Source organism: Streptomyces sp. NPDC002698, assembly GCF_042888945.1.
Lineage (GTDB): Bacteria > Actinomycetota > Actinomycetes > Streptomycetales > Streptomycetaceae > Streptomyces.
Genome location: NZ_JBIAQM010000002.1, coordinates 64,868 through 158,749 on the forward strand (window position 1 = coordinate 64,868; position 93,882 = coordinate 158,749).

The following is a 93,882-nucleotide window of genomic DNA, read 5'->3' on the forward strand; positions in this document are numbered from 1 at the left end:
AGGTGTAGATGACGTAGGCGGCGTGGCCGGGGTCGAGGGGGACCTCCGGGTCCGTGTCCGGCAGCCCGTCCAGGTCGGTGGCGTCCAGCAGCAGCCGGTCCACCGGGTCCGCGCCCGGCAGGTCGCCGGTCCGGCTCGTGGTCACGAGGAGCGCGGGCCGGGCGTCCTGGAGCAGGTAGGCGATCCGGGCGGCCGGGTACCGCGGGTCCACCGGCAGGTAGGCGCCGCCCGCCTTCAGCACGGCGAGCACCGCCACGACCTGCTCCGCCGAGCGCGGCAGGGCCAGCGCCACCAGCTGCTCCGGCCCCACGCCCCGGTCGATCAGGGCGTGCGCCAGCCGGTTCGCGCGGGCGTTCAACTCGCCGTATGTCAGGGTGACTTCGCCGTCGGTGAGGGCGACGGCGGCCGGGGTCGCCCGCACCTGTCGCTCGAACAGCGCGGTCAGGCCGCTCTCCGACGGCGCCTCGCTCCGGTCGGTACGCGCCGGAAGCAGTGCGCGGAGCTCGTCGGCGGACAGCACGTCCACCTGTCCGATCCGCCGGCCGGGGTCGGCGACGACGGTGCGCAGCAGCCGCAGCCACCGCTCGACGATCCCTGTCACGGTGGCCTCGTCGAACAGGTCGGTGCTGTACTCCACCACGCCCGACAGGCCGTCCTCACCCGGCTGTTCGGCCACGATGAAGGTCAGGTCGCACTTGGCCGTCCCGGTGTGGACCAGGTCGGCCGCCACCCGCAGCCGGGGCAGGTCGAACGTGCCCAGCGGCGCGTTCTGCAGGGCGAGCATGGTCTGGAACAGCGGGTGGTGCGCCAGCGACCGGGCCGGATTCAGCGCCTCCACCAGGTGCTCGAACGGCACGTCCTGGTGCGCGTACGCGGCCAGCGCGTCGGTGCGCACCCGGCCCAGCAGTTCGGCGAACGACGGGTCGCCGGAGAGGTCGGTGCGCAGCACCAGGGTGTTGACGAAGAAGCCGACCAGGTCGTCCGCGGCCTCGTCGGTGCGTCCGGCGATCGGCGTGCCCACGGGTACGTCGGTGCCCGCGCCGAGCTTGCCCAGCAGGGCGGCCAGCCCGGCCTGGAGCACCATGAAGAGGCTGGCCCCGCCGTCCCGGGCGAGCGCGCGCAGGCCCTGGTGCAGCTCGGCGTCGATCCGCACCGGGAGATGGGCGCCCCGGTAGGACATCGCCGTCGGCCGGGGCCGGTCGAACGGCAGCTCGACCTGCTCGGGCAGATCCGCCAACTTCTGTCGCCAGTAGGCGAGTTGGCTGCTCAGCAGGCTGTCCGGGTCCGCGCCGTCGCCCAGCAGTTCCCCCTGCCAGAGGGCGTAGTCGGCGTACTGGACCGGCAGCGGCGACCACTCCGGCTTCGCCCCCTCGGCACGGGCCGCGTAGGCGGTCGTCAGATCCCGCAGGAGCGGCCCCGTCGACCAGCCGTCACCGGCGATGTGGTGCACCACCAGCAGCAGCACGTGCTCCTCGGCGCCGAGCCGGAACAGTTCGGCGCGCAGCGGCGGCTCCCCGGAGAGCTCGAAGCCGTGCCGGGCCGCCTCCGCCAGCCGCTCCGGCAGGTCACGCTCGCCCACTTCGGTCGCCCGCAGCCGCGGCCGTGCCGCGCCCGGGTCCAGCACCCGCTGGTACGGCACGCCGTCGAGCACCGGGAAGACGGTGCGCAGGCTCTCGTGCCGCTCGACCACGTCCGCCAGGGCGGCTTCCAGGGCCCGCTGGTCCAGGTTCCCGGACAGCCGCAACGCCAACGGGATGTTGTACGTGGCGCTCGGGCCCTCCATGCGGTGCAGGAACCACAGCCGGCGCTGCGCGAAGGACAGCGGAACCGCCTCGGGCCGCTCACACCGCCGCAGAGCCGGCCGCGCCCGGCCCGCGACGTCCACCGCCGCCGCCAGTTCCGCGACCGTCGGCGCGTCGAACAGGTCGCCGAGCCGCAGCTCCACGCCGAGGATCGAGCGGGCCCGGGCGACCAGCCGGGTGGCCAGCAGGGAGTGCCCGCCCAGGTCGAAGAAGCTGTCGTCCAGCCCGGGCTCGGACACCCCGAGCACCTCGGCGAACAGCCCGGCGAGCAGGTGTTCGGTCGCGGTGCGCGGTGCGCGGCCCGGCGCGGCGGGCTGTCGCTCGGGCGCCGGGAGGGCCCGCCGGTCGAGCTTGCCGTTCGGGGTCAGCGGCAGCGCGTCCAGCAGCACGTAGGCGGCCGGCACCAGCTGCCGGGGCAGCCGGTCCCGCAGGTGGTCGCGCAGGGCGGTGTCGGTCACGGTGGCGCCGGGCTCGGGCACCGCGTAGGCGACCAGCCGGGATTCCCCCTCGGTGCGCACCGTCACGGCGGCCCGGGCGACCTGCGGGTGCTCGGCGAGGACGGCCTCGATCTCGCCGAGCTCGATCCGGAAGCCGCGGATCTTGACCTGGTCGTCGGTGCGGCCGAGGAACTCCAGGTTCCCGGCCTCGTCCCAGCGCACCAGGTCCCCGGTGCGGTACATCCTCGACCCGCTCGGCCCGAACGGGTCGGCGACGAACCGCCCGGCGGTCAGCCCCGGCCGGTCGAGGTAGCCGCGGGCCAGCCCCGCGCCCGCGATGTACAGCTCACCCGCCGCACCGGTCGGCAGCGGCCGCAGGGCACCGTCGAGCACGTACAGCCGGGCGTTGGTGACGGGCCGGCCGATCACCGGGCGTGCGCTCGAACCCACCTGCGCGACCACCGAGTTGACGGTGCATTCGGACGGCCCGTAGAGGTTGAGGCAGGACACCCCCTCCACCGCCCGCAGCTGCTCCCACAGCCGCTCCGGGACGGCCTCGCCGCCCACCGCGACCAGTGCCGGACGCCACCGCGGGTCACTCAACAGCCCGTGGGAGACGAGCACCTGGAGGTAGGACGGGGTGGCTTCGATGTAGTCCAGTCCGCGACGCGCCGCGTAACCGACGAAGGCGTCGGGGTCGGTCCAGGTCGCGTGCTCCAGGACGTGCAGCTCGTGGCCCCCGAACAGGGCGAGCAGCTGGTTCAAGGAGGCGTCGAAGGACACCGAGGTGGTCAGCGCCACCCGCAGCCGCTGCCGCGCCTTCAGCACCGGCGCGAAGTGCACCTGCCGGAGGTCGGCGAGCAGGTCGAGCAGACCACCGTGGGTCGGCAGCACGCCCTTGGGCCTGCCGGTGGAACCGGAGGTGTAGATGACGTACGCCGGATGACCCGGGTCGACGGCCACCATCGGGTCGGCCGCCGGGCAACCCGCCACCAGGGCGGCCGTCTCCGGGTCGTCGAGCACCAGCCGGTCGGCAGGACCGCTGTCCGGCAGGCGGTCCCCGCTGCGGGAGTCGGTGACCACCAGCGTCGGCCGCGCGTCGTCGAGCAGGTACGCGATCCGCGCGGCCGGGTACTCCGGATCGACCGGGACGTACGCGGCGCCGGTCTTCAGCACCGCGAGGATCGCCACCACCAGCTCCGCCGAGCGCGGCAGCGCCACCGCCACCAGCCGCTCCGGCCCCGCGCCCCGCGCGATCAGGGCGTGCGCCAGCCGGTTCGCCCGCGCGTCCAGCTCCGCGTACGTCAGCGAGACGTCGCCGCACACCAGCGCGACCAGGTCCCCGGTCGCCCGGACGTGCTCCCGGAACAGCTCCGGCAGGCTCGTGGCCGGGGCCGGCGCCACCGGTCCTGAGCCCAGCTCCGCCGGCTCACGGCGCTCCTCGGCGGTGAGCAGTTCGATCCGGCCCACCGGCTCGTCCTGGTCGCAGTCCGCGAGGGTGTCAAGGAGCGCGAGCAGCCGCTGCTGGTGACCGGCGAGGTCGCCCTGGCCGTACGCCTCCGGCGAGCCGTGCAGCCGGAGCAGCGGCGGGTTGCCGTCCCGGTAGTCGAAGACCCAGACGGCGAGGTCGGTGGTGGACCCGGACACGAAGTGGTGCACGGAGGCCGGATGCCCGGCGAAGCTCGGCCTGGAGTTGAAGGCCATGATGTTGACGATCAGCGGGAACGCCGTCCCGATGCTGCCGGGAGCGCCGAGGTCCCGCAGCAGGTCCTCGCTGCGGTAGCGCTCGTGCGCGACGGCCGTCTCGACCTCCCGCGCCGCCTGGGCGACGAGTTCGCGCCACGGCATGTCCGGCCGCACCGTCAGCCGCAGCGGCACCACGTTGGACGTCGTGCCCGGCACCGCCGTCAGGTCGCGGTCGGCGCCCCGGCGGGCGGTGACGGGCAGGGCGAGCACCACGTCCTGGCTGCCGGTCAGCCGGTGGGCGTAGAGCGCCGTCGCCGCGACCACCAGCCGGGACCACCGGACGCCGGAACGTCCCGCCGCCGCCCGCAGGGCGTCCGGACGGCGCAGCTCCCGCTCCTCGGCCAGCCGGAGGGCGCGGTGCGGGTCGGTCGCGGAGGCGTCGGTGAGCCGGGTCGGGGCGGGCAGGTCGGCGAAGCGCCCGGTCCAGTAGGCGCGGTCGGCGGCGAAGTCGGTGGAGGCGCGGTAGGCGGCGTCGCTGTCGACCAGGTCCCGCAGCGAGCCGAACGGGCAGGGCGGCACGGCGCCGCCCTCGGCCAGTGCCGAGTACACCTCGCCGACCCGCTGCCGGAGCATGGAGCTGCTGATCGCGTCCAGCACGACGTGGTGGTAGTTCAGGTACCAGAGGTACTCCGTCGGTGACGCCTTGATCAGCGCGTGGCCGAACAGCGGGTCACGGGCGAGGTCCAGCGGGCGCAGCAGGTCCCGCTCCATCCATTCCACGGCCGCCGCCCGGGGGTCGGGCTCCCCGCTGAGGTCGAGGTGGGCCGGAGCCCAGTCCCAGCTCTCCCGGAGGACCTGGCGCGGGCCCTCGCCGTCGTCGACGAAGGTCACGTGCAGGGCGTCGATCTCGCCGACCACCCGGCGCAGCGCGGTCTCGAACAGCTCCCGGTCCACCGGCCCGTGGATCTCCAGGCACTCGCCGACGCGGTAGCCCGGGATCGGCGTCCGGGAGCGCTGCTCGGCGAGCCAGATCTCGCGCTGGGCCGCTGTCAGGGGAAGGGAGTCACCGTCGAGACGGGGCATGGGGGGATACCTCCGGGAGTGGGACAGATGTGGGGGGAGGGAGGAGGACAGGGCGCGCCGGGACGCACCGGCCGCGGTGACGTCAGGGGGGCGGCCGGTGGCGCGGCCGGTATGGCCGTTGCGGTCAGGCGACGAGTTCTCCGGCCTGGAGCCGCCAGAGGGATGCGTAGAGTCCGTGCAGAGCGAGGAGTTCGTCGTGTGTGCCCTGCTCGGCCACGACGCCGCCCGTGTCCATGACGTAGATCCGGTCGGCGTGGCGGACCGTGGAGAGCCGGTGGGCGATGACGACCATGGTCCGGTCGGCCGCGAAGGCACGGAGCGTGCGCTGGATGGCGGCCTCGGTCTCGTTGTCCACGGCGGAGGTGGCTTCGTCGAGGATCACCACCGGAGCGTCCTTGAGGATCGCGCGCGCCAGTGCGATCCGCTGCCGCTGGCCGCCCGAGAGGGCTGCGCCGCGTTCGCCGATCACCGTGTCGTAGCCGTCCGGCAGCATCGCGACGAAGGTGTGGGCCTCGGCCATCCTGGCCGCCTCGACCACGGCCTCGTCCGAGGCGCCGAAGCTGCCGTAGCGGATGTTGTCGACGATGGTGCCGTCGAAGAGGAAGGGGTCCTGGGCGACGAACCCGATCGCGTGGCGCAGATCCTGCCTCGGCAGGTCGCGGACATCCCGCCCGTCGAGCAGCACGCTGCCCGACTCCGTTTCCAGGAAGCGCATCAGCAGCTTGGCGACGGTCGTCTTGCCGGAGCCGGTGGCACCGACGAGGGCGGTGACCTGCCCGGCGGGAATGGCCAGCGAGAGCCCCTCCAGCACCGGCGGCCGGTCGGGATAGGCGAAGGTCACGTCGTCGAGGACGATCTCGCCGCGCACCTTTTCGACGTCGAGCGCTCCGCCGTCGCCGTCGGCCTCGAGGGGAAGGACCTGCAGCCGCCGGACCCGGTCGTAGGCGACGAGCGTGCGCTGGTACTGGTCGACGATGCCGCCGAGCCGGTTCATCCGCAGCAACACCATCTGGGGCAGCCCGATGAGCGGGCTGAACACCTCGAACGGCAGGCTGCCGTCGAGCACCGCCCGGCCACCGATCAGCAGGGTTCCGGCCATCGAGCCGGTCGTGCAGACCCGGACGATCTCGGCGTGGCGGATCGTGCTCCGGTCGGTCCGCCGACTGCTGTCCTGGACCTCCCCGCTCAGCCGGTCGATGCGCTCGGCCTCGTAGTCCTCGGTGCAGAAGCTCTTGACGGTGGCACCGGCCTCCAGCGTGTTCACCAACTGGCTGTGCAGCCTGGCCCGGTACTCGCCGGAGACGGCGTAGTCGGCCGCGACCTTGTCCTGGTAGTGGAACGACAGCCAGGCGATGACCGGGATGGGCAGGAACGCGATCCAGGCGATCTGTGGTGCCAGCAACAGGAACAGCGGCACCAGGAGGGCCAGACTGGTGCCGAGTTGCAGCAGGTCGTTGGCCGAGGTGGCGAAGAAGGTGCCCAGCTGACGGACGTCGTCGGTGAGCGCGCCGGCGATCCGGGTGGTGCGCTCGCCTTCCAGGTGCCGTAGTTCGAGGTGCTGCACATGGGCGTACGTCCGGTTGCGCCAGTCGTGCTCGATGTCCTGGCCGAGCCGGCGCCACTGGAGGTTCGAGGCGTACGAGAGGCCCCCCACGGCGGCGCAGGCGGCGGTCATCAGCCCCGCCAGCCCGAAGAGTTGGGCGGATGCGGTGGTCAGGCCGAGGCGGACCAGCGGAGCCGCCTGCCCCTTGATGAGGACCAGTCCGGTCCAGCCGAGGAAGGTACCGAGCGCCATCTCCGAGACCTGGCAGGCGATGGACAGGGCAACGGCCCCGGAGAGACGGCGCCGGTGCGGTCCGACGATCTCCACCAGGGGGTGGCGCTCGACGCCGGGCCCGGCCGCTTCCCGGGACGCGTCGGCCGTTCCGCGCCAGGCCTTCCGGAGAACGGCCGCGGTCGCCGCGGCCACCCCGCCCACCGCCACCAGTTGTCTGCTCGGCGCCGACCCCTTGATCAGCGCGATCCCTGCCGCGACCCCGGCGCCGACGGCAAGCACCGGTCGCACGACCAGGCCGCGGTCCGCCTGCGGGGCCGGTGCGGCGACGGGCCGGGCCGGTGCCGGACGTCCCGCTCCGGCCGGATCCTCCGCGACCAGGGTGACGGCTCTGCGGACGATCCGGCCGACGTCCGTGGCGCGCAGCCGTGCATCGTGCCGGACGAGCACCCCGCCGGTGACCGGGTTGGCCCGGGCCTCGGTGATCCCGGGAACGCGGCGCAGCGCGGCGGCGAGGAACTCGGCCGTCCGTGGCCGTCCGAGCACCAGCTTGACGTCCCAACGCTGACGGCCCGGAGTGACCGAGCGCGGATTCACGTCCCATTCCGCGGACCGGAATCCGGTTGCGGCACCCAGTAGCGATGACATGCGTACGATCACCTGTTTGCGGAGGTCACGGATAATCCGTCGACGGGCGCGGCGGAATTCGGCGCACGGCGGATTACCGCGACGGAGCGGAAAGTCCGAGAGAGGGGAAGAGGCGCAGCCGAAAGGGCCGCGGCCGACCGCCGCGAGGACCCGTCTTCCGCGGTCGGCAGGAAGACGCGCCCAGGCGGCGGGCGGGCATCAGGGCGTCACTACGCCTTCGCGGCACCGACGGTCGCGCGGATCTTCGGAGTCCTGGCCTCGTCCTTCTCGCCGTTCGAGGCCGCGTCCGCGGTGGGCCGCTGGTCGTCACCGGAGGCGATCTGCGCCGCCACCATCTCGGCGGCCACCTCGACCGCGAGGTCGTGGATGTTCTCTCCGGCCTCCTGGGCCGCTTTCTTCACCTCCATGACAAGACCGACGGACGTCGTGACGACACCGCGCATCAGCGGCTTGAGGACACGCTTGGCCAGTGGCGCGACGATGAGACCGATCAGAAACGGCGGAACGACGGGCGGCATGATGCTCCAAACTTGTTCACGCAGATGTATGACAGGAGACCCAGGGCACTGCGCACTCCGGAGCACGCACAGCGGGGAAGGCGGAAGCACTCATTTCCGGAATTCTCGATATCCCGTGCCGGACTTCCCGCCGGGTTGAATTCCTTGTCGATGAGGTAAACCGTCCGCTCATCGAGCACCGTAGCCCAGTCACGACTGTCGAGGCCAAACGGTCTCGGCGGGTTTCACTCATGCGAGTGCCATCCCTGTTCTGACCGCCACGCATTGCGGTAGGCGCATTCACCAAGCGAAGTTCTTTTCCAATTTACCTATTACTGGCGATCGGCTTCGTGGCGACTGCCGAGTTCGCACGCCGCCCGTCCTGAGTCACGTCGCAGGTCCGGCCGTTCACGGACGAGTGAACTCCCGGCCGGCCACTGGCGCACCGGCTGCCGCGAACGCCAGCATGATCGGCATGGCCACCACGTACCCCCGAGCTGAGCGGGCCGCCCAGGCCCGGGCGGCCGAAGCCCAGCTCGCCGCCGACGGAATCGACGGAGTGGTGTTCGGCTGGGTCGACAACGCCGGGCTGACCCGGGTGAAGTCCGTCCCGCTCACCCAGCTCGAACACGCCGCCGAGTACGGCGTCGGCGCCGTACCCTGCTTCGACGTCGCCCTGGTCGACGACTCCATCACCACCGCGCCTTCGAGCACCGGCCCGGTGGGCGACCTGCGGCTCGTCCCCGACCTCGACCGGCTCACGCCGCTCGCCGCCCAGCCCGGCTGGGCCTGGGCCCCGGCCGACCGCTACACCCAGGACGGCACCCCGCACCCCGGCTGTCAGCGCCGATTCGCCCGCCAGGTCACCGAGGCCGTCGAGCGGCGCGGGCTGTCGGTGCGAGCCGGGATCGAGGTCGAGTGGGTGGTGGCCGACCCGTCCGATGCCCCCGCGACGGTCGGGCCCGCGTACGGGATGACCCGTTTCATCGAGCACTCCGACTACCTGCGGGAGGTGCTGCGCGCCCTCACCGTCCAGGGGTTGGCCGTACTCCAGCTCCACCCCGAGTACGCCGCCGGGCAGTTCGAGGTCTCGGTCGCCGCCGAGGGGCCGGTCGAGGCGGCCGACACCACGATGCTGGTGCGCCACACCATCCGGGCCGTCTCCGCTCGGCACGGCCTGCGGGTCTCGTACGCGCCCGTCTTCACCGAGGGCTCGATCGGCAACGGCGGCCACCTGCATCTCAGCCTCTGGCGAGAGGGCCGGAACCTCGGGCACGGCGGCCCCGGCCGCCACGGACTGCACCCCGACGCCGAGCAGTTCTTCGCGGGCGTACTGGCCGAGCTGCCCGCCCTGCTCACCCTCGGCGCGCCCAGCGTCGCCTCCTACCTGCGGCTGGTTCCCTCCCGTTTCGCCGGGGCCTACCGCTGCTGGGGTCTGGAGAACCGGGAGGCGGCGCTGCGCCTGATCACCGGCTCCGCCGCCGGGCAGGCCAATGCCGAGTTCAAGTGCTTCGACGCCGCCGCCAACCCGTATCTGGAGATCGGCGGCGTGCTGGCCGCCGGACTCGCCGGCCTGGACGCCGGCCTGCCCCTCCCGCCCGAGACCCCGGGCGACCCCGCCGCCCTCGGCGCGGCCGAGCGCCTCCCGGCGAGCCTGCCGGAGGCGATCGACGCCTACGAGAAGTCCGCACTGCTGCGGCAGGCCCTCGGTCCCGAGTTGTACGAGGCCGTGCTGGCCGTCCGGCGGGCGGAGGCGGAGTTGTTCGCGATGCACACGGACACGGACGTCATCGAGGCCGTCCGCTGGCGCTACTGACGAGCACGGGCTCTGCTCCTCCGGCTCCCCGTCCATGAGTTGGCCGAAGGCCTGCCGACCACCTCGGTGTGTGGACGCTTGTCGCGCGTGGCGCGTCTCACCGTCCCAGCAGGGTGGTCGGGCAGGTCCTCGGCGAGGACGGCCGTGACCTCGGGTGGAGTGCCGACGGTGGCGAGGGCGCCGGGGACGGTCGCGGTGGCGTCGGCGGTACCGCGGCCGAGACCGGCGATCACCCCGGCATTTTGATCAGCTGTGCTGCGGCCGGCCTGTCCGGGCAGGACGAACGCGTCCGCGACTTGGCCAGTGTCCGGAAACCCAGGTGGCGTACCGGAATCCGAGGACGAAGAACAGTGCCTTGACGGACGACAGTGCCTTGACGGCCGGTTGAGGGTGGCGGAACTCGTCGGACACGGAGGGCATCCCCATCAGCCCGCTTCGACTCTGGGAGGGGATCCGGGAGTCGAACCGGTGACAGCGGGTTCCAGCGGCTTCGCCATGTAGACCGCCTCGGCACCGTAGCTCGCGGGCAGCCCGATCTCGGGCCGGGCGCGGTAGCCCAGCCGGGACCACAGCGCCTCGGAGCCGCGCACGGCGACCAGGGAAAGGGTCCGGTAGCGGGCCGCCCGCCCGGTCTCCTCCAGATGCCGCTGCATCCGGCGGACCAGGCCCCGGCCGCGCGCCCGCTCGACGATCGCCAGGTCGTGGGTGTGCAGGTTGCTTCCCCCCTTGCTCTCCTGTGCCGCGCCTTCCTCGGCCAGGCTCAGGTCCGGGCAGCGGAACAGCGGGTACGGCAATGCGAGCAGATAGCCTCCGAAGCCACCCGAGTGCTCCAGTACGAAACAGGTCGAGGGCGAGGCTCGGTGCCGGGAGCGGAGCGCCTCCCGCCCTTCGGACAGACCGCTCGCGGCGTAGGTGCGTTCCTCCAGCGCGACCACCTCGTCCCAGTCCTCCTCCCGAAGCAGCCGGATCCAGGTGTCGGTCACGCGCCTCCTCCGTCCGGAGCCGGGCCTCCGACGCAGGTGTACGGCAGCGGTGCGAAGCCGTTGAACCCCCGGGTGGCGTAGGCGGCGGCGTACGCACCACAGGAGTGGACCCACACCGGGTCGCCGGAGGTGATCGCGCGCGGAATCCGTACCAGGCCGTCCCCCTGGGCGTACGCGTCGTCGCTGTCGCAGGTCGGGCCGGCCACCGTGGCGTCGACGAACTGCCCGCCAAAATGGGTGGGGAACTCCAGGCGGTACTGCAACTGGTCCATCTCGTAGAGGCCGTTGAACTTGCCGCAGCTCAGGTAGATCCAGTCCTCACGGGTGCCGTCGAGCCGGTGCCGGGAAGAGAGCCGGGCGACGTGAGCGCGGATCGCTCCGTGGTCGGCGACCAGGTGGCGACCGGGCTCCAGCAGGAATTCCAGCGGGGCGTCGTTGACGGCACGCAGCCGTTCCATGCCCTCCCGGATCACCACGAACATCTTGTCCAGCGGCGGTTCCAACGGCCGGCCGCGCCGGTCGAGGACGCCGAGGGCGGGCAGTCCGCCACCGAGGTTGATCCGGTCCGGGGTGATGCCGCGCCGGTTGAGCGCCTCCAGGACCGCCGCCAGCGAGTCGATCGCCGCGACCCAGGCCTCGGCGGTCATCTGCTGGGAGCCGACGTGCACCGACAGGCCGGAGGGCACCAGCCCGGCGCTCCGGGCGGCGCCGAGCACCCGCAGGGCGTCCTCGGGCGAGCAGCCGAACTTGCGGCTGAGGCCCCACAGCGCGCCCTCGCCGGTGGTCGCCAGTCGGCAGAACACCCGGGAGCCAGGGGCATGTTCGGCGATCGCGCCGACGTCCTCCAGGCAGTCGGTGGCGTAGTCGCGTACACCCAGCCGGTAGGCCTCGGCGATGTTGCGGTCGGACTTGACGGTGTTGCCGTAGTGGATCAGCCCGGGGGCCACCCCGGTGCGCAGCGCCTGGGCGATCTCCTGCGGGCTCGCCGCGTCGAAGCCGCAGCCGAGCCGGGCGAGTTGGCCGAGCACCTCGTCCACCGGGCAGGCCTTCATCGCGAACCGGACGGCGACGCCGGGCAGTTCGGCGCACAGGGCGGCGTACTGGCGGCCGATGCCGTCCAGGTCGTAGATGATCGTGTCCTCGACGGCGGCGGCGAGCGCGGCGCGCAGGGTGGGGTGGTCGTGCTGGTCGTGCCGGCCGGGGAGGGACACGGTGGACGCGTGGACGGTGGCCGGCGCGGTTGGGGCGCGGTGGCCGGTTCCGCCCTGGTCAGCCGTCCGACGCGGTTCGGCGATCTGACGCACGTCGATGGTCTGAGGTTTCACGTGTCAACTCCCGGTCCGACTGGATGAACGATGCCAAGGGCCTGCCGGCCCGCATGAGATGAAGCGAGGGAGTCCAGAGGTCGGCTGTGACGCCTGACCTGGACTCCCTCCACGCCGCACCCTATGCACTTCCGCGACCTGCGCCCGCACCTGCTGTGCACCCCGCGCGGCCTGCCCGCCGCCTTCGCGCCGACCGGCGTGAAGGCCGACGATCGGGAGATCTTGCCGGCCGCCACGAACGGTCTCGTCCGGCGGGCGGATCCCCGAAGGAGAGGCCGATCCGGCGATGCGGCCTCCGCCTGCGAACAGGCTCACCGATCTTTCTTCTGGGCGCCCTTGCCGGTCGAGGGCAACGAGCCGCACCACCCGTCGTCCTGGCAGACGCAGCGCACACAGCGTCATCGGTACAGCGCTCGAACCGGGCGGTGGGGAACGCCCCGGTCCAACCAGGTATCGCCCGGCATACAGAACCACCCGAACGACGTCGGTGCGAGCCTCCACGATCTTGACGATCAGATCCCACCAGGGACGTTCATCACCTCGGGCGCGCGTCCCCGTCGGGTGAGGTTAACGGGGTCGCCCGTGTCCGGTGCGATGCCCGTCTCGTTGCGGTAGCTGGTTGATCAGCTGGCGCGAGAGGTGGGTCGGATGAGCCGTGATGAGGTGCTGCGGCCGCTTCGGGAGCGGGAGGCCGCCTGTCACAGCGAAGCGGAACGGCTCGGGGCCGAGACCGAACGGATCACGGTCCGTGAACGTGCGGCAAGAGGACGGTCTTCTCCTCGTCGGCCGGACTCGTCTGCCTGACCACGCGATAAAGAAGACCTGGTGGCACCTTGCGTGTCCGAACCCCGCCGATGTCTCCGAACGATGTTTCGCCCCGACAGCTGGAAGGTGCCATGAGCGCGCGTCGTCTGTTACCGAACGATGAGTCCCTCGACCTCATCAGGCTGGTCCGGAAGCTGGCGGCCGATGAACTCGCGTCGCGAGCGGATGCCGATGAGGCGAACGGGGCATTCCCTCGTGACGTGTTCAGGCTCCTCGGACGCGTCGGCCTGCTCGGTTTGCCGTACTCCGAGGCGTACGGCGGCAGCGGCCTGTCCTACGAGGTGTACCTGCAGGTCGTCGAAGAGATCGCGTCCGTGTGGGCTTCGGTGGGCGTAGGTGTCTCCGTGCACGTGCTGTCGTGTTTCGGCCTGGCGACGACGGGCACCGAGGAGCAGAAGCGGGAGTGGCTGCCCGCGATGCTCGGTGGCGAGCTGCTGGGTGCCTACTGCCTCTCGGAGCCGCACGCCGGCTCGGACCCGGCCGCGCTGCGGACCCGGGCCCGTCTGGACGGCGATCACTACGTCCTGAACGGTGCGAAAGCCTGGACGACCCACGGCGGCCACGCGGACTACTACAAGGTCATGGCCCGCACCTCGGAGGACCGCACGGGTATCTCGTGCTTCATGATCCCCGCCGACACCGAGGGCCTCACCGCTGATGCGCCCGAACGGAAGATGGGCCTGACCGGGTCCACGACGGCGACCATGGTCCTCCGGGACGTCCGTGTCCCGGTCGAGCGGCGTATCGGTGCCGAGGGCGGCGGTCTGCGTATCGCTCTCGCGAGCCTGGATTCCGGCCGTCTCGGTATCGCGGCCGTCGCGGTCGGTCTCGCCCAGGGCGCTCTCGACCACGCGATCGCCTACGCACGCGATCGGGAGACGTTCGGATCACGCATCATCGACCACCAGGGAGTCGCGTTCCTGCTCGCCGACATGGAGGCCGCGGTCTTTTCAGCGCGTGCTGCGACCCTCCACGCCGCCCGGCTGAAGGACGCGGGGCTGCCGTTCAGCCGTGAGGCGTCGGTCGCGAAGCTCGTCGCGACCGACAACGCGATGCGTGTCACCACTGATGCGGTGCAGGTCCTCGGCGGGGTCGGCTACACGCGCGAGTTCCCGGTCGAACGGTACATGCGCGAGGCCAAGTTGACTCAGATCTTCGAAGGCACGAACCAGATTCAGCGCATGGTCATCGGGCGGTCGCTCGCCAAGTCCAACCATGGTGACCTCACCCTGGCCCCTTGAGGGCTGGCTCTGAAGCTGATCGGAAAACGATGTCCAGGAGGCAGCGTGCAGGCGGTGCGGTCGGGGTCGATGACGGTTCCCTTCGTCGACGCGTTCTCCGCCTCCTGTTCGGCGAAGTCCCCCCTCGCCCCGCCCCCATGACGAGGGCGGGATCGAGGACGGCCCGGGTCACCGCCGGACCGAGCACTCCAGAATGCGGCCGTCGACCGTCCCGATGAGCAGGTGTCCGTGCGGCGTCACGGAGAGGGAGAGTGCCGTGGTCGGGGTTCCGTCGACCTCGAGGCCGGTGTGCCATCGGACCGTGCCGTCGTCGGCGTCCAGTGCGGTCAGGGCACCCGAGTTGTAGGCGACGTAGACCGTGTCCTCGTCGACGTCGAGCGCTGTGGCCGGATGATCGGTCCGGTGCTGCCACCTCACCGCTCCGTCGAGCGACCGCCGTACGACGTAGGCGCCACCGGGCTGGAGTCCGGCACCGTCATGGACGGTGCCCGCGTACACCAGAGACCGCCCGAACTCGGCCGCCGGACCGCCGAAGTGGTGCTCCTGCGGCGCCCAGGAGTGCGGGAAGAGCCGCCGCGCCGTCCCGTCGGCGCCCACGGCCACGATCCACTTGTCCTTGTGCGGCGCCTCAGGCCGCGTGCCCACCAGGATGTACGCACGGCCGGCACGCCTGACCGGGAACGCGTGGTTGAACAGGTCGAAGGAGCCGGCCTCCGGGCCCTCCTCCCGGGCGTCGAGGTCGAACAGCGTCAGCCCTTCCGGACGCCTGCGCTCACGGTCCGTCGGCCTCAGAACCACCCGGCCGCCGCCGGAGACCAGAGCACCGGACCGGCCCAGGTCCAACGTCTCCAGCACCTCCCCGGTGCCGACCGCCACGCGTGCGATCCGGGGCGCGTCCCGCTGCCACCGTTCGTCCCGCCGTCGCAGGCGGCGTTCGGCGTTGGTCCACACGGATGTCCCGTCGGAGGCGGGGACGAGCTGGCGGCCGCCTTGCTCGTCCTCGACCACCCAGTCCCGCTCTCCCGACGGCAGCCACGACTCCGCCAGGACCCCGTCCAGGGCGGCCAGCACACGGCCGTCCTCCCCGCTCTCGACAGCCCACACCCGTCGCCGGGGCGACCACTCCCGGCCGGCCGCCGTGGCGAGGTCCGCCAGGAAGCGGCGCGTTTCCGCCCGGTGATCCGCCCGCGCGACCGGTCGCGCGGGCGCCGCGAGTTCCTCCGGTTCGACGGTCCTCGGTCCCACCGCGCTCCAGTCGTCGCGGGAGACCACGACCGTGTGCCCCTGCTCGTGCGCTTCCGGGTTCTCCCAGTCGTCACAGGGCGCCAGGACCAGACGCAGTTCCCGCTCGCCGTGCCATGCGACGTCCAGCACCTCGCGCCCGTACCGCAGCGCGGACACCACGGCGCCGGAGTCCAGGTGGAGCAGAAGGAGTTCGCCTTCGAACGAGTAGCCCCCGTCGTAGGACCCCGTGCCGACGGCCAGAAGCGGAAGGGCGGGGTGGAAGGCGGACGAGAGCACGGGGTACCTGGATCTCACCAGGTGTTCGCACCGCAGGGTGTCCCGGTCGTAGACACCGACGCGGTGCCCCGTCCAGCGAGAGTCCGCCGTCCCGGCGCCGCTCCACTGAAGAGCACCGACGTCCCCGGCCACGGCGACCCGCCGCGAGCGGTCGTCGGCGACGGCCAGACCCGGCAGTCCCGTCTCGGCGAAGGGCCCGTCGCCCAGCACGCGTCGGATCAGCGGCAGAACAGTCATGCAGGAGGCCTCCAAGGGGCGCGATCGACGACCGCCGCCCCTCGCACGGGACGGCGGTCGTTCATGATCCCGCCCAGTCGCCCCGCGCACCATCGGATATCCCCCGGCCGAGCGGGTCCCGGATCGCCCCCGCCGTCACTCCGTAGTCGGGGTGGTACTTCCGGCCCCCGCCGATGCCATAGGATGAGTCTGTCGACGCGGGGTGGAGCAGCTCGGTAGCTCGCTGGGCTCATAACCCAGAGGTCGCAGGTTCAAATCCTGTCCCCGCTACGAAGATCCTGGCCCCTTGGGGCGGCGTGAAGCCGCCCCAAGGGGCCAGGACTCGTTTACGGCACCTCATGAGCCGGGCGCGGCCGGGCGGGCAGCGTGGTGCGATCGACTTGCGCTGGAGTGCGCTCGAACTCGTAGCGTTGCAGACATCACGGCGCACACGGCCCGTGTCGCCGGCCGCCTCGCGCGAGATGCCGGCGTGGGAATTCGCCGCTGGGCCGACGAGCGGCTTCGTGCGCTCGAACGACGGACGAGCGTGCAGGAAAGGCATGGGACACGACATGCAGAAACGCGGTCTGCGAGACCTTCAGGTATCGTCCATCGGCCTTGGATGTATGGGTATGTCCGCCTTCTACGGATCCACCGATCAGCAGGAGGGCATCGCGACCATCCGGCGCGCCCTCGACCTCGGGGTGAACTTTCTCGACACCGCGCAGATGTACGGGCCGCTCACCAACGAGTCTCTCGTCGGCGAGGCGATCCGGGGGCATCGCGAGGAGTACGTGATCGCGACGAAGTTCAACTACCGGATGGACGACGCCGTACCGGGCGACATCAGCACGGTCGGCCGGCAGGACGGCTCGGCCGAGCACGTCCGGAGTTCCGTCCACGGCTCCCTGGAACGCCTGGGGACCGACCACATCGACCTGTACTACCAGCACCGGGTCGACCCGGACGTACCCATCGAGGAGACGGTCGGCGCGCTGGGCGAACTGGTGGCCGAGGGCACGGTGCGGTACATCGGCCTGAGCGAGGCGAGCGCGGAGACCATCCGGCGCGCCCATGCCGTACACCCGATCACCGCGGTGCAGAGCGAGTACTCGCTGTGGTCGCGGGACGTGGAGGCCGAGGTGCTGCCCGCCTGCCGTGAGCTGGGCATCGGCTTCGTGCCGTACTCGCCGCTCGGCCGCGGCTTCCTCGCCGGCCGGTTCACCTCGCCGGACGAGCTGGACGCGAACGACTGGCGCCGCCAGAACCCGCGCTTCCAGGACGCCAACATCGAGGCGAACATGCGGCTGGCGGCGAAGGTGAAGGAGATCGCGGCCGAGAAGGACGTGCTCCCGGCCCAGCTCGCCATCGCCTGGGTACTGGCGCAGGGCGAGCACCTGGTGCCGATCCCGGGTACCAAGCGCCGCACCTACCTGGAGCAGAACGCCGCCGCGGTCGACATCGAGCTGACCAAGGAGGATCTGGCCCGCATCGACGCGGAGCTGCCCGAGGCGGCGGGCGAGCGGTACGACGAGGCGGGCATGCGGTCCGTCAATCGTTAGTGGCGCGTGAACGAAGTCGCCGGACGCCGGGGTGCGGCCTGTTCGTGCCGACTCGCCGACTCGCCGGCCCGCTTCCCCGTGCGGCCGGCCCTCCCGGCCCGGGACCGGCCGGCGGCCGGTGGATCCGGGGCGGTGAACGAACGTGCTGGAAAGCGTCCTTGAACACTTTCCAGCACGTCGTCGTCACGCGAACTTCGTCACCCGCACCTCGTCACCGGGGCGACATCACTTGCCGTAGTACGCGTTGTGGATCGCCAGTGTCGACTTGTTGCCCTGTTTGTCCGTGACCTCGGCGAGGAACGAGATGCCCTTGTCCTTCGCCGGGTTCTTCACGGAGATCCCGCCGCTCTCGACCTTCACGAGCTGCCAGGTCGTCCCGTCGTCGTAGCTCACGGACACGGTGAGCGACCCGAGGTTCTTTCCGGCCGCCGAGCCCTGCACGGTCACCGGGATGCGGACCGGCGTGTCCGCCGGGGCACGCGAGGCGAGGTCGACGGGGGCCGCGAAGCGGACCGTGGACACCGGCAGCGCCGTGGTGGCCGGGACCTCCTTGGAGTGGAACGTGAAGCCGGCGTCGATGCGGGTGGAGGCCGCGGCGACCTTCGCCGAGCGCTCGACGGAGGTCGTCAGCCGGTATTCGGCGTCGGCGGAGTCGACGGTGAAGGGCTTCGCGCCGCTCAGCGGGTCGTCGTTCTCGCCGACCTTGACGCCGTCGCGGTACAGCGCCGACGTGGCCGAGGTGTACGTCGAGAAACCCGGGTGGCCCTTGCCGTCGGCGAACAGCGGCAGGGAGCCGATGAGCTGCTGCTCGCCCGTGGCCGGGTCGGGTGCGGTGCGGAAGACACCCGTGTTCTCGCGCAGGAGCGGGCCGAACACGCCGGTGTTGAACTTCTCGCGGTACGTCCTGCCGGCCTCGTAGCGCTTCGGCTCGGACATCTCGTAGGCCCCGTCGAAGGCCGGGTAGCCCCACTCGTCGGGCTCGCCCAGCTGGCTGACTCTGGTCAGCCACTTGACGCCGTCGGCGGTGGAGACGTAGAAGGTGCGCGTGCCCGGCGCCGCCTGCGCCGCCGAGAACGCGTTGCCCTCCGGCGCGCCCGGCAGACGGGGGTACGGGAAGGCGAGAGCGGTCTTCCCGGCGGCGGAGGCGCCGACGCCGACCTTGAGCGTCGCCAGCTCGTCCGCCTTCACGTGCTTGGTGTAGCCGGTCGCGACCTTCTGTGTCCCGCCGCCGTAGGCCACCGAGTACTGGGAGCCGGCGTCCTTGAGGAAGTGCGCGTCCCAGGTCTGCAGGAGCGAGCCGTCCGTGACGGCCGGACCCATGTGCGCGGTGCGGAAGCCGGTGAACCCTCTGAGGACCCAGCCGCTGCCGACGGAGCCGATCTCGGTCGCGCGCTCGTAGTAGGTCCCCCCGAAGTCCGCCGTGTCGAGGCCGGGCACGGTGATGTCCACCGGCTCGGTGGTACGCGCGTCGGCGGTGACCGTGGTGTCGCCGGAGACGTCCAGCTTCGGCTGGGAGATCCAGTCGGTGCCCTTGGTGAAGTCCGACGGGTCCTGGTAGACGGCCGTGTCGAGCGTGTACGAGCCCTTGGGCACGCGGATCGTGTGCGGGCCCGGCTCGTCGCCGATACGGGCCTGGAAGCCCTTGGCGGGGCCGGCGACGCCGAGCAGGGTGTTGGAGAAGTTCCGCGCGTCCTCGCCGTCGCGGCCGAGGGTCCTGAGTGTGACGTCGTAGGACTCCGCCTCGCGGACGGCCGCCGCGGCCGTGCGGACGGACTGGCCCGCGCCGGTGGCGACGACGTAGCCCGAGTAGGTGCCGTCGGCGTCACCGATCCTGGTGTCGGCGGTCAGGTCGACCTCGGTCCTGCCGCCGGCGGGCACGGTCACCCGGGTGGCGCCGAGCGCGAAGAACCCGGCCGGGGCCGGCTTTCCCGCCGGGTCCAGCGCGGACACCGACAGGTCGAGGGTGACGTCGCCGCTCCCGAGGTTGCGGTAGCCGATCTTCCTGGTGAGGGGCCGGTCGTCGGTGTGCGGCCACTGTGCGACGCCGAAGTCCAGCGAGACCGGATCGGCGATCACGCTCTGGGCCAGTGCCTTGTCGACCTGGATGCGGCCCGAGCCCTGCTGGAAGACGGTGTGGTCGCCGCCCTTGGCGGACGCGATCAGCGCGCCCTTGAGCTCGGCCGCCTTCCAGGTCGGGTGCTGCTGCTTGAGGATCGCAGCCGCGCCCGCGACGTGCGGGGTGGCCATGGAGGTGCCGTCGAGCCGCAGGTAGCCGGGGGCCGGGTGCGGGACACCGGGGTCGGTGTCGAACCGGCTGCCGGAGGCGGCGGCCGCGGTGACGGCGACGCCGGGGGCGGTCACGTCCGGCTTGACGGCGCCGTCACCGACGCGCGGTCCGACGCTGGAGAAGGACGCCAGCTTGTCGTCCTTGTCGACGGCGCCGACGGTCAGCGCGGCGTCCGCGCTGCCCGGCGAGCCGACCGTCGACTCGCCGTACTCGCCGTCGTTGCCCGCCGCGACGGCGAACAGGACCCCTTTCTCGGCGGACAGCCTGTCGACCGCCTCCTCCAGCGGGTCGACGCCCGGGGAGTCCGGGCCGCCCAGGCTGAGGTTGACCACGTCCGCGCCCTGGTCCGCGGCCCACTCCATGCCCGCGATGATGGCGGAGTCGTCCCCGTATCCCTCGTCGTTCAGCACCTTGCCGCTGATCACCTCGGCACCCGGTGCGACGCCCTTGTACGTACCGCCCGACTTGGCACCGGTCCCGGCGGCGATCGAGGCGACGTGCGTGCCGTGCCCGACGCGGTCCACGGTGTCGGGCGAGCCGGAGAAGTTCTTCTCGTCGACGACCTGGGTCTTCAGGTCGTCGTGGGTCTTGTCGACGCCGGTGTCGAGGACGGCGATCTTGACGCCGGTGCCGTCGTACCCGGCCTCCCACGCCTTGTCGGCGCCGATCTGCTCGACGCCGCGGTCCAGGCTCGCCCCGCGCACCCCGTCCAGCCACACCTTGCCGATACCGGAGGCGGTGGCGCGCACGCCGCTCTTCCGCTCGTCGGTCAGTGCCTCCCACACCTTGGCCACGTCGTCCTGCGGCGTACGGATGGCGTCGGCGTCGAGGGTGGGGAACGTGCGCCGCAGTCGGGTGTCACCGGCCGAACGCACTTCGGCCCGTGCGGCGTCGGCGCCCCCGTCGTACCGCACGATCAGCTTGAGCCCGTCGCCCTGGCTCTCGCGCAGCCGCGGGTCGGTGAGTTCGGCGACGTCGAAGAGCCGCTGGTCCAGCTTCCCCGTGGCGATCAGGCGCTGCGCGTCGCTGGGCACCACCAAGGTGTGATCGTTGACGCGCCGCACCTGCACGGGTATGCGCTCACGGCCCTTGGCGGCCTCGAAGCCCACCACGTGGCCTTCGGTGCCGACCACCACACGGTCGCCCGTGATGAGCCGGATCCGCTGGTCGCCGTCGAAGCGTGCGGTGTGCGGTGTGGTCGTCGTGTGCGCGGCGATCGCCCTCGTGGGGCCGGTCATACCTGCCACGAGGGCCACCGACGTGGCCACTGCGACGGTGAAGACGCGTGTTCTCTTCACGGTTAAGCGCAAGTCTCCCCCAGAAGTTCGGGTTGAAGGCGAGTGGTCGTTGCACGTGGGTGGCGGACGCGGGACGACGTGGCGGCCCGGGAACCGGCGGGGTGGCCGTGGAGCCGTACGCCCTCCCGGCGGCAGGCGAGGGGGTCGAGTCGCTCCACGAATCCCACTTCCTGAAGAGAGCACCGACGGCATGATCCGCATCACATCGTTCCGGCGCTCGATCCGCCGGGCCCGGCGCTGTCGCGGACTCCGCGCCCGGACCGGGCCGGGAATCCGGAGGTCCGGCCCTCTCGTGCGAACGGGGCAAGTTGATCAGTCGGACTCCGGGAGGCACCAGGCAGTTCTTCCGGCAGGATTACGACCCGTCATACTTCTGCCGGGAAGGGAGAGTTCGCGGCCGGACAGCGCTGAACAGGGAGATTCGACATGGGCACTGCCGTACCGGTCACGGAGTTCGGGCGGCTGCTGCTGACCCTGCGCACACGCGCCGGACTCAGCCAGGAGCGGCTGTCCCACGCCGCCGGGGTGAGCGTCCGCGCGCTGGCGGATCTGGAACGCGGTCGCTCCCGAGGGCCGCAGCGGCGCACCGTTCAAGCCCTGGCCGCCGGGCTGGGCCTGGACGACGACACCGCCGCGGAGCTGGAGCGGGCCGCCGGCCGAGGACGGACGCGCCCGCGACCGGCCGCCGGACCGCGGGCCCACAGCCCTCTGGCCCTGCCGCGTGACGTCGGCGACTTCGTCTCGCGTGGTCCGGCCCTGGCCCGGTTGCTCGCCCTGGCCGAGGGCGTCGGCGCCGGCCGTTCCGCGGTCAGCGTGGTGTCGGGACAGCCCGGCCTCGGCAAGACCGCCTTCGCGGTACACGCCGCATACGCTCTCGCGCCGCACTTCCCGGACGGACAGGTGGTCCTCGACCTGCACGGCATGGACCCGGAGCCCACCTCCGCGCGCGACGCCCTCGCGTCCCTGCTCCGGGCCGTCGGCGTGGCCGAGCAAGCGATCCCGGCCGCGACCGACGACCGGTCAGGGCTCCTGCGGTCCGTGCTCCGCGACCGGCGGCTGCTGCTGGTACTGGACAACGCGGCGGGCGAGGACCAGGTCCGTCCCCTGCTCCCCGGCGCCGGGCGCTGCCTGACGATCATCACCAGCCGTCACGCCCTGGCCGGTCTCGAATCGGCCCACCGCAGCGACCTCGCCCTGTTCCGCCGGGAGGAGGCGGTCGAGCTGCTGAGCCGTATCGTCGGCCCCGAGCGGATACGGCAGGAGGCCCAGGCCGCCCGCGACCTCGCGGACCTGTGCGGACTCCTGCCGCTGGCCGTACGGATCGCCGGACAACGCCTCGCCGGCCGGCCCCACGAACGCATCGGCAAGCTGGCCGCCCAACTGGCCCAGGAAGGCCGTCGCCTGGACACGCTCCAGGTCGGCGACCTTCAGGTACGAGCCGCTTTCGCCTTGTCCTACCGGCAGTTGACCCCGGCCGCCAGGACCGTACTGCGGCGGGCCTCCCTGGCCGCCGGAGGCGACTTCAGCCCGGAGAGCGCCGCTCTCCTGGCCGACCTGCCGGTCGACGAGGTGGCCCGGTGCGCCGAGGAACTGACGGATGCCGGGCTGCTGCAGTCCGACGCCTCGGCAGAGCGGTACCGCTTCCACGACCTCCTGAAGATCTTCGCCGCCGAACAACTGGCCACCGAGGACGGCACCGAGGTGTCCCGAGCCTCGCTGGACCGGACGGCACAGTGGATGCTGCGCCGGGCCACGGCGGCCGCGCTGCGCTTCGACGCCGACCCCCACGAGGACTCGCTTCACGGCGATCCCGACCCCGTCGGCGCACCCGCCGACCGTGACCAGGCCCGCGTCTGGCTGGAGACCGAGCGGGCCCAATGGCTCGCGGCCGTGCGGCACGCGCAGGCCAGGGGGCACCACCGGCAAGTGATCGACACGGCCAGGGCCATGCACTGGTTCTCCGATTTCAACCAGCACTGGGAGCTGTGGGTGGAGCTGTTCCAGCACGGGGTCGAGGCGGCCCGCGCGCTGGGCAGCAGGCAGGACGAGGCCGTCCAGCTGAACTTCCTGGCCTGGTCGTACAACGTCTGCGTCCACGACCCCGGCGCCGCACTCGTCGCCGCGGACGCCGCCCTGGAGGTGGCCCGTGAGATCGGGGACCGGCTCCAGATGGGCTGGGCGCTGGGCTACGGGGCAGCGGCTCTGCAGCGCACCGGCCGGGCCGAGGAATCCATAGCCCGGCTGCGCGACGCCGCCGTCTGTCTGGCCGACCAGACCTCCGTGCAGGGCCGCCTCGCCGAACTCACCGTCCTGAACACGCTGGGCAGCTATCTACGTCAGTCGGGCAGTGTCGAGGAGGCCCTGGCCATCCACCTGCGCGGCGAGGCGATCTGCCGGGCGGAGGTGCCCGGACGGCCGACCGAGCTGATCACCGTGTACCTCGCTGCGGTCCGGCAGCAGATCGGCAACGACCTCGCGGCGCTGGGACGCTGGCCGGAGGCCGAACGACCGCTCCAGCAGGCGCTGGACGTCTTCGAGACCACGAGCATGCCCACCTGGGCCGAAACCACCCGCCTCGACCTCGGCATCGTGCTTCGCCACCTGGCCCGCTACGAGGAGGCTCGCCGAACCCTGCTCGCCGCCCACGAGGGACTTCGCGAGCTCAACAGCCCCCGGCAGGCGGAGGCCACGGCCGAACTGCGTGAACTGGAGGTACGGACGCCGTGAAGTCTCCGGGTCCGCCGCCCGGACAAGCGGCTGGGGCAGACCGTGGAACGCGGCCCCCGCCACGGCCCGTACGTCCGGAGTCGCCCTGGGATCGAGCGGCCGCCTCCCGTCGGCGACCGACCGCTCGATGAGGAGGCTCGCCGGTCAAGGGCGATCCAGGCCCCACGTCTGCAGGGTGAAGGGACGCCCCTTCTCCTCACCTGTGATCAGCGGTACGTCGAGCAGCGTGAAGCCCGCCTTGGTGGCCACGGCGACGCTGGCCGCGTTCTCGGCCTCCAGTTCCAGGATCACCTGCTCGGCGCCCATCCGCTCGAAGGCGTACGCGGCCATCACCCGTACCGCCCGCACCGCCAGCCCCTGACCGCGGTGCGCGGGGCCCACCGCGTAGCCGATCTCCGTGCCCTCGGGCGCGCGCCGCAGCATCACCTCGCCGAGCGGTGCTCCGCCGTCGACCGTGATCGCGAGCAGAATGACCGTGCCCTCCGCGCGCAACTGGCGGTCCCGGTCCAGTCGCGCGCGGGCGGCGGCCTCGTCGAACGGGGAGACGAGCGGTGTCCAGTAGGCGATGTCGGGGTGATCGAACAACTCCGGCATCGCCGTCAGGTCCGCCTCCGTCCAGTCACGAAGGACGAGCCCCTCCCCCGAGAGCTCGATCCGCTCGGGAAGCGACGGCATGGTGCTGCTCATGGTGCTGGACCTCCTGGCTTGTTCGGAACGAGGCAGGATAACCGGGACAGGCGGAAGCACGTCCGGCCGGGCAACCGTCAACAGTAAGCCGCCAACCGTCAACCGTCGACAGTCAGCCGTCAGCCGTCAGCCGTCAGCCGTCAGCCGGAGAAGGCGTAACCGACGAAATCGGTGACCGGGACGTATCCGATGCGTCGGTAGAGGGCGTTGCTGGTCGCGTTGGCCGGGTCGGTGAACAGCACGACCTCCTTCGCGCCCGCGGCCAGCGCGGCCCTGCTCACCTCGACCGTGACGGCGCCCGCGTAGCCGCGCCCCCGGAGGCCGGCCGGGGTGTAGACGGGGTCCACCCGGACCTGGCCGCCGACCAGCGGGTTCGCGCCCGCCATGGAGACGGGCGTGCCGTCCGGGGTCTCCCAGAAGGTGTAGCGCTTCTCGGCGAAGCGTGTGCCGTCCCAGGACTCGGCGGTCACGGAGACGGCTTCCCCGACGTCCGCGGCGAACTCACGGCACCAGCGCATCACTTGCCCGTACTCCCGCTCGCCCACCGGCCGGCCCCGGCCCGCCGGGACCGGCTCCGGCCCGCCGGGACCGGCTCCGGCCCGCCGGGACCGGCTCCGGCGGGGTGAACGTGCCGAGCCGGTGCAGACGGCCCCACCAGTCACGTACCGGCGCCGCGCCGCCCCTGTGCCGATGCCACGCCTCCGCGAGAGCGGTGGCGGTGTCCTGGTCCGCGGTGACGCCCGAAACGCGGTGCCCGAGGCGGGTCAGCCGGGGGACGAGGGTGTCGGCCTGCTCGGGGGCGAGCGTCGTGACGGTCAGGCGGCCGCGCGCGGTGCGGTACAGGACGGCCCGGACCTCGCCCCCTGACTCCAGCCGGCCGAAGACGGTGGCTCCGCCATGTGCGCCCGCGCCCTGTGCCCGCATTCTCGCGAGCGTGGTCAGGGGCGTGTTGTGCATGACGGGGCGCGAGCACAGGAAGTCTCCCGCTCGGGCGAGGAAGTCGTCGATGTCTTCGGTGAAGTACCAGTCGTCCGGGCCCATGCTTCATGATCTCCGACCGGCTCTCCTCCGGGAAGTACGTGCCCGGACCACGACTCCGCCCTGACCGGTGTCACAGGGTGTGGTGCAGCCAGCGCTGAAGCACCTCGTTGACGTCCGCCGGAAGCGCGCTGATCTGGTCGATGACCGCACGGTCCTCGGGCATCGGGGGAATGCCGGCGGCGGTGAGGGTCGCGTGCAGGGCCAGGCGCCGCTCGTCCTGCGGGTCGATGGTGAAGCCGAGGCGGTGGGCGGGGTTGGGGGGCGGCAGGAGGAAGTCGCCGTCGTCCAGGGGCTGCGCCTGGGCCGGCACGGCGGTGTCACGGGGGTGGACGGCATAGGGGTCGGCGAACGCGCAGGAACCGAGGCTCTCACTGCTCCAGGGGGTCATCTCTGTCTCCTCACCGATGTGTTGTGAATCACTTGTCCAGATCTCCGTGAGGGCCCCTTCGGTTGCGTTCGCGGCCGAACGTCACGCTGACGGCGTCATCGGCGGCTGATCACCTCGTACGACGGGCAGATGGCCGCCGCCGCGTCGAGGCACCGCGGTCACCGGCCGCGGAGTCAGCCTCGCCCGCCGGACCAGCGCACGGCGGCGGCTCCCGCGAAGTCGCCGGCGTGGGCGAACCCGCCCAGCACCACGAGGTCGCCGTCCTTCACCCGGCCCGAGGCGATCGCGTGGTCCAGGGTGACCGGGATGGCCGCTCCGAAGAGGTTGCCGTACCGGTCGAAGGTGTTCAGATGCCGCTCGGCGGGCAGTTGCAACGCCTCCGTCCAGTTGCGCAGGAAGGTGCGGTTCGGCTGGTTGGTGACGAGGACGTCGATGTCCGCGGTCGCGACCCCGAGCCGTCGGCACAGGTCCGTGATCACCTCCGGGACCAGACGGTTGCCGCGTGCGAGAACCTTGGCGACGCTCGCGTCGGTGAACCCGATCCGCGGCTGGGACTCCCCCGGTTCCCAGTACTTGCGACCGTCGTCGAGCGCCAAGGTCATGTCACCGGCGTGATCGCCGATGTGCCGGGTCTCCACGTCGAGGACCGGGGCGCCGGCCGACGTCGTCACCCATCCCACTCCGCAGCCGTCGCCCGGGATCGCGGCCTGCGCGAGCCGACGTACCTCGGACTGGGTGAAGCACTGGCCGGCGGCGCTCTGCGCGTTGCAGATCAGCGCGGTCCGCGCGTCGGTGGTGGTGAGGATCTGCCGGGCCAGCTTCAACATGTACACGAAGGAGGCGCAGCCCGCGTTGGCCACGTCGACGAGCCACTCCGGGTTCAGGCCCAGTCGGCGCGCCACTTCGGTGCCCGCGCCGACGAACGGCAGATCCGGCAGCTGACTGTGCACCAGCAGTACGTCGACGCCCCGGATCTCGTCCCTGCCGTGCCGTTCGATCAGGGGCTGTACGGCGCGTTCGATCATGTCCGTGTTGGTCTCGTCCGCGGCGACGTGGTGCCGTGACCGCGGGACCTTGAACATGGGGTGCTCGCGGAGCTTGTCCTCCGCTCCCGGGTACTCGGTGTAGTACCGCGCCGGGACCGGATCGCCCGGAAGGTAGCCCGCCACGTCGGTGAGGCTGACCGTGGTCACCGGGCCACCGCACTCGCCGGGGCCACGCTGACCGGCTGACCGTTGCGGTGGCGGTGTTCCAGGATCACCTTGAGGTTGTTCATCTCCACGGTGTGCCCCGCGTAGAACAGGTCCCAGTAGTCCCCCACCCAGGGCCGGCCGGGGCGGGGAGACAGGCCGGGGTGCGGGTTCGTGTCGTAGTAGGGATGACGGCAGTTGGTCCAGGTGATCACCGACCCCGGCCTGTCGAGCACGAGTGGGGCCGGCACGACGCGCATCAGGTAGATCATCCACAGCTTGTCGCCCTGATCCCACGAGCAGTGGTAATCCACCGTCATGGCCTCGGGGTTGGCGACCACCTCGCAGTAGATCCTGGTGTCGTCCTCGAGCCGGTCGCGGCCGACCCACAGTCCGGGCGTGCCGGAGGGAGCGAAGTCCCGCAGGCTACAGGTCCACTCCTCCAGGTGGTGGCCCTGACGGAGGTAGTCGTAGGTCAGTTCCGGCGGGCAGTCGACGTACTCGTGGATGGTGCAGTACTGCCCGTAGACCTGATGGTGGGGGTAGACGGCGTGGGTGAGTTCCACGCAGTGGGCGGTCAGCTCGTCCTTGCCCGGGTTCTCGATCCGCATCAGGCCCGGGATGTCAGCCGGCGTGGACGACTCGTCGCTCATCCGCGTTCTCCTTGTGGTCGGCGTGTACGGCACGGCCGGCACTGCCGGTCGCTTCCGCGAAGGGCTGGAAGGGCAGGAACGGGGGAATCTCCATCGGGTCGCAGTCCAGCGCCACGAACGCCGGGCCCGCTCCCGTGTTGCCGCGCAGCAGCGCCTCGCGCAACTGCGCCGCGTTCTCGGCGCCGGTGACGTCGAGGGAGTGGAAGGCGGCGGCCACCCCGGCGGCGATGTCGGTCCGGCCGAACACGTCGTCGCCGCGGACGCCGCCCTGGAGGAACTCCTCGCGCAACGCGCACATGGCGTGGGCGTTGTTGTTGAAGATGACGAACGTGACGGGTGCCCGGTGCTCCACGGCGGTGTGCACTTCCGCCCCGTGCATGAAGAAGGCCCCGTCGCCGGCGAGGACGTAGGTGCGCCGCCCGGTGGCGAGTGCGGCACCGATGCCCGCGCCGAAGGTGTAGCCCATGCCTCCCATGCCGAGCGCCACCACGAAACGGCCGTGGCGCGGAGCCGGGAGGAGGTGGACCGCGCTGGCACCGGTGTTGCCGGCGTCCACGAAGACGTGCGCGTCCTCGGGCAGCGCCGCCTCCACCGCGGCGAGGGCCTGGGCGTACGGGACGATCCGCCCGGGACCGGCCGGAGCGTCCGGGCCCGCCACGGGGGTGGGGGTGGGGACCGGACCGGGGTGCCGGGGGCAGGCACGTGGGCCTGACGCGATCCGCCCGGTCACGGCGCGCAGCGCGTCCCGCAGGTCCCCGACCAGCGCCGTACCCGCCACGAACGGCTTCTCGGAGTCCAGGCATACGACGTCGGTGGCGGCCAACGCCCGCTCCAGCCCGCCGCGCGCCAGGAGCGGCAGCCGGGTGCCCACCAGCAGGCACACGTCGGCCCGCCGCAGACAGTGTTCGACGTTGGCATGGCCCATGACCCCGGCCACCCCCGCGAACCGTGGATCACGGTTGTCGAAGACGTCCTTGGCGTCCGGGGTGACCGCGACCCACGCCCCGAGGTTCCGGGCCAGCCGGGACAGCTCCGCACGTGCGTCCGCCGCGGCGACGCCCTCACCGGCGATGACCAGGACGGTGTCCGCGCCGCGAAGGATGTCCGACACCTCGGCGAGAGCGGCCTTGTCGAGCTGTGCCACCGGTGCCGTCCGCGTCGACGGTACGGGCAGGGCGGTCGGTACGGGCAGGGCGGTCGGGGCCGGTATGCCTGTGTCGCTCGGGGAGGGCGCGCTCTCCGGAAGCCCGGCCGGTGTCGTCGTGCCCCCTGCCGGTGTTGCCTCTGCCGGTAGGGCGGCCCCTGCCGGTGTGACCTCTGCCGGTGCGGCCTCTGCCGGCGCCGGACCGTGGCCGTCGGGCAGACGGATCCGGGCCTGCTGCACGTCCTTGGGCAGCAGCAGCACCGCCGGACCGCACGGCTCGGTCCGCGCCGCCGCCATCGCCCGCGGCAACAGCTCGACGAGCGAGTCCGCGTCCTCGACCCGGGCGCAGAACCGGGAGATCGGGGTGAAGACCTCGCCCGCGTCGAAGGAGTCCCCCTTGCCGCTGGTGTCCTGGAAGGCGCCTTGACCCTCCTGCGCCGTCGGCGGCTGGCCCACCAGGGCGAGCAGCGGCACCCGGGAGGCGTACGCCTCCGCGAGGCCCGGTACCAGGTTCATCGCGCCACCGCCCGAGGTGGCGGCGACAACCCCGAGACGCCTGGTGGTCCGGGCGTATCCATCGGCCATGGTGACGGCCGAGAACTCGTGCTTGGCGACCACACCGCGGACGGTTCCGCCGCGGTGCACGGCGTCGTACAGGTCCTCGATGTTCGCGCCGCCGACACCGAACATGTGGGTGACTCCGGCCCTGGCGAGCTCGTCGGCCAGGTAGTCGGCCATCCGTACCGTGCCGGCTTCGGGTCCGTCCGCCGCGGTGGTCATACGGGGCTCCCGTCCCTCTCGTGGCGCCGGTCGACGTGGCCGGACGGCGTGATGACCTGGAAGCGGTGCCGGTACTCCTTCGGGGTGAGTCCCAGGGTTCGCCCGAAGGAGCGGAAGAAGGTCTCGGGAGCGCCGAATCCACAGCGGCCGGCTATCTGACCGATCGGCAGATCGGTCGTCTCCAGCAACTCGCGGGCGCGGGCTATCCGGGTGCGCTGGACGTACTGGCCGGGAGTCGTGCCCACCTCGCGGCGGAAGACCCGGGCGAAGTTGCGCGGGCTCATGTTGGCCCGCTCGGCCATCTCCGCCACGGGTAACGGGTTGTGGAGGTTCTCCAGAATCCACTCCTGCGCCGTCCGGATCGGCGGATGGTCGGCCAACTGGGCGTCCAGCATCGCGCTGAACTGGGACTGGCCTCCGTGCCGCTTGAGGAAGAGCACCAGAAACCGTGCCGTCTCCAAGGCGAGTGCCGCCCCGTGATCGGCCTCCACCAGGGCCAGCGCCATGTCGATCCCGGTCGACACGCCCGCCGAGGTGACGAAAGGGCCGTCCCAGACGAAGATCGGCTCGGCGTCCACGGTCACCGCCGGATAGCGGCGGGCCATCGTCTCGCTGTACGCCCAGTGCGTGGTGGCACGTCTGCCGTCCAACAGGCCCGCCTCGGCCAGCAGAAAGGATCCGCCACATACGGAGGCGACCCTGCGCGACCGGGCCGCCGCGGCACCGATCCACGAGACCAGCGCCTGATCCCGGAGCGCCTCGCCGACACTCCACCCCCCTGGCACGAGGAGCGTGTCGACGGGGCCTTGCCCCGCCTCCAGCGGCTGGGCCCCCACGCTCACTCCTGAACTCGTGCGCACCAGTGGCGCGTCGGCGGAGACCAGCTCGATCCGATAGGGGAAGGCCCCCGGGCCGAGGAGCCTGTTGGCGATGTCGAACACTTCAATCGGTCCGGTGATGTCCAACGCCATGGCACCCGCGTACACCACCACCACAACACGTCGCTCTGACACGGTCACAGCCTGTATCGGATCTCCGACTGACTGCAATGACAGATAACTGACGCATCCGGCCAACGGACTTTCGCCCGAGGGGAGTTACGGGCCGCTGGCCAGGCGGTTCGCATACGGCCGACGGCCATGGCGGGTGAGGTAACTCACAGGAGGCCGGACGGGCGGGACATCGCACGGGAGGAGGGCCGGCGTCGCCATGGGTCGGTCCAGAGCCTGTCGTTTGGATCATGCGGCGGGACGCGGGGCAGGGCACGCACTCCCCCAAGCTCTGCGAGCAGGGGGGACCCCCAGCGGCGTTGCCGTCGGTTGCCGATGTCCCCCAGCCTTCGGCCGGGAGGTGCCCCCACCGCGTCGTCGCCCTCCTCCGCCTTGCAGCCGCACGCACCCTGCCCCGCTCGGCCCGGCCGACAAGGCACCGCACCTCGGCGCCACCTGATCCAAACGACAGGCCCTAGGTGAGGCGGGCCAGCAAGTGGGCGTCCAGGAAACCCCGTTCGGAGGCCGGGTCGTGGAGGAGCCGGGCGACCGTGACGAGCCCGGCCCCGACCAGCAGCTCGGCGAACCGGTCAACCGGCCAGCTGTAGGCGGGCGCTACCTTGTGATCGAAGCGGACCGGCTCGGCTCCCTCGGTCCCGAAGAACGAAACCATCAGCAGGCCCCCTGGTGCCAGGACCCGCACCTGCTCGGCCAGCAGCGCGGGCAACTCCTCGGGCGGGGTGTGGATCATCGAGTAGTGGGCCAACACCCCGCCGAGCGCGCGGTCCTCGACGGGCAGAGCCTCCATTCGCGCCTGGTCGAACCGCAGGGCGGGATGGGACTTCCGGGCGTGGTCGACCATGGCCGGGGACAGGTCGAGCCCGAAGGCGTCCAGACCCAAGTCGTGCAGCATGGCCGTCAGATGTCCGGGACCGCACCCGACATCGGCCGCCCGCGGGTTCCCCGTCCCGCGCACCAGCTCGGCGAAGGTGCCGAGCATGGCCCGCGTGAACGGCCGCGTCTCCAGCCGATCGGCGAACATCGACGCATAGAGCTCGACGATCCCGTCGTAGGCCGTCCTGGTCTCGTCCTGGTGTTCCACCTGGTGTTCCGTCCGGCTTTCCGCCTGGTTTTCCGCCACGGGGAAGAAGCTAACACCCTTGCCGTTCAAGGCCGTTCAGACTGTGCGGTTGTGACGGCCGCGGCGGGCTCGTCAGTCGAGGTCCGCCTGCCAGAGGTCCGGGCCGAACACCTCGTACTGGATGTCCCGCGGTGCGACGCCCCGTCCGAGGAGCGCGCTCCGCAGCGGTTGCATGAACGCCAGCGGCCCGCACATGTAGTACACCGCGTTGTCCGGAAGATCGACGTGGGAGAGGTCCATCGGCCCGTCGAAGACGCCCTTCACCGGCTCGTTGGTCTGCGCGCCCTTCTCGTACCAGAGGTACATCTCGGCGTTCCGCAGTTCGAGTACGTCGCTGACCACCTGGCGGCGCAGCGCGAACGACGCCTCGTCGAGGTCGGCGTGCAGCACGGTGATCGGCAGCCGGGACTCGGCCTCGACGAGGTGGGAGAGCATTCCGGCCATGGGGGTGATCCCGATGCCCGCCGTGGCGAACACCACCGGCCGTCCCGAGTCGTCGAGCACGACATCGCCGTAGGGCAGCGACAGGGTGAGGACGTCACCCACGTCGACCGTGTCGTGCAGGAGAGCGGACACCTCTCCCTCGGGCTCGCCGTTGCCGCGTACCCGCTTGACCGAGAACTGGCGGTGCTCGCCGTCGTCGGCCCGGGTCAGGCTGTACTGGCGCGGCTGGCGCACGCCGTCGGGCATGTCGATCAGCACGGTGACGTACTGGCCGGGGAGCGAGGTCGTCACGAGGCGGTCGTCGATCCGCTTGACCACGAAGGTCACGACGTCCGGGGTCTCCTTGATCTTCTTCTCGACCTCCCATTTGCGCCACACCGTCTCGGGGGTGACCCCCCGCGCGCTGTAGAGACCGCGTTCCTGGTTGATCAGGGCGTTCGCCATCAGCCAGTAGACCTCGTCCCAGGCCGCGGCGACCTCCGGGGTGACCGCGTCGCCCAGCACGTCGACGATCGCCCACATCAGGTTGTCGTGGACGGTCTGGTACTGGTCCGGACGGATCCCGAGAGACGCGTGTTTGTGCGCGATGCGGTTCAGCAGGTGTTCGGGGGTCCGCCGCGGAGTGCTCACCAACCCGCCGGCGAACGCCGCCACGGATCCGGCGAGCGCCTGCTGCTGTTCTCCGTGTGCCTGGTTCCCGCGGTTGAAGACCCCGTCCAGGAGCTCGGGATGGTTGGCGAACATGTGACGGTAGAAGCGCCGGGCGATCTCACCGATGTGCTCCCCGACGACGGGCAACGTGGCCGCGATGACGGGTCGGGACGTGTTCGAAAGCATGATGTGCATCTCCAGCGCGGGCGACGTGCGGGGCAGGCATCGGGCAACCACGGAATCGCTCGTACGGCAGTCGGAGCCGGGGCGGGGCCGATCGGCCCGCGCGGATACCGCGGCCGTCCTCGGAGACCGGATCCCCGGGACGCGCGGCGCGGCGCCCGCCCTCCACGCTAGAAGGGCACCGCCCCCTCCGCACTCCCTATGCCTGCATTGGTGGACTTTCCCACGGATCGTCCGGGCTTTCGCGGCAAGGTGGCGGCCAACCCGCCCACCGGACATACGTCGTGGCCCGGCGCGACCGGTCGGCGGAGATCCGCGACAGCCTCGCCGTCCGCGCCGAGGAGGCCGGGCACGTTGTTAACGTGATGGCATGGGACGTCGTCGGCATCGGCACTTGGTCATGGGTTCCGAGCGGTTCCGGTGGTGGGTCAGCCACCGCCATGTGCCGGATTCGGACCCCGGCGGTGCGGTCGGACGCTCATGTCAGGAGGTTCTCGTGATCGCGCGGGAGGGCACCCCGGGCGTGATCCGCGTCGTCTTCGACTCGGGTCCCGATCGCGTGGTGGGCGGCGGTGGTTGGGGAGCTCACGAAGGTGGCGTCAGCCGCGTACACGGCGGATATCTCAATCTCCACCGTCCGGCGACCGTGCGGGCGTTGATCGAAGAGACTCTGGCGGACGGCCGACGCTTCGGACACGCAGGCGGAGTCGACGGGTGGCGGTTCTTCGATGCCGTGGCCGCGCGTGTGCCGCCGGAACACCGGGAAGCGCCGGGCGAGCAACTGGTGGAGTAATCGTCTTCGGGCCGAGACTCGGTCCGGCTCGCCTGCCAGTCGGTCGGTCGGTGGAGGCCGGCAGCGCACCTCGGCCCGGGTGAGGCGCACCTGTGCGTCCGATGGTTCGGCTCGGCTCCGTACCGAACCGAGACCTCGGACATGCTCCGAGTCCCGCTCCAGGCACACCCGATACGGCCCGAACACCGCGTCGTCCCGAAGCACGCGGACCACGTCGGACACCCGGACTGGCGGTAGTAAAAATTGCTGATCGCCTCCGCGCCCAGCCTCGACCGCTGCTCCTGCCACTGCCACTGCCACTGCCACTGCCACTGCCACTGCCACCGAAAACGGGCCATATTGGCGATCCGCTCCGTACAACGGGCGGATCTTCGGGCAACCAGGCCTACGATTGTGTGCCGGTTGACGAGCCGTACCATCTGTTGAGGCCCCGACGCACCGGGACGACGTACGGGAACGGCTGGAACGACTGGCCGACCGGGTTGCCCCCGTCGTCGGTCCCGGCCTCCTCGCGAGGCCGCGGAGCGAAGAGCCGCACGTGTCCGCCGGGGCAGGCCACGACGCGAAAGGCAGCGACATGGTGCAGTGGCACGGGACCAACTTCACCGTGGACGGACATGAGCCGACCAGTGCCGAGGAGTACTACCGGATCGGCCTGCACTGCTGGAACAGCGGGCAGCACCCCGGTGCGGAGGTCTACTTCCTGGAAACCGCGGCGTCCACCGGACACAGCGCCGCGATCGAGCTGCTGGGGCACATCGACTACACGCAGGGGCGGTACGCGAGCGCGGTGCCACGGCTGCGGCACAGCAGCGGTTCCCCGCGAGCGGCCTTCTACCTCGCCTCGCTCTATCACCACGGCTGTCCTCAAGCGGGCATCGTCGAGTCGCTGGACGAGGCGGCCCGCTGGTATCGCACCTCGGCCGAACTGGGCGAGCCCGAAGCGATGCTCGTACTGGGCGACCTGTACCTGGAGCGGCTGATTCCGATCATCCGGACCCCGGCGGAACACGCCCTGGAGCAGTTCCTCGCGGCCGCCGCACGCAACCACCCCTATGCCCAGTACCGCGCCGCGGAGATCTACCGCACGCTCTACCAGGACCACGAGCGAGCCGCCGTGATGTACCAGTCCTGTGTGGACAACCCGATGACCGAGCGCCACGCGCTGGGATCGATGATGACGCTTCAGAGCCAGGCGCACCTGCGGGATATAGCGGCCTTCAGGGCAGCCCGCCGGTTGCAGCAGCGGCGTGACACCGTCAACCCCGCGCAGCGCCGAGGCGACTTCTACTGACCCTGGACGGGCTACTGACCCTGGACGGGCTGCTGGCCCTGGGCGATCCACTGCCCCTGGGCGGCACGCCGTGCTCCTCGGTCAGCGAACGGCCAGGACCCACAGAAAGACGGCCAGCGCCCGCACCAGGTGTTCCGTTTCCTCGGTCTGCTCCAGCAGTGCGCCCGGTACGTGGGACAGTTCCCAGGCCACTTCCCGGGCAGCACGGTCCGGGGGCTCACGCGGCGCCTCGGCCGCCCAGAGCCGCCCGATCTCCTCGCTGTCGGTCTTCAGCCTGGCGCACGCGTCGGCCGTGGTGCCGAGGACCGTCACCAGTGGGCTCGCGTCGTCCCGCCCGGCGCCGAGCAGCGTGTCGGCGGCGGCGGTCAGCGTGTCGGCCGTGGCGGTCAGGCGTGATGCCCGCTCCAGCCAACCCGGTGCCGGGTGCCCGGAGGCGGCGGGCGAGCGGGCCGGCTGTTCCAGGCCATGGCCGATGCGTGCGCCGGTGGACCGTTCGTGGTCGGTGGGCTTCCATGTCCCCCGCTCCCGCAGATCGTCGGCCCGGCCCATGGCCCGGCGGGCCTGTGTGAGCGCCGTCGGCCAGTCACCGAGATCCCAGTCCGGCGTCGCCCGCGACTCCCGGACGCGGTAGCCGAGCGTCAGTCGCACCCCGCCAGGGCGCGGCCGTGGAAGGCCGGCGTCGACGTGCGCCTGCAGTACGTGTCTGATTCCGGCCACCGATGCCGCGCTGCCGACTCCGATCCCGGCGGTGCGGGCAGCCTCGGGCACGGGACCGGTGTCCAAGGGCTCGGCTCCCTGGGCGCAGTAGCGCAGGGCGTCGGCCAGGAGGACCTGGTCGACCAGGATCCCCGGGTCGTAGGCCGCCCGCCAGAGCAGCAGACCGAGCGTGTCGTGCCTGGCGCTCCCCCACGGCCACTTCACCCGCGGGCCGGGATCCGCGGGGAACCGCCGGGGCCGCGGTGTTCCCAGGCCGTGATCGTGCTCGTCGTACCAGGCGACCAACAGGCGTGCCTGGTGACGGGCGCGTTCCCACGCCCCGCAGCCGTAGGCGGCCCGGTGCCCCGACTGCCAGCCGTTCATGTCCACGGCGCGAACCGTACCCGGGCCCCGACGCGGGACGTCCGGCAGCCCGCGTCCGCCGTCCCGCGCGGGCTTCGTCTAGCGTGGATGGCACCTGCGCGACTCCCCGGTTCCGCTGCGGGACGAGCGCGGATTCTCGATGAGGGAGCCGTTCATGACTGACAGCATCTGGGGCTACCACCCGGCCGCCGGGCACGTCACCGGCACGGACCTGGTCGGGTACAAGGTCGAGGCCCTCGACGGCGCCATCGGCAAGGTCGACAAGCATGCGGACGACGTCGACTCCGCGTATCTCGTGGTCGACATCGGCGTGTGGATCTTCGGAAGGCATGTCCTGCTGCCCGCCGGCACCGTGAAACGGGTCGACCGGACCGAGCGGAAGATCTACGTCGCGCTCACCCAGGAGCAGATCAGGGAATCCCCCGAGTTCGACAGGGCCAAGCATGTCGGCGACGTCGACTACCACGAGCTGGTCGGCGGCTACTACCAGAGCCACCGCGCCTGACCCGCCGGCGCGTCGGCGGGTCAGGGTGCCGAGCGGGGTCGCTCACCGGCGGCGCTCAGCCCTGGGCCAGCTCCGCCACCGGCTGCCACTTCTCCCATGTCGCCAGGCGCCGCTCGTAGTCCGCCTTCGCGATGCCCAGCGGCGCCGCGCCGAAGAAGCAGCGCAGCGGTGGCTCGTCCGCGTCCACGATCTCCAGCACGGCCGCCGCGGAGGCGCGGGGGTCGCCCGGAGTGCCGACGCGCTTGCGCCGCTGTTCCTGCACCTCCTCGTGGAACTCGGCGTACGCGGGGAGCTGCTCGGACGTGCTCGACGAGGAACCCGCCCAGTCGGTGGCGAACCCGCCGGGCTCGATGAGTGTGACCTTGATGCCGAACGCCGCCACTTCCTGCGCCAGCGCCTGACTCATTCCCTCAAGAGCCCATTTCGAGGCGTGGTAGATGCCGACCAGCGGGAAGGCGCTGATCCCGCCGATGGAGGAAACCTGCAGAATGTGGCCGCTGCCCTGCTCGCGCAGGAACGGCAGTGCCGCCTGGGTGACCCACAGGGCCCCGAAGAGGTTGGTCTCCAGCTGCGCGCGAGCCTCGGCTTCGGTGATTTCCTCGATCATCCCGAAGTGTCCGTAACCAGCATTGTTGACGACCACGTCGAGCCGGCCGAACCGTTCGTGCGCCAGCCGCACGGCGGCGAAATCGGCGTCGCGGTCCGTCACGTCGAGCTGAAGCGGCAGCAGCCGCTCTCCGTAGGTCTCCCGAAGATCGCCCAGCGTGGACAGGTCGCGCGCCGTCGCGGCCACCGAGTCGCCGCGCTCCAGCGCGGCGATCGCCCACTCCCGCCCGAAGCCGCGGGAGGCGCCGGTGACGAACCAGATCTTCTGTGTCATGGAGTGCTCCTCGTGGAACGTGCCGTCCGCTCGGTCACCACGTCGCCGTGGTGCCACTCCTGCCACCCAACACCTTCGAGTGCGCTCCAGGGCAAATCCGGTCCCGCCGGGCGCGGCCGGACACCGGCTCCCGCCCCCGCGGGGGCGGGAAGCGGTCACACCTGCACGAGTTGCGGTTCCGGTTGCTGCACGGGCGCGGTCCGGGGATTCCACATTCTGGTGGTCCGCAGATATCCGTAGATCACGGAGGCCATCGCCAGAAGGAGAGCCGGTCCGAAAACCCAGGGATGCCTGGCCATATCGACCGACAGATAGCGATAGGACACCAGAAGCACGGCGAAAACCGTCGAGCCGTAGAGAACCAGCGTGACCCCCGCCCGTTCCCAGCCCCGGTCGAACGAGCGCATGGCCGTCTCGATGGTGAGCGCGAACACCACGCCGGCGATGAGATCCGCGCCGTAGTGGTACCCGAATCCGAGCGTCGCCGTGAGCGTGCCGGTCAGCCAGAACGTGCCCGCGTACCGCAGGAGCCGTGAACCCTCACGGGTATGGATGAAGAGCGTGGTGGCCCAGGCCGTGTGAAGACTGGGCATGCAGTTGCGAGGGGTGATCTCGTCGAACGGGATCGCGTGCGGGGCACCGATCGGCAGCGGCGTCTGCGGCCACAAATTGGCCGCCGCCCACTGTCCGCCTTCGGCGCCGTAGGCGAAGACCGGCCCGACCACAGGGAAGATCATGTAGATGGCGGGCCCGACCAGACCGATGGCCAGGAAGGTGCGCACCAGGTGATGGCCGGGGAAGCGGCGCTCCGCCGCGACGTTGCGCAGCTGGTAGAGCGCGAAGACGGACGCGGCGAGCGGGAGCTGGCCGTAGACGAGGTGGATCACGTGGTAGCCGACCGGTCCGGTGGCCTCGACGATCCGGCCCATCACCCAGGACGGGTTGCCCAGCGCGTGATCGGCTGTGGCCACGTACGCGTCGAGGACGGACGGACGGGTCTCCGACGTGATCATCAGCCAGGTGTCGCCCGTCTTGTGACCGGCCACCAGGAGCAGGCCCAGTCCGACGCCTTTCAGGAGCAGGACGCGCTCCTTGCCCGTGCGGCGCGTGACGGCGATGAACGCGTAGCCCAGAATCACCCACAATGCGCCGTTGCCGAACATCATCTTGGCGTCGATCACCCAGCGCACCAGGAAGAAGACGATGTCGATGCCGGCCGCGATTCCCAGGGCGATAAAGCGTTCCCGCCAGGAGAGGACGACCATCATCAATGCCAGGCCGGCGTACAGCAGCGGTCCCGAGGTGGGAGTGAGTATCACTTCCCTGGCCTGGTTGGTGATCGGCCCCGGCATTCCGTAGTGGCGCGCGATGATCTCCATCGCGACGAGGAAACCGAGGGTCACCGCGCCCGCGACGGCCCACAGGATCACCCGTGACCGACGCTGCTCATCGAATTCAGTTATGGTCTTTATTCGTGAAATTACTCGAGATGTTATAGATATCAACTGTTTGGCCGATTTGTTAGGTATTGGTCACATAGCTCACCCTTCGCGCTAGACAGCGTGTTCTTCTAGTGAAGGACGGACGATCAGGGCAATCGTCGTGAGTTCGATCATGCTATGAGCGTTACAGGTGGGTTTCAAGGGTCATAGCCACCACAAAGGTCGACGGATTCTGTGCGCGACGTTCTGCCGAGGCGCCCGAAAGCTGCCACTCTGGCTGTAAATCGTTCATCGACGCTACGGGGTTTTCATGGCACGGACAGGCAGGAGAACCACCGCGGGACCGAGGCCGGAGAACCGGTCGTGACGGGCTCCCCGGCCTCCGGCGGTCACTACGGAGAAGACCTCTTCGAGCCGGAGCACCCGCAGGAGGCCGAGCGCATCGACGCGGCGGCGCTGGTCTACGACCCTGTCACCACGGGCCGTCTGCGCGCGCTGGGCGCGGCGCCGGACGGCCGCTGCCTGGAGGTGGGAGCCGGGACCGGCACCGTGGTCCGATGGATGCTGGAGGAGGCGGGAGCCGCCGAGGTGGTCGCGCTGGACCGGGACACCGGCGGCCTGGACGCCCTCGCCGGCCCGCGCGTGCGATTGGTCACCGCCGATCTCCGGGACGAGGATCTGGACCTGGGCGGCTTCGACCTCATCCATGCCCGGTTCGTGCTCATGCACCTGCCCGAACGCCGTCAACTCGTCTCCCGTCTCGCCCGCTGGCTGAACCCGGGCGGCTGGCTGGTGCTGGGCGACGCCGTGGAGGTGCCGAATCCGCTCGACTCCTCCTCGGCCTACCGGCGGACCATGGACGCCATGTGGCAGGCCCTGCGGACGACCATCGGCACCGACATCTCCGACATCCCGGCGTATCCCCACTTCATGAGAGAGGAAGGGCTCCGGAACGTCGCCGGCGAACTGCACTGCCCCCCGCTGGTCGCGAACGGACCGCTGGCCCGCTTCTGGTCCGAGACCTGGAACCGGATGCGCCCCGCCCTCGAGGAAACCGGACGCGTCGACTCCGCGGTCATCGACGAGGCGGTGGCCTACCTGGCCTCACCCCGGCTCGCCGAACTCGGACCCGGCATGATGATCGCCTGGGGCCGGCGTCCCTGAGACCTGCCGACCCTCGTACGAGCGTCGGTCGCCCTCATGTCTGCTGGGACGGCTCATACGTCTCGGCGGCGAGGCCGAACGTCCACGCCACTCCCTCACGAGCCGTACGCGTCGTCGGCGGGACGCGCAGCCAGTACGTACGGTTCGTGCCGTCCGGCTCGGGGGTCGAGTTCACGACCTCGACCATGACCACGTCCTCGTCCCCGACCAACTCGACCCGCCACAGCACCCCCGTCTCGTCGCGGTGGACGGGAACGGCCCCCGACTCGTCCAGGTACCGGTCGTAGCCGTAGTACTCCAGCATCACCCGGCGCAGTTCGGCGTTCTCCTCGCCGCGGATCCGCTCGGGCGTCAGCGCGGTGAGTTCGTCGAGGAAATCCCGTGGGACCGGCATCCCACGCCACGCGTAGAGCTCGAAGCCGTCCCCGTAGCGCAGTGCCGGCCCGTCTCCCCTGTCCAGGCGTCCGGCCTCGTCGCGGTGCAGGCTCAGCGGCCGCTCACTGATGACCGCCACCTTCTCGTACGGCCACCACCAGCCGGCTTCGCGCGCCACCGCCGCGATCCCGGCCAGCGCGCTCGCCCCGTCGGGGTCGAAGGCGCACAGCCATGCCGCGTCGTGCTGGCCGAGGGTCGCGTCCAGGAGCAGCAGCCGCACCCGGCTCTCCTCGTGCCGGTCGGCGCCGAGGTCCTCGACGACGGCCGCACGCACCCGGTCGGCCAGTGTGCGGGCCGACTCCCACAGCGAAGCCCCCGTGGCCCGCCAGTGTCCGCTCCACCCCTCGGGTCCCAGCCGTTCGTGCGTTCGCGCGCGTTCCGCCGCCCAGGGCCCCGCGACGACGGCGTTCCGTACGCTGGGTCCGGTGTCCCCCAGCACCGCGCCCTCGACGGGTGCCGTGCCCATGAGCATGCGTACGGCCTCGTGCGGTGACCGCGCCCAGACGACGCGCTCGGGCTCGTCCAGTCCGGCCTTCCGATAGGCGAGCCTGACGCCCGCCTCGGCCGCCGCCCGGTCACCCGCCCCCGTCCGGGTCGCGGTGGCACGCCAACTGCCCTGTTCCATCACACCGTTCCTCTCCGATTTCCTCCGTGCCCGAGCGGCACGGCACCCGCGATGCCACCCGGCCCTGCCGTCGAACGCGCCGTCCACGCCCCGGTGCGCACCCCTCCGCTCCCCCGGGCCCGGGACCACGGGCGAACCCGTCAGTCGGCGACGATCCGCACCGAACCCGGCACGTACTCACGCTGGCGGATCACCCGGTACCAGCCCTTGTGGAGGGAGATCGCCGCGTGCTCCTCGTGCACGACCCGCGCCCCGTCCGGAACGTGCAGGAGCATCGGGCCGAACACCCCGCCGTCCCGTATCAGCCGGCCCGGACCGACCACGGCGTGGGCGTGACCGGTGACTTCACCGAGGGCCAGCACGAGTCGTCCACGGCCGTCGCGGGGCTCGGACGCCGCGTCGAGGGCGTGGTCCGGCACCGCCTTCTCGTCCAGCGGCACGATCAGCACGTCTCCTTGGCGGAACATGGGTCTCCCTCCCTGCACGGCACGGCCTGTGCCATGGGAAAAACCGTAGAGGCGACCACTGACAATCGGCCTCCGGACCGGCCGTGCACCCCCGGTGACCAGGCGTCATGTCCTCGATGCCAGGTCACCGGACCCCGGCCGGACCGCTCGGGGCCGTGCGTCCGGCGGTCGTTCACCCGCCTCCCGTCCACAGGTACCGACCCGGCTCGCCGCGATGTCAGTGGGACTTGGTAGAACTCGTCTGTCTGGGTGCGGACCGCGCGCTCCGGACTCTCCGCCACGACCGTCGATCCACCGCAATGAGCACGAAGGAGCGGGCGCGCATGACCATCAACAGGCACCTCGAGGAGTTCCACGGCCTGCCGGCCTTCACCTTCCCGGACGCCGACGACAAGTCGCCCCGGGCCACCTCGCTTCCCGCGCCCGAATCCGTCGCCTGGCGCATCGCCGTGGACGCCTACGACAGCGAGGAGGAGTGGGAGGGCGCGTTCGCGCGTTTCCTGGCCGCCGTGGACACGGAGCAGGTGCGGGCGCTGATCGTCGGAGCGTGGAGCGAGGTCTACGACACCTCTCCTCACGCGGTGATCAAGGCCCTGGTGGCCGCGCGCGACCGGCTGCCCGCGCTGCGCGCACTGTTCCTCGGCGACATCGTGGGGGAGGAGTGCGAGATCTCCTGGATCGTCCAGGGTGATGTGTCGCCCCTCCTGGAGGCCTTCCCCTCCCTGGTCGAATTCGGTGTCCGCGGCGGCACCGACCTGGTCTTCCCCGCCGTGAAGCACGAGCGGCTGCGCACACTGACCGTCGAGAGCGGCGGCCTGCCCGCGGAAGCGGTGCGCGGCATCGCCGCCGGCGACCTGCCCTCGCTGGTGGCACTGGATCTGTGGCTCGGCACCTCCGAGTACGGGGGCGACGCCGATGTCGCCGACCTGGAACCGTTCTTCGCGGGCACCCGGCTGCCCGACCTGACCCGTCTGGCCCTGCGCAACAGTGAGATCCAGGACGCCATCTGCACGGCGCTCGCCTCGGCCCCCGTCGTGGCGCGCCTCACGCACCTCGACGTCTCCATGGGCGTGCTCACCGACGACGGCGCCACGGCCCTGCTGTCGGGCCAGCCGCTGACCCACCTCGAGGTGCTCGACCTGCACCACAACTACCTCAGCACCGCGGTGCGGACGCGCCTGCTGGAGACGCTGGAGCCCGCCGGTGTCGTGGTCCATGCCGACCAGGACGACGCGGACTCCGACGAGGAGGAGGACGGGACGGTCTGGCGTTTCGTCGCGGTCGGCGAGTAGCCGCGGCCGGCATCGGAAGAGGGAACGAGGAGGCGGGATGGGCGGGTTGCGGCCGAACGGCGTGCCGGTGAAGTGGGCGGTCGTCGCCAACGGGGAGAACCGCCGGGTGGCTCTGTTCAGGACAGCGGCCGAGGAGGCGGGCTGCGGCACGCCCCGCGTGGTCGAGTGGCGGGACGTGCTGCGGGACGGCGGGCACGACTTCGCGGACGACGAGGTCGTCCGGCTGGACTCCCCCGGCGAGAACGCCGAGGTGGACCGGCTGTTGCGCGGCATCGACGAGCCGACCAGGGTGGAGGGTTCCGCGCGCTGGTACGCGGGTTTCCTGGACGGTGTGGGTTCGCTGCGCGGGGGCCGGCGGCTCGACGACCCGGCGGATCTGGCCGTGCTCTTCGACAAGAGGCTGTGCCACGCCCGTCTCGACGCGGCGGGTGTGCCGGTGCCGCAGTCCCCCACGTCCGGAACCCCGCGTGCCGTGGAGGGTTGGAGCGACGTCCGTGACCTCATGGCGGAGGGCGCGCTGCGGCGGGTCTTCGTCAAGCTCGCACACGGTTCGTCCGCGTCGGGTGTGCTGGCCGTCGAGACGACCGCCTCCGGCCGGATCCGGGCCACCACCTCGGTCGAACACACGGCGGCCGGCGAACTGCACAACTCCCTGCGGATCCACCGCTACACGGACGAGGCGCGGATCGCCGCGATCGTGGACACGCTCGCGCCGGACGGACTGCACATCGAGCGCTGGCTGCCGAAGGCCTCGCTCGGCAGCAGGTCGGCCGACCTGCGTGTCGTGGTCGTGGCCGGGCGCGCGACCCACGCCGTGGTGCGTACGAGCCGTTCACCTCTGACCAATCTGCATCTGGGCGGGGCGCGCGGCGATCTCGCGGCCGTCCGCGCGCTGGCCGGTGACCGGTGGGCGGAGGCCCTCTCCGTCAGCGAACGGGCCGCCGCCTGCTTCCCCGGCACGCTGTGCGTGGGCGTCGATCTGCTGCCCGCCGTCGGCTGGCGCCGGTTCGCCGTCGGGGAGGTCAACGCCTTCGGCGACCTGCTCCCCCGTCTGACCGGCCTGCCGGGCAGCGGCGCGGAAGGCCTCGACACGTACGCCGCGCAGGTCGCGGCGGTCCGCTCCCTCTCCCCCGAACACTTCCCCGTACGACCGGCGCCCCCGCTCGACACACCTGCCAGGACAGCACATGCATCAGCCTGATCCCGACCGCACACCGGCCACGCCGCCTTCCGCCCCGGAACCGGCCGGGACGCCGGACATGAACGAGGTGGTGGGCCGGGACGACCTGCTCCTGCTCACCCTCGACACCCTGCGCCACGACGTGGCCGTCGAACTCGCGGCGGCCGGCCGTCTGCCGAACCTGACCGCGCACCTGTCCGGCGGCACCTGGGAGCGGCGCCACGCGCCCGGGAACTTCACCTACGCCTCCCACCAGGCCATGTTCGCGGGCTTCCTGCCCACCCCGGCGGCACCGGGACCGCACCCGCGGCTGTTCGCGGCACGGTTCGCGGGCAGCGAGACGACGGCGGACCGCACGTTCGTCTTCGACACCCCGGACCTCGTGTCCGGCCTCGCCGCGCACGGCTATCGCACGGTGTGCATCGGGGGCGTCGGCTTCTTCAACAAGCAGGGCGCGCTGGGCGGCGTACTGCCCGGACTCTTCCAGGAGAGCCACTGGGAGCCGGAGTTCGGAGTGGCCTCGCCCACCTCGTTCGAGGCCCAGGTCGCGCGGGCGGAGAAGGTCGTGGCCGAACTTCCGGCAGAGCAGCGGCTGTTCCTGTTCCTGAACGCGTCGGCGCTGCACCAGCCGAACTGGTTCCACCTGCCCGGTGCCACCCGCGAAGCCGGGGACAGCCGGGTCACCCACGCAGCGGCCCTCGAGTACATCGACGCTCATGTCGGACGGCTCTTCGGCGCGATGAGCTCACGCCGCCGCTGCTTCGCCATCGTCTGCTCCGATCACGGCACCGCCTACGGGGACGACGGCTACACCGGCCACCGTCTCGGCCACGACAGCGTGTGGACCGTGCCCTACAGCCACTTCTTCCTGGAGCCGACCGTATGACGCTCGCCCCCGCGGCCGCCCCGACCGGACTGCCACGCCCGTACCAGAGCTACACCTACGCCTATCCCCACAAGACCGCTTACCGGCCCCTCGCCCCGCGCCCCGCGCTGAAGGACCTGTGGACGGGCGAGTCCCGGCGGTCGCTGTCGCTGTATCTGCACATCCCGTTCTGCGAGATCCGCTGCGGCTTCTGCAACCTGTTCACCCGGATCGGCGCTCCCGGTGACCTGACGGGACGCTATCTGGACGCGGTGCGGCGCCAGGCCGCCGCGATGCGCGAGGCACTCGGCGACGAGGAGACGCCCCGTTTCGCCAACGCCGCGTTCGGGGGCGGCACGCCGACGTTCCTGGAGGCCGCCGAGCTGGAGCGGCTGTGCGACATCGCCGAGCAGGAGATGGGCGCCGATCTCCGCGCGATCCCGCTGTCCGTGGAGGCCTCTCCGTCCACGGCCACGGCCGACCGGCTGGCCGTGCTGGTGGAGCGGGGCACCACGCGTCTCAGCCTCGGGGTGCAGAGCTTCGTCGAGGAGGAGTCCCGTGCCGCCGTACGGCCGCAGCGGCGCTCCGAGGTGGAGGCGGCGCTCGGACGGATCCGTGAGGCGGCCGTCCCGGTCCTCAACATCGACCTGATCTACGGCATCGACGGTCAGACCGCGGCCAGCTGGCGCCACTCGCTGGACGCGGCCCTGGCCTGGCGGCCCGAGGAGATCTACCTGTACCCCCTCTACATCCGTCCCCTCACCGGTCTCGGCCGGCACACCGACGCGCGGACGGCCGACCTGGAGTGGGACGAACAGCGGCTGCGCCGGTACCGGGAGGGCCGCGACCACCTGCTGGCACACGGCTACGAACAGGTGTCGATGCGCATGTTCCGGCGCGCGGACGCCCCACCGCAGGGACCGGACGACTACGCCTGCCAGACCGACGGCATGATCGGACTCGGCTGCGGTGCCCGTTCGTACACCTCCACGCTGCACTACTCCTTCGACTACGCGGTGTCGATGAGGGAGATCCGCGGCATCATCGACGACTACACCGCCACCGAGGACTTCTCGCACGCGCTGCACGGCCGTCGTGTCGACGAGGACGAGGCACGGCGCCGGCACCTGCTCCAGTCCCTCCTCCAGGCCGAGGGCCTGCCCGTAGCGGACTACCGGCTGCGCTTCGGATCGGATCCGTACGACGACTTCCGGTCCGAGATCGGCGCACTCGCCGCACGGGGATGGCTCGCGGACCGGGACGAGGACCGGTTGCGTCTCTCGGCGGAAGGACTCGCCCACTCGGACGCGATAGGCCCCGAGTTCTTCTCCCCGGCCGTCCGGGACGCCATGGCCGCCTACGAGACGAAGTGAGGCTCCGGTGGACCTGACGATCCTGTACCGCGGCCCGCTCGCCTCCTGCGACTACGACTGTCCGTACTGTCCGTTCGCCAAGCGCCGCGACACCCCCGCACAACTGCGGGCCGACCGCGCGGCGCTGGAACGGTTCACCGCGTGGGCGGGCGAGCAGCGCGAGGACCGACTGTCGGTGCTGTTCACCCCGTGGGGCGAGGGGCTGGTCCGCTCCTGGTACCGCCGCGCCCTCGTGGAACTGTCGCACCAGCCCCACATCAGGCGTGTGGCCATCCAGACGAACCTCAGTTGCCGCACCGACTGGCTGGAGGCGGCGGACCGGGAGACGGTGGCGTTGTGGTGCACCTACCACCCGGGGCAGACTCCGCACGAGCGGTTCGTCGCCAAGACCCGGCAACTCGGTGAGCTGGGCGTCCGTTTCAGCGTCGGCATCGTCGGTCTGCCCGAGCACGCGGAACCCGCGCGCAGACTGCGCGCGGAACTCCCGGAGCACGTGTACCTGTGGGTGAACGCCGCCGAAGGACACACCTATACGGACGGACAGGCAGCCGAGTGGACCGCGCTCGACCCGCTCTTCCCCTTCAGCCGCCACCCGCACCGGTCGGCCGGCCTGCCCTGCCGCACCGGCGAGTCGGTCATCTCGGTGGACGGCGACGGGAAGGTGAGCCGCTGCCACTTCGTCCGGACCGAACTGGGCCGGCTGTACGACGACTCCTTCCGTGCGGCGCTCGCCCCGCGCCCCTGCCCCCTGACCGCGTGCGACTGCCACATCGGCTACGTGCACCTGGAGACCCTGCCGTTGTACGACGTCTTCGCGGGCGGCGTCCTGGAACGCGTGCCGCGGACGCTGCCGGCCCCGGACCGGCGGCTGCTTCCGGTCCTCCCCGCGACCGGCTCGCTCTGAGAGCCGGTCTAGGGCCTGTCGTTTGGATCATGCGGCGGGACGCGGGGCAGGGCACGCACGTCTGCGGTGGCGGTCGTCCGGTCCGGGTGGTGTCAGCCGTCGCGCCTTCGGGCGACGTAGACGGTGTTGGCGGCGGTCCCGCCTTGAAGCGGATTGTCGAAGTCCACGACGTGCGCCGCGGTGTCCGTGAAGACCTCCGCGAGCACCGAGCCGAACTCCTGGTCCGGCGGGTCGTTCGACCACAGCGCGAACACGCCGCCGGGCTGGAGCAGTTCGGCCAGTGCGGTCAGACCGGTCCGGGTGTAGAGCACGGCATGGTCGGGGTGCAGCACATGGCGGGGCGAGTGGTCGACGTCCAGGAGGATCGCGTGGAAACGGCGGCCGGGGGTGTCGGGGTCAAGGCCTCGCGGCTCGCCGGTGGTCATGGCGAAGAAGTCTCCACGCACCAGCCGGCAGCGGGGGTCGGACGCCAGGCCCGCGCCCAGGGGTACGAGCCCCCGCCGGTGCCAGTCGATCACTTCGGCCAGGGTGTCGACGACGATGAGCGAGCGTACGCGCGGATCGTCCAGAGCCGTCCTGGCCGTGTACCCGAGGCCGAGTCCGCCCACCACGACGTCGAGCGGGGCCTCGGGCAGTCCCGCCAGACCGATCCGGGTCAGCTCGACCTCCCCCGTGGTGAAGAGGCTGGACATCAGGTACTCGTCGCCGAGCTTCACCTCGTACACGTCGTCGCCCGACAGCGGATCCCTCCGGCGGCGCAGGCTGATCTCGCCCATGGGCGTCGGCCGCCAGTCGATCTCCTCGAAGCGTGCGCTCATCCGCTGCTGCTCTCCCCGGTCTCGTCCCGCCACACCGTCCGGTTCGGGTCCGGTGCTTGGGAGGATCTTCACACGGAGCGCCTCCGACAGGGGGGTCGAACGGTCGCACCACACCGGAACGAGTCTGTCCGTTCCGTTGTTCTCGTCCAGGTCCGGGACCTGCGGGGCCCCTCAGAGGGTCAGCACAGGGCGGACGGAGAAGTCCTCGCAAAGGTCCTCGCCCTCGGGGCCGTAGACGAATTCGACCATGGTGGGGTTGCGGTTGGCGGTGGCCAGGGGCAGCCAGGCCAGCAGGGTGCCGTAGCCGCCGCACACCGACTCACCGCCGTCACCGCCGTGGACGGCGGTGACGTCGCTCGTCAGTTCCGTGCTGTACGTGTCATAGGCGATGCGCAGGCCGAAGGCGTTCGGCTCATTGTGCGGTCCTGTGCGGTCCCCGTACGGAATGCGGTCCAGCGGACATTCGTCGCCCCATCGGAACAGCGTGCCGGCGCCGGCGCCACAGGCGTGTTCCCACTCGTCGGACGTGGGCATGCGCAGGCCACGAGCCGCGAGTTCCGCCGGCGTGTCGGCCGGAAGCCCGGTCAGCTTCTCGTCCTCCACGGCCATGAGCACGGTGGCCAGTGTGACGCTTCTCCGGGGGCTGAGAGTCCGCGCGAGGTAGGCCCGCAGATCGGGGCCGACACCGAATCCGGCATCGAGGCTCCGCGCGTAGTCGGCGGTCTGCCCGGCCGTCGGCTGCCACGAGTCGAGGTCGAGACCGACCTCGACCGTGCCGCCCGGTATCAGAGCGAAGTCCTGAGCGTTCCGCTCGATCCGGACACGATGGAACGGGGATCCGAGGTGTTCGGCGGTCTCGACCGCGCTCACACGGCCACCCACCAGGCCGGCTGCTTCTTGGGCGACTCCCCGCGCGGTCCGCAGGTCGAACGAGCGCCAGTGGTCGAGTGTGAGATCGGCGAGAGACATGCACCGGAGTGTGCCACGGGGGTCTGACATCACCCGGGGTGAGGCAAAGGGGCTGCCGGCGTGCGAGAGCGCGTACTCACCAGCAGCCTGGCGAACGAGGGCGGCGGGGCTTCTGCTCCTCGATGCGGGCGGTGTCGGCCACGGGCTCGCCGGAATCGGCCGTGGATATGTCATGTGCGTTCCCCCGCCTCTTCCCTGCGTCCATGGGTGTGACAACCAGCTGCGGAATAGGGGGTGTTGATCGTTCCGCGGTCTGCGCCCGGCCGCCGAGAACGCGGCCGAGGACATGGCGCGCGAAAGCGACGGGGCAGGGTCCGGACAGGCTCTCCACCGCCGTATCTCGCTCGCACCCGAGCGGCGAGGCGGGGCACTATCGATCGAACGCAAGCACATCGGAAGCCCGGGAGCGGCCGGCAGGGGTATCAGGCCTCGAACGCCCGATCCCTTGGAGGAGTTGTCGACCACCATGACGCTCGAGCAGAGCACCAACGGCGAAGTCCACGTGTTGTGGCACGCTCGCCACCTCGCCACGGAGGAGGACGGGCGGATCATCCATCAGGATCCCGACGGAACCATGCACCTGGACGAAGAGGAGTGGCGCCTCATCGGCGTCTACACCACCGAAGCGGCGGCGCAGGCGCGGCGAGAGGCTTCGAAAGGTCTGGCGGGGTTCCGCGGCGAGCCCGACTGCTTCGAAATCTCCCCTCTGACGCTCGACGAGGATCTGTGGACCCACGGATTCGTCACCGAATTCCCGGACGGGACACACCAGGACTGAACCGCCTCGTTCCCCGTCCGACCCGGCACACGAAGGCGTGAAGTGAACCAGACCGTCTATCTCTTGGTGCACAGGCACCACATCTCTCTCGAACCCGACTCCGTCGCCGCCGACTTCCTGGAGGACGGAGAACCCTTGTTCTGGGACGACAGCGAGGACGACTTCAAGATCCTCGGGCTGTACTCGACCAGACGACTGGCGGAAGAGCGGGTGGAACGGGCGCGATCCCTGCCCGGGTTCAGACGTTCCCCGGACGGCTTCTTCGTGCATGAGTACACGCTGGACGACACCCACTGGCCCGACGGCTTCCAGGTCGGCGAAGCCGTCGGAACGAGCGAGAACGGGTGAACAAGTCATACGACAGGAAAGGCGGTTGTCAGAGACGGAGAGGGTCAGGCACGTGACCAGGAGTCCTCGCGAAGGTCAGACGTCCGCCACCAGGAGTCGATAGCCGACGTCGATGGTGTCGAGCGCGAGCAGATCGGCTTGGCGTCGGTGCCAATGGCCCGTCGCGAGGTCGTCGGTGAGCGCCGCCAGGCCCGGAGCGAGAACGTCCTGCCCGGTCTGGGCGAACATGGAGATTCCGGCGCGCACTTGGGGGTCGAGGTAGGCGTGGGGGCGGCGCCAGTACGCCGCGCCGAACCCGTCCGTGCAGTCGTGCGGGACGTGAACGGGCTCCTGACGTGCCCCGCCGAGCAGGGTGACCAGCCGGTCGATCGGGACGGCTCGGGTGTCGTCGAACGCCGCGGCCTGCGGGAGGTATTCGCGTACGAGCCAGAACTTCTCGCGAAAGATCTCCTGGTCCCAGGTCAGGATGACGATACGGCGGCGCGCGACCCGGCGGAGTTCGGCGATCCCGGCCGCGAGGTCGGTCCAGTGGTGGACGGTCAGCAGCGCCATGACGGCGTCGGCGGTGTCGTCGCGCAGCGGAAGACGCTCGGCGACCGCGCACACGGCCGGCGCGGACCTTCCTGGGCGCTGGGCGATCATGATCTGACTGGGCTCGACGGCGACAACCGTCTGCTCCGGCTCGTAGGAACCGGTGCCCGCTCCTACGTTGATCACCGTCCTGGCGTTCCCGAGCGCGGCGTGCACCTGCGTGGCGATCCGCGGATCCGGCTGCCGGGTCCGGCCGTACGTAGCGCCGAGCGTGTCATAGATGGCCATGCCCCTCAGTATGCGAAGAAGCCGCCCTCACCGGACCGCCGCCCGGGGAACTGGCGGTCTTACGGAAACGGGGATCAGCGCTACGGTCCGCGCCCGCCGCCCGAGGAGGAACGGGCTCCGGGCTCCGGGCTCCGGGCTCCGGGCTCCGGGCTCCGGGCTCCGGGCTCCGGGCTCCGGGCTCCGGGCAGATCTTGTCGGGATCCTGCCCGGCCGCAAGGCCTGCCGCGTACGGCGAAGGCTCCGCGCGTCAGTCGGTGGCCGCGGGGCGTTCGCGAGTGCCGAACAGGCGACCGTAGGTGTCGTGCACCGCGGTGCGGCCGGCTTCCAGCGCTGTTTCCAGCAGGTCGCCCTCGCTCGCCAGTCGGCCGACGGTCGGCGAGTCCGGGGCGGGGCGGACCGAGACGACGGCCTCATGGCTGGTCAGGAGGGTGTCGTCCTCAGCCAGGCGTGTTTCACGGTCGAGGAACACCTGCCGCAGGGCCGCGGGCTCACGCCGCAGCACCGTCTTCGCGATCCATGGAGCGGAGCGGGACGGCCGGGCCACATCGATCGCACGCCGCGATCGCAGCACCATGACGTGGGTCGCCCCCTGGGCCAGCGCGGTTCGGTAGGGCACGGATTCGGAGACGCCCGCGTCGTAGAACCGGCGTCCGCGCAGCGTCACCGGCTCTCCCGCCAGGAGTGGCAGGGAGGCACTCGCCCGCAGTGCGAGGCGCAGTTCCGCGGCGTCGCCTATGAAGGGCCGCAGGTCGGTCGATTCCCCGGTCTCGGCGTCGGTGGCCAGTGGGTGGTACTCGATGTCGCTCGCGAGGATCGAGGCGAAGTCCATCGGTGCGCAGTCCTGGTCGCCGTAGCGGTAGAGCACCTCGTAGAAGGCGTGCAGGTCCACGAGCGGCCTGCCGCGCAGCGGGTTCGAGCGCCGGATCAGCGTCCTGGCGTACTTGGGAACCGCCCAGAAGCGCAGCGACTCCGGACTCGTGCTCAGCAGCCACGCGGCGGAGGCGGCACCGGCGGAGGCGCCGTACACGGCGTCGAAGCTGTTGGTCAGTCCGAGTTCGTGGAGGGCCAGGGCCATCCCGCCGGCGATGATGCCGCGCATCCCGCCGCCCTCGATGGCCAGAGCGACGCGGTGCCCGTCGGCGCGCGCGCCGGGGCGGCTGCCGGTTCGCGCGCGCTCGGTGAGCACGCCCCAGACCGGGTGCGGCTCCTCGGGTTCGGACGTGGCGGCAGAGGTCGTGGCGGTCGTCGTCATCGCGGTCAGGGCTCCAGGGGACAGCTCGGGGGGGGTGGTTTCTGCACGCAGCCGCCCGGGGACGGCACAGCACGAGCGCGCCCGCCACCCGGGATCACGGCCTGGCTGCTGCTGGGCGGACGACCGCCGCTCGGCCGTGCGGGCGGCGACAGCCCCGGCCGCTGCCAGGGTGTGGCAGTACCGTCCGCCCAGGCAATCACTTTACCAGCGAACAGCCACTCACTAGCCGATGGCTAGCCAAATGAGGGCACCGCATCCGGACAGGGACCGAACGAGCACGAGTGGCCGGCTCGGCGGTCTGCCCGCGCAACCGGCCTCAGAGCCCCACGCCGATGGACGCGTCATCCTGACAGCGGATGGCCGCGTCGCCCTGGCAGCGGATGGCCGCGCGGGGCTTGACGTCGGTACCGTCGCCGAGAGGGGTCGAGTCCCGGTGACGGCTTCCGTCCGCCCCTCGTACGCCCGCCGCCGCGGGCGCCGCCTCACGTCTCGCCGGACTCCGCGGCCCCTTCGGACCCCGCGCCCGCGGCCCCCGGCACCGCGAGGAGGCCTCGGACGGTCAGGAGCAGGGTGGCCCTCAGCTCGTCGTCCGGGAGATCGGACAGTTCACCGAGACCCTCCAGCATCCACACGCACATCACGTAGGCCATGCGCTCCGCGGGCGTCGGCGAACTGCCGAACAGTACCCGCAGAATGCGTCGCCTGCGCCCGTCGTTCTCGGCGTAGACGCTGGCGGCCCGGATCTCGGGATCGTGCAGGAGCATGGTTCCGAGTCCGCGGTTGCGGACCAGGAAATCGACCCAGCCGACCGCGTACGCGTCCAGCCTCTCCTGCCGTGACGGCATTCCCGCCAACTCGTCCAGGAGCACGGTCATTTCCTCCACCGCCGGATCGAGCGAGGCCTGGAGGATCTGTGCCTTGGTCCGGAAGTGGTAGTAGACCGCGGCCTTGGTGAGGCCCATCTCGTCCGCGATGGCCTGCAACGAGGTCGCTTGGTAGCCGCGACCGGCGAAGAGCCCCTTGGCCGTCTCGACGATCTGCTGTCTCGTCGCCGCGGCCTGGGCGGATCGACCGACCACCGGGACGCCCGGCTCTCGCTCGCTGGGCACGCTCGTTCGCTCCCGCATGGGTCTTGCCTTCATGAGCCGCTGGTGACAAGGGACTGAACGCCCCACTTTACCCTCACAGTCCGCCGGCCAGCGAGCGGCCAGCCAGCCGGAGCGCTGAGGCCGTCCGGTCCGGAGCGCCGGTGGCCATCCGCTCCGGACGGCCCGGGGTCACCCGGTCCGGACGCCCCCGCCGGCCGGGCCCGACCAGCGGTCGCCAGCCGGCCCGGACCCCGGTCGTCAGCCGGCGGCCACGGCCGGATCGGAGGCGACGGCCGGCTCGAGCGCCTCGACGGCCGCCGCCGCGGCCGCGGAGTCCGGGCCGTAGAAGATGTCGATGTCGACCTCCTCGCCGCCCATGGTGAGGGTGTCCCAGGCGCCGCTGAGCACCAGCATGCGGAGCGTCCTGTCCTCCAGGGTCCCCAGTCGTTCCAGGATCGCCTCGTCGTCCGGCATGCCGGTCATGCGCTTCGCCAGCCGGGAACGGATGCCCCGCAGCCGCTCCAGCAGCGTCGCGGTGTCGGCCTCGCGATCCGGATCCTCGGCGATTCCGTCGATGCCGTGCGCGATGATGTCCTTGATGGCCCAGGTCGCCCCCTGGTCGTCCGTGGTCACCATCGCCTTCCAGGCGCGGCTCTTGTGGCGATACTGGAGCATCGACATGGCGGCCTCGTGGCGCAGGAAGTCCGCGTCCCGGAAAGGCTTGCCGTTCCACGCGCCGTTGAGGGACCGTGCGAGCGAGACGGCCGAGGCCAGGCCGCTGTTGAGTCCCCGGCCCGGCCAGAAGTGGATGGCGTTGGCGGCGTCACCCAGCAGGAAGCCGTACGTGCCTGTGGAGTTGGCCGTGGGCGGCAGCAACTCGGCGGTGAAGCGGGGGCGTTGCACCATGCTGAGGCGGAACGACGTGACGGCCCTCAGTTCACCGGGCTCGACACCGAACAGACGCAGCCCTTCGCCCACCCGCTTCCACAGAGCGGAGCCCTTGATGAGAGCCGGCAGGAACAGCGTGCTGTGCGTGGAGCACCGGAAGTCTCCGTGCTCGTCGCGCCCCATCAGACAGGGCCGAGAGGCTATGCACTCCTCGAAGACGCGGCGGACCGGGTCGATGCCGACGACCTCCGCGGCCTCCGCGTCCGTCAGGCGCATGTTGAGGAAGCCCTCGCCGCGCAGGGAGTTGAGCAGGAAGCGGTTCTGCCCGACGGTCAGAAGAACGGCCATGGGGTCGGCCAGACCCGATTTCACGCGCAGGCCGAGGACCACGTCCTGGAGATGACGGCGGTCCAGCGAGTAGATGGATTCGTCCGCTTTGCCGAACTTGGCGGCGAAGTGCTCGCGCGTGTGCGACCGCCCGCCGTCACAGATCGCCAGTACGTGCTGGGTGGCCAGCGCCTCCTGCTGCTCATCGACGTCGAACCGGGCCGGAACGAGTTGGATACGGCTCCGCTTCTCGTTCGCCACCTCGAGGAGCCGGTCCTCGATGTAGGCGATGCGCATGTTGCGCGGGTGGTGATCACCGATGGAGTCGGGACCCGACGGCCACATCTCGGTGTAGCTGTCCGGGTCGAAGAGCCGGGCCTGCACCTCATCGGGCAGGCTGAGGTACTGGCGGCTCTGTACGGTCACCACCTGCTGGCGCCGCACATTGCCCTGGCTCGCGTCCTTCCAGACGATCTTGCGGCCCTGCTTGCGCCAACGGCCGTCATAGATGGTGATGTTCACCTGGGCGCCGAGGAAGTGCTCCAGCAGCAACGCGAGCGACAGGCCGACGGGGCCGCCGCCCGCGATGGTGACCCGCAGTACGGGCCCACGCTCGATCTCCTCGTCACCACAGGTCAGCGACCTGGGCAAGGAGAGCGCCATGATCGTCTCCATGGCGTCCGCGACCTCGAAGCGGAACTCCTGGTCGCCGATGGTGATGTCGTCCCCGGGCTCGAGGAGCCGGGAGTCGATCTCCTCGCCGTTGACCAGCGTGCCGTTGCTGCTGCCGCAGTCACGCAGAACGTAGCCCTGGGTGTCGTCCAGGACGATCTCCGCGTGGAAGCGCGAGACGCTCAGACTGGAGACGACGACGGTGTTCTCGGGGTTGCGTCCGAACGTGACCCGGGTGCCGATCACCGGTATCCGTTCTCCGGCCAGCAGTCCTTCACGTCCAACAAGCACCGGCGCCAATGGACTTCCTCCCAGGTTGACGACATTGCCGCTGTCCCGGCGCCCCCGTACACACGTCAGGGCGGCGTGACCGGGCAGCGTGCGACGGGTAGGGCGGCGCGACATTCACTCGACGTACGGGAACGGTGAACGGTTCAGTCCGACAACGGCGTAGAGTCGCTTGACCGGTACGGATGCCCCATCATGCCCGAATCCGGAGCCTTTCGGGAGAGGCTGTCCGGCGTCGGCGGAACGGACCACGCCAGGGTCGGCACGGCCGCGCATCACGGCCGGCTCGATGTCAGCCGAGCGGCCCCGCGGGGGAGTCGCCGCGCGCGTTGCCGTCCGCGCCCCCGCGTCGCGGACCCGGGGGCGCCCCGGACCGGCTCGGGTCGTCAGGGGCCCGGCCGCGACAGACGTGTTCGGCCTCTCCACGTCTGCCGCGGACCCGGTCATCGTCCGGCTCGGTGGCCGGACACGCCCTAGGGTTTCCGGGCGACGCCCACATACAGCGGGATCTGTTCGCCCTCGGTGTGTGCGCGCTCTCCCTCGGGATCCCACTCGGCGGCGAGTTCGATGCCGGGGTCGAGGAGCTCGAGTCCGGTGAAGAACCTGGCGAATTCAGCGCGCGATCGGACCTGCGCCGTGGTTCCCCCCTTGCGGTAGACCTCCACGACCCGCTCCCACGCCTGGGGGTCGAAATCCCCTGTCGCGTGGGACAGGGCCAAGTAGCTGCCGGGAGCGAGGGAGTCGAGGAGTTCCGCCACGATGCCGTACGGGTCGTCCTCGTCCCCCACGAGGTGCAGGAGGGCCATCATGGACAGGGCGACCGGCTGATCGAAGTCGAGGGTACGCCGTGCCGCCGCCAGGATCTTCTGCGGCTCCTGCGCATCCGCCTGGATGTAGGCGGTACGTCCCTGCGGGTCGCTGTGCAGGAGCGCCTCGGCGTGCCGCAGGACGATCGGGTCGTTGTCGGCGTACACCACGCGCGCGGCGGGGGTGATGGCCTGGACGATCTGGTGAAGGTTCGGCGCGGTCGGGATTCCGGTGCCGATGTCCAGGAACTGGCGGATGCCCCGCCGTGCCAGCAGTCGGGCGGCACGATGCATGAAGTCCCGGTTGGTCCGGGCCATTTCCTTGACCGCGGGGAAGAAGGAGATGACCTGCTCGGCAGCCTCCCAGTCGACGGGATAGTTGTCCTTGCCGTCCAGGAAGTAGTCGTACATGCGCGCCGACTGGGGTTTGCTGGTGTCGATCTCTTCCGCGCGTGTTCCTGCGTCTGTCACTTCGGTCCTCCGCCGTTACGGGCGTGATCGTAGGGATTGATCGGATCGGGTTGTGGCCGGGCACTGCCGTCAGAGGGACGGGTGTCAGACGACGAGGAAGTCCGCTCGGCCCTCCTTGGCACCGCCGACGAACTCGGCGATGACCGACGAGGCACAGATGAGGGCGGGACCGTCCGGGTCCGTCGCCTGCCTGACCGCCACGATGCCGCCGCCGAGCTTCTTGATCTCGACGCAACCGCCGTCGCTGCCGGCGCTCCAGGGTTTGCTCCACCCTTGGGTTCCCAGCTCTTCGGCGGCGTTCACGGCGTGCTTCATCGTCTTTGTCTCCTTGCGGACGTCCACCAGGAACTCCCCGGTACGTCGTGTGGGCATGGCTTGGGCGGTCGTCCGGCCGGACAGCGGGCGGTGCGGGCGGACTTCGCCGCGGTGCGACGACACTCCGCGCCGCACGGGGCGATTCGCTCCCGGTCCTCGGCGTACCGGCACCGTCGAGGCCGGTGTGATGCCGACGGTGTCCGGGAGATCCGGGGGCGGCAGGCGGGAGAGGGACCCGGACCGTCTCGGGCGCGGCGGTGTGACGCAGGCCCGGCTCACCTGTAAGACGCGGAGGTTCGGCCGCTCATTCGGCCGCTCATCCATCACGGACGGCGCGGTCGTACGCCCGGCACCGCATGGCGAACGGTCGGAGCAGACCGCGCTGGGCTCACGTCTCACGCCTCATCGACCCCCTGGACGCCGAGCAGTCTGCCATGACCTTCCCCCTCACGGACAGGTCCGGTGATCCCGGCGCCACCGCACAGCGACCCGAACTCCCCTTCCTGCCCAGGATGTTGTCGGCGCGGACGACGCGGTCACAGGCGCCGGTCAGCGCGCGTCAGGCCGCGTCGGTCACCGCCACCACTCGGCGGCGAGGGCCTCCACCTGTGCCGGAGTGGCGACGGAACGGACCGGGACCCCGTCGGGCGGAACCGCGTAGGCCGCGTCGAGCCGCCAGCCGGCGACGCCACGGTCGAGCCAGTGGCCGAGGACTTCGACGACGTGGCCGGCGACCGCGGGGGACGCATGGTCCAGCCAGTCAGCCTGCGGCGTGCTGCCCTGCGCGGCTGCGGCGGCGGCCACGGAGCTGAGCACCCTGATCCAGCGGCACCCCCTCGCCGGTGACGCGGCGTTCGTCGTGGGGGTCGCGGGGGCGATCTGGGTGCGCCGGTTCGGTGCCCGCGCCACGCGAGCGGGCACGCTCGTCGTTCTTCCGCTGACAGCGGTCCTGGTGGTGCCCGCCGGGACGGTTCCCGCCGACGGGCACGAGCACACCGCCTGGGCGGCGGTGACCGCGTTGGCGGCGATCGCCTGGCGAACCGCGGTGACGTGGACGGCACAGCGCACCGGTCTCCTACCACGGCCGCCGTCCGCCGTCCGCCAAGGTGCCCACGGCGCCCCGTGCCGCCGCCTGACCGCGGGCACCCGGGGCGACTGCTCCCGTCAGCGGTTGTGTCCCTGCCGTCCTCACCTCCCTTGAGACGATCGACACCCAACTCGACTTCCTCAGCGCGCTGTTCGGTCCGCCCTCGGTCCTCGCATCCGACGCGACTGCGACTACAACTGCGGCTGCGGCCGGCTGACGGCGAAGCGCGCGGCGGTCGAAGCCGGGCGCCATGAGCTTCCGCGCCGGGTTCGAACCTCCCGACGGGTTCACCACCAGGTGGTGTTCCGGCGTTGCGTGTCATGCCAACAGGTCAATGTCGTGCGCGAGGACGACTTCGTCCGCGTGTTCTGCGACGAAGCCCTGCCGTCCGGCTGGAACATCGTTCAAGAAGGCTGCCAGGTCGTCACCGCCACCGATGACTTCCGTCGCTCCCGGCGGTCTACGTCGTCAGGGTGAAACGGACTGAAGCGAGGGCTAGCGTGTTTGTTCTGGTTCCCGGGGCCGGGGGTTCGGCCTGGTTCTGGCATCGTGTGGTGTCCGAGTTGCGGTCGAGGGGGCACGAGGCGGTCGCGGTCGACCTGCCGGGCGCCGACGAGTCCTCGGGACTGCCCGAGTACACCGACGCCGTGGCCGAGGCGATCGGCGATCGCACCGGTACGGTGCTGGTCGCGCAGTCGATGGGCGGTTTCACGGCGCCGATGGTCTGCACCCGTGTTCCGGTCGGACTGCTGGTGCTCGTCAACGCGATGGTGCCGCTGCCGGGCGAGACGCCCGGACAGTGGTGGGGCAACACCGGTTCGGAACCGGCCCGCCTCGCCGCCGCCGAAGCGGGCGGGTACGGCGCCGAATTCGACCTGGACACCTACTTCCTGCACGACGTCCCGGCCGAGGTCGCCGCCGCCATGGCGGGCCAGGAGCAGCCGGAGGCCGACATCGCCTTCAACCAGCCCTGCGACATCGAGCGATGGCCCGACACCACCACACGGGTGCTCGCGGCGACCGGGGACCGGTTCTTCCCGGTGGACTTCCAGCGCCGAGTGGCCCGCGACCGCCTCGGAATCGAGGCCGAGACCATTCCCGGCGGACACCTGGCCGCGCTGTCACACCCGTCGCCGCTCGTCGACAGGCTGGTCGAGCGGCTGCCGTGAGGCGTTCCCCGACTCCTCCTGTTGCCCAGACGATTGGACAACAGGCAGCCCCACAAGGGCAGTTGGGACCTTCATGGAGCACAGCGACCTCCCGTGGATTCGATCGCCTTCGGCCGGAAGGCGGGCCGGACTTCGTGGTGGACACCGGGACACCAGGTCGTACGGCCGACGCAGCCGGACGGTCGCGGTAGCCGGGCGGTCGCGGTAAACGCGTGGCCGTGGTCGGCGGGTTCGCGCGTCCGTCCCGTCGGGGCGGCGTGCCCCTGGACCGCCGGAGGAGCCCGGCCGCGAAGGAAACGTATCCCCCGAAGACGAAGCTCGTTGAAGTGGACAGCGCGCAAACGCCCCCGACGGATGCGCGACGTGAGGGCCCGAATCCCTGCCCGGTCTCGGGCCCTCACCCCCTCCACCGCTCTCCACCGCCCTTTGGGCGAGGTGCCCGCCGGAGGGACGGATCCGGGGTGTCGCCCGGCAGGACATGTCATGATCCCCAGTCATGAAGACGTCGACCTCGTCCATGGTCCGTGCCGCCGCCCGCAACAACGCCGAGTGGTGCGCGGCGATGAGCCGGTCGCACGGCGTGGAGGGCGAGTTCAAGGAGCAGGCGTGGGCCGCCCCGGCCCGTACGCCCCTGTACTACCCGGACGCGGTGACGCTGGTGCCCGGCGCGAGTCCGGCCGCGCTGCTGGCGCGGATCGACACCGTCGCACCCGGCGCCTCCGTCAAGGACAGCTTCGCCGACCTGGACCTGACGGGAGACGGCTTCCAGGTCCTGTTCGACGCGCGGTGGATCCACCGCCCGGCGAAGAAGCCCGCCGGACTCCTGGACCCTGCCTGGGAGGTGACAGGAGGCCCGGAGGCGTTGCGCGACTGGGCACTGGCCTGGGCCGACGGGAGCGGCGACGCGGATCTGTTCCGCCCCGGGCTTCTCGACGACCCGGCCACCTCCGTGCTCGCCGGGCGCTCCGCCGACGGTCGCGTGGTCTCCGGAGCCGTGGTGAGCCACAGTGACCAGGTGGTCGGAATCTCCAACGTCTTCGCACACGACGGCGGCCCGGACGCGGCCTGGCCGGACCTGCTGGACACGGTTCACTCACTGTTTCCCGGCCTGCCCGTGGTCGGCTACGAGCAGGGCGACGACCTGGCCGCCGCCCTGCGCCACGGCTTCGAACCGATCGGCCCGTTGCGGATCTGGATCCACCCGGGACGCGACTGACCCGACGGAACCGACTCGGACAGAACCGACCCACGCGTGTCGGTCCAGCGCTCGTACCTGACGCCGGATGTCTGTCGCCGGCTCCGACTCCGGCTTCCGGCTCGGCACCGGTTCACTCAGGACGCCCGACTCTCCAGCCGCTGCGCCGCCCGCTCCCCGCGCCGTTCCACAGGCTCGACTCCCCATGCCGCGGCCAGACCGGTCGGCGGCATGTCGACGTAGATCGACTCGTACGAACCCGCCGGAACGATGTACGTCTCGTGCCAGACCCCCACGCTGCCCTTGCTGCTCCGCAGACGGCGGTTGAACGCCGCCCACGCGGGGCGATGCTCCCCCGCCTGGTCGGAGGCATAGGCGAGCAGCTTCTCGCGCGACTCCCAGTACTGCACGACGGTGAACACGCGCGGACCGCCACTCAGACTCCGGTGGCCCAGCAGCCCGCTGTCGCTGTCCTGCGTGAGCTCCTTCAGCATGCGCGGCATCGCCGTCAGGGCCGGCAGCCAGTGCCGGACGGCCCGCCAGCGGTTGATGCGCATGCCGATGAGGAAAACGACCATGTCTCCCTCGGCAGCGGCCGTGACCCGTCGCCCAGATGTCGGTGCATTACCCATGAGATTCCCCGTTCTCGTGTTGGATAGTGACACGATCCATGCTTAGATAGTGCCACTGTCCGATGAAGGGTGCAAGAGCATGCGGCTGGCGGAGCTGAGCGAGCGCAGCGGTGTATCGACCGCCACGATCAAGTACTACCTGCGCGAAGGGCTGCTCCAGCCGGGCCGCCGGATCTCCGCCACCCAGGCCGAGTACGGGGAGGACCACCTGCGGCGGCTTCGCCTCGTGCGGGCGCTGATTCAGATCGGCGGTGTCTCGGTGGCCGACGCGCGCGAGGTGATCTCCGCCGCGGAGGACGAGTCGCTGGACCACCATCTGCGACTGGGCGCGGCGACCCGGGCGCTGCCCTGTGCCGAGAAGCCCGCCGAGGACGATCCGGCGGTGGCGACCGCCTGCCGCTCGGTCGAGGCGTTGCTGGAGCGGCTGGGCTGGTCCTGCGACCCCGGCGTGGACATGCTCAACCCCGCCCACCGGCGGCTCATCGACTCGGTCGCCGCGCTGGTCCGGCTCGGCTACCCGTGCGACACCGAGCAGTTGCTGCCGTACGGACGGCTGGCGGCGCAACTGGCGGTCACCGACCTGGACCTGGTCGAGGAGCAGCCGACTCCGTCCGAACAGATCGAGGCGGCCGTCGCGTTGACGGTGCTCTACGAACCGGTACTGCTGAGCCTGCGGCGCATGGCCCACGCGGAGGAGTCCGCCCGGCGGTTCTGAGGTCGTCCTTCAACCCGGCGTGAGGCGAGACGGGTGAGCCGGAGGCACGACAGTTGCCACACAGGCAGGCTTGTCGTCATCGCGGCCGGGTCGGTGGGCGTTGCAGCCGGTTGAGCGCCGGCGCCGGCCGAGGCGGACTGGAACGGCTATGTACCGGAGCCGTGTCTGTTGGCACCGGAAGCCATCACCGAGTATCCCAACAGCCTTGATCTGAGCCCGGAGATGCGGCTGACGGTGGAGGACTGGAGCAGATGGCAGGCAGCCGGCGTCGGCGTGGACAGCTCGTACGCGGACTGTCCGGCGGAGTTCTACAACGGCAATCTGGCTGACGCTCCCGGCTGGAAGGTCGGCGGCTGGCCTCCGTGGGGCCGCACCGACCCGTACCGCCGATACTGCACTGTCTGCGACGCCCGGATGGCCCCGCTGCTGACCATCGCCTCCTTCGAATGGGACGGTGGTGAGAAACGCGGCTGGGCGCCGTACGAAGACCGAGCCGCCGCCTACGCCGCCGGTCATCGCGTCGGCCAGTCCCCCGCGCAGCCGACGAAGGTGGAAGTGGGCAGCACCGACAACATGCAGCTATACGTCCGCCCGGCCTCCCCCGAGCATCCGCACACCGACCTGATCCAATGAACTGTCGGGCCTGTCACACACCCTCCCGTGGTGCGGTCCGCCCTGCGGAGGCGGCGCGCGGGGACTCGCGGAAACGTGACGGGAGGCATCGCCGGGACCCGGCCGGCCCGTGCGTATGGGCTCGGTCCGTCGGGTCCCGGCGGTTCCGGGACCGCCGTACGTCCGTCACGGCCCGGCGCGGCTCCGGAGCCGTTCGCCCCGGTCCGCGCACCGCGTCGACGGCGGCCGGGTCGTGATCAGTTCAGTTTGCGGCAGAGCAGTGCGGCCGGGCCCTGGGCGGCGCCGAAGCGGGTCGTGTAGGCGATTCCGGCGGCGTACTCGTCATCGGCGCACTGGCCCTTGTAGTCGCCGTTCGCGAAGTCCCCTCCGGCCGCGCCGGCGGGCCGGTTGTCGGAGCGGTCGAACCACACGGTTCGCCCGGTTCCCGCCAGCGACGTGCCGGCCGGAACGCACAGGGCGGCGGAGGTGCGGCCACCACGGCGGCTGTAGCCGATGAGGAAGTTCCCCGCGGGGCACTGCAACTTGGTGTACCCGGAGGCCCAGTCTCCGCCCGCGGGAACATGGCGCTCGTCGGTGACGACCGTCTGGGTGCCGGCCGCGGAGCGGAGGTCACCGGTGGAGACGTCGGTGCACAGCGCGCGGACACCGCTGTGGCCGAGTCCGATCAGCCGTTCGCCGTCGGGGCACGTGGCCTTGGACGCACCCGAGTTCCAGTCGCCTCCCGCGCGCACCCGAAGCGACTGCACATGGTCGCCGTGATCAGTGGCGAGCATCTGCCAGCTGGGGACCGCGGCGACGGACCCGGTGCGGGTCGGGGCGGTCATGAGCCGGTTCCACGCGGTGCCGCGCCAGTCGGACCGGTCGAGGACGCCGTACCGGTTGCCCGAGGTGTCGTAGCGCAGCAGGGACCAGTCGTCGTGGCCTTCCCAGCTGACCAGCGGCCAGTAGGCGAAATCGACGTCGTGGTCGGCGAAGTAGTCGGTGATGTTGCCGAACCAGGTCCGGGCTGCCGCGCCGGTCTCGCCCGCGCCGATGCCGAACTCGCTGATCCACACAGGGGCGGTGAAGTGCTGGTTCGCTTCGGAGGAGACGAAGAAGGCCTGGTCGCCCAGGACTTGGTAGAGCTGGTCGCGGGTGAGGTCCTGGTAGCGGGCGTCGTGGGTTTCGCCGATTCCGGTAGCCCCGCTGTGGTTGGGGCCGGTGTATCCGTAGAAGTGGGCCGAGTACACCAGCTTGTGCGAGGCGACGAGGGTGTGCGAGAGGTTGCGTACGGGGCTGAGGGTGGGACGGCCGTGCGGCAGTCCGTCGACCGGCAGACCGGTCCAGTTGATCCCCTCGATGACGACGAGGAGGTTGGCGTTGGCCTCGGAGAGGACGCGGTCCGCGGCGAGCTGGGCGGCCGCGTACCAGTCGTGGGCGTCACCCAGGCCCCAGTTGGGGTCGTCCAGTACGTCACGGCGTACTTCGTTGTAGAGGTCGGCGCCCACCACGCGTGGGTCACCGGCGTAACGGCGGGCCATGAAGACCCAGTCGTCCGCCCACCGCTGGGTGGACTGACTGCTGTTCCAGCGCTCGTTGCCGTCGACTCCGCAGCACCAACGCGAGGTGTTGGTGTGGTTGTTGAGGATGACGGCGAACCCGCTCCGGGTGAGGGCGGCGACCACGGCGTCGTAGACCTGGAGGGGTGTTCTGCCGCGCAGCTCCGGGTTGGCCGTGACGGCCGCGTCCGGCACCGGGGTCGTCGAGTGGATCATCTCGTTGGAGAAGGGCAGCCGGATGCTGTTGATGCCCAGCCGGTGGAAGTCGTCGAGCAGTTGGGGCAGCGACGCGCGGTCCAGGCCGAGGGGGATGCCGTAGGAGTTCTGGCCCGCGTGGTGGTTGGCCGGGTCGTCGACACTGCCGCTGCCCGTCCAGGAGCCCTGCGCGCCGTCCCAGTTCGCCGACTTCAGCCGGAAACGGTTGCCGTCGGCGTCCACGATGTACCGTCCGCGGGTGGAGAGCGGCGCTCGCCACGTCTCGGCGTCCGCCGGAGCGTCGGCGGAGGTCACCCGCGCGCGGTCCGCGGGATCCGAGGTGGCGGCGATCGCCCCGGGAGCCGTGGCCAGCAGCAGGAGGGCTGCTGCCGCTAATGTCAGGTACTTGCCAATTCTGAGGGTGGGCATCGGACCTCTGTGAGGGGTGTCGGTACGCGGACGTGGATGTCTGTGCCCACCGGTGCCCGAGGAGGGACGCCGGTCGCCGGGTTCCGGCGTGAGGGGGCGAGTCGGGCTCATGTCCGGGTCGGCGGCTCCCGGTCTGCGGAAGTCCGGATGCCGCCGCCGCGGACGAATCACGGTGCCGTGCTCTGAACGGGGTGGACCCTGGCGCTCATGACCGGTGCGACGGCTACGTCACGGGCGCTTCACCCTTCCCGCTGACCACAGGTACGGACCTGAGCCTAGCGGGGGAGCCGACCCCGGGCGACAGTTCCGGTCAGTCATGACAACCGGCGCAAGGGGCTCGCTCCCCGGTCCGGGACGCGGCCCGCCGGGCCTGGACCGCACCCCGCTCACCGGCGCGGCTCGGCGGTCCGGCTCGGTCCGTCGGCTCGGCTCGGCTCGGTGATTCATGCGGAGCCTCCCGAACGGCGCTCCCTCACCGGAACCGGCCATGAACCGTCCTGTGAGGAAAGGTGGTTCATGGCTCGTCCCGTCGGCCGGTCAGCGGACGCGGATGAACATGACGTCGTATCCGCTGTTCGTGCTGCGCGTCTTGACGTAGACGCCGTCCGACCCGCCGTTGGGGTTGCCGGTGTTGCCTTCGACGGTGGTGAAACCGGACCCGCCGCTCACCGTTCGCACGATGCCTATGTGCTCCTGCCCACCGGTGTAGTTGTCGCCCCCGTTCCAGTCGAAGGCCACGATGTCGCCCGGCTGCGGGTTCGTGGTGACCGAGAGGTGGTAGTTGCCGGCCCGCGCCTGCTTGACCCAGCCCGAGACGTAGCTGTTGCGGTAGGAACTGGCCCCGGTCTGCTTGGCCACCCAGCTCACGAAGGTCGCGCACCAGGCGTAGTTGCTGGTGGACAGCGAGAGGCCCACGGCCGATCCGTAGCTGTTCGCCCGAGCGCTGCCCTCGACCGTCCCCACCTCGGCGGCGGCCACACCGAGGATCTTGCTGTACCCGCCGCCGGACGGGGGCGAGGAGGGCGGGGTGACAGCACCGTACAGAGCGGCCTTGGTGTTCGGACCGACCTGCCCGTCGACCGACAGACCCTTCTCGGCCTGGAAGTCCCGCACCGCGCTGTCGGTCAACGGTCCGAAGTCGCCGTCGACGGCGAGATCGGCTCCGTGGTGGTTGAGCAGGCTCTGCAACTCTGTCACACAGCCGCCGCGCTGGCCCTTCACGATGTTGCCCGGGCACGAGCCGGAGTTCAGGTTGACCGGGGCCGGTGCGCCGCTGCCGCCGCCCGTGCTGATGTTCGCGTACAGAGCGGCCTTGGTGTTCGGACCGACCTCCCCGTCGACGGAGAGACCCGCCGAGGACTGGTACGACTTCACGGCAGCCAGGGTCAGGGGCCCGAACTCGCCGTCCACGTCCAGGTGTTGCCCCTTGCCGTTGAGCAGGGCCTGAAGCGTCGCGACACAACCGCCGCTCTGCCCCTCCACGATGTTCGAGGGGCAGGAGCCCGATCTCAGGTCCAGCGCGGTGGACGGCGACTCGTCGGTGTCGTAGAGCTCGCGCTTGGTGTTCGTTCCGACCTGGCCGTCGACGGAAAGACCGTGCGCGGACTGGAAACCGCGGACCGCGCCGGCCGTCGCCGGCCCGAAGTCGCCGTCCACGTCGATCGAGTAGCCGAAGTGGCGGAGCAACCGCTGCAGTTCGGTGACGCAGCCCCCTTTGTCGCCCTGGACGATGTTCGCCGGGCACGAGGAGGACCTGAGATTGATCGGTGCCGGGGACGAGCCACCGGTCGCGTACAGCTTGGACTTGGTCTGGGGGCCGACCTGTCCGTCCACGGCGATCGCGGTGGAGGCCTGGTACTCGCGCACCGCGTAGAGGGTGTTGGCCCCGAAGATGCCGTCCACCAGCAGCCCGGCCCCGTGGGCGTTGAGCAGGTTCTGCAACTCCGTGACGCAGCCGCTCGCCTGGCCCTTCTGGATCACGCCGGGGCAGGACGAGGAAGTCAGCTTGATCGCCGCGGGTGCCGCCGAGGCCGGACCGGCGCCGAGCAGGGTGCCGGCCGAGAGGAGCGCCGTGGTGGCGGCGAACACGACGGTCCTGACTCGCCAGCCAGGTCTCGCGCTCGTGGCGCCCCGGTGCCGGATGGATGTTCTGCCGTCGGGTGCACGCAATGGACTCGTCTTCATGGCTGCGAAACTTCTCCTTCGCCGGATACGCGGATGGCCGTCGGAGATCGTCCGAGCCGAAACCGCACACTGTCGTGATGTGTCGTTCATGGAAGGGGTCGCCCGCCCGGCAGACACCCACCTCGGGGCCTGCAGCCGGTAAAGGGAGGAGAAATGGCACTTTGGCCGGGTCGGCACACTTGTGGACCAACATCCCTGCACGGCACCGGAGTTGAGGTTCTCGAAAGTCATGATCGGGCTGTCATTCCGCGCACGACGGTGACAGTTCACACCGCCGCGCACAATGTCAGGTCACACAACTGGCTTGATTCAACCGATCCGAGTGGCCGGAAAAAATGCACGCGTGACGGCCTTTGAATATTTGGCCCTTTTCAGCGGTCTGCCTCGTTGCGGTGTTTCCGGCCTCATTTTGTGCGGGCCAAGCGAAAGGTGACGATCGCGGCGTGTGCGGGTGAGGATCGCGGCGTGGGAGACGGCCAGGATCGCGGCACAGGGGCTGCGAGGGCGCGCGGGACGAGAGGCTGCGAGGGCACGCAGGACGGGAGGAACAGCGGGACAGGATCCCGTGTCGGCTTCGCAGCGAGGCCCTCTTGGTCCCGCGTTCCGGTTCGGGTCAGGCATCCCAGGCGCGAGGGTGGTTCAGCGCTTCCCGTTCGGGGCGGAGAAGCGCGAACACCGCGAGCCCAACAGACGCGGCGCGCCAGGCGAGTCGCCTCTCCGGCCCCGCGTCGCGCTCGTCGTCCATGGCCCCCGCGCCCTCGATCATGATCAGATGCCACGGATGTCTCCGGCCCGGAGCCAGTGGATTCCGGCGGGTGGGCCGTTCGGGACTTCGCCGCGCCTCTACGAGTTCGCTCACCGTCCGCAGCCGGCTGCCATACGAACGGTGAACCGAAACGGCATAAGCAATTCCCGCTCAGCGGACGTCGATGATCTCGGTGAGCCTCGTCGCGGGGCGGTCGAATATCCCTGTCAGCACGTTTTGCTGTCGATCTGTCAGAGAAGTGACGAAGACGACCAGGTCGGCATCGGTTTCTTCACAGAGCGCGGCGACTTCACGGACTTTCCCGGAACTCAGCAGCGTGCGCGAGGAATACGGCAGGTTCATCTTCCGGACCCCGCCGTCCGAGACACCACGCCGTTGCGTGATCCGCCCGACGACCCGGGCACCGCGCGCCGTCAGTTCCGCCGCCGCGGCATCCATGAGCGCGACGAAGTTCTTCTCCTTGGCGGAGAATTGGCCGACGAGCACGACATCGGCGCCGGTCACGCCCACGGGCACGACCCGGCGCCCGGCGGACCCCGCTCCCCCGTGACGAGCGGGGCGCCGGGCGCGCCCTCGGAACCGATACATGCGCCCGAGGGTAAGGCCGTGATCAGCTCGCCGTCTGTGCGACAGCCGTGGTGTCCTGCGAGCGTTCGTGCTCCACTCGGGCCGTTTCCAGGAGATTCAGCCAGGAAGTGACCGTAGGCCGGCGGCGCAACAGGGCACGACGCTCCCGCTCGGTCATGCCGCCCCAGACGCCGTGCTCGATGCGCTGGTCCAGCGCATAGGCGAGGCATTCGGTGAGCACGGGGCAGCCGATGCACAGCATTTTGGCCCGGTTCTGCGCCGCCCCCTCGACGAACAGGTCGTCAGGATCGGCCGTACGGCACAATCCTCGATCACTCCAGTCGGTGCTCGTCATCTCGTGATGCCGTCCTCTCCCCTGGCCCCCGCCTGCAAGTTGCCCGCCTGCCCTGGGCAACAGGCATATGACACTACGCCTTTCGAGGGCCGCAACTCTATCTGCCGTACGGCACCACACCATCGAGTGAGCCCAGCTTGCCTCCCGCTCACGTGGGCGCTATGGAGGTGCCTCGACGGTTCACGGTCCGGATCAGCGCCTCCGGAGCGGTACGGCCGTCTTTCGCCCTTCCTCGCGATGGAAAGCAGGAGTCATGTCCGAGAACAAGCGGACCGTCGAGGCCTACTTGAACGGTTTCCGGAAGAACGATCACGAACAGATTCTGAGCTGCCTCACCGATGACATCGAGTGGACGGTTTTCGGCGGTTTCCATCTGACCGGCAAGGAGGCGTACGACGCCGCGATCGAGGGTCCCGGCTTCGTCCCGCCTCCCCGGCTGGAGGTCGTGCGCATGGTCGAGGAGGACGACGTGGTCATGGCCGAGCTCACCGGAACGGTGATGCGGGAAACGGGAGAGCCGATGCGCATGTCGATGGCCGAGGTGTTCCGCATGCGCGACGGGAAGATCTGCGAACGCCGCGCCTGGGTGATCGAGCTCAAACGCAACGAATACGTCTGAACGGCAGGGGCGGTTCGGGGCCGGCCCGCACCGCCGGGCGGTTCGCGTTCAGCCCGCGCGGAGCTTCGCGGCCGCCTTGTTCGTACGCGACACGGGCGCCGTCCCGATCCGTGTGACGGTGCCCCCGGGCCACCCGCCGTCAGGCAATGACACAGGGCCTCCACGTCGCGGCACAGCGCGTGAGCGGCGAGGTCGCCGGACCGGTCGTCGCCGCGGCCACCGCGAGCTCGGCAGGTCCGGCCGGGGCTGTCGCCACCGTGTCCGGGTGCGAGGGGGCCACCCGCGTCCAGAGCGGCGCGGACACCGCCACGCCGAGCGGCGCCGGATCGATGTCGACGTCGGACGACAGCGCGCCGACGCGGGCCCGGGGCAGCCGTCGCGACCGGCACCACCGCAAGATCGCATCCGCAACGGACCCGCCCAGGACACCGGCCCGCGGCCCAGGCACCCCCGTGCGACCGCAGGCGGCCCGCGCGGCCTCGTCGGGACCGCCCTAAGCGTCGAACCGCCCGCGGCCTCGTGACACCGGCCCGGGGCCCGCGCCGGCCGCGCGGGCCGTCACAGGCCCCGCTCGGGACCGCGCGGGCCGTCAGGCACCGCTCAGGATTCCGCGCGCCTCGGCAGCCGCCAGTTCGGACGGACGAAGTGGCAGGTGTAGCCGTCGGGGTAGCGCTGGAGGTAGTCCTGGTGCTCCGGCTCCGCCTCCCAGAACGGACCGGCCGGCGCGACCTCGGTCACGACCTTCCCCGGCCACAGCCCGGAAGCGTCGACATCCGCGATGGTCTCCTCGGCGACCCGCTTCTGCTCGTCGTCGACGTAGAAGATGGCGGACCGGTAGCTGAGACCGATGTCGTTGCCCTGCCGGTTCTTCGTCGACGGGTCGTGGATCTGGAAGAAGTACTCCAGGATCGTCCGGTAGTCGGTCTTCGTGGGATCGAAGGTGATCTCGATCGCCTCGGCATGCGTTCCATGGTTGCGATACGTCGCATTGGCCACGTCGCCGCCGCTGTATCCCACCCGCGTGTCCAGAACACCCGGGAACGTCCTGATCAGATCCTGCACGCCCCAGAAACAGCCACCGGCCAGCAGCGCCTTCTCCTCGTTCCGGCTCATCGCACGCACCCCTTCTTCCTAGTCCTCGTCGGACCCGCACAGGCGCGCTCTCACGCGCCGTCGGCGGTCCGTCCGCCCCGCCTCACAACGACACGGCATCGCACTGCACAAGGCCGAAAGGGCCGGTCGAAATTCCCGGCCGGGCACCTGGGACGTGACAAAGGTCCGGGCACCTCGGGGCCCGCGTGTGCGAGTGAACGCGGGAGATCGATAACGATCCTGCAAGTTTCAATCAGCATCGGCTCAAGAATTTGCTATCGCTACCGGAAAAAGGGCTCAATGTCCTTCGCATGTCAGCGGTACAGAGTTAGTTAGGGAGCGGATGAACGGCACGATCGACGGCTTCAGCTACGGGCTGATCACACCGGTGGCCGCCTACGTCATGGCCTGTGTGGGCTCGGCGTTGGGGCTGCGCTGTGTGGTGCGCACGGTGCACCACGAGCCCGGCTGGAGGCTCGGCTGGCTCGCCCTCGGGGCCAGCGCCCTTGGCTGCGGCATCTGGACGATGCACTTCATCGCCATGACGGGCTTCTCCGTGGCGGAGACGCCCGTCACCTACGACGTCCCGCTGACCCTGCTCAGTCTCGCCGTGGCGATCGTGGTGGTCTCCGCGGGCGTCTTCATCGTCGGGCATCGCGGTGCCACACGGGCGGCCCTCACCGTGGGCGGCTCCATCACCGGTCTCGGCGTCGCGACCATGCACTACCTCGGCATGTTCGCGATGCAGCTCAACGGAGAGCTCAGCTACAACGCGTTCACCGTGACCCTGTCCGTGATCATCGCCCTCGTGGCGGCGATCGCCGCGCTGTGGGCCGCCGTCTCCGTACAGGGCTTCGTCCGCACGCTCGGCGCCAGCCTCGTCATGGGCCTGGCCGTCACCGGCATGCACTACACGGGCATGGCCGCCGTGAACGTCCATCTCCACAACAGCATCGATACGGCCCCGACCATCAGCGGCCAGGAGGGCTCCTCGCTCCTGCTGCCGATGCTCCTGGGCCCGATCATCTTCCTCATCCTCGCCACGGCCGTCGTCATGTTCGACCCGGTCCTGATCCTCGGCGACGACGGTCGGGACAAGCCGGCCAAGAAGCGCTCCAAGGTCGTCGCACAAGGAAAGGCCATGCCGGTGCAGGTGTCGGGCATGGCGGACGCTCCGGCGCCGATGGCCCACAGCGCCCCGCAGGCCGGTCACTGGTCGTCGGCACCGCCCCAGTGGCCCGCCGAGGAGCACGCCCAGTACGGCGGCACGGACGCCGGTGCCCCCTACGGAGCCCGGCACGAGGCGGAGTAACCCCCTCCCCGTGCATCTCGATGGCCCGGCCGACGCGATCGACCTCGCGCTCGTGCCGGGCCATCGGCGTCCGTGCCGAACGGCTTCGGCACGGGACACGCCCGGCCACGCGGAGCGAGAGCGGCATCCGTACCCGGCAGGCGCCCGGACGTGCCGGGCGAGAGCAACATCCGTACCCGGTAAGCACGGTGACAGGCGGTGACCCGCTTCGGCCATCGCGATGATCTTGTGGCCGGACAGGCCCTAGGGTGCCTGGCATGACCTCCATAGCCTTGCGCGGTACGACGATCCACTACGACGACACCGGCTCCCCGGCCGGGCTGCCCGTCCTGCTGATCCACGGGCACCCCTTCGACCGGACCCTGTGGGCCCCTCAGGCCGAGGCGCTCGTCGCGGCCGGGCACCGGGTCATCACCCCGGATCTGCGCGGCTACGGCGCCAGCGGGGTGGAGACCGGCCCCGTGTATCTCTCCGACTTCGCCGACGACCTCGCCGCGCTCCTGGACCACCTGGACATCGACCGGGCGGTCGTGGGCGGTGTCTCGATGGGCGGGCAGATCGCCCTGGAAATGCAGCGCGTCCACACCCACCGCGTCCGCGCGCTCGTCCTGTCGGACACCTCCGCCCCGGCCGAGACGGACGAGGGCAAGGCCTTCCGCAATCGGCTGGCCGACCGCCTCCTGACGGAGGGGATGAACGGCTACGCGGACGAGGTCATCGGCAAGATGCTCGCCGACTACAACGTCACCGCGCTGCCCCACGTCGCCGAGCACGTCCTGGGCATGATGCGCGCCACCGATCCCCGCGGTGCCGCGGCGGCCCTGCGCGGCCGGGCCGAGCGCCCCGACTACCGGGACACGCTCGCGGCCGTGCAGTCCCCCGTACTGATCGTCGTCGGCGCCGACGACGTCTACACCCCGGTCGCCGACGCCGAGGCCATCCGCGCTCTCGTCCCGCACGCGCTCCTGACCGTCATCGAGGGCGCCGGCCACCTTCCCGGCGCGGAACAGCCCGGACGGTTCAACGCCGCGCTCCTCGGCTTCCTGGCCACTCAGGTGATCACCGTCGCCTGAGCGGTCCGGCCGGTGCGGCCGGCCGGCTTTCAGCGCCCTTCCCCGGAAGCGGGAACACCGGGGCCGGACGGTCGCTGCCCGCCGCCTGGCCGACAGGGCGGGCGCGATCGCCGCCGAGGGCTCGGCAGGTGCTACGACGGGGTCTGTGCGGGTACTTCGAACCACATGGTCTTGCCGGTGGGTGTGCAGGTGCTGCCCCAGCTCTCGGCGAGCAGGTCGAGCAGTTCGGTACCGCGACCGCCCTCCGCGTCGGCGTCGACCTCGCGCCGTACGGGACATTCGGGCTCCGTGTCCTCGACCTCGCACAGCAGGCGGTCGCCGCGCAGGCACAGGTTGAGCCGCAGGGGGCCGCGCGTATGGCACAGAGCGTTGGTGACCAGCTCGCTGACCAGGAGCTCCGCGGTGTCGGCCACGTCCTCCAGATTCCACTCGTCCAGTTGTGCCGTCACCAGACGGCGGGCCCGACGGGCCGAGGTCAGTTCCCGCGACAGGGGCCAGGAGGCCTCCCAGGGGGTGACCCGGGCGCGGGGCGCGTCGAACGGACGGATGGGTTGCAGCGCACGCGACCAAAGGGCCCGGTTCCGGGCCAGCCACGAGGTGGGTGCGGCTTCCGCGGATGCCTCCTTCTGCTGATCACGTGTCGTGGCGTCCTCGCGCTCCGATCCCTCGGGCCGGCGGTAGAGCCGGGCGAAGCGCCCCCGGCGAGGTGTCGCCAGGAGGTCGATGGCCCCAGGGGCCATGGGAATCAGTCCCTTCTGCACTGCCGGCGACCACACCGCCCGAGCGGCACGGACCCGTCGACGACCGGTCCGGACATTGTCAGGTCACGCGTTCACGTAACGCCCGTCACGATAACAAATATGCATGTAGCGCTCGCTACGGTAAAAATCCTTTCCAAGAGTACTGACCGGAACATATGGAATGTGTCTGGTGTCACACGAGCACGCAGAGACACCGCGGCCGCCGGGAGCCCTCATGCCACGACCCTCCGACCAGGCCAAACGACGCGAGCTGACCGACCGGGTCCGCGCGTACCTGGTGCGCAACGGCCTCGCCGGACTCTCCCTGCGCCCGCTCGCCCGAGCCCTGGGCACCAGCGACCGCATGCTCCTGTACTACTTCGGGACCAAGGAGGGCATGGTCGCCGAGGCGCTCGCCCTGGACGAGAGGCGACCGCTCCTGCGGGCCAGGGAGATGCTCGCCTCCGAGGAGTCCCCGCGGGACCCGGCGGGCCTCCGCCGTTTCATGGAGGAGATCTGGCGGCGGTTCGACGCCCCCGACCTGCGCCCCGCCCTCCCCCTCTACCTCGAGATCATGACCGCCAGCCTGATCGACCCCGACCGGTACGGGCCCGTCCTGAGTGACGTGCTGACCGAGTGGACGGAGCTGTTCACCGCCGTCTTCCAGGACCTCGGCATGCCGCGGGCCCGAGCCCGGACGGAGGCCGCCCTGCTGGTCGACGCGACCTTCGGCCTGGTCGTCGCCGCCCAGGCCGAGGGCGGCCGGGAGCCGGCGGACGCGGCCTTCCGCGCGCTCCTCGACCGCCTCGAACCCGGCTGGCACGTCACCTGAGGCGCGTTCGGTCCCGAGGCGGGTCAGGCAGGGCCACGCCCGGGGAGCCTCCCGCCCGGGAAGGAGCTCCGGCCGTCACAGCTTCGCCCCGAAGTCCTGTGTCCACCAGGGACCGCCCGACCCCTTGTGCACGCCCACCCCGATGTTCTTGAACGAACAGTTGAGAATGTTCGCGCGGTGTCCCGGGCTGTTCATCCACGAGTCCATCACCGCCGAAGGGGTCTGCTGACCCGCGGCTATGTTCTCGCCGTACGTGGACCAGCGGTAGCCCGCGGCGGTGATGCGCTCACCGGGGTCGGCGCCGTCGGGGTTGGTGTGTTCGAAGAAGTCGCGTGCGGCCATGTCCTCGGAGTGGACCTGGGCCGCGTCCTCCAGCTGCGGGTCCTCGGTGAGCGGTCCGCAGCCGGCGGCCGCCCGCTCCTTGTTCACCAGCGCGACCACCTGGGCCACGGTGGCCGTCGGCGCCGACTGCGCCTGCGCCACGCCGGACGCCCTCCGGGTCGGCGCGGCCGAGGAGGAGGCGGCCGACTTGCTCGGCTCGGCGGGGCGGGGTGTCCGGGAGGCCTTCGCCTTCGCCTTCTTCGACGCGGACGCCGACGGCGAGGCCGATGCCGATGCCGTGGCGCTTGCCGACGGCGAGGCGGAGGCGTCCGGCGCGGAGAGGTCCCTGACGGGGTCGCCCGCGGTCCGCGAGGGGGCCGCCTCGTCGGTTCGTGCTCCGGGCCCTGTCTCCACGTACCAGAAACCGCCGCCCGCCACGCAGACCGCCACGAGGGCGCCGCCCAGCGCCCGGCGCCGTACGCGTCGGCGCCGGCGAGCCTCACCGCGCGAGGCCGTTCTTCCGCCGGAAGCCCGGTGCCCGGCGGCCCCCGACGAGCCCGCTTCCCCGTGCCCCGCGGCGGCCGGGGCCTGTGACGCCGAGCCCGTGGCGGCCATCCCGCCAAAAGCGTCGTACAGCGCGGCCGTCAGCCCCGGCGACACGGCGATCAGCGCCAGACCGGCCAGCAGTCCCTCCGCGGGCATCAGTCCGCTCCACAGGCCGGAGCAGCGGACACAGTCGCGGGCGTGCCGGGCGATGCGCTTGCGCCACAATGCCGAGGGCCGGCCGTCCCAGGAGGCGAGGACACCCCGCAGCTCCTCGCACGGCGGGCGGGCGCCGAGGGCCCGTACCACCACACGAGCGGTTTCCAACTGCGCCTTCATACGCTGTACTTGGACCGCCGCGTGCTGAGGCGACACCTCCAGCGCCTCGGCCACCTCGGCCCGGGTCACCTCACCGGCGCATTCCAGCCACCACAGCGAGAGCACGCCCCGGTCGTCGGGTTCGAGCCAGCGGGTCGCCAGCGCGGTCTCCCGCCGCTGGCCGGAGAGCTGGAGCCGCATCAGGGTCAGGTCCACGAAGTCGGCGCCGGGGTCGGCGAGTTCCTCCGCCTCCTCCACACCGTCCGGGGCGAGCTGCCGGTCCCGCCAGTGCGCCCGGACCTGGTTCATCGCGATCGCCACGAGCCAGGAGCGGAAGCTCTCCGGCGTACGCAGGCCGTCCAGGCCGTCGAGGGCCCGGAGCATGGTGTTCTGCACGACGTCGTCGACGTCGACGGAGCCGTTCAGCGCGCGCCCGACGATGTTGTAGACCAAGGGGAGATAGGCGCTGACCAGGGCGTCCTGAGCCGCCAAGTCGCCTGCCCGGGCGGCAGTCACCAGTGCCGCCGGCTCCACCGCGTGCTGTCTCCTCATGAAAGCTTTCCTGTCCTCGACTCCGAACGATGCTGCCGTTGCCTGGGAGACCGCCCGCGGAACCTCGAATAACAGTTCTTCGGAGACTCGTTGCGCAGATGCTTCCCACACCGGGACGCCGATGGCAAGGAAGAGGGAAGAAGGTCACATCGAAGGGCGGAGGGATTCCGCGGACGACCGGGCCGCCGCGAGGACACCGAGGACCGTGTGACCAGGACCCCGGTCATCTGACACCTGTCACCCGTCGCCCCTCACCCCCACCCCTCACCCGTCGCCTGTCACCGGCCCGGCCGGCGCCCTGCGGCCCGCTGGTAAAATGGGGAACACGCTTCGAAGTCGCCGGGGCCCGTGCCGAGTGGCACGGGCCCCGGGGCGTTCCGGGCGTCAGACTGAGGAAGGTTCCCCATGAACGCGAAGCCGCCGGCCCCTGGACTCTCCGACGCCGGCGAGCGGCAGCCGGCGCCGCAGGACGACGTCACGGCACCACCGTCCGGCTCCACAGGCCTGCCTCCCGCCGCGTCGTTCGACGCCCTCGGCCTGCCGGCGGCACTGGTGGCCAGGATGACCGGGCTCGGAGTGACGGAGCCCTTCCCGATCCAGGCCGCGACGCTGCCGAACGCGCTGGCCGGACGCGACGTCCTCGGCCGGGCGCGGACCGGCTCCGGCAAGACGCTGGCCTTCGGACTGGCCCTGCTCGCCCGGACCGCGGGCCGCCGCGCGGAGGCGAAGCGGCCGCTGGCGCTGGTCCTGGTGCCGACCCGGGAGCTCGCGCAGCAGGTGAGCGACGCGCTGGAACCGTACGCGCGGACCCTGGACGTACGACTGGGGACGGTGGTGGGCGGGCTGTCGATCAACCGGCAGCAGGCTCAGCTGCGGAGCGGCGTCGAGGTGCTCATCGCGACGCCGGGGCGGCTGACCGACCTGGTGTCACGCCGGGACTGTCTCCTGAACCAGGTGCGGATCACGGTGCTGGACGAGGCGGACCAGATGTGCGACCTGGGCTTCCTGCCGCAGGTCTCGGACCTCATGGATCAGGTGCGCGCCGACGGTCAGCGGCTGCTGTTCTCGGCCACGCTCGACCGCAACGTCGATGAGCTCGTACAGAACTACCTCCACGACCCGGTTCTCGCCTCGGTCGACCGGGTGGCGGGCTCGGTCACCACGATGGAACACCACGTGCTGAACATCCACGGCGCCGACAAGTACGCGACGGCGACCGAGATCGCCGCCCGGGACGGCCGGGTGCTGATGTTCCTGGACACCAAGGCGGGCGTGGACCAGTTCACCCGTCATCTGCGGGCCAGTGGCATCCGTGCCTCCGCCCTGCACAGCGGGAAGTCGCAGCCGCAGCGCACGCACACGCTCGCCCAGTTCAAGAACGGTGAGATCAACGTGCTGGTGGCCACCAACGTCGCCGCCCGGGGCATCCACATCGACGCGCTCGACCTCGTCGTCAACGTCGACCCGCCCGCGGACGCCAAGGACTACCTGCACCGTGGCGGCCGCACCGCGCGCGCCGGGGAGTCCGGGAAGGTGGTCACCCTGGTCACCGCCGGCCAGCGGCGCGACGTGAACCGTCTGATGTCCGACGCCGGCATCCGGCCGACCGTCACCCAGGTGCGTTCGGGCGAGGCGTCGCTCACCGCCATCACCGGGGCCAAACGCCCGCCCACCGGGCCGAGCACCGGCAACGCGCCCTTCCGGGGCATCGGCACGCGTCCCGGGCGCCCCGCCAAGGAGTCGCGCAAGACCGCGGACGCCCGCAAGGCCGCGGAGGCCCGCGCGGCTGCCCGGGTACGCAAGGGCCGCTGAGGCCGGGCTCGACCGCCCTGGATCACTCGCGCCCCGGATGCCCTGCCGGCCTCGTGCGCCTCGCCCGGTCCGTCCGGGCGAGGCACACGCGTCCCGGGCTCCGTCCGGGCTCCGTCGAACGGTGCCTCAGCTCACCGCCTGCTTCACGAGCGCGCCGATCTTCGCCTCGACCTCGGCCGTGAGCCCGGTCAGAGCGAACGCGGTGGCCCACATCGTGCCCTCGTCCAGGTTCGCCCGGTCACTGAACCCGAGCGTCGCGTACCGCGCCTTGAACTTCTCCGCGCTCTGGAAGAAACACACGACCTTGCCGTCCAGCGCGTAGGCGGGCATGCCGTACCAGAGCTTCGGCGCGAGGACCGGGGCGCAGGCCGTGACGACGGCGTGGACGCGCTCGGCCATGATCCGGTCGGACTCCCCCATCTCGGCGATCTTCGCGAGGACGTCCCGCTCCGCCTCGGCCGCCTTGTCCGCGCGCGAACCGCGGCGGGCCTCCTTCTTCAGTTCCTTGGCATGGTCCTTCATCGCGGCCCGCTCTTCGGCCGTGAACCCCTCGTGCCGACCGCTTTCCTTGCTGCTCATGACAGAACTCCCCCTCGAGGATCCCGTTGTCCCCGCGCTCGGGCACGCGGATGACGGCACGCCACCCGTCCGCCATCGACACGCACCGTGCCGATGGCGCCCGAATATTCCGCGCGGACCCGGCATTGTCAACGGCACGGCACGTGCCGATAACATGGACTCATGACCGAACCGCCCGCCGCGCCTCGGCGTCGAGGTGCCGAGCGCACCGAGGAGCTGTTGCAGGCGACCCTCGATCTGGCCGCGGAGGTCGGGTACGCGGGCCTGAGCATCGAGGCCGTCGGCCGCCGGGCCGGAGTCGGAAAGCACACGATCTACCGGCGCTGGCCCTCCAAGGCTGCGCTGCTGCTCGACGCGCTCAGCCGCGTGTGGACCAGCGACCTGGACTACCGCGACACGGGGAGCGTCCGCGAGGATCTGCGCGAGCAGTTCCTCCGTTCCGGCGCGGCCCTCTCCAGCCCGCCGATCGGCCCCGTCTACCGCGCGGTCATCGCCGAGGCACAAGGGGATCCCGCGCTCCGGGCGACACTGCACGAACGCTTCCTGGCCACCGTCGAGCAGAGCACCCTCGACCGGATCACACGCGCCCAGCGTGCCGGTGAACTGACCGCGGACGTGAACCTGGAGTTCGCCGCCGAGGTGTTGTGCGGTGCCCTGTACTACCGCAGCCTGATGTCCACCCGCCCGATCGACGCGGACGCGGTCGACGGACTCGTGGACATGTTCATGGCCGCCTACGGAACCGCCGGCTGAACGGCGTCACACGGCGGTGCGGCCCCGCCCGGGGACGCCGCCTACGGTGTGCCGGGCAGCCGGACCGTGACCAGGAGACCGCCGTCGGGGCGGGGGACGAGTTCGAGGGTCCCGTCGTGGGCGCGGACGATGCCGGCCACGATGGCCAGGCCGAGGCCGACGCCCGCGTGCCCGTCGGTGCGTACGCGGTCCGTTCCGCGCCGGAACGGTTCGGTGAGGGTCGGCACCAGTTCCGGCGGAAGCCGGCGGCCGGTGTTCTCGACCCGCAGCACGCTCGCGCGGCCCTCCGTCCCGGTGTGGACCGTCACGGTGCCGCCATCGGGGAGGTTGTGGACGACGGCGTTCTGGACGAGGTTCGTCGCCATCCGCAGCAGGAGTTCCGCCGAGCCGCTGGTCCGGGCCGTCCCGCCGGTGACGTCGAGCGTGATCCGGCGCTCTTCGGCGAAGGGGAGCAGCGTTTCGGCGGCTTCCTCGGCGATGAGGGAGAGGTCGACGCTCTCGCGGGGAAGGTTTCCGCGGTCGCTGCGGCTGAGCAGCAGGAGGGCTTCGGTGAGATCGATCGCCCGCGTGTTGACGGCGTGCAGACGTTCGATGAGTTCCTCCCGGTCCTGCGTGGGGTCCTTGCGGGCGACGTCCAGGAGTGTCCGTGAGATCGCCAGCGGGGTGCGCAGTTCGTGGGAGGCGTTCGCGGCGAACCGCTGCTGCTCGGCGACCTGGGACTCGAGTTGTTCGAGCATCGAGTCGAAGGCGTCGGAGAGTTCGCGGAACTCGTCCTGACGGCCCTTCATACGGATCCGGTGCGACAGCGACCCGCTCCCGGCCGTCCGTACCGCGTCCGTGATCCGTGAGAGAGGTGAGAGCATCCGGCCGGCGAGGATCCACCCCCCGAGGAGGCCGAACACCAGCAGGAAGCACAGTGAGACCGCCGCGGCGGGGGCGAAGCCACGCAGGAGGTCGGAGCGGCTGGGCCCGACGATGATCACGGCGCCGTACGTCTCCTGGATGAGCCGGGGGTCGTTCGTCGGAAGCCAGCGCAGCACGAACACCCACATGACGACCAGCAGGAGCGTGCCGGCGACGAAGAGGAATCCGGCGTAGCTGAGGGTGAGTTTCAGCCGGGCACTGTGCCCTGGGCGTCTATCCATGAGTGCCGCCGGGGTGGGTGGCGTCCGCCCCTGTGTCCGTGTCCGTGATGGCGTCCGTGTCCGTGATGGCGTCCGTCGCGGTGTCGATCCGGTAGCCGACGCCGGGCACGGTGGCGATGATCCATGGTTCGCCGAGCCGTTTGCGCAGGGCGGACACGGTGATGCGGACGGCGTTGGTGAAAGGGTTGGCGTTCTCGTCCCAGGCCCGCCGCAACAGCTCTTCGGCGCTGATGACACCGCCCTCGGCGGCGACGAGGACTTCCAGCACGGCGAACTGCTTCCGGGTGAGCGCGACATGGCGTCCGTCGCGGAAGACCTCCCGGCGGAAGGGGTCCAGCCGCAGGCCCGCGATCTCGCGGACCGGCGGCCGGGCGTACGCGCGCCTGCGGTCGAGCGCCCTCAGTCGCATCACGAGTTCCCGCAGCTCGAACGGTTTGGTGAGGTAGTCGTCGGCGCCGAGTCCGAACCCGGAAGCCTTGTCCTCGATCCGGTCGGCGGCGGTGAGCATGAGGATCGGGATGCCGCTGCCGGAGGCGACGATACGCCGGGCGACCTCGTCGCCGGAGGGGCCGGGGATGTCACGGTCGAGGACCGCGAGATCGTAGGAGTTGACGCCGAGCAGTTCCAGGGCGGAATCGCCGTCGGCGGCGATGTCGGCGGCGATCGCCTCCAGCCGCAGACCGTCACGGACGGCCTCGGCCAGGTAGGGCTCGTCCTCCACGATCAGTACACGCATGTCCGAAGCCTAAGCACTACGCCGGGTCGCCGACGTATCGCGATAACGGGTGCGTACCGGACCCACGGTTCAGCCCACCGGCGCCGGCACGGGGCGAGGCCGGTCCGACGGCGCCTCCGCCGGGGTGCGCCACCAGCGGCGCGAGGCGAGCCCGGCCAGCACGGCGCCGGTGGCGTTGACCAGGACGTCGTCCACGGAGGACACCCGGTCCAGCCACAGGACGTACTGGGCGACCTCGACCAGGACCGAGCAGCCCGCCCCGAGTGCCAGGATCCGCGGCACGGACGCCAGCGCCGCGAACCGCATGGGGGCGAAGAATCCCAGCGCCGCGAAGACCAGCAGGTTGCCGATGATCCCGAGCGTCCCCATCGCGACCAGGTCCCGCAGCGGCACCAGGCTCACCCGGCGGGGAGCGACGCCCGGCGCGAGGCCCGGCATCATGGTCAGCCACAGGAACGGCACCGTCCCGTGGACCATGCCCACCTCGGCCAGCGACGTGCGCCAGGCCCGTGCCGAACCGAGGCCGGCGGTCTGCCGCCGGTACGCGAGTGCCCACACCACCAGCACGGCCACCGGCAGCGCGACCAGCGTCATGAGCACCACACCGTTGAACGTGTCGTAGCAGCCGTGCCAGCGCCCGGCCATACATCTCGGGGCGGACATCATGAGCGGCCCCCGTATGACGAACAGGGCGCTCGCCAGGGCGAGGACCGCCAGGCTGACGAGCACGATCCCGCGGGTGCGGCGGGGCGGTGCTGACAAGGGTGCGTCGTGGCTCATGGTCCAAGTGAAGGGGAAGGCCGGTTGCGGTGACGTATGCGGTTTTCGATATGCCCGCGATACACGGAGTCCCCGGCATCGCACAGTAGTCGATTAATTGCGATCTCCTGTATCAATCTTGCGCACGTTCATAGACTTATCTTGCCCTCACTCCTAGCCTTCTTGCGTCCGCTCACCCCACGAGCCCTAAGGACGCACGCCTGTGACTCCCTCTCCCCAAGGCAGACCCCTGCGACGCGGCACGGCGGTGGCCGTGTCGCTGGCACTCGCCGCGGCCGGCACCGTCGTCGCGGTGGCCCTGGCCCCCCACGCGGCCGCCGCAGGGGTACCCGCCCCTTCCCCCGTCGGGATCTCCGGCCGGGGCGCGGCCGTTCCGTTCAAGGAACAGGAAGCCGAGTACGCCACCACGAACGGCACCCTCATCGGCCCGGACCGGCTCTACGGCCATCTCCCCTCCGAGGCGTCCGGACGCCAGGCCGTGACGCTGGACGCGACGGGCGAGTACGTCGAGTTCACGCTGACCGCGCCGGCCAACGCGATGTCGTTCCGGTACTCGCTGCCCGACAACGCCGTGGGCAGCGGCCGCGACGCGAGCATCGATCTCAGGGTCGACGGCAACCGGCTCAAGAGTGTCCCGGTGACCTCCAAGTACGGCTGGTACTACGGCGGTTACCCGTTCAACAACAACCCCGGCGACACCAACCCGCATCACTTCTACGACGAGACCCGCACCATGTTCGGCTCCACGCTGCCGGCCGGCAGCAAGGTGCGCCTCCAGGTCTCCTCCACGGGCGAGTCACCCTCGTTCACCATCGACCTCGCCGACTTCGAGCAGGTGGGTGCCCCGATCGCCAAACCGTCCGGAGCCCTCGACGTCGTCGGCGACTTCGGCGCGGATCCGACCGGCGCGTCGGATTCCACCGCGAAGATCCAGGCGGCCGTCGACGCGGGCAAGGCACAGGGCAGGACCGTGTACATCCCGCAGGGCACCTTCCAGGTCCGCGATCACATCGTCGTCGACCAGGTGACACTGGCCGGGGCGGGCCCCTGGTACAGCGTCCTCACCGGCCGCGACCCGGTGGACCGGTCGAAGGCCGTCGGCGTCTACGGCAAGTACGCCGGCCAGGGCGGCAGCAAGAACGTCACGCTCAAGGACTTCGCCATCATCGGCGACATCCGCGAACGCGTGGACAACGACCAGGTCAACGCCATCGGCGGTGCGCTGTCCGACTCCACGGTCGACAACGTGTGGATGCAGCACACCAAGTGCGGGGCCTGGATGGACGGGCCGATGAACAACTTCACGGTCAAGAACAGCCGCATCCTCGATCAGACCGCGGACGGCGTGAACTTCCACATGGGCGTCACCAACTCCACCGTCACCAACACGTTCGTACGGAACACCGGTGACGACGGCCTCGCGATGTGGGCGGAGAACGTCCCGAACGTCAAGAACAAGTTCACCTTCGACACGGTGGTCCTGCCGATCCTCGCGAACAACATCGTCACCTACGGCGGCAAGGACATCACCCTCTCCGACAACGTCATGGCGGACACCGTCACCAACGGTGGCGGCCTCCATGTCGCGAACCGCTACCCCGGGGTCAACTCCGGCCAGGGCACGGCCGTCTCCGGCACCGTCACGGCCGCCCGCAACACCCTGATACGGGCCGGGAACAACGACTACAACTGGCAGTTCGGGGTCGGCGCGGTCTGGTTCAGCGGACTCAACGAGCCCCTGAACGCGACCGTCGACATCACCGACAGCGAGATCCTCGACAGCTCCTACGCCGCGATCATGAACATCGAGGGAGCGACCAACAGCCTGCGCTTCGACCATGTGCGGATCGACGGAGTCGGTACCTACGCACTCCAGATCCAGGCCCCGGGGACGGCCTCCTTCAGCAACGTCACGGCCACGAACATCGGCCAGTCCAACCCGATCCACAACTGCGTCGGCTCCGGCTTCCGGATCACCCGGGGTACGGGCAACAGCGGCTGGTACGCCGACCCGCCGGCCTGCACGGGGACCTGGCCGGCCCCGAAGTGGACCAATGGCGGAGTACCCGGCGGCGGCACCCCTCCGCCGACCGACCCGCCCACCGATCCTCCGACCGACCCGCCCACCGACCCCACCGTGAACCTCGCCAGGAACCGGCCGGTCACCGAGTCGAGCCACACGGACGTCTACCCCGGGGCCAACGCGGTGGACGGCAACGCGAACAGCTACTGGGAGAGCGCCAACAACGCCTTCCCGCAGTCCCTCACCGTCGACCTGGGCGCCGCGAAAGCGGTCAAGCGCGTCGTCCTCAGACTTCCTCCGGCGACCGCGTGGGCCACGCGCACCCAGACCCTGAGCATCCAGGGCAGCACCGACGGCTCCACGTTCGGCACTCTCAAGGCGTCGGCCGGATACACCTTCGATCCGGCCGGCGGAAACACGGCGACCGCGACCCTGTCCGGCACCCCCACCCGCTATCTGCGCGTTCTCATCACGGCCAACACCGGCTGGCCCGCCGGGCAGTTGTCCGAGATCGAGGCGTACACCGGCTGACAGCCGGCATTCGGCCCATGGACTCCTGGCGGCCCCGCTCCGGAACTCTGACCCGGGCGGGGTCGTCAGGCCCGTGCCACCGGGCCGTCAGCGGCGGCGCAACGCCGGGTCGAGCAGGGCGGGCGGGGTGTCGAACTTCTCGTGCGCGGCGAGGTCGGTTCCCGGGGACACGACGGCGTCGATCGCGTCGAGCACGTCCGCGGAGAGCACGGTGTCCGCGGCGGCGAGCTGCGCGCGCAGGTGGTCCGGTGTCCGGGGGCCGATCAGCGCGCTGGTCACGGCGGGATGCGCGGTGACGAAGCCGAGTGCGAGCTGGATCAGCGTCAGTCCGGCCTCCTCGGCGATGACCGCCAGGCGCTCGACGGCGTCCAGCCGGGCCTGGTTGGAGGGGATGGCGAGGTCGAAGCGCTGCGGCATGAGCGCCGAGCGGCTGGTGGTGATCTCCCGGCCCCTCCTGACCGCGCCGGACAGCCAGCCCGAGGCGAGCGGGCTCCAGACCAGCACACCGAGCCCGTACTCCTCGGCCACGGGCAGGACATCGGCCTCGATCCCGCGTTGCAGGACGGAGTAGCTGGGCTGTTCGGTGACGTAGGGCCGCACATGATGCTCGCGCGCGGCCCACCTGGCCTGCACGATGCGATGGGCGGGGAAGGTCGAGGAGCCGAAGTAGCGGATCTTTCCCGCGCGTTGCAGGTCGGTCAGGACGGACAGCGTCTCCTCGTCGCCGGTGTCCGGGTCCCATCGGTGGATCTGGTAGAGATCGACGTGGTCGACCCCGAGTCTGCGCAGACTGCTGTCCAGCTCCGTGATCAGCCAACGGCGCGAGGAGCCCCGGTGGTTGCGCTCCTCCCCCATCGGCATGCCCGCCTTCGTGGCCAGCACGATGTCGTCGCGGCGGCCGGCGATGGCCTTGCCGACCATCTCCTCCGACTCGCCGTCGCCGTACATGTCGGCGGTGTCGATGAGGTTGATCCCGCCCTCCAGGGCGGCGTCGACGATGGCGGTGGCCTCGTCCTGGGTGGTGCGCCCGATCCTGCCGAAGTTCATCGCGCCGAGCGCGAGCGAGCCGACCTGCACACCGGTGCGGCCCAAGGTGCGGTACTGCATGCCTCTGCCTCCTTCGATACGGGTGATGCGCGAGGACGGCGGCGAGCTTGGTCGCCGGGTCCCCGGTCTGCCATCATGGGCAAACGGAACACCGTCCCGTTTGACGATACGGAACACTGTCCCGCTTAGCAAGACGATACGGAACACCGTTCCGTTTACCTGTCCGGCCGCGGAGGGAAGGGCGCGATGAACGACAGCGACGACACCACGGGGCAGACCTCGGCACGGCCCCGGCGGGCCGACGCCCGGCGCAACCAGGAGACGCTGCTCGACGCCGCCGCCGCGGTCTTCGCCGCCTCCGGCGTGGAGGCGCCCGTGCGTGACATCGCGGCCAGGGCGGGCGTCGGCACGGCCACGATCTACCGCCACTTCCCGACGCGGGCGGATCTCATCGTCGCGGTCTACCGGCACCAGGTCGAAGCCTGCGCCGAGGCGGGACCGGCCCTGCTGGGCGACTGCCCGTCCCCCTATGCCGCGCTGACACGGTGGATCGACCTGTTCGTCGACTTCCTCGTCACCAAGCACGGGCTCGCCGCCGTCCTGCAGCCAGACAACACGGCGTTCGACGCGCTGCACAGGTACTTCGTCGACCGGCTCGTCCCCGTGTGCACCCAACTCCTCGACGCGGCCGCCGCGTCCGGCGAGATCCGACCCGGCCTGACGGCCTATCAACTGATGCGCGGCATCGGCAACCTCTGCATCGGCGCCGGCAACGACCCCCGCTACGACGCACGACAACTGGTCGAGACCCTGGTCGCGGGCCTGCGCCGAACCGAAGGGCCGTGACCGGCTGGCCGGACGGCCAATCGACTGGACGGCACCCTTCGACCTGAACCGGCCTTTCCAGCGGGCGCGTTCAGCGGATCGGCCGCCTAGGACCTGTCAGACAGGTCCTAGAGCGCCATGAGCCGGCCGCTGCGGCCCACCAGCCGTACCGAGGCCCCGACGCCGCAGACCAGTGCCACGCCGAGGAGCGTGCCACAGGACTCCGCCACGACGTACGCGTCACCGGACAGGGCGGCACGCATGCCGCGAGCGGCCCAGTAGCCGGGCGAGGCCGGGGCCACGTCCGAGACCCAGGCCGGCAGGGCGGCGAGCGGCACGAGCGCGCCCCCGACACTGCTCAGCAGCATGCCGCCGATGTCGAAGGCGGCCGAGAGCGCCCCCAGGCTGCGGACCAGAACGCCGAGCAGGGTGCCGAGTCCGAGGAGCGCGCAGCTCCAGCTCAGCAGGAGACCCAGCAGCAGGAAGGGGTGCGGGACACGCAGGCCGAGGACGCACACGGCGAAGGCCACGATGAGCAACTGCTGGGCGAGCAGGGCCGCGAAGGCCGGGACGGCCTTCGCGACGAGCAGCTCGGCGGGATGCAGGGCGGTTCCGCGCAGGCGGTCCCAGGTACGGCCGAGCCGTTCGGTGAGGATCGCGCCGCCGCAGATACTGAGGGCGAGCAGCGAGAAGGTGACCATCGTGCCGACGACCGCCTGCTCCGTGCCGGCCGTACGGCCCTGCCCGGTCACATAGAGCGGACGCAGCAGCGTGACGAAGACGAGCGGGAGGATCATCCTGCTCAGGACGGGACCGGGTTCGCGCGCCATCAGCAGCATGTTGTGGCGCACCAGCACGGCCACGCGGGCGGCGGACTCACGCGGCATCGCGGGCCTCCGTCCGGGTCACGGTCCGCGCGGACTCCATGGACCGGTAGAGATCGTCCAGTCCGGGGCGGCGGACGTCGACGGACACAGGGGTACGACCGGACGCGAGCAGGGCCGCCAGATCGGCACCGGGGTCCGTGGTCGGCCGGCGCAGCTCGGGTTCGCGGGGGTCGGCGAAGGTGACCCTGAGCTCGCCGGGCAGATGGCGGGTGAGCTCGTCCTGCGTGCCGCGCGCGATGATCCGGCCGGCCCGCGCGAGTGCCAGCGTGGCGCCGAGATCGACGAGTTCCGGCAGGTAGTGGGTCGTGTAGACGACGGCCGCGCCCGCTTCGGCCCGGGCCCTGACCGCGCCCAGCAGGGCCGAGCGGGTCTCCGGATCGGCTCCCGTGGTCGGCTCGTCCAGCAGGAGGAGGGGCGGGGAGCCAACCATGGCGGTGGCCGCCTGGACCCGGCGGCGCTGGCCTCCGGACAGCGCGGCCACGGGCCGGTCCGCCACGGCCGTCAGACACAGCTCGTCCAGGACCCGGGCGATCTCCGCTTCCCCGCGCCGTCCGCGGAATCCCGCCAGTCCGGCGAAGAGCCGCACGTTCTCCCGCGCGGTGGCACCGCCGTACAGGGCGAGTTCCTGCGGGGCCATGCCGAGGAGGCGCCGAGCGGCCCGGCCGTCCCGCAGCGCGTCGAGCGCCCCGATGGTGACGCGGCCCGCGTCGGGACGTACGAGACCGGCGACGATCTCGACGAACGTCGTCTTGCCCGCGCCGTTGTGACCGATCAGGCCCACGATCTCCCCGGCCGGGACCGTCAGGTCGAACCCGTCGAGCGCGTGGCGTGAGCCGTAGCGCTTCACCAGTCCCTCTGCTGTCAGCATCATCCGTCCTTCATCAGGTCTACGCCGTACACGTCTACGCCGTATACGTCTACACTGTAGACCCATGAGTGGGAGACGGGAAGAGATCCTGGACGCCGCCGTGGCCATCGCCGACGAGCGCGGGGTCGACGCCGTCTCGATGCGCGCTCTGGCCGATCGCGTCGGAGTGACGCCGATGGCGCTGTACCGGCACGTCAAGGACAAGTCGGCACTGCTGGACGGCATGGTCGGACGGCTCCTCACCGCGTTGCTGCCGTCGGATCCGACCGGTCACCACACCTGGGACGAACGGCTCCGCGCCCTCGCGCACGCGGCCCGGAAGGTCACCCAGCAGCACCCCTGGGCCGCGCACCTGCTCTTCTCGCGGCCGGCCGTCACCCCGGACGGCCTGCGGGCGGTGGACATCATCTACACCGCGCTGATCGAGGCCGGGGTCCCCGAGCCTCAGGTGCCCCGGCTCGAACGCCTGATCAGTACGTTCGTCATCGGCTTCGCCGCTTCCGAGGCCTCGGGCCGCTTCACTCCCGGCGCGGGCGACCCGCGCAGCCGTCGGGGTCATCTCGACGCCGTCGAGCTCCCCGGCCACAGCGCGCTCGCGCCGTGGCTGGACCTTCCCCTCGACCTCACCGCCGAGTTCGAGGCCGATCTCGCCGACATCACGCGCCTGGTCGAGGCGGTCGCGCGGTGTGAGGGGTGATCCGCGCACGGCGGGCCGGGACGTACGCGTGAACCCGCTCAGTCGGTGAGGCCCAGCGCTCCCGCCGCCTGGATCGCCAGCCAGACCTCGGCCAGAGCCGCCGTCGACGTCAGATCACGGTCGGTGAGCGCGCCGAAGCGGCGCAGCCGGTAGGCGAGGGTGTTGGGGTGGATGTGCAGCGCCGCGGCCGCCGTCTCGGTGCGGCGGTCGCGCTCCATCCAGGTGCGGGCCGAGACCAGCAACCGCGAGTCGTGGCTCTCGTCGTAACGCAGCACGCCGCCGAGCACATGCTCCACCAGTGCCGCCAGGACGGCGGGATCGTCGGGCAGCCACCGGCCCGCCCCGTCGTCGCCGTAGTGGACGACGGCACGGCCCGACTCGACGGCCTTGGACACCGCCCACAGAGCCTCGCGCTGCGCGACCTTCAGCGCGTCCCCCGGCAGGAAGGGGCGGCTGGCCCCGGCCGCCACGCCGGGCAGCTCACCGACGGCCGCCGCCAGCTCGGGCGCCCCGAGGACGTAGCGGTCCTCGCCCCGGGTCAGCAGCAGATGGGACCGGTCCTCCAGGAGACGCAGCAGCGCCTCGTCGGTGGTGCGGCGCACGATCAGCAGCACGGTGTCGCCCTCGATCGCGTGCCGGGCGAGCCGACGCCGCGCCGCCTCCGGGTCGAGCACCTCCTGAAGCAGTTCGGCGAACGTCTCCGCTCCCTCGCGGCGCAGTGTCTCGCGCTCGTTGCGCACCATCGCCAGCCGCAGCGCCGCGACGGTGGCGATGTGCTGGACGACGGCGAGCCCCGCGGGCCGGGCGCCCTCACGCTCGTACGCGACGAGGAAGCCCGCGGGGCCGCCGGGCGCGGGCACCGGGAGGACGAATCCGCCGGGGATGGTCGGCGGGGCCTCGACGGACGCCGGCAGGACGGCCGGATCCGGCACCGGGACCCCGGGCAGGAGCGGACGCCCCTGAGGAGTGCAGAGGAAGACGTCGTAGCCCGACAGACCTTCGAGACGGCGCAGGAGTGTCGGTGTGTCGAGATCCTCCGTGACCAGCCAGCGCAGCGCGCCGAAGACCTGGAGCTGCGCGCCCAGCCGGTGCCGCGCCTCCTCCTGGGCCGAGGCCGCGACTTCCTGGGCGACGGCGATGAAGGGAACGGCGAGCGGCACTTCGAGGACCGGGAAGTCCCGCTCCCGCGCGGCCTGGAAGAAGGTGTCGTGCAGCGGTGGCATGTGCAGCTGCGCCGAGAGCGCGAGCCCGGACGCCCCGGCGTCGTCCAGCCGCTCCAGATAGGCACGCTGCTCCGCCGCGGTACGGGGGATCGCCAGGCCCGCGGTCATGATCAGCTCGGCTCCCAGGAGCCAGGGCGTGGGGTCGACGAGTTCGCTGGCGTGCGCCCAGGAGACCGGCCGTTCCAGACCGCCGCCGGCCTTCAGCGAGAGCTGGAGCGCCGGAGAGGAGAGCAGGTCCTGGATGGTGAGTTTGTTGCTGGCCACAAATGACATCGTACGCATCTGTGATGGACACCATTGCCGCAGGTCACGGGGGGCCGCACACTGTGGATGCCACCGATTGAACGGTGCACTAACGGACATTGGAGGGCCCGTGACGAGCTCGGTCACCGAAATCGAGACATATGGCGTCGAGCGCATCCCGGACGCGGACCGCACGGCCCGGCCGATCGACCTGTTCCGGCTCGCCTTCGGCGGCGCCAACACCTTCGCGACCTGTGTACTGGGCGCGTTCCCGATCCTCTTCGGGCTCTCCTTCTGGCAGGGACTCGCGGCGACCGTCCTCGGACTGGTCGCGGGCGCGCTGCTGCTGGCCCCGATGTCGCTGTTCGGCCCCGCCAACGGCACGAACAACGCCGTCTCCTCCTCGGCGCACCTGGGCGTGCACGGCCGGGTCGTCGGGTCCTTCCTCTCCCTGCTCACCGCCATCGCGTTCTTCTCGATCTCGGTGTGATCCTCGGGAGACGCGCTCGTCGGCGGCGCGCACCGGCTCGTGAACGTCCCCGAGTCGGACGTCACCTACGGCATCGCGTACGCGATCTTCGGCGGACTCGTGCTCGTCGTCTGCATCTACGGCTTCCGCTTCATGCTGCTGGTCAACAAGATCGCGGTGCTGGCGGCCTCGGCCCTCTTCGTGCTCGGCGCCTTCGCCTTCGCCGGTGACTTCGACCCCGGATACGCGGGTGCCTTCGCCTCGACCGCCGACCCGCTGTTCTGGCCGTCGTTCATCGGCGCCGCGCTGATCGTGCTCTCCAACCCGGTCTCCTTCGGCGCGTTCCTCGGCGACTGGTCCCGCTACATCCCCGCGAACACCCCGCGCCGCCGGGTGATGGGCGCCGCGTTCCTCGCCCAGATCGCCACCCTGCTGCCCTTCGTCTTCGGCCTGGCCACGGCGTCGATCATCGCGACGAAGGCCGTGAAGTACGTCGACCCGGCCGCCCCGAACTACGTGGGCGGACTGCTGGCCATCTCCCCCGGCTGGTACTTCCTGCCGCTCTGCCTGATCGCCCTGATCGGCGGCCTGTCGACCGGCACGACGTCCCTCTACGGAACGGGGCTGGACTTCGCCAGCGTCTTCCCGCGCTTCAACCGCGTCCAGGCCACCTTCTTCATCGGTGTCCTGTCCATCGGATTCATCTTCCTCGGCCGCTTCGCGCTCAACCTCACGCAGTCCATCTCCACCTTCGCCACCCTGATCATCACCTGCACCGCGCCGTGGATGGTCGTCATGGCGCTCGGCTACGTCACCCGGCGCGGCTGGTACGACGCCGAGGCACTGCAGGTGTTCAACCGGCGTCAGCGCGGTGGCCGCTACTGGTTCGCGCACGGCTGGAACTGGCGCGGCATGGGCACCTGGATCGTCAGCGCCGTCGTGGCCCTCCTCTTCACCAATCTGCCGGGCCAGTTCGTCGGTCCGCTGGGCAACCTCGCGGACGGCGCGGACATCTCGCTGCCGGTCGGCCTCGGCCTGGCGGTCGTGCTCTACCTCGCCGCGCTCGCCCTGTTCCCCGAGCCGCGCGCCGTGTACGGGCCCGACGGACCCCGCTTCGTCGGGGCGTCCGACACCGACATCGCGCCGATCACCGGTGGCACCGAGGAGAAGACCCCCGAGCCCGCCGCGGCTCTCTGAGCCCTCAGCGCCACCGACACCACCGACTGGGCGCCCGGCCCTGACCGCCGGGCGCCCCTGACCAGGAGCCGCGCATGAGCACCACCACCGCGCAGGAAGTCCGGGCCGCCGCGGACGGGCTCGTCGCCGCCTTCGCCGAGGGCCGCCTCGACGACTACTTCGGTGCCTTCGCACCGGACGCGACGTTCGTCTTCCACACCACGCCGCAGCGTCTCGGCTCCACGGCCGAGTACCGCGCCCTGTGGCAGCGGTGGGTGGAGCAGGACGGTTTCCGCGTCCTCGGCTGCACCTCGTCGGCACAGCTCGTCCAGCCCTTCGGTGACACGGCTGTCTTCAGCCATGACGTGGAGACCCGCGTCGCCACCAACGCCGGCGAGGAGACGGCGCACGAGCGGGAGACCATCGTCTTCGCCCGCTCCGCGGACGGCGCCTGGCTCGCCGTACACGAGCACCTGTCCCCCCGTACCACCGCCTGACCAGGAGAGACGTTCCATGAGCAGCACGTTCCGCAACTACATCGACGGTACGTTCGCGGATGCCGTCGACGGCCGGACTCTCGATGTGGTGGACCCGGCCACCGGTGACGTCTACGCGACCTCCCCGCTGTCCGGGGCGGCCGATGTCGACGCGGCGATGGCGGCCGCGGCCGCGGCGTTCCCCGTATGGCGCGACGCGACACCGTCCGTGCGGCAGCGCGCGCTGCTGAAGATCGCCGACGCGATGGAGGCGCGGGCCGGGGAACTGGTGGCCGCGGAGAGCCGCGACACCGGCAAGCCGCTGCACCTCACCCTCAGTGAGGAACTCGCCCCGGCGATCGACCAGGTCCGCTTCTTCGCGGGCGCGGCGCGCATGCTGGAGGGCCGCTCGGCCGGTGAGTACATGGAGGGCATGACCTCGATCATCCGCCGTGAGCCGGTCGGCGTGTGCGCCCAGGTGGCGCCGTGGAACTACCCGCTGCTGATGGCGGTGTGGAAGTTCGCCCCGGCCCTCGCGGCGGGCAACGCGGTGGTCCTCAAGCCCTCGGACACCACCCCCGCCTCCACGGTGCTGATCGCGGAGATCATCGGCGGTGTCCTGGAGGAGCTCGGCCTGCCCCGGGGGATCTTCAACGTGGTCTGCGGAGACCGCGAGACCGGCCGGCTGATGGTGGAGCACCCGACCCCGGCGATGGCCTCCATCACCGGCTCGGTGCGCGCCGGCATCCAGGTCGCCCAGAGCGCGGCCAAGGACGTCAAGCGGGTCCACCTGGAGCTCGGCGGCAAGGCCCCGGCCGTGGTCTTCGAGGACGCCGACCTGGCCAAGGCGGTCGAGGACCTGGTGGTCGGCGGCTTCTTCAACGCCGGTCAGGACTGCACGGCCGCGACACGCGTCCTGGTCCACGCGTCGGTGCACGACGAGTTCGTCGCCGCGCTCGCCAAGGCCGCGGCCGAGACGAAGACCGGGCAGCCGGACGACGAGGACGTGCTGTACGGGCCGCTCAACAACGCGAACCAGCTCGCCCAGGTCAGCGGTTTCATCGAGCGGCTGCCCGAGCACGCGAAGGTCGAGGCGGGCGGCCACCGGGTCGGCGAGAAGGGCTACTTCTACGCCCCGACCGTGGTCTCGGGTCTGAGGCAGGACGACGAGATCATCCAGAACGAGGTCTTCGGCCCGGTCATGACCGTCCAGTCGTTCACGGACGAGGACCAGGCCGTCGCGTACGCCAACGGCGTGGACTACGCGCTGGCCTCCTCGGTGTGGACCAAGGACCACGCGCGGGCGATGCGGATGTCGAAGAGGCTCGACTTCGGCTGTGTGTGGATCAACACCCACATGGCACTCGTCGCCGAGATGCCGCACGGCGGGTTCAAGCAGTCCGGCTACGGCAAGGACCTCTCCGCCTACGGCTTCGAGGACTACACCCGGATCAAGCACGTGATGACGTCGCTCTGAGCGGACGTCCCCACGGCGAGGGGGTGAGCCCGGCGCGATGCCGGGCTCACCCCCACGCCGTGTCCGACGCCCGTCAGCCGTGCGAGACCATCAGGCCGGAGAATGCGACCC

77 protein-coding genes, 1 tRNA gene and 2 pseudogenes (1 of these 80 running past the window's edge) are annotated in these 93,882 nt (G+C 70.9%); 33 read left to right on the forward strand and 47 right to left on the reverse strand.

The window, feature by feature from the left end:
* The 3 genes from ACFYW9_RS02635 to ACFYW9_RS02645 form a co-directional block, all read right to left on the reverse strand.
* On the reverse strand, positions 1 to 5,008 hold the start of the coding sequence (locus tag ACFYW9_RS02635) for a non-ribosomal peptide synthase/polyketide synthase (RefSeq protein WP_389143732.1). The gene continues 18,992 nt to the left of window position 1, outside the view; the window shows 5,008 of its 24,000 coding nt (coding positions 1–5,008); it begins with the start codon at positions 5,006 to 5,008; the stop codon falls past the left edge of the window.
* 124 nt (positions 5,009 to 5,132) lie between these two features.
* Positions 5,133 to 7,430, reverse strand: a complete 2,298-nt coding sequence (locus ACFYW9_RS02640; RefSeq protein ID WP_389143735.1) for an ATP-binding cassette domain-containing protein — start codon at positions 7,428 to 7,430, stop codon at positions 5,133 to 5,135.
* A 209-nt stretch (positions 7,431 to 7,639) separates the two neighbouring features.
* On the reverse strand, positions 7,640 to 7,948 hold the full coding sequence (locus tag ACFYW9_RS02645) for a DUF5132 domain-containing protein (protein ID WP_389143738.1): 309 nt from the start codon (positions 7,946 to 7,948) through the stop codon (positions 7,640 to 7,642).
* A gap of 454 nt (positions 7,949 to 8,402) precedes the next feature.
* Between ACFYW9_RS02645 and ACFYW9_RS02650 the strand changes: the two genes are divergently transcribed.
* Positions 8,403 to 9,743 (forward strand): glutamine synthetase, encoded by a 1,341-nt coding sequence (locus tag ACFYW9_RS02650; RefSeq protein WP_389143741.1) that lies wholly within the window; start codon positions 8,403 to 8,405, stop codon positions 9,741 to 9,743.
* Here the strand turns inward: ACFYW9_RS02650 and ACFYW9_RS02655 are convergent.
* The 3 genes from ACFYW9_RS02655 to ACFYW9_RS02665 form a co-directional block, all read right to left on the reverse strand.
* Positions 9,737 to 9,976 (reverse strand): hypothetical protein, encoded by a 240-nt coding sequence (locus tag ACFYW9_RS02655; RefSeq protein ID WP_389143744.1) that lies wholly within the window; start codon positions 9,974 to 9,976, stop codon positions 9,737 to 9,739. The genes ACFYW9_RS02650 and ACFYW9_RS02655 overlap by 7 nt on opposite strands.
* Positions 9,977 to 10,168: 192 nt before the next feature.
* Positions 10,169 to 10,726, reverse strand: a complete 558-nt coding sequence (locus ACFYW9_RS02660) for a GNAT family N-acetyltransferase (RefSeq protein ID WP_389143747.1) — start codon at positions 10,724 to 10,726, stop codon at positions 10,169 to 10,171.
* Positions 10,723 to 11,895 carry a type III PLP-dependent enzyme gene (locus tag ACFYW9_RS02665; protein ID WP_389144753.1) on the reverse strand — a complete coding sequence of 391 codons (1,173 nt, stop codon included), beginning with the start codon at positions 11,893 to 11,895 and terminating at the stop codon, positions 10,723 to 10,725. Before ACFYW9_RS02665 ends, ACFYW9_RS02660 begins: the two co-directional genes overlap by 4 nt.
* Positions 11,896 to 12,947: 1,052 nt before the next feature.
* On the opposite strand from ACFYW9_RS02665, the gene ACFYW9_RS02670 reads away from it, so the two are divergent.
* Positions 12,948 to 14,117, forward strand: a complete 1,170-nt coding sequence (locus tag ACFYW9_RS02670; protein WP_351864655.1) for an acyl-CoA dehydrogenase family protein — start codon at positions 12,948 to 12,950, stop codon at positions 14,115 to 14,117.
* Between the two features lie 168 nt (positions 14,118 to 14,285).
* Here ACFYW9_RS02670 and ACFYW9_RS02675 read toward each other — a convergent pair whose 3' ends face one another.
* Positions 14,286 to 15,875, reverse strand: coding sequence for a PQQ-binding-like beta-propeller repeat protein (locus tag ACFYW9_RS02675; RefSeq protein WP_389143752.1), 1,590 nt, complete (start codon positions 15,873 to 15,875; stop codon positions 14,286 to 14,288).
* A 196-nt stretch (positions 15,876 to 16,071) separates the two neighbouring features.
* Between ACFYW9_RS02675 and ACFYW9_RS02680 the strand changes: the two genes are divergently transcribed.
* Positions 16,072 to 16,145 (forward strand) — tRNA-Met (locus ACFYW9_RS02680).
* Between the two features lie 281 nt (positions 16,146 to 16,426).
* The gene (locus ACFYW9_RS02685; protein ID WP_389144756.1) at positions 16,427 to 17,416 is read left to right on the forward strand and encodes an aldo/keto reductase; all 990 of its coding nucleotides are present in this window, start codon (positions 16,427 to 16,429) and stop codon (positions 17,414 to 17,416) included.
* Positions 17,417 to 17,641: 225 nt separating this feature from the next.
* Here the strand turns inward: ACFYW9_RS02685 and ACFYW9_RS02690 are convergent, their stop codons facing one another.
* The gene (locus tag ACFYW9_RS02690) at positions 17,642 to 21,001 is read right to left on the reverse strand and encodes a S8 family serine peptidase (protein WP_389143755.1); all 3,360 of its coding nucleotides are present in this window, start codon (positions 20,999 to 21,001) and stop codon (positions 17,642 to 17,644) included.
* 426 nt (positions 21,002 to 21,427) lie between these two features.
* On the opposite strand from ACFYW9_RS02690, the gene ACFYW9_RS02695 reads away from it, so the two are divergent.
* Entirely contained in the window at positions 21,428 to 23,728 is a 2,301-nt protein-coding gene (locus ACFYW9_RS02695) for a tetratricopeptide repeat protein (RefSeq protein WP_389143759.1), read from the forward strand.
* Positions 23,729 to 23,872: 144 nt separating this feature from the next.
* Here the strand turns inward: ACFYW9_RS02695 and ACFYW9_RS02700 are convergent, their stop codons facing one another.
* From ACFYW9_RS02700 to ACFYW9_RS02740, 9 genes and pseudogenes are all read right to left on the reverse strand, one after another.
* A complete protein-coding gene (locus tag ACFYW9_RS02700; protein WP_389143762.1) occupies positions 23,873 to 24,415 on the reverse strand; it encodes a GNAT family N-acetyltransferase in 543 nt (180 codons plus the stop codon).
* 140 nt (positions 24,416 to 24,555) lie between these two features.
* A pseudogene (locus ACFYW9_RS02705) lies at positions 24,556 to 25,456 on the reverse strand (GNAT family N-acetyltransferase).
* Between the two features lie 70 nt (positions 25,457 to 25,526).
* Positions 25,527 to 25,844, reverse strand: a complete 318-nt coding sequence (locus ACFYW9_RS02710) for a hypothetical protein (protein WP_351864639.1) — start codon at positions 25,842 to 25,844, stop codon at positions 25,527 to 25,529.
* A gap of 173 nt (positions 25,845 to 26,017) precedes the next feature.
* Complete coding sequence (locus ACFYW9_RS02715; RefSeq protein WP_389143766.1) at positions 26,018 to 27,037, reverse strand: 3-oxoacyl-ACP synthase III family protein; 1,020 nt, start codon at positions 27,035 to 27,037, stop codon at positions 26,018 to 26,020.
* Entirely contained in the window at positions 27,034 to 27,687 is a 654-nt protein-coding gene (locus ACFYW9_RS02720) for an SRPBCC family protein (protein WP_351864632.1), read from the reverse strand. The genes ACFYW9_RS02715 and ACFYW9_RS02720 overlap by 4 nt, the downstream gene beginning before the upstream one ends.
* Entirely contained in the window at positions 27,659 to 29,611 is a 1,953-nt protein-coding gene (locus tag ACFYW9_RS02725) for a thiamine pyrophosphate-binding protein (RefSeq protein WP_389143769.1), read from the reverse strand. The genes ACFYW9_RS02720 and ACFYW9_RS02725 overlap by 29 nt, the downstream gene beginning before the upstream one ends.
* Positions 29,608 to 30,624, reverse strand: a complete 1,017-nt coding sequence (locus ACFYW9_RS02730; RefSeq protein WP_351864626.1) for a GlxA family transcriptional regulator — start codon at positions 30,622 to 30,624, stop codon at positions 29,608 to 29,610. The genes ACFYW9_RS02725 and ACFYW9_RS02730 overlap by 4 nt, the downstream gene beginning before the upstream one ends.
* Before the next feature lie 451 nt (positions 30,625 to 31,075).
* A complete protein-coding gene (locus ACFYW9_RS02735) occupies positions 31,076 to 31,741 on the reverse strand; it encodes a class I SAM-dependent methyltransferase (RefSeq protein WP_389143773.1) in 666 nt (221 codons plus the stop codon).
* 72 nt (positions 31,742 to 31,813) lie between these two features.
* Positions 31,814 to 33,022 (reverse strand): globin domain-containing protein, encoded by a 1,209-nt coding sequence (locus tag ACFYW9_RS02740; protein ID WP_389143777.1) that lies wholly within the window; start codon positions 33,020 to 33,022, stop codon positions 31,814 to 31,816.
* 493 nt (positions 33,023 to 33,515) lie between these two features.
* Here ACFYW9_RS02740 and ACFYW9_RS02745 point away from each other — a divergent pair, with 493 nt between their 5' ends.
* Entirely contained in the window at positions 33,516 to 33,812 is a 297-nt protein-coding gene (locus ACFYW9_RS02745; protein ID WP_389143780.1) for a hypothetical protein, read from the forward strand.
* 538 nt (positions 33,813 to 34,350) lie between these two features.
* On the forward strand, positions 34,351 to 35,106 hold the full coding sequence (locus tag ACFYW9_RS02750) for a tetratricopeptide repeat protein (protein ID WP_389143783.1): 756 nt from the start codon (positions 34,351 to 34,353) through the stop codon (positions 35,104 to 35,106).
* An 81-nt stretch (positions 35,107 to 35,187) separates the two neighbouring features.
* Here the strand turns inward: ACFYW9_RS02750 and ACFYW9_RS02755 are convergent, their stop codons facing one another.
* Positions 35,188 to 36,192, reverse strand: a complete 1,005-nt coding sequence (locus ACFYW9_RS02755; protein ID WP_389143786.1) for a hypothetical protein — start codon at positions 36,190 to 36,192, stop codon at positions 35,188 to 35,190.
* A gap of 148 nt (positions 36,193 to 36,340) precedes the next feature.
* On the opposite strand from ACFYW9_RS02755, the gene ACFYW9_RS02760 reads away from it, so the two are divergent.
* The gene (locus tag ACFYW9_RS02760) at positions 36,341 to 36,691 is read left to right on the forward strand and encodes a PRC-barrel domain containing protein (RefSeq protein ID WP_326783633.1); all 351 of its coding nucleotides are present in this window, start codon (positions 36,341 to 36,343) and stop codon (positions 36,689 to 36,691) included.
* Between the two features lie 55 nt (positions 36,692 to 36,746).
* Here the strand turns inward: ACFYW9_RS02760 and ACFYW9_RS02765 are convergent, their stop codons facing one another.
* The gene (locus tag ACFYW9_RS02765; protein ID WP_389143788.1) at positions 36,747 to 37,571 is read right to left on the reverse strand and encodes an SDR family oxidoreductase; all 825 of its coding nucleotides are present in this window, start codon (positions 37,569 to 37,571) and stop codon (positions 36,747 to 36,749) included.
* A 155-nt stretch (positions 37,572 to 37,726) separates the two neighbouring features.
* A complete protein-coding gene (locus ACFYW9_RS02770; protein WP_389144759.1) occupies positions 37,727 to 38,998 on the reverse strand; it encodes a phosphatase PAP2 family protein in 1,272 nt (423 codons plus the stop codon).
* Positions 38,999 to 39,376: 378 nt separating this feature from the next.
* Between ACFYW9_RS02770 and ACFYW9_RS02775 the strand changes: the two genes are divergently transcribed.
* Positions 39,377 to 40,177, forward strand: a complete 801-nt coding sequence (locus tag ACFYW9_RS02775) for a class I SAM-dependent methyltransferase (protein ID WP_389143790.1) — start codon at positions 39,377 to 39,379, stop codon at positions 40,175 to 40,177.
* A gap of 34 nt (positions 40,178 to 40,211) precedes the next feature.
* Here the strand turns inward: ACFYW9_RS02775 and ACFYW9_RS02780 are convergent, their stop codons facing one another.
* Together ACFYW9_RS02780 and ACFYW9_RS02785 are read right to left on the reverse strand one after the other, a co-directional pair.
* Positions 40,212 to 41,240, reverse strand: a complete 1,029-nt coding sequence (locus ACFYW9_RS02780; protein WP_389143792.1) for a DUF6745 domain-containing protein — start codon at positions 41,238 to 41,240, stop codon at positions 40,212 to 40,214.
* 137 nt (positions 41,241 to 41,377) lie between these two features.
* A complete protein-coding gene (locus tag ACFYW9_RS02785; protein WP_382784445.1) occupies positions 41,378 to 41,704 on the reverse strand; it encodes a hypothetical protein in 327 nt (108 codons plus the stop codon).
* A gap of 323 nt (positions 41,705 to 42,027) precedes the next feature.
* On the opposite strand from ACFYW9_RS02785, the gene ACFYW9_RS02790 reads away from it, so the two are divergent.
* Genes ACFYW9_RS02790 through ACFYW9_RS02810 form a run of 5 tightly spaced genes read left to right on the forward strand, consistent with a single transcriptional unit; the run spans position 42,028 to position 47,318 of the window.
* A complete protein-coding gene (locus tag ACFYW9_RS02790) occupies positions 42,028 to 42,996 on the forward strand; it encodes an STM4015 family protein (protein WP_389143795.1) in 969 nt (322 codons plus the stop codon).
* 37 nt (positions 42,997 to 43,033) lie between these two features.
* Positions 43,034 to 44,197 (forward strand): STM4014 family protein, encoded by a 1,164-nt coding sequence (locus ACFYW9_RS02795; protein WP_389143798.1) that lies wholly within the window; start codon positions 43,034 to 43,036, stop codon positions 44,195 to 44,197.
* Positions 44,198 to 44,255: 58 nt separating this feature from the next.
* Positions 44,256 to 45,062, forward strand: coding sequence for an STM4013/SEN3800 family hydrolase (locus tag ACFYW9_RS02800; protein WP_389144762.1), 807 nt, complete (start codon positions 44,256 to 44,258; stop codon positions 45,060 to 45,062).
* Complete coding sequence (locus ACFYW9_RS02805; protein ID WP_389143801.1) at positions 45,059 to 46,414, forward strand: STM4012 family radical SAM protein; 1,356 nt, start codon at positions 45,059 to 45,061, stop codon at positions 46,412 to 46,414. The genes ACFYW9_RS02800 and ACFYW9_RS02805 overlap by 4 nt, the downstream gene beginning before the upstream one ends.
* Before the next feature lie 7 nt (positions 46,415 to 46,421).
* Positions 46,422 to 47,318 (forward strand): STM4011 family radical SAM protein, encoded by an 897-nt coding sequence (locus ACFYW9_RS02810; RefSeq protein ID WP_389143804.1) that lies wholly within the window; start codon positions 46,422 to 46,424, stop codon positions 47,316 to 47,318.
* Between the two features lie 92 nt (positions 47,319 to 47,410).
* Here the strand turns inward: ACFYW9_RS02810 and ACFYW9_RS02815 are convergent, their stop codons facing one another.
* A complete protein-coding gene (locus ACFYW9_RS02815) occupies positions 47,411 to 48,136 on the reverse strand; it encodes a spermidine synthase (RefSeq protein WP_351864586.1) in 726 nt (241 codons plus the stop codon).
* A gap of 171 nt (positions 48,137 to 48,307) precedes the next feature.
* Positions 48,308 to 49,105 carry a hypothetical protein gene (locus tag ACFYW9_RS02820; protein ID WP_389143808.1) on the reverse strand — a complete coding sequence of 266 codons (798 nt, stop codon included), beginning with the start codon at positions 49,103 to 49,105 and terminating at the stop codon, positions 48,308 to 48,310.
* 466 nt (positions 49,106 to 49,571) lie between these two features.
* Here ACFYW9_RS02820 and ACFYW9_RS02825 point away from each other — a divergent pair, with 466 nt between their 5' ends.
* A complete protein-coding gene (locus tag ACFYW9_RS02825) occupies positions 49,572 to 49,883 on the forward strand; it encodes a hypothetical protein (RefSeq protein WP_389143811.1) in 312 nt (103 codons plus the stop codon).
* Between the two features lie 42 nt (positions 49,884 to 49,925).
* Positions 49,926 to 50,231: a hypothetical protein gene (locus tag ACFYW9_RS02830; RefSeq protein WP_389143814.1), complete on the forward strand. Its 306-nt coding sequence runs from the start codon at positions 49,926 to 49,928 to the stop codon at positions 50,229 to 50,231.
* A 75-nt stretch (positions 50,232 to 50,306) separates the two neighbouring features.
* Here ACFYW9_RS02830 and ACFYW9_RS02835 read toward each other — a convergent pair whose 3' ends face one another.
* The 7 genes from ACFYW9_RS02835 to ACFYW9_RS02865 form a co-directional block, all read right to left on the reverse strand.
* Positions 50,307 to 51,050: a class I SAM-dependent methyltransferase gene (locus tag ACFYW9_RS02835; RefSeq protein ID WP_389143817.1), complete on the reverse strand. Its 744-nt coding sequence runs from the start codon at positions 51,048 to 51,050 to the stop codon at positions 50,307 to 50,309.
* Positions 51,051 to 51,297: 247 nt separating this feature from the next.
* Positions 51,298 to 52,302, reverse strand: a complete 1,005-nt coding sequence (locus ACFYW9_RS02840) for a patatin-like phospholipase family protein (protein WP_389143820.1) — start codon at positions 52,300 to 52,302, stop codon at positions 51,298 to 51,300.
* A gap of 482 nt (positions 52,303 to 52,784) precedes the next feature.
* Entirely contained in the window at positions 52,785 to 53,411 is a 627-nt protein-coding gene (locus tag ACFYW9_RS02845) for a TetR/AcrR family transcriptional regulator (protein WP_389143823.1), read from the reverse strand.
* 237 nt (positions 53,412 to 53,648) lie between these two features.
* A complete protein-coding gene (locus ACFYW9_RS02850) occupies positions 53,649 to 55,568 on the reverse strand; it encodes an FHA domain-containing protein (RefSeq protein ID WP_389143826.1) in 1,920 nt (639 codons plus the stop codon).
* Positions 55,569 to 56,038: 470 nt separating this feature from the next.
* Positions 56,039 to 56,842 carry an SAM-dependent methyltransferase gene (locus ACFYW9_RS02855; RefSeq protein WP_389143829.1) on the reverse strand — a complete coding sequence of 268 codons (804 nt, stop codon included), beginning with the start codon at positions 56,840 to 56,842 and terminating at the stop codon, positions 56,039 to 56,041.
* Between the two features lie 84 nt (positions 56,843 to 56,926).
* Positions 56,927 to 57,157, reverse strand: a complete 231-nt coding sequence (locus ACFYW9_RS02860) for a DUF397 domain-containing protein (protein WP_326790655.1) — start codon at positions 57,155 to 57,157, stop codon at positions 56,927 to 56,929.
* A 573-nt stretch (positions 57,158 to 57,730) separates the two neighbouring features.
* Positions 57,731 to 58,225: an alpha-amylase family glycosyl hydrolase gene (locus ACFYW9_RS02865; RefSeq protein ID WP_389143832.1), complete on the reverse strand. Its 495-nt coding sequence runs from the start codon at positions 58,223 to 58,225 to the stop codon at positions 57,731 to 57,733.
* Between the two features lie 358 nt (positions 58,226 to 58,583).
* Here ACFYW9_RS02865 and ACFYW9_RS02870 point away from each other — a divergent pair, with 358 nt between their 5' ends.
* The 3 genes from ACFYW9_RS02870 to ACFYW9_RS02880 all read left to right on the forward strand — a co-directional run bounded on the left by ACFYW9_RS02870 (position 58,584) and on the right by ACFYW9_RS02880 (position 60,629).
* On the forward strand, positions 58,584 to 58,721 hold the full coding sequence (locus ACFYW9_RS02870) for a hypothetical protein (RefSeq protein ID WP_389143835.1): 138 nt from the start codon (positions 58,584 to 58,586) through the stop codon (positions 58,719 to 58,721).
* 23 nt (positions 58,722 to 58,744) lie between these two features.
* Positions 58,745 to 59,413, forward strand: a complete 669-nt coding sequence (locus ACFYW9_RS02875) for an alpha/beta fold hydrolase (RefSeq protein ID WP_389143838.1) — start codon at positions 58,745 to 58,747, stop codon at positions 59,411 to 59,413.
* Between the two features lie 496 nt (positions 59,414 to 59,909).
* A complete protein-coding gene (locus ACFYW9_RS02880; protein WP_389143841.1) occupies positions 59,910 to 60,629 on the forward strand; it encodes a hypothetical protein in 720 nt (239 codons plus the stop codon).
* A gap of 116 nt (positions 60,630 to 60,745) precedes the next feature.
* Here ACFYW9_RS02880 and ACFYW9_RS02885 read toward each other — a convergent pair whose 3' ends face one another.
* A complete protein-coding gene (locus ACFYW9_RS02885) occupies positions 60,746 to 61,186 on the reverse strand; it encodes a DUF4188 domain-containing protein (protein ID WP_389143844.1) in 441 nt (146 codons plus the stop codon).
* 133 nt (positions 61,187 to 61,319) lie between these two features.
* Here ACFYW9_RS02885 and ACFYW9_RS02890 point away from each other — a divergent pair, with 133 nt between their 5' ends.
* Together ACFYW9_RS02890 and ACFYW9_RS02895 are read left to right on the forward strand one after the other, a co-directional pair.
* A complete protein-coding gene (locus tag ACFYW9_RS02890) occupies positions 61,320 to 61,955 on the forward strand; it encodes a MerR family transcriptional regulator (RefSeq protein WP_328673590.1) in 636 nt (211 codons plus the stop codon).
* A gap of 168 nt (positions 61,956 to 62,123) precedes the next feature.
* A complete protein-coding gene (locus ACFYW9_RS02895; RefSeq protein WP_389143847.1) occupies positions 62,124 to 62,588 on the forward strand; it encodes a hypothetical protein in 465 nt (154 codons plus the stop codon).
* A 236-nt stretch (positions 62,589 to 62,824) separates the two neighbouring features.
* Here ACFYW9_RS02895 and ACFYW9_RS02900 read toward each other — a convergent pair whose 3' ends face one another.
* From ACFYW9_RS02900 to ACFYW9_RS02915, 4 genes are all read right to left on the reverse strand, one after another.
* A complete protein-coding gene (locus tag ACFYW9_RS02900; RefSeq protein ID WP_389143850.1) occupies positions 62,825 to 64,750 on the reverse strand; it encodes a glycoside hydrolase family 5 protein in 1,926 nt (641 codons plus the stop codon).
* A gap of 537 nt (positions 64,751 to 65,287) precedes the next feature.
* A complete protein-coding gene (locus ACFYW9_RS02905) occupies positions 65,288 to 66,838 on the reverse strand; it encodes a peptidoglycan-binding protein (protein ID WP_389143853.1) in 1,551 nt (516 codons plus the stop codon).
* A gap of 1,012 nt (positions 66,839 to 67,850) precedes the next feature.
* Positions 67,851 to 68,210, reverse strand: a complete 360-nt coding sequence (locus ACFYW9_RS02910) for a hypothetical protein (RefSeq protein ID WP_389143856.1) — start codon at positions 68,208 to 68,210, stop codon at positions 67,851 to 67,853.
* Between the two features lie 100 nt (positions 68,211 to 68,310).
* The gene (locus ACFYW9_RS02915; protein ID WP_326783670.1) at positions 68,311 to 68,622 is read right to left on the reverse strand and encodes a WhiB family transcriptional regulator; all 312 of its coding nucleotides are present in this window, start codon (positions 68,620 to 68,622) and stop codon (positions 68,311 to 68,313) included.
* Positions 68,623 to 68,875: 253 nt separating this feature from the next.
* Between ACFYW9_RS02915 and ACFYW9_RS02920 the strand changes: the two genes are divergently transcribed.
* Positions 68,876 to 69,241: a nuclear transport factor 2 family protein gene (locus tag ACFYW9_RS02920; protein WP_389143860.1), complete on the forward strand. Its 366-nt coding sequence runs from the start codon at positions 68,876 to 68,878 to the stop codon at positions 69,239 to 69,241.
* A 600-nt stretch (positions 69,242 to 69,841) separates the two neighbouring features.
* Here ACFYW9_RS02920 and msrA read toward each other — a convergent pair.
* Positions 69,842 to 70,354 carry a peptide-methionine (S)-S-oxide reductase MsrA gene (msrA, locus tag ACFYW9_RS02925; RefSeq protein WP_351864515.1) on the reverse strand — a complete coding sequence of 171 codons (513 nt, stop codon included), beginning with the start codon at positions 70,352 to 70,354 and terminating at the stop codon, positions 69,842 to 69,844.
* 322 nt (positions 70,355 to 70,676) lie between these two features.
* On the opposite strand from msrA, the gene ACFYW9_RS02930 reads away from it, so the two are divergent.
* Together ACFYW9_RS02930 and ACFYW9_RS02935 are read left to right on the forward strand one after the other, a co-directional pair.
* Complete coding sequence (locus ACFYW9_RS02930) at positions 70,677 to 71,645, forward strand: MHYT domain-containing protein (RefSeq protein ID WP_389143865.1); 969 nt, start codon at positions 70,677 to 70,679, stop codon at positions 71,643 to 71,645.
* A gap of 257 nt (positions 71,646 to 71,902) precedes the next feature.
* A complete protein-coding gene (locus ACFYW9_RS02935; protein WP_389143868.1) occupies positions 71,903 to 72,718 on the forward strand; it encodes an alpha/beta fold hydrolase in 816 nt (271 codons plus the stop codon).
* 131 nt (positions 72,719 to 72,849) lie between these two features.
* Here ACFYW9_RS02935 and ACFYW9_RS02940 read toward each other — a convergent pair whose 3' ends face one another.
* Entirely contained in the window at positions 72,850 to 73,458 is a 609-nt protein-coding gene (locus tag ACFYW9_RS02940) for an ATP-binding protein (RefSeq protein ID WP_389143871.1), read from the reverse strand.
* 235 nt (positions 73,459 to 73,693) lie between these two features.
* Here ACFYW9_RS02940 and ACFYW9_RS02945 point away from each other — a divergent pair, with 235 nt between their 5' ends.
* On the forward strand, positions 73,694 to 74,290 hold the full coding sequence (locus ACFYW9_RS02945) for a TetR/AcrR family transcriptional regulator (protein ID WP_389143874.1): 597 nt from the start codon (positions 73,694 to 73,696) through the stop codon (positions 74,288 to 74,290).
* 75 nt (positions 74,291 to 74,365) lie between these two features.
* Here ACFYW9_RS02945 and ACFYW9_RS02950 read toward each other — a convergent pair whose 3' ends face one another.
* Entirely contained in the window at positions 74,366 to 76,024 is a 1,659-nt protein-coding gene (locus tag ACFYW9_RS02950; protein ID WP_389143877.1) for a sigma-70 family RNA polymerase sigma factor, read from the reverse strand.
* Positions 76,025 to 76,429: 405 nt separating this feature from the next.
* Here ACFYW9_RS02950 and ACFYW9_RS02955 point away from each other — a divergent pair, with 405 nt between their 5' ends.
* Positions 76,430 to 77,836, forward strand: a complete 1,407-nt coding sequence (locus ACFYW9_RS02955; protein ID WP_351864499.1) for a DEAD/DEAH box helicase — start codon at positions 76,430 to 76,432, stop codon at positions 77,834 to 77,836.
* A 126-nt stretch (positions 77,837 to 77,962) separates the two neighbouring features.
* Here ACFYW9_RS02955 and ACFYW9_RS02960 read toward each other — a convergent pair whose 3' ends face one another.
* Positions 77,963 to 78,415: an iron chaperone gene (locus tag ACFYW9_RS02960; RefSeq protein WP_389143881.1), complete on the reverse strand. Its 453-nt coding sequence runs from the start codon at positions 78,413 to 78,415 to the stop codon at positions 77,963 to 77,965.
* A gap of 162 nt (positions 78,416 to 78,577) precedes the next feature.
* On the opposite strand from ACFYW9_RS02960, the gene ACFYW9_RS02965 reads away from it, so the two are divergent.
* Entirely contained in the window at positions 78,578 to 79,168 is a 591-nt protein-coding gene (locus ACFYW9_RS02965) for a TetR/AcrR family transcriptional regulator (protein ID WP_389143884.1), read from the forward strand.
* 41 nt (positions 79,169 to 79,209) lie between these two features.
* Here the strand turns inward: ACFYW9_RS02965 and ACFYW9_RS02970 are convergent, their stop codons facing one another.
* The 3 genes from ACFYW9_RS02970 to ACFYW9_RS02980 form a co-directional block, all read right to left on the reverse strand.
* A complete protein-coding gene (locus tag ACFYW9_RS02970; RefSeq protein WP_389143887.1) occupies positions 79,210 to 80,313 on the reverse strand; it encodes a sensor histidine kinase in 1,104 nt (367 codons plus the stop codon).
* Positions 80,306 to 81,049, reverse strand: coding sequence for a response regulator transcription factor (locus ACFYW9_RS02975; RefSeq protein ID WP_389143890.1), 744 nt, complete (start codon positions 81,047 to 81,049; stop codon positions 80,306 to 80,308). The genes ACFYW9_RS02970 and ACFYW9_RS02975 overlap by 8 nt, the downstream gene beginning before the upstream one ends.
* A gap of 69 nt (positions 81,050 to 81,118) precedes the next feature.
* Positions 81,119 to 81,829, reverse strand: coding sequence for a VanZ family protein (locus ACFYW9_RS02980; protein WP_389143893.1), 711 nt, complete (start codon positions 81,827 to 81,829; stop codon positions 81,119 to 81,121).
* Positions 81,830 to 82,031: 202 nt separating this feature from the next.
* On the opposite strand from ACFYW9_RS02980, the gene ACFYW9_RS02985 reads away from it, so the two are divergent.
* On the forward strand, positions 82,032 to 84,383 hold the full coding sequence (locus ACFYW9_RS02985) for a discoidin domain-containing protein (RefSeq protein WP_389143896.1): 2,352 nt from the start codon (positions 82,032 to 82,034) through the stop codon (positions 84,381 to 84,383).
* 87 nt (positions 84,384 to 84,470) lie between these two features.
* On the opposite strand, the gene ACFYW9_RS02990 is transcribed toward ACFYW9_RS02985, so the two are convergent.
* Entirely contained in the window at positions 84,471 to 85,490 is a 1,020-nt protein-coding gene (locus ACFYW9_RS02990; protein ID WP_389143899.1) for an aldo/keto reductase, read from the reverse strand.
* A 186-nt stretch (positions 85,491 to 85,676) separates the two neighbouring features.
* Here ACFYW9_RS02990 and ACFYW9_RS02995 point away from each other — a divergent pair, with 186 nt between their 5' ends.
* Positions 85,677 to 86,276, forward strand: a complete 600-nt coding sequence (locus ACFYW9_RS02995) for a TetR/AcrR family transcriptional regulator (protein WP_389143902.1) — start codon at positions 85,677 to 85,679, stop codon at positions 86,274 to 86,276.
* A gap of 107 nt (positions 86,277 to 86,383) precedes the next feature.
* On the opposite strand, the gene ACFYW9_RS03000 is transcribed toward ACFYW9_RS02995, so the two are convergent.
* Complete coding sequence (locus ACFYW9_RS03000; protein ID WP_389143905.1) at positions 86,384 to 87,142, reverse strand: ABC transporter permease; 759 nt, start codon at positions 87,140 to 87,142, stop codon at positions 86,384 to 86,386.
* On the reverse strand, positions 87,132 to 88,010 hold the full coding sequence (locus tag ACFYW9_RS03005; RefSeq protein WP_389143908.1) for an ABC transporter ATP-binding protein: 879 nt from the start codon (positions 88,008 to 88,010) through the stop codon (positions 87,132 to 87,134). The genes ACFYW9_RS03000 and ACFYW9_RS03005 overlap by 11 nt, the downstream gene beginning before the upstream one ends.
* A gap of 64 nt (positions 88,011 to 88,074) precedes the next feature.
* Here ACFYW9_RS03005 and ACFYW9_RS03010 point away from each other — a divergent pair, with 64 nt between their 5' ends.
* On the forward strand, positions 88,075 to 88,707 hold the full coding sequence (locus ACFYW9_RS03010; protein ID WP_389143911.1) for a TetR/AcrR family transcriptional regulator: 633 nt from the start codon (positions 88,075 to 88,077) through the stop codon (positions 88,705 to 88,707).
* A gap of 38 nt (positions 88,708 to 88,745) precedes the next feature.
* Here the strand turns inward: ACFYW9_RS03010 and ACFYW9_RS03015 are convergent, their stop codons facing one another.
* Entirely contained in the window at positions 88,746 to 90,194 is a 1,449-nt protein-coding gene (locus tag ACFYW9_RS03015) for a PucR family transcriptional regulator (RefSeq protein WP_389143914.1), read from the reverse strand.
* A 109-nt stretch (positions 90,195 to 90,303) separates the two neighbouring features.
* Here ACFYW9_RS03015 and ACFYW9_RS03020 point away from each other — a divergent pair.
* The 3 genes and pseudogenes from ACFYW9_RS03020 to ACFYW9_RS03030 all read left to right on the forward strand — a co-directional run bounded on the left by ACFYW9_RS03020 (position 90,304) and on the right by ACFYW9_RS03030 (position 93,771).
* Positions 90,304 to 91,839, forward strand: a pseudogene (locus ACFYW9_RS03020) (purine-cytosine permease family protein).
* Between the two features lie 74 nt (positions 91,840 to 91,913).
* Positions 91,914 to 92,315, forward strand: coding sequence for a YybH family protein (locus ACFYW9_RS03025; RefSeq protein ID WP_389143917.1), 402 nt, complete (start codon positions 91,914 to 91,916; stop codon positions 92,313 to 92,315).
* 16 nt (positions 92,316 to 92,331) lie between these two features.
* Positions 92,332 to 93,771, forward strand: a complete 1,440-nt coding sequence (locus ACFYW9_RS03030) for a gamma-aminobutyraldehyde dehydrogenase (RefSeq protein WP_389143920.1) — start codon at positions 92,332 to 92,334, stop codon at positions 93,769 to 93,771.
* The last annotated feature ends 111 nt before the right edge of the window (positions 93,772 to 93,882 follow it).

Excerpts from the sequence above, each read along its gene's own strand:
- ACFYW9_RS03000 (WP_389143905.1), bottom strand. The coding sequence starts at position 87,142 with ATGCCGCGTGAGTCCGCCGCCCGCGTGGCCGTGCTGGTGCGCCACAAC.
- ACFYW9_RS02740 (WP_389143777.1), bottom strand. The coding sequence starts at position 33,022 with ATGCTTTCGAACACGTCCCGACCCGTCATCGCGGCCACGTTGCCCGTC.
- ACFYW9_RS02650 (WP_389143741.1), top strand. The coding sequence starts at position 8,403 with ATGGCCACCACGTACCCCCGAGCTGAGCGGGCCGCCCAGGCCCGGGCG.
- ACFYW9_RS02885 (WP_389143844.1), bottom strand. The coding sequence starts at position 61,186 with ATGGTCGTTTTCCTCATCGGCATGCGCATCAACCGCTGGCGGGCCGTC.
- ACFYW9_RS02980 (WP_389143893.1), bottom strand. The coding sequence starts at position 81,829 with ATGAGCCACGACGCACCCTTGTCAGCACCGCCCCGCCGCACCCGCGGG.
- ACFYW9_RS02805 (WP_389143801.1), top strand. The coding sequence starts at position 45,059 with ATGACGCTCGCCCCCGCGGCCGCCCCGACCGGACTGCCACGCCCGTAC.
- ACFYW9_RS02960 (WP_389143881.1), bottom strand. The coding sequence starts at position 78,415 with ATGAGCAGCAAGGAAAGCGGTCGGCACGAGGGGTTCACGGCCGAAGAG.
- ACFYW9_RS02965 (WP_389143884.1), top strand. The coding sequence starts at position 78,578 with ATGACCGAACCGCCCGCCGCGCCTCGGCGTCGAGGTGCCGAGCGCACC.
- msrA (WP_351864515.1), bottom strand. The coding sequence starts at position 70,354 with ATGAGCCGGAACGAGGAGAAGGCGCTGCTGGCCGGTGGCTGTTTCTGG.
- ACFYW9_RS02820 (WP_389143808.1), bottom strand. The coding sequence starts at position 49,105 with ATGTCTCTCGCCGATCTCACACTCGACCACTGGCGCTCGTTCGACCTG.
- ACFYW9_RS02710 (WP_351864639.1), bottom strand. The coding sequence starts at position 25,844 with ATGACCCCCTGGAGCAGTGAGAGCCTCGGTTCCTGCGCGTTCGCCGAC.
- ACFYW9_RS02765 (WP_389143788.1), bottom strand. The coding sequence starts at position 37,571 with ATGACACAGAAGATCTGGTTCGTCACCGGCGCCTCCCGCGGCTTCGGG.
- ACFYW9_RS02790 (WP_389143795.1), top strand. The coding sequence starts at position 42,028 with ATGACCATCAACAGGCACCTCGAGGAGTTCCACGGCCTGCCGGCCTTC.
- ACFYW9_RS02825 (WP_389143811.1), top strand. The coding sequence starts at position 49,572 with ATGACGCTCGAGCAGAGCACCAACGGCGAAGTCCACGTGTTGTGGCAC.
- ACFYW9_RS02945 (WP_389143874.1), top strand. The coding sequence starts at position 73,694 with ATGCCACGACCCTCCGACCAGGCCAAACGACGCGAGCTGACCGACCGG.
- ACFYW9_RS02720 (WP_351864632.1), bottom strand. The coding sequence starts at position 27,687 with ATGAGCGACGAGTCGTCCACGCCGGCTGACATCCCGGGCCTGATGCGG.
- ACFYW9_RS02675 (WP_389143752.1), bottom strand. The coding sequence starts at position 15,875 with ATGACTGTTCTGCCGCTGATCCGACGCGTGCTGGGCGACGGGCCCTTC.
- ACFYW9_RS02670 (WP_351864655.1), top strand. The coding sequence starts at position 12,948 with ATGAGCGCGCGTCGTCTGTTACCGAACGATGAGTCCCTCGACCTCATC.
- ACFYW9_RS02640 (WP_389143735.1), bottom strand. The coding sequence starts at position 7,430 with ATGTCATCGCTACTGGGTGCCGCAACCGGATTCCGGTCCGCGGAATGG.
- ACFYW9_RS02930 (WP_389143865.1), top strand. The coding sequence starts at position 70,677 with ATGAACGGCACGATCGACGGCTTCAGCTACGGGCTGATCACACCGGTG.
- ACFYW9_RS02950 (WP_389143877.1), bottom strand. The coding sequence starts at position 76,024 with ATGAGGAGACAGCACGCGGTGGAGCCGGCGGCACTGGTGACTGCCGCC.
- ACFYW9_RS02725 (WP_389143769.1), bottom strand. The coding sequence starts at position 29,611 with ATGACCACCGCGGCGGACGGACCCGAAGCCGGCACGGTACGGATGGCC.
- ACFYW9_RS02935 (WP_389143868.1), top strand. The coding sequence starts at position 71,903 with ATGACCTCCATAGCCTTGCGCGGTACGACGATCCACTACGACGACACC.
- ACFYW9_RS02695 (WP_389143759.1), top strand. The coding sequence starts at position 21,428 with ATGGGCACTGCCGTACCGGTCACGGAGTTCGGGCGGCTGCTGCTGACC.
- ACFYW9_RS02940 (WP_389143871.1), bottom strand. The coding sequence starts at position 73,458 with ATGGCCCCTGGGGCCATCGACCTCCTGGCGACACCTCGCCGGGGGCGC.
- ACFYW9_RS02760 (WP_326783633.1), top strand. The coding sequence starts at position 36,341 with ATGACTGACAGCATCTGGGGCTACCACCCGGCCGCCGGGCACGTCACC.
- ACFYW9_RS02970 (WP_389143887.1), bottom strand. The coding sequence starts at position 80,313 with ATGGATAGACGCCCAGGGCACAGTGCCCGGCTGAAACTCACCCTCAGC.
- ACFYW9_RS03010 (WP_389143911.1), top strand. The coding sequence starts at position 88,075 with ATGAGTGGGAGACGGGAAGAGATCCTGGACGCCGCCGTGGCCATCGCC.
- ACFYW9_RS02800 (WP_389144762.1), top strand. The coding sequence starts at position 44,256 with ATGAACGAGGTGGTGGGCCGGGACGACCTGCTCCTGCTCACCCTCGAC.
- ACFYW9_RS02835 (WP_389143817.1), bottom strand. The coding sequence starts at position 51,050 with ATGGCCATCTATGACACGCTCGGCGCTACGTACGGCCGGACCCGGCAG.
- ACFYW9_RS02795 (WP_389143798.1), top strand. The coding sequence starts at position 43,034 with ATGGGCGGGTTGCGGCCGAACGGCGTGCCGGTGAAGTGGGCGGTCGTC.
- ACFYW9_RS02645 (WP_389143738.1), bottom strand. The coding sequence starts at position 7,948 with ATGCCGCCCGTCGTTCCGCCGTTTCTGATCGGTCTCATCGTCGCGCCA.
- ACFYW9_RS02785 (WP_382784445.1), bottom strand. The coding sequence starts at position 41,704 with ATGTTCCGCCAAGGAGACGTGCTGATCGTGCCGCTGGACGAGAAGGCG.
- ACFYW9_RS03030 (WP_389143920.1), top strand. The coding sequence starts at position 92,332 with ATGAGCAGCACGTTCCGCAACTACATCGACGGTACGTTCGCGGATGCC.
- ACFYW9_RS02975 (WP_389143890.1), bottom strand. The coding sequence starts at position 81,049 with ATGCGTGTACTGATCGTGGAGGACGAGCCCTACCTGGCCGAGGCCGTC.
- ACFYW9_RS02685 (WP_389144756.1), top strand. The coding sequence starts at position 16,427 with ATGCAGAAACGCGGTCTGCGAGACCTTCAGGTATCGTCCATCGGCCTT.
- ACFYW9_RS02995 (WP_389143902.1), top strand. The coding sequence starts at position 85,677 with ATGAACGACAGCGACGACACCACGGGGCAGACCTCGGCACGGCCCCGG.
- ACFYW9_RS02955 (WP_351864499.1), top strand. The coding sequence starts at position 76,430 with ATGAACGCGAAGCCGCCGGCCCCTGGACTCTCCGACGCCGGCGAGCGG.
- ACFYW9_RS03005 (WP_389143908.1), bottom strand. The coding sequence starts at position 88,010 with ATGCTGACAGCAGAGGGACTGGTGAAGCGCTACGGCTCACGCCACGCG.
- ACFYW9_RS02860 (WP_326790655.1), bottom strand. The coding sequence starts at position 57,157 with ATGAAGCACGCCGTGAACGCCGCCGAAGAGCTGGGAACCCAAGGGTGG.
- ACFYW9_RS02920 (WP_389143860.1), top strand. The coding sequence starts at position 68,876 with ATGTCCGAGAACAAGCGGACCGTCGAGGCCTACTTGAACGGTTTCCGG.
- ACFYW9_RS02840 (WP_389143820.1), bottom strand. The coding sequence starts at position 52,302 with ATGACGACGACCGCCACGACCTCTGCCGCCACGTCCGAACCCGAGGAG.
- ACFYW9_RS02815 (WP_351864586.1), bottom strand. The coding sequence starts at position 48,136 with ATGAGCGCACGCTTCGAGGAGATCGACTGGCGGCCGACGCCCATGGGC.
- ACFYW9_RS02890 (WP_328673590.1), top strand. The coding sequence starts at position 61,320 with ATGCGGCTGGCGGAGCTGAGCGAGCGCAGCGGTGTATCGACCGCCACG.
- ACFYW9_RS02880 (WP_389143841.1), top strand. The coding sequence starts at position 59,910 with ATGAAGACGTCGACCTCGTCCATGGTCCGTGCCGCCGCCCGCAACAAC.
- ACFYW9_RS02990 (WP_389143899.1), bottom strand. The coding sequence starts at position 85,490 with ATGCAGTACCGCACCTTGGGCCGCACCGGTGTGCAGGTCGGCTCGCTC.
- ACFYW9_RS02700 (WP_389143762.1), bottom strand. The coding sequence starts at position 24,415 with ATGAGCAGCACCATGCCGTCGCTTCCCGAGCGGATCGAGCTCTCGGGG.
- ACFYW9_RS03025 (WP_389143917.1), top strand. The coding sequence starts at position 91,914 with ATGAGCACCACCACCGCGCAGGAAGTCCGGGCCGCCGCGGACGGGCTC.
- ACFYW9_RS02915 (WP_326783670.1), bottom strand. The coding sequence starts at position 68,622 with ATGACGAGCACCGACTGGAGTGATCGAGGATTGTGCCGTACGGCCGAT.
- ACFYW9_RS02900 (WP_389143850.1), bottom strand. The coding sequence starts at position 64,750 with ATGCCCACCCTCAGAATTGGCAAGTACCTGACATTAGCGGCAGCAGCC.